Below are 113,999 nucleotides of genomic sequence, written 5' to 3' on the forward strand. Positions count from 1 at the left end.
TGGCTGTGGCGCCGGGTTGACCAGAACCCATCGCGACGCAGCAACCCGTCATGCCTGATGACCATAGCGAGTTGGTCCCACCCCTTCCCATCCCGAACAGGACCGTGAAACAACTCCACGCCGATGATAGTGCGGATTGCCCGTGTGAAAGTAGGTAATCGTCAGGCTCCTTATGCTGTAACGTCCAGAACCCCGGTCTCTCCGAAAGAGAACCGGGGTTCTGGCGTTTGCGGCGGGCGAAGAACGCGACACCCCATGCAGGAAACAGAAAAGCCGTCCAGGGGACGGCTTTAATGCGTTAACCAGCTTCGCCAATCGAAGTCTTATTGCGCCACCTTCTGCACAGCTGCAGCGACCGCGGCGTCCTTCGCCAAAGCGACATCCCCTGCGACATCCGTGAGTTGCTCCTGCGTCAGCTCCTCGAGCAGCGCCAGGTCGCGCTCGATGACTTGCGGAAGATGCGCGCGCAAGAACTCCACCCACGTCTTGGTTTTCGCGTCGACGAACTTACGCGACGGATAAAGCGCGTACACGTTCGTCCTCTGTAGCTTGTGCAGCGGCAGCACGCGCACGAGCGTACCATTACGCAGTCCTTCGATTGCCGCATAGACCGGCAGCATCCCAATCCCCATCCCCTCGCGTATCGCCACCGCGAGCGATTCCGCGATATTCACCTGCACGGGTCCGTCGACCTGCATCTCGACGCTACCCTCGGGTCCGTCGAGCGTCCACTCATGCGCTGGAAACGCCGGCGATTTGAGAATCAGACAATCGTGATGCGATAGATCGGCGGGTGTGCGCGGCGCACCATGCGTATGCACATACCCAGGCGACGCGCACAGAATGCTGTACGTCGAGCCAAGCTGATGCGAAACAAGATCGGAATTCGGCAGCGAAGACGCCGTAACGACCGAGACGTCGCTGCTGCCCTCGAAGAGATCCGGCATGCGTTGCGAGAGCGTCAGTTCGACAGTGACTTCGGGATGCAGTGCGCGATAGCGCGAAATCGCCGGCAGCACGTACTGCTGACCGATACTCGCGAAGCTGTGCATGCGCAGCGCGCCGGCCGGGCGTTCGTGCGCGCAGCTTGCCTCTTCTTCCGCGCTACCGACGTCCGCGAGAATCTGCGAGCAGCGCTTGAGATACCGCTCGCCGGCGGGCGTGAGCGCAAGCCGCCGCGTCGAGCGGTTGAGCAGACGGGTGCGCAAATGCGCTTCGAGTTCCGATACCGCGCGCGACATCGCGCCGGTGGTCGAATCCAGCGACTGGGCCGCGGCCGTGAAGCTGCCCGCTTCCACGACGCGGACGAACACCCGCATGTTTTGTAACGTATCCATCAGACCTTCTTGACCTTCTTGTTCGGTGCAGAAACGATATTGTCCGCCTGTCGAGGCGCGTCATTGTTGAGTGATCTGGAACGGAGGTTCCCCGCGCGTCCCATTAATGCGGCGCAATGACGCTCCTACAATCGGCCCCTGTCTTCGAAACAGCCCGAGCGTTTGTCATGAGCCGCCAGCCTGCGATACATCGAGCGTTCGACTCGCGTCGGCGCGCGGAAATCATATGGCGCGCCGCCAGACGGGCTCTGCGCGACTGGCAGGCCACCGATGGCGCGATCTGGATTCATCTGCTGAAAACGGTGGCGGCGGGCTTGCTTGCCCTCGGCATTTCCATGCTGCTGGATCTGCCGCAGCCGCGCATCGCGATGACGACGGTGTTCGTCCTGATGCAGCCACTCTCCGGCATGGTGTTCGCCAAGAGCTTTTATCGCATCGTCGGCACCGCGGTGGGAATGGTCGCGGCAGTGGTGCTGGGCGGCGTGTTCGTCCAGCAGCCCGAGCTCTACATACTCGGGATGACGGGGTGGGTGGCCGCCTGTACGGCCGCCGCCATGAGGAATCGCCATTTTCGCTGGTACGGTTTCGTGCTCGCTGGCTACACGGCGGCGCTGATCGGCATTCCGCTCGTGATGCAGCCCAACGGTCTCTTTCTCGCCGCACTTGGCCGCGGCGCCGAAGTGGCCGTGGGGATTCTCTGCTCGGGCATGGTCAGCGCGGTGGTCGTGCCCCGGCAGTCGGGCTCGCTGCTCGAGCGCACCTTGCGCTCCCGATATCTCAATTTTACTGCGTTCGCTGCGGCGGTGTTGGCTGGGCGGCTCGAAAGGGGCGCGTTCGAAGGGCGATTCGCGAGTCTCGTCGACGATGTCGTCGGCTTCGAGGCCACGCGCGCTTTCTCATTTTTCGAAGATCCGACGATGCGCTCGCGCAGCGGCCTGCTTTCGCGCCTGAATTCCGAATTCATGGATGCCTGCGCGCGGCTGCACGCACTGCGCCAGTTGCTCAAAAGGCTGCATTGGAGCGACGCGGCGATCACACCGCTCGCGCCATATTTTGGCGAGCTTGCCGCGCTGCTCGCGCAACGGCCGAGCCGCAACGAAAGCGATCGCGCCTATGCGCGGCGGCTCGCCGACGGGCTCGAAGCCTTCCAGCGCACGCTGCCGCGTCATGTGCGCGAGACGCGGCGGCCGCTTGAACATGCGCTACCCGATGCGCTGCCCGACTTCGACACATCGGCCGAACTCATCTATCGCTTCACGACTGAGATCGTGCGCTACAGCCGCACGTGGGCATCGCTCATGGAGGCGCGCCCTGCGCAGGAGCCGCGCGCCGCACGCTACGTGCCCCGCACGAGCTGGCACGTGGTGGCGTTCACCTTCGTGCGCACCGCCGTGGTGGTCGCGGCGCTGGGCTGGTTCTGGGTCGAGACCGACTGGTCGAGCGGCGGCCTCGCGATGATCGCGGCCGCGCTTACGTGCGCGCTTACCTCGTCGGCGCCGAACGCGTCGCGCATGGCCGTGCAGATGGCGGTCGGCGCGGGCTTTGCCGCCGTGACGGGCTATCTCTTCACCTGCTACGTCTATCCCAATGTCGATGGCTTTCCGCTGCTCTGCGCGACGTTGGTTCCAGTGCTCGCCGTCGGTGCTTTTCTCGCCACGCGCTCGCGCATCGCGGGCTACGGCGTCGGCTTCTCGGTGTTCTTCTGCCTGCTGGCTGGTCCGGACAACGTGATCGTCTACACGCCGGATCTGCTGATCAATAACGGCATCGCCGTCGTTGCCGCGATGCTGGTCGCCTCGCTCGCTTTTGCGGTGGTGTTTCCGCCGCACATGAACTGGCTCGTCGAGCGTATGTGCGTGTCGTTGCGCGGCCAGGTCGTGCTGGCTTGTCATCGGGAACTGGATGGCCTAGGGCAGCGCTTCCAGTCCGGCACGCACGATCTGATGCACCAGTTGAGGCTTTTGCTGAACGGGCGCCGCCAGGCGCACCGGCGCGCGCTGCGCTGGATGCTCGTGACGCTCGAAGTCGGGCATGCGGTGGTCGATCTGCGCAACGAGGCGCACGCAGCAGCGTGGCTCGACCTTCATGACGCGCGCTGGCCTGCGGCTCTGGCCCGCGTGCGGGACGCTATCGCACATCTTTTCGAGAGCCCGGACGGGAGCTCGCTCGACCACGCGCTCAGTGCCGTGCGCGCTGCGACCTGGATCGTCCAGGAAGCGCTCGCGACGGTGCACCACGAGCGAGAAAGGCGGCACGAGGTGCAGCGGCTGCTAAGTCATCTGCACTTCATCCGCAGCGCGCTACTCGACCGCGACGCGCCGCTCGGGCCCCTGGCACGTCGCGCACGCCGCACGCGTGCGCCGCGGAGATCGTCGAATACACAATGAAAAAGCAGGCCCGCGCGATCTTGCTGCAGTCTGGAAATATGCCTTCCGCCTCGCCTCCTTAATCAATTCGACCCTGGGTCATATAGTCACATCACTGCTTCGCAGTACCCGTTAGCACTGGAGAGTAAAATGAAGTCCGTGAAGATCGCTGTTGTTGCCTGTTCGCTGTTTGCCGCCGCCGCTGCTTATGCACAGAGCGAAGCCCCGGCAGCGAGTGTCCCTCAGCAAGTCGCGCAGTCCGCTGCCCCGCAGGTCGGGCAAGCGAACACCCACCGCGAAATCGTGAAGCCGGCAAAGAAAGACGAATGCGTCGGGCCGGTCAGCTTCTGCAATATCTATTTCGGTAGCTGAGATCGAGCGGACGCCCGCCATGTGCAGGCATACGCCAAAATCTAATGCCGCGACGCCTTCATATGGGCGCCGCGGCTTTGCGCATTGTGGCTGCACAAAACACCGCAATGGTGTTTTGTGAAACTCGCAGTGCATGGCCGCCGATGCAAGACCTGAAAATGGGCACCAGGCGATCAGAGAGTTTGTGGAGACTGTGATGTACGAAGACCGTATTCGTTGTGCCGCTTTGCGCGGGAAAATCACTTCGGCTGCCGAGGCGGCCCAACTCGTGCGCAATGGCATGCGCGTTGGCGCGAGCGGCTTTACGCGCGCGGGCGACACGAAGGCCGTGCCAATCGAACTGGCGCGCCGCGCGCGCGAAGAGAAGGAACCGCTGCGTATTACGCTGATGACGGGCGCTTCGCTCGGCCACGACGTCGATCGCATGCTGACCGAAGCGGGTGTGCTCGAGCGCCGTCTGCCGTTCCAGGTCGACTCGACACTGCGTAAGGCGATCAACCGTGGCGAAGTGATGTTCGTCGACCAGCATCTTTCGGAAACCGTAGAGATGCTGCGCGCGAACCTGCTCGGCAAGCTTGATCTCGCAATCATCGAAGCCGTCGCGATCACGGAAACCGGTGCGATCGTGCCCACGACTTCTGTCGGCAATTCGGCGAGCTTCGCGATTCTCGCGGAGAAGGTGATCGTCGAGATCAATCTCGCGCAGCCGCTCGCGCTCGAAGGCCTGCATGACGTGTGGATTCCCGGCCGACGCCCGCATCGCGATCCGCTGCCGATCGTACGCCCGCAGGACCGCGTGGGTACGGCCGCCATCGAGATCCCGCCTGAGAAGATCGCCGCCATCGTTATCACGAACGAGGCGGACAGCCCCTCGACCGTGCTGCCCGCCGATGAAGAAACCGCGCGCATTGCCGGCCACCTCATCGAATTCCTGCAGCATGAAGTGAAGCACGGCCGCATGAGCGCGCAATTGCCGCCGCTGCAGGCCGGCATCGGCACGATCGCGAACGCGGTGCTCTCGGGCTTCGTCGATTCACCGTTCGAAGCGCTTACGATGTACTCCGAAGTATTGCAGGACTCGACTTTCGATCTGATCGATTCTGGCAAGATGGTATTCGCCTCGGGCGCCTCGATGACGCTCTCGGCGCAGCGTCAGGCCCAGGTGCTCGCCGAACTCGATCGCTATCGCGACAAGCTCGTGCTGCGTCCGCAGGAAGTGAGCAACCATCCGGAAGTGATTCGGCGCCTCGGCTTGATCGCACTGAACACCGCGCTCGAATGCGACATCTACGGCAACGTGAATTCCACGCACGTGGGCGGCACGCACATGATGAACGGCATTGGCGGCTCCGGCGATTTCGCGCGCAATGCGTCATGCGCGATCTTTGCGACCAAGGCGATTGCAAAGGACGGCCGTATTTCCAGCATCGTGCCGATGGTGCCGCACGTCGATCACAACGAGCACGATGTGGACGTGATCGTGACCGAACAGGGCCTGGCCGATCTGCGCGGTCTCGCGCCGCGCGAACGCGCAAACGTCGTGATCGAGCGCTGCGCGCATCCGCTCTATCGCGACCTGCTGCGCGACTACTATCGCGACGCCCTCAAGATCGGCGGCCAGACTCCGCACGATCTCGCGCGCGCCTATGAAATGCATCTGCGCTTCAATCAAACGGGTTCGATGCTGCCCGAAGTGACGGGCGGACTCGTCGCGAACGCATAATCGCCGGAGCGATCAAGCAATACGCAAAACAAAACGGGAGCACCGGCAACGGTGCTCCCGTTTTTCATTGATAGCGTGGATTCGCTACGCTCGTCTGATCAACCGGATGATGAAGAGCAGGATGACCGCACCGACAATGGCGGTAATGATCGAGCTGATCATGCCGGCGCCGATATGAATGCCGAGCACTCCGGCAAGCCAACCGCCGATGAACGCGCCGACAATGCCGACGATGATATCGACGAACAATCCGAAGCCGCCGCCTTTGACGAGGACGCCAGCGAGCCAGCCTGCGATTGCGCCGATGATGAGCCAGGCAATGATGCCGTGTTGCATATGAGTAGACTCCCCTTGTTGGCGTGAAAGAATCACGGTGAGTGGAGCTTAGTCCAAGGGCGAATAGGCGTCCATGAAACGCGGCCAGAATTGACAGTTCTTGAACACCATCGCGGATAGTTTTAAAAAGCGCAATGAATTAGAAATGCATTCGTAAGGAATGCGAGCCGATGCAATGCGCGAGCCTCATTCGGGCGCGATTTCGGGTTCCGCGGCAGTCCAGCTCACGCTGGAGACGCCTTTTTCCATGCTCAGGCGGCTCGCCATGAGTTCGAGCTTCGACTGATACTTCGGATGCAAGCGCATCGTTGCCGTCACGCGCAGGCGCGGCGGATCGCCGGCCAGGTCCTCGCTGGTGAGGCTTTGAAATGAAAGCGGCGTGGAGTACAAAGAATTTGAAAGCAACGTGCGGATGTGGACTTCGTCCTCATCGCGGCAAACCACGGTCAGCACATAAGCGCGCACGAGATCCGCATTCGAAACGGGCGATGCGTTGATGATGCGGCTCACTTCGCGCAGCACGGTATTCGTGAGTAGCACCACGACGGTGCCGGCCACCGCCGGGCCGTAATGCCCCGCGCCGCACAGCACCCCCACGGCCGCCGAGCACCATAGCGTCGCCGCGGTATTGATGCCCTGAATCGAGCCCTTCTCGCGCATGATGACGCCGCCGCCCAGAAAGCCCACGCCAGAGACGACATATGCCGCAATTTGCGTCACGCCGGTCGAGCCATTGCCGGTCAGCACGCCGAGCGTAACGAACAAACACGCGCCGCTTGCCACGAGCGTGATGGTGCGCAGACCGGCCGTGCGTTGGCGAATCTGGCGTTCGAGGCCGATGGCGACGCCGCAGGCGAACGCCGCGAGAAGGCGCAGGGCGAATTCGAGAGTCATCGTTTTGTCATGAAAACGCAGGGCGGCCGCACGCCATGCGGCTCTCGCGCAAGGCGTGGCGGGTGTATCAGGACTCGCCGAGGTACATCGGGGGCTCGTGGATCATACGCGGGACGGGGCTTTGCGCCAAGCTGTCCGCGCTGTCATGTTCGAGTCAGGATCAGGCCACGGCTCATGGGCGAAACTAGTTTCATTCGTATCGAGATGGGAAGGCAGGCCGAATGAACGGGAGTTTCTGATGGATACGCTGCGCAATATGCGGGTCTTCATGCGAGTGGTGGAGTCGGGCAGCTTCACGCGCGCTGCCGCGAGCGAAACGATGACGACCGCGCAGGTCTCGCGCGCGGTCACCGATCTGGAGTCGCGGCTGCGCACGCGGCTCCTTAATCGGACCACGCGGCGCATGTCGCTGACCGAAGCGGGCGAGCGCTACTTTCAGAGCTGCAAGCGCATTCTCGCCGACATCGAGCAGGCCGAGGCCGAAGCCGCCGCTGCGCACGCGAACCCCGCTGGCAAGCTGCGCGTGTATGGCGGCACGAGTTTCGGGCAGCACTATGTCATGCCGCTCATCGCGCGTTATCAGCAGCATTTGCCGGAGGTCTCGGTCGATCTCACCATTGCGCAGCAAATGCCCGACATCATCGAGGAAGGCTTCGACGTGGCGGTCGTGGTGGCCGCCGAACTCGAGGACTCCGCGCTGATCTCCCAGCACCTGGGCAGCACTGCTGCCATTCTCTGTGCTTCGCCGCAGTATTTGCGCACGCGCGGCGAGCCGCGATCGTTCGACGACCTCGAGGCGCATACCTGCCTGCATCTGACCGATGCGAGCCTTCCGCCCGGCCAATGGGTTTCCGAGGGGCCTCTCGGCGAGACCTTCCGGCATACGGGCGTGACACCCTTCCAGGTGAACAACCCCGAAGCACTCGCGCTTGCCATACGCGAAGGTATGGGCATCGGCCCGCTGCCGGTGCCGGTGGCGCTACCCGGTCTTGCCGATGGCACCCTCGTGCGCGTGCTGCCCACGCACACGCTGCAGAAGCTCAACATCTACGCGCTGTACGCTTCGCGCCGCTATCTGGACGCGAAGATCCGCACCTTTGTCGAGTTTCTGCGCGAGAAGGTGCCGCTCGTTCTTGCCGAACAGGAGGCCGCGCTCGCCACCTGTGACGACCCGCCACTTCGCGAGCTGGAGGCGCACACGGGTCCGCGAGGTACGCGTGCGCGTAGCGGCCGTGGCCGCAGTCTCAACACGCGCGACCTGGAGCGCCTGCGTCTGGTGAATTGAAGCAGTGAACTGAAGCAGTTAAAGAACTGCTCGCGAAGCGCGAAGCGATTACCGCGCGTTTCGCGGGCCGCTTTTCAAGCGCTTCGCGACGCTGCAGCGGCGATCCATCTGCGTTCCCGCGCGCTTTCGCGCGGCTCACGCGTTCCCTGACAATTTCGCCATATTGGCGCCAGCGACCTGCCACCGTCATTGCCTATGATGCGGCACCCGCTGGATGAATGCGTCCTCGTCTCAACCCCTCGCCTGAGTTGTCCGAAACACTGACATGTGGATTGTCAATCTCGCGCTGAAGCGACCGTACACGTTCATCGTGATGGCCATCCTGATCGTGCTGGCCACGCCGTTCGTGCTCATGTCGATGGCCACCGACGTGCTGCCGAACATCAACATCCCTGTTATCAGCATCATCTGGTCGTACACCGGTTTTTCCTCGAAGGACATGGCCGACCGCATCACCTCGGTCAACGAGCGCAGTCTCACGACCACGGTGAGCAACATCGAGCACATCGAGTCGCAATCGCTGCCGGGCATCGCCATCATCAAGCTGTTCCTGCAGCCGGGTGCGAGCCTGCAAACGGCGATCGCGCAGGCTGTTGCATCGGAGCAGGCGCAGGTGAAGCAGATGCCGCCCGGCGCCACGCCGCCGCTCGTCATCAGCTATTCGGCCTCGAGCATTCCGGTGATCCAGCTGGGCCTCTCCAGCAAGTCGATGAGCGAGCAGGCGCTTGCCGACGTCGCGATGAACTTCCTGCGCCCGCAGCTCATTACGATTCCCGGCGCGCAGGTGCCTTACCCGTATGGCGGCAAGACGCGTGTGATCTCCGTGGATCTCGACACGCGCGCGCTCATTTCGAAGGGCCTCACACCCGCCGATATCGTCAACGCGGTCAACGCGCAGAACCTCATTTTGCCGACGGGTACGGCCAAGCTCGGGCAAACCGAATATCGTGTGGACACCAATGCATCGCCCGATACGATCGCGGGCCTGAACCGCATTCCCGTGCAGACGGTAAGCGGTGCGACCACTTATCTCGGCGACGTGGCACACGTGCGCGACGGCTTCACGCCGCAAACCAATGTCGTGCGCCAGGACGGCCAGCGCGGCGTGCTGATGTCGATCCTCAAGACCGGCGACGCCTCGACGCTGCAGGTGGTAGGCGCACTCAAAGACCTGTTGCCCAAGGCGCGCGACACGCTGCCCGCCGACCTCGTCGTCAAGCCGCTCTTCGACCAGTCCGTATTCGTTTCCGCGGCCGTGCAGGGCGTGGTGCGCGAAGCGCTCATCGCGGCCGCGCTGACGGCGGCGATGATCCTGCTCTTTCTCGGCAACTGGCGCAGCACGCTCATCATCGCAGTGTCGATTCCGTTGTCGATCCTCTCCTCGATCATCGCGCTCTACGCGCTTGGCGAGACTATCAACATCATGACGCTCGGCGGCCTCGCGCTCGCTGTCGGCATTCTGGTTGACGACGCAACGGTCACGATCGAGAATATCGAACGGCACTTGCATCTGGGCGCGAAACTGCACGACGGCATTCTCGAAGGCGCGGGCGAAATCGCAGTGCCCGCGCTCGTTTCGACGCTATGCATCTGTATCGTGTTCGTGCCGATGTTCTTCCTCACCGGCGTGGCGCGCTTTCTTTTCGTGCCGCTCGCGGAAGCCGTGGTGTTCGCGATGATCGCGTCGTACATACTCTCGCGCACGCTCGTACCGACGCTCGCCATGCTGCTCTTCGAGGGCCACGATCCCACGGCGCATGCGCAGCGCGCGCATGGCTCGCTGTTCTCGCGCATACACTGGCGCTTCAATCACGCATTCGAGCGCTTGCGCGCCAATTACATCGCGCTGTTGAGCCTGCTGCTCTCGCGCCGCAAGCTCTTCGGGGGCACCTTCCTCGCGTTTTGCCTGCTCTCCCTCGTCCTCGTGTTCTTCCTCGGCCGCGACTTCTTTCCTTCGGTCGATGCCGGCAACATTCGCTTGCACATGCGCGCGCCAACGGGCTTTCGTATCGAGGAAACCGCACGCCTTGCCGACCAGGTGGAGCAGGTGGTTCGCGAAGTGGTGCCGCCCGATCAACTCGAGACGATCGTCGATAACCTCGGGCTGCCCTATAGCGGCATCAACCTCTCGTACAGCAATGCGGGGACGATGGGCACGCTCGATGGTGAAATCCAGATCGCGCTGAAGCCCGATCACGATCCTTCGCGCATTTATATCGACAAGCTGCGTACGTTGTTGCCGCAACGGTTTCCGGGCATCGAGTTCTTCTTTCAGCCCGCGGACATCATCACGCAGATTCTCAACTTCGGTCAGCCCGCGGCGATCGACGTGCAGGTGGTGGGCGCGAATCTGAACCAGGACATGGCACTCGCGAGCACGTTGCTCAAGCAGGTGCGGCAACTGCCGGGCGCCGTGGATGCGCACATCGAGCAGCGTAACGACGAACCCGCGCTCACGCTTGCGATGGACCGCTCGCGCATGCAGCAGTTGAACCTGAGCCCGCAGAACGTTGCGCAGGACGTGTTGATCGCGCTCTCGGGCAGCACGCAGACTTCGCCTGCGTTCTGGGTGAGCCCGCAAAACGGCGTGGAATATCCGCTCACGGTGCAAACGCCGCAATATCGCGAAACTTCGATGAACGAACTGATGGGCACGCCCGTTTCCGCGCGCAGCACGAACCCCAATGCGCCGTTGCAACTGGTGAGTAATCTCGTACAACTCAGGCCACATAACGGGCCCGCCATCATCACGCACTACAACATCCGTCCCGTGATCGACCTGCTCGTGAGCGTGGAGGGCAGCGACCTGGGTTCGGTTGGCGTGAACATCAACGACATCATCCGGCATGTGCAGGCGCACGCGCCGCGCGGCACGACCATTACCATGCGCGGCCAGATCGGCACGATGCGTTCGTCATACGTGGGCCTGGGCGTTGGCATTGCGATGGCGGTGGTGCTCGTGTATCTGCTCATCGTCGTGAACTTCCAGTCGTGGGCCGATCCGCTCATCATCATCAGCGCGCTGCCCGCCGCGCTCGCAGGCATCGCGTGGATGCTGTTCATCACCGGCACGCACCTGAGCGTGCCCGCACTCACGGGCGCGATCATGACCGTGGGCGTGGCGACCGCGAACAGTATTCTCGTGGTCTCGTTTGCACGCCAGCGTCTCTCCGCGGGTGCAACGCCGCTCGCCGCCGCGCTCGAAGCGGGCGCCACCCGCATACGCCCCGTGCTCATGACGGCGTTCGCCATGATGATCGGCATGGTGCCGATGGCGCTGGGCCTCGGCGAGGGCGCGGAGCAGAACGCGCCGCTCGGACGCGCGGTGATCGGCGGGCTGCTGTTCGCTACGGTCTCCACGCTATTGTTCGTACCCCTGATGTTTGCGACCGTGCATACACGGCTCGCTCACCGCGCCGCCGCGAAACGCGAGCGCGAAGCGCAGCGCCGTGGTGCACGAGGCGACACCCGTTAAGTCAAAATTGGCCGAAGACATGAACGAACCTCACCACCATTCATCTCTCGACATCAGCGTCGGCGGCGAGCAGGCCCTGGACTTGCCGGCGCGCGGCCAGGCGGGCAAGCGCGCACGCTTTGCGGTGATCGTGGTTGCGCTGCTGCTCGCTGCGGGCGCCACGCGCACCATCGTCTCGAACCTCATGAACGCGCACCATCTCGCCGATGTCACGAAGCAGAACGCGAAGCAGTACGTGAGCGTCGTGCAACCCGTGGCGGCGGGCGCGGACGGCCGCATCGTACTGCCTGGCACGCTGCGCGGCTATGTCGAAGCGCCGATCTACTCGCGCGCGAACGGCTACGTGCGGCGCTGGTACGCCGATATCGGCGCGCACGTGCAGCAAGGCCAGTTGCTCGCGGAGATCGACACACCCGAGATCGACCAGGAACTCGCCCAGGCACAGGCGCAGCGTGATCAGGCCGCCTCGACGCTCGCGCTCGCGAAGACCTCGTTCGATCGCGCGCAGCAGTTGCGCCAGCGAGATGCGGTCTCGCAGCAGGAACTCGACGACCGCCAGGGCGCATTCAACACGGACCAGGCGAATCTCGCCGCCGCCGATGCGAACGTGCGCCGCCTCATGGAGATGAAGTCGTTCCAGCGCATCGTCGCGCCGATCACGGGCATCATCACGCAGCGCAACGTCGATATCGGCGACCTCGTGAATGCGGGCAATGGCGGCGCGGGGCATGCGCTCTTTTCGATTGCGCAGTCCGACCCGCTGCGCCTCTATCTCGACGTGCCGCAGACCTATGCGCACCAGGTTGCGGTTGGCCAGCACGTGAGCGTGACCGAGCAGGAGTTGCCGGGTGTGACGTTCGACGGCACCGTCACGCGCACGGCGCAGGCCATCAACGTGGCCACGCGCACGCTGGAGGCCGAAATCTCGCTGCCCAATCACGACGGCAAGCTGCTGCCGGGCGCCTATGTGCAGGCCGCGTTGCAGACCGATGCGAAGGGCTTGCTCACGGTGCCGGGCAACACGCTGCTGTTCCGCTCGGAAGGCCCGCGGCTTGCCGTTGTCGATGCGGATGGCAAGGTCAAGCTCAAGGCCGTGGAAATCGCGCAGGACCTCGGGCAGACACTCGAGATCAGCCGCGGGCTCGAAGCGACCGATCGCGTCGTGCTCAACCCGAGCGATTCGATCGCGGACGGGGACAGTGTCGTCGTGGTCGCGCCGAACAAAACCGAAGCGGCGCATGAAGCCGCCAAGCGGAGCGCGACGTGACGATGCGGCAAACCACGCTGCCACGGCCGCTCGCTTATTTCACGGCGCTCGGCGCTATCGGTCTTGCGGCTTGCACCGTGGGCCCTGACTACCACGCGCCGCAGACGCAAAGCCCGGCGGCGTGGCGCGTCGATTCCGCCGATGCATACTGGCACGCGGCGCAGCCTTCGCATGCGCCGCTCGATCCGCAGTGGTGGAAGGCCTTCGACAACGCCGAGCTCGACGGTCTGGAAACCGCGGCGCTCGCCGAGAATCAGACGCTGCGCGTGGCCGCCGCGCACTACGCGCAGGCGCGCGCCACGCTCGCTTCGGTGTCGTCACGGCAAAGCCCGCAGGTCGGGCTCGACACGGGCCTCGCGCGCGAGCGCATTTCCGCGAACCGTCCGCTTACGAACTACGCGACGCCCAACACGTCGACCGTGCAGAACCAGGTCACCGTTGGCGCGACCGTGAGCTACGAGCTGGATCTGTTCGGGCGCATCCGGCGCATGGTGGAGTCGGCGCAGGCATCGACGCAGCAGGCCGGCGACGATCTCGCCAACGCGCGCCTCGTGCTCACGGCCGAACTCGCCACCGATTACTTCGCCATGCGCGAACTCGACAATGAGATCGACGTTGTGAACCGCTCGGCGCAACTGCAGCAAAAGGCGCTCGATTTCGTGACCGCGCAGCACGATCTGGGTGCGGTTTCGGGCCTTGAACTGCTGCAGCAAAAAGCCCAGCTCGCCGCGACGCAAACCCAGGTGCATCTGCTCGAAAACCAGCGCCAGCAGGAGCAGAACGCCATTGCCGTGCTGGTCGGCCGGGCGGCGCCCGAGTTCACGATCGCGCAGAAGGTCACGCCGCTGCCGGTGCCGCCGCTTCCCACGGGCCTGCCGAGCGAGCTGCTGCAACGGCGGCCCGACGTGGCTTCGGCCGAGCGCGCGATGGCCGCGGCCAATGCGCAGATCGGCGTGGCGCGTTCGGCGTACTTCCCGGACATCACGCTTTCGCCCACGTTCGGCTGGGAATCGACGCGCTTTGGCGGCCTTTTTTCCGTGCCGAGCCTGATGTGGTCGGTGGGCGCGACGGCCAGCGAGGTGCTGTTCGACGGCGGCAAGCGCGCGGCGGGCGTGGATTTCGCGCAGGCCGGCTACGAGTCGGCGCAGGCGTCTTATCGTCAGACCGTGCTCACCGCGTTCCAGGAGGTGCAAAATGCGGTAACGGGCCTTTCGGTGCTGGAGCGCGCATCGACCGATGGTCAGTCGGCCGTGGACGACGCACGCAAGTCCTTCGATCTCGCCAATGACCGCTATCAGGGCGGCCTCGTGGCCTTCATCGACGTGCTCAACGCGGAGCAGCAGTTGCTCGCCAGCGAGCGCCAGGAGGTGCAGATTCACGGCCAGCAGATCGCCACCGTGGTGTTTCTCGCGAAGGCGCTGGGCGGCGGCTGGAGCGCCGACGATCGCGAGATGGCATGCAGCGCGGGTACGTGCCGCGAAGTGCCGAAGGGCGAAGGTAGAAGCTAAGCGGTATGCAACGGCTGACATCGGGGTATATAAGAAGGCTTGAGCGAGCCCGGCGCCAGGGTATACAAAAGCGCGCAACGGCGGTCACGAGCCGCACCGGCTGGAACCGCCAGGGCAGCGCGCGAAGAGGAGGGCGGGCATGAAAGTATTGGTTATCGAAGACGAGCGCAAGGTCGTGGACTACTTGCGCAGCGGACTCACGGAACAGGGCTGGGTCGTGGACGTCGCCATGGACGGCGAGGAAGGCGCGTGGATGGCCACGGAATATGACTTCGACGTGATCGTGCTCGACGTCATGCTGCCGAAGCTCGACGGCTTCGGCGTGCTGCGCGCCGTGCGCACGAAGAAAGACACGCCGGTCATCATGCTGACGGCGCGCGACCGCGTGGACGACCGCGTGCACGGCCTGCGCGACGGCGCCGACGACTATCTCACGAAGCCGTTCTCGTTTCTCGAACTCGTCGAGCGGCTGCGCGCGCTCACGCGGCGCGCACGCACACAGGAATCCACGCTGATATCGGTGGGCGATCTGCAGGTGGACCTCATCAGCCGCCGCGCGACGCGCGATGGTGTGCGTCTCGATCTCACGGCGAAGGAATTCCAGTTGCTTTCGGTGCTCGCGCGGCGGCGCGGCGAGATTCTCTCGAAGACGCTGATCACCGAACTCGTGTGGGACGTGAATTTCGAAAGCAATGCGAACGTGGTGGAAACGGCGATCAAGCGGCTGCGCGCCAAGCTCGACGGCCCGCATGCGGAGAAACTGCTGCACACCATACGCGGCATGGGCTACGTGCTCGAAGTGCGCGAGGAAGGAGGCCAGACGTCATGAAACGCTCGATCTCGCTGCGGCTTTCGGCGATGTTCGCAGCGGTGTCGCTCATCGTGTTCACGCTCACGGGCGCCGGCCTCTTCTTCCTGATGCAGCGCCAGCTCTTCAACGAGTTGCGCGAAACGCTGGATACGCGCGCGCGCATTGCGAGCCTGATTATCTCGCACGCACCGGACGTGCAGAAGTGGGCCTTCGTGCAGGAAAAGCTGCGCGACCTCTCGCCCGCTGATAGCCGCATGCATTACTACGTCGAAGGCCCCGATCCGCGCTTTCGATTCGGCACGCCCATCGTCGGCAAGATCACGGGTGACGTGGGCCCGAACCATGTGCTCGTGCGCCCGCCCGGCTGCAGCTACGACATCATCACGACGACCTTTATCGTGCCCGCGAGCGGCGACCGGCCCCAGGTGAAACTCGTGGTCGGCAGCGACTGTGTGCGCACCGAAGGCATGCTGCGGCGCTTTGGCATTGCGCTCGGCGTGCTGATCGCGCTCTCCACCATCGCGGTCGCGTTGCTCAGCCGCGCGGTCACGCGCTTCGGGCTTGCGCCGCTCACGCGCCTCTCGCGCGAGGCCTCGCAGCTGAGCCCGTTGAACCGGCGCCAGCGGCTGCATGCGGACGAACTGCCCGAGGAGCTGCACGAACTCACCACGTCGTTCAATGGTGCGCTGGAGCGTCTCGACAAGGCCTACGAGCGCCTCGAATCGTTCAACGCCGATGTGGCGCACGAATTGCGCACGCCGGTGAGCATCCTGATCGGCCAGACCCAGGTGGCGCTCACGCGCGACCGTTCCGTCGAGCAGTTGCAACAGACGCTGCAATCGAATCTTGAGGAATTCGAACGATTGCGCGTGATCGTGAACGACATGCTGTTCCTCTCGCGCAGCGATCGCGGCGAACGCGCGACCGACCTCACGGAAGTGTCGTTGCGCTCGGAGATCGAACGCATGCTCGATTTTCTGGAAATGCCGCTGGAAGAGGCGCAGCTACGCGTGGAAGTGCAGGGAGAGGCGCGCGCGTGGGTGAACACGTCGCTGATTGGCCGCGCCGTGAGCAATCTGTTCGTCAACGCGATCCAGCATTCGCAGCCCGGCACGACGCTGCGCGCCACGGTCGCCCCGCAGAACGGTCACGTCGAGATCGCCGTTTCGAATCCTGGCGAGCCGCTCGACCCGGTGACGCGTGAGCATATTTTCGACCGCTTCTACCGCATTCAGGAAGCGCGCTCGAACAGCCACGAAAATCACGGGCTCGGGCTTTCGATCGTCAAGGCCGTGGCGGAAATGCACGGCGGCACGGTGTTCGTGCGCAGTGCGGATGGCGTCAACACGTTCGGGTTTTCGGTGGCCGTGGACGGCGTCGACGCGCCCGAAGCGCCCGTTGCCGGTATCTCGCGCCAGGGTCGTGCCGGCTTGCCGCTGCACGTCTCGCCCTGATGCTGCCCTGAAGCGGCGCTTACACGGGCTCGTCTTCCACGGGCGTGCTTTCGTTTGCGATGTTGTGCTGGTCCTTGCGCAGCAAGTCCCAGCAACTGATGAAGAGCGCAGCGATGAGCGGCCCGATCACGAAGCCGTTGATGCCGATGAGCGAAATGCCGCCGAGCGTCGAGATCAGCACGACCCAGTCGGGCAGGCGCGTGTCCTTGCCCACGAGCACGGGGCGCAGCACGTTGTCTATGGTGCCGATCACGACGGAGCCGAAGATGATGAGCCCGACGCCCTTCGCCACCGCGCCGGTAGAGAGGAAGTAGATCGCAATGGGCCCCCACACGAGCGCCGCGCCCACGGCGGGCAACAGCGAGAGCAGCATCATCACGAAGCCCCACAGCAGCGCGCCCTGAATGCCGAGCACCCAGAGCGCGATGCCGCCCAGCCCGCCCTGCACGACCGCCACCGCCACGTTGCCCTTCACGGTTGCGCGGATCACCGTCGTGAACTTGCGCATGAGATGCAGCTTGTGCTGCTCGTCGAGCGGAATGGCGTCGCGTATGAGCCGCGAAATTTCGCGGCCGTCGCGCACAAGGAAAAAGAACAGATAGAGCATCACGCCGAAGCTCACGATGAACTGCAGCGTGTTCTGGCCGAAGGAGAGCGCACGCGTGGCGACGAACTGGCTGATCTGCGCGGCGCCTGCGGACAGGCGCTGCTGCAGCCCCGGCAGATCCATGAGGTCGTAGCGCGCGAGCAGGTTCTGAATCGACTCGGGCAAGGCATGGACGATCTGCGTGAAGTAGGCGCCGAAGTCGAGACTGCCACTGCGCACCTGCTGATACGCCGAGGCGACCTGCTGCACCAGCGTGGCCGTCACGAGCGTCAGCGGAAAGATCACGATGACGAGACAGATCGTGAGCGTGATGAGCGCGGCGAGATTGCGCCGCCGCCCGAGCCGCGCGACGAGCCGACGCTGCACAGGCTGGAAGATCAACGCGAGTATGGCGCCCCAGAGCACCGTGCTGAAGAACGGCGCGAGGATGAAGCACAGCGCGATGGACACCGTGAACAGCAGCAAATAGAACGATGTCTGGTGAAGGGGCTTGTTGCCTTCCATGGGCGATGAATTCCGGTTAAAGCGTTCTGGCGGACGAACGGCGGCATCGTCGGATGATACCGGCAAGGCCGCGCGGGCCGTGGGGGCAGCGCGCCCAGCGGTTCACTGCGCGCCCACGAGCCTGACCCGCGTGATTTCCGAAGGCGCGCCGAGGCGCTTGGGCGGCCCCCAGTAGCCCGTGCCGCGGCTCGTATAGACCCACAGGCCGCCGAGCTTTTCAAGGCCCGCCGTGAACGGCTGCTGCAGCCGCACGAGGAAATTCCACGGGAAGATCTGGCCGCCGTGCGTGTGGCCGGAGAGCTGCAGCGTGAAGCCTGCGTCGGCCGCGGCGTGGGCCGTGCGTGGCTGGTGCGCCAGCAGCACACGCGTGTTGACGTCGGCGGGCGCGTCGCGTAGCGACGCGGCCGGATCGCTGCGGTGCGCGGGATCGAACTGGCCGCCCGTGTAGTCGGTCACGCCGGCCAGCACGAGCCGCGCGCCGCCATGCTCGATCACCACGTGCTGGTTCATCAGCACCGTGAGGCCGATGCGGCGGAACTCGGCGATCCAGGCGTCCGCGCCCGAGTAGTACTCGTGGTTGCCGGTCACGACATACACGCCGTGATGCGCATGGAGCTTGCCGAGCGGCGCGGTGTGCTCGGCGAGATGCGCCACGCTGCCGTCCACCACGTCGCCCGTAATGGCGACCACGTCGGCGTCGAGCTGGTTCACGGCGCGCACGATCGCATCGACATAGCCGTGCTTGATCGTCGGCCCGACGTGGATGTCGCTCAACTGCACGATGGTGAAGCCGTCGAGCGCGGCGGGCAGGCCGCGAATCGGCACCTCGACGTTGCGCACGCGCGCGCGCCGCCGCGCATTGAAGAAGCCGAACCCGGAAGAGAGGAACGCGAGCACGATCACCGCGGCGGCGCTCACGGTGCGCCAGCCGGCGAGATCGATGGCGTGTGGCCACAGCGCTTCCACGGTCATGGCCGAGGCGAGCACGATGTCGCGCGCGATCGTCAGCATGAGCAGCGACGAGAAGAAGCCCATGGCGAGCATGCCGATCCAGGCGAGACGGTCGCCGAGCGGCTGGCGCTTGAAGCGCCGCGCGAGCATGCCGGGCGGGATGAAAAGCACCGAGAGTACGAGCCACAGCACGGCGAGCCACTTACCGACGGCGGGCACGGGCAGGTCGGGAATCAGGCGAAAGCCGACATAAGCATGCAACAGCACGCCGATGGCGATGAAGCGGACCAGAAACGAGAGTCGGGGCATGGCGGCGCGAACGGAAGGGAGCGGAACGACGTGGATTGGCGTGCCGGGTACGGCGCACTGCAGCTGCAGCAAAGCGAAACCATCGAAACCCGGTCGAAAACCCGGCGGACGGGGCAGCGCAGTAGCTGCGTTGCATTTTACCGGCGCAGCAGACTTCGTGCCGCCAGGCGGCGGCGGTGCGTGTCAGCGTATGCTGCGACGCGTCAGGAAGCGATGCATCAAGGGTTAACTGATAACGTATCAACATACATGCATGCGTGTATGCATAGGCCCTGGCGCTTTGTCTCGTACGCGTGTGGCGGTGCGGCATTTCCCTGGATTGCCAGTGCGATCCCACTCGTCGCACTATGTTCTCGTGGGGCCGGGCGCACTCAATTAAACGTCCATTGAATCGGCCCTGGCGATGGACTATGCTCGAAATGACGCCCGCGCGGTTTCGGGCGCTCTGGGGGAGACGGATCATGAAAGGTATCCGGCCAGTCACACATGGGCTGCACGAAGGGCTCCATGGCCGTCACGTCGGGCACGAGGGCAGCCATGTCATGCTGCCGATGGTTGGGCTCTCGATCATGGCCATTGCGCTGTATATCGCGGTCAAGCGCATCGATATTCTCGAAATTGGCCGAAGCGCGCTATTCGACGTCGTGATGGTGTTCGTCGCGCTCGGTATTGCAGGCATGTTCGGCGTGCTGGGCGCCTGGCTGCGATCCCGCACCACCGACGAACCCGCCGAAGGCTTCTGCTTCGTTGGCGCGCTCATTGGCGCGGTGGTGTTCTACGTCGCGCTGCTCACCTGATTCGTTTGCCATGGTAGTGGCTGTCGGGTTGCGGTTGAGTGTCTGTTGATTCGCTGTCCTGCAGGAAGGCGCGGGCGCGCAGCGACCGGGGCCGTGCCGTGCGAAACTGCATGTTCTCCCGCTCGATTGAAGCATTCTCGATGTTCGATCTTTTCGACGATACCCCGGCCCCCGACGTGGCGTGGTATCCATCATGGCTCGCGCCCGACGCGGCCGCCGAGGCGCTCGCGCGCATCGTTGCCGAAGCCGGCTGGCGCCAGGAACGCATCCGCACGCCCGGCGGCTGGGTGGACCAGCCACGCCTTACGGCCTGGCAGGGCGACGAAGGCGCGGTATACGTCTATTCAGGCATCCGAAATATTCCGCAACCGTGGACTCACCAGGTCACCGAGCTGCGCGACGCCATTTCCGCGCTTTGCGGCGTGCGCTTCAACAGCGTGCTGCTCAATCGTTACCGCATGGGTACGGACAGCATGGGCTGGCACGCGGACCACGAACCCGAACTCGGCCCCGAGCCGGTGATCGCTTCGCTGAGCCTCGGCGCGACGCGACGCTTCGACTTGCGCCACAACGCGACGGGCGTCGTGCGCTCCTTCCAGCTGACAAGCGGCAGTCTGCTCGTGATGCAGGGCAAGACACAGGCGCAGTGGCGGCATCGCGTGCCGAAAGAACCGGCTGTGAGTGGCGAGCGCGTGAATCTCACGTTTCGTGTGGTAACGCCAGGTTTGCGAAAATAGGGTGATAGATAGAGAAAGATGAGTGATAAATCGTCGATTTTAGATGCGCAGACGGCTACGCGTGCGTGCGTAGCTTCGCGTTAGAAATCGAAAAAGAATTTATGCGCATAAACGCCATAGTCGGCGTTGGCGTCGCGTTCAGGCGTCTTCGCCGAGCCGGCGCCGCACGATCGCGACGAGCCGCTCCAGCGGCAAACCGGAGCCCGCGAGCGCCGCCACCTCGGGATATTGCTCGCGGGCGATGTCCGTGAGCACCTGGCCGGGCGGCGCTTCGACCAGCACGCTTGCGCCCGACTCGATCATGACCGTGAGCGCGTCGTACCAGCGCACCGTGTAGCGCATGTTGGTGGCGAGATCGGCGCGGATGGCGTCGGCGTTGTAGAGCGGCCGGCCGCCGCGATTGTCCACATAGACGCCACGCGGCGCGCGAAAGGGTATGTCGCGCGCCCACTCGATGAGCGTGTCGGCGGCATCGGTCAATAGTTCGCAATGCGAAGGAACGGCCACTGCGAGCCGTTGCGCCTTGCGCGCGCCAGCGGCGAGCGCGCGGGCCGCGAAGGCTTCGAGCGCGACATCGGCGCCGGCCACGACGATCTGGCGCGGCGCGTTGACGTTCGCCACGTACACCTGTTCGCCGCCCTCACGCACGTACGCGAGCGCGAGCGTTTCCACCTGCGTCTCACTCAACCCGGCAACGGCCGTGAGGCCATAGCCCGAGGGCCACGCGTTCTCCATCAGCTCGGCGCGTTTGCGCACCATGTGCAGCGCGTCGCCAAACGCCAGGGCCTCACAGCTTACCGCAGCCGCATACGCGCCCACTGAAAGCCCGGCGCTGAACTGCGGCACGAGGCCTTCATGCGCGAGCGCGCGCGCCACGGCGACGCCCGCGACCGTGAGGCCGATCTGAACGGAGACTGTGGAGCGCAAGGCGTCCTCGCTATCGAGCGTGAGGACGTCGAAGTCGAGTGCAGCCGATGCCTCGTCGAGCGTTGCCCGTACTGCGTCGTGCTGCGGCAGTTTGTGGAGGAAGCCAGCGCTTTGCGCACCCTGTCCGGGAAAGAGCAGGGCGAGCGTCATGCCGCTTGCCAAGGGTCGACGACGAGTTGCGCGCCGCGGGAAGCGCGCGCCAGCACGCGCGGCTTATGCGCCGCGAGTTCGGCGAGTGCGACGCCGCCGGCGGGCGTTTCGAGTTGCGCGTCCACGCGTGTGCCGGCGCGGCTGGCGGCTTGCGCGAGTGCTTGCGCAAGCGAGTCGATAGCCGCGCGCGAGATGCGTTGCGGCAGGCGGATCAGGATGTCGAGATCGCTCGATGCCGTGAGGGCGGGAACGCACGTGGCGAGCTCGAAACCAGCGCTGCCCGTGGGGCCCCAAACATAATGGCGCAACGGCGAGGCGGTCGTGCGCAGGGTAGCTAGCGCGATGAACGCGGGCAAGGCGCGGCGTGCGCGCAATGGATCCACGCCGAGAAGATCCTCCGGGCTGGAAGATGATTCGATATCCTCATTACGCAGCCATGTGCCGAAACGCTCCGAACGTACGCTGCCGCGCACGCCTACCGCCACGAAGCCCGCCGCCGCGCGCGTGCGCCGCACGACAACCCAGGGCGTGCGAGCGAGCGCACCGCGCACCCAATCCGGCTCGTTGTCGCCAGGCGCGAGACGCGCGACGCGAAGCAGGTCGTGCGCGCGCCAGCGCGCGTCATCGAGGCGCGGCGCATCGAGAGCAAACGGCGGAGCGGCGCACACGCGCATCAGCTAGCGTCCCACTGTTGCGCGAGGCGCTTGCGCACCTCGATCGACGCCGCGCGCGTACGCTGCGCCGACTCGCCCTGCAGACGATGCGCGAGACCGCTCTTGTCGCCGCGTGCTTCCCGCACCTTCTGCGCGAGCACATCGCGCACGCGTGCGATCTGCGCGTCGCTGGGCGCGTCCGCGTCGACGCCCTCGATCAACGCGTCGAGCAGACCGAGCTTCGCGAACGAAGCCATCGAATACGACATCGGCACGATCTTTTCGCCGAGTGCGTCGAGGTCCTCCACGCTGCGCCGCGTGACGCGCGCCGCCGCTTCCTTACCCATGGCGTGGACCATCGTGCCGGGCGCGTCGAGCGCGACGATGCGATTGGCCTGATAACCATGGGCGAGGAACGCACCCGACATCGCAGGCCCGACGATCAGCGCCACCACGGGATGCCCGGCGAGGCGCGCGCTCGCATAGGCGTCCACGGCCGAGGCGCAGGCGAGGTGAATGCCGAGCATCTCCTCGCGATAGCCGTAGGCCTGGCTCTTCACATCCACGATCGCGATGATGGGGCGGCGCTTGCCGCTTGCGGCGTCTTCGGCAATCGCTTCACGCACGGCCTTCGCGAGATGCCAGCCCTGTTCGAGGCCCACCACGTTGTCGCGCGCGCGTGGAAAGCGGTTCGCAGGATCGGGGGCAACGGTGATGAAGCGCGCGGCCTCGCCGCTAAGCGGCGCATCGGCGTACTGCACGCATGCGCCCTGTGTTTCCCCGCCCGCGAGGGCGCGCAGCCAGCGTGTGCCGCGGCTCGTCGTCGTATCGTTCATGCGTTTTCTCCGCTCAGGTTCAGGGGCGAAGCGGTGAACACCGCACGCATCGTTTCAGGGGTGACGCTGGCGGGATCGATCTGCGCGAGCTTCGCGAGCGTGCCCTCCACATCCGCCGATCGCGGCGTGTGCGGCGCGCCTTGTGCAAACGCCGCGCGCACAGCGGCGCGCACATCGTCCACAGCGTCGTCGACGAGCGCATCGGCGAAACCTGTCTGCGCGCGCTGCTCGCCGCCGATCAATTGCCACACCTGGCGGCGGTCGCTCGAATCGAGCTCCTCGATGCCGGCTTCCTGCTCGATCACCTCCGGACCATTCATGCCGAGGCGGCCCTGCTTCGTCATCACGAGCGTCGAACACAAAGCGGCCGCGAGCGACATGCCGCCAAAACAGCCCACCATGCCCGCGATCACGCCGACAACGGGAACATGCGTGCGCAACGCAACGATGGCCGACTGGATCTCCGCAATCACCGCGAGGCCGAGATTGGCTTCCTGCAGGCGCACGCCGCCGGTCTCGAACAGGACGACCGGCCGCACGATCTTGCCGCGCTCGCAGTCGGCGAGTGCCAGTTCGAGTGCGGCGGCGATCTTGCTGCCCGACACCTCGCCGATGCTGCCGCCCTGGAATGCCGATTCGATCGCGGCCACCACAGCGGGCTGGCCATCGATGGTGCCGCGAGCGATCACCGCGCCGTCGTCGGCCTGGCAGACGATGCCCTGCAACGGCAGCCACGGCGATTCGATACGGTCGAACGGCCCGAGTAATTCGCGAAACGTGCCCGCGTCCAGCACAGCGGTCGCGCGTTCGCGTGCGCTCAATTCGATGAAGCTTTCGCGCAGCAACGCGCCGGGCGTCAGTTGTTGAGTGCTGCTCATGACTTCGCCTCCTGCGCGGCTTCCACGGCTTCCGCGAGGCGCAGCGCCACCACGCCGGGCGTGGCGCCGAAGTCATTGATTTCGATGAGCGCCGCGCCGTCATAGCGCGTGAAGAAGCGGTCGAGCACGCTCTTCCAGATGTGGCTGTAGCCGTCCACGCTCGTATGCACGACCACGCGCGCCTGCATGTCGCCCGCGGGCTGCAGCAGCACTTCGAGATCGCCCGAGCCTACGACGCCCACGTGAGCGCGCGTCGTCACGGCGCGTTGCGCCGGGTAGTCGAATGTCAGTTGTTCCATGAAGCCGTCCTCCCGCCGATGCGGTGCTGTACCAGTCTGTCGATGAAGAGCGTCGCGGCGAGCAGATCGGCCGCGCCACCCGGCGATGCGTTGAGTGCGAGCAGCGCGCGTTCGAGCGCATCGAACGCGGCGCGGCCGGCTTGCGTGGCGAGGCCGCCCGCATCGCGCACGCGCTGCGCGCCCGCTTGCGCGGCTTCGCGCCCGGCGAGCCCCGCGCGGTGCAACACGCAGGTGTCGTCGAGCGAGGCCATGATCGCGAGGAGGGCGTCCACGCGCGCGTGGGCTTCGTCGTGGCCTTGCACGCGCGCGGCGTGCAGCGCGGGCAGGCCCACGCGCACGACGTGCGGAAAGCCTTCTTGCGCTTCGCTGCGCGCGCCACCCACGTTGTAGCGCTGGCGCACGCGCTCTCCGTTGCTTTGCGCGGGTTGCGCGAGCAGGTCATCGTAGCGCGCGATCTGCGCAGCCGTTTCGCAGATATGCGCTGCATGCGCGCACGCGCTGTCGCTGCTTTGCGGCGTATGCACGATCGCCGCACCCGCCACGAGCAGCCCGACGATCCAGATCGCGCCGCGATGCGCATTGCTGCCTTGCGTCGCGCGCATCATCGCGGCTTCGCCGGCGCGGCCGATGCGCGCGAGATCGGTGCGCAGCGCCGTGCCGGGCGCCGCCCCGCGCGAAGCGCGCGCGAGCGCTTCGAACGTGGGTTCGAGCGCGTGCGCCGAGCGCAGCATCGTCGCGAGATCGAGATCGTTGTGCGCGCCACTACCGCGTGCGTCCACGAGCGCGGGCTTGGGCGTGAGGCGCGCCTCTTCGATCAGCGCGTCTCGGGCGAAGCGGGCGAGCTGCGCTTCTACGCCGTGCGCTTGCGAATCGCCTGCGTACGCAACGCGTCGCGCAAGGCCCGCCGAGCCTTCGGCAAGCACCGTAAAAGGAAGTGTGCGCATCGCCGCTTACCAGCTACGAAAACGAGCAGGCGGCGTGTAGAGTCCGCCCGACCACGTCACCAGATCGTCGATGCTGCGCGCCGCGAGCAGCGAGCGTTTGGCCTCGCCGCGCAAAATGCCGAGATCCTCGGGGAATTGCACGATGCCGCGGCGGCGCAGTTCGTCTGTTTGCTGCTGCTGCGCGCGCAGGCCGATGGGCGTCACGCCCGCCACGGCCGCGAGCGCGGCACGGCGCTCCTCGATGCCCTCTGCGCGATGCAGGTGCGCAATGCCCTCTTCGGTCACGACATGGCTCACATCGTCGCCGTAGATCATGACGGGCGCGACGGGCATGCCGCTCTTCTGGCCCACGGCGATGGCGTCGAGTTCGTCCACGAAAGTCGGCTCGCCGCCTTTCTTCCAGGTCTCCGCCAGTTGCACCACGAGCTTGTGGCCACGCGAAACGGGGCCGTTGTCCTTGAGCAGCTTGAGCCACGCTTCGCTCGCATGGCGCCGCCCGCGCGGATCGTGGCCCATGTTTGGCGCGCCGCCAAAGCCCGCGAGGCGCCCGCGTGTGACGGTGGACGAATTCGCGTCCGCGTCGATCTGCAGCGTCGAGCCGATGAAGAGATCCACGGCATATTGCCCCGCGAGTTGGCACAGCACGCGGTTCGAGCGCAGGCTGCCGTCGCTGCCGGTGAAGAACACATCGGGGCGCGCGGCGATGTAGTCTTCCATGCCCACTTCGCTGCCGAAGCAATGCACGCTTTCCACCCAGCCCGATTCGATGGCGGGAATCAGCGTGGGGTGCGGATTGAGCGTCCAGTTGCGGCAGATCTTGCCCTTGAGACCGAGCGACTCGCCATACGTGGGCAGCAGCAATTCGATCGCGGCGGTGTCGAAGCCAATGCCGTGATTGAGCGCAGCGATGCCATAGGGCGCGTAAATGCCCTTGATGACCATCATCGCGGTGAGCACCTGCAAGTCGCCAATGTGACGCGGATCGCGCGTAAAAAGCGGCTCGACCGCGAACGGCCGGTCGGCCTGCACGACCACGTCGACCCACGAGCCGGGAATGTCCACGCGCGGCAGTTCATCGACGATTTCGTTCACCTGAACGATCACGATGCCCTGGCTGAATGCGGCGGCCTCGGCGATGGTCGGGGTGTCTTCGGTGTTCGGGCCGGTGTAGAGATTGCCGTGGCGGTCGGCCTTTTCGGCGCACAGCAGCGCAACCTGGGGAATCAGGTCCACGAACATGCGCGCATACAGCTCGACATAGGTATGGATCGCGCCGACTTCGAGCTGGCCGTCTTCGAGCAACTGCGCGACGCGCAGGCTCTGCGGCCCCGCGAACGCGAAGTCCACCCGGTGCGCAATGCCGCGTTCGAACAGCGTGAGATGCTCGGGGCGGCTGATGCTCGAAATCAGCAGATGAACGTTGTTGACCTTGGCCGGATCGGTCTTTGCCAGCGAGCGGGAGAGGAAGTCGGCCTGCTTCTGGTTGTCCCCTTCGAGCGCGACGCGGTCGCCTGGGCGGATCAGCAGTTCGAGCGCATCGGTCATGCGCGAGGCGGGCAGGACGCCGTCGTCGAGCCAGCCTGAAATGGCGGCGAGGCGGCGGGCCTTTTCGTCGCGGCGCGTGGTCCACGAGCGCGGTGCGAGGTCAGGCGAGGTTGGCGTATCAGCTTGAGGCTTCATCGGCAGTTCGGCTCCGTGAGCGGGAAGAGGCGGCGCGCGGCTTTGCGGCGGCAGTTTGTACCGAAGGTGGCACTGGGGTTGCCACCGGGGTTGCAATCGAAGGCAGCGCGGCGCGCTCGGTCAGGAAACGGTAGAGGAGTTCGCCCGTGCCGAGCAGGTGCTCGGCCACGAGCTTTTGCGCGGTGGGCACGTCGCCGCGCTTCACGGCGGCGAGAATTTCGGTGTGCTCACTATCGGATTCCCCTTTGTACTCGGGAAAGCCGAATTTCAGGCGCAGATAACGTTCGCCGCGGCGATGGAGCGCGGTGAGCATCTCCATCAACTGTGGGCGCCCGGCGGGCGCGTAGAGGCTCATGTGAAACGCCTCGTTGCGCGCGACGTAGAGCGACGGATCGCGTTCGCGTTTCGCGGCGGCGGCCAGCGCGCTCACTTCGCGCAGCGTGGCGCTCGTGTGATGCGGAATGGCGTGACCGAGCGCGAGGCTTTCGAGCGCGGAGCGGATCTCGTAGATTTCGCGCGCTTCGTCGGCGGAAAGCGAGGCCACGCTCGCGCCCTTGTTCACCTCGATCTTCGCCCAGCCTTCGCTCGCGAGCTGGCGCAGCGCCTCGCGCACGGGGATGGCGCTGACCGAAAAATGCCGCGCGATCGCGTCCTGGCGCAGCGGCGCGTTGGGCGCGAGCTTGCCCTCGACGATCGCGCTGCGCAAGGCGTCGGCGATCATGCGCGAGGTGCTGGTGCGGGGCGCGGCTGCGCCTTCCAGGGGAAAACCATTCGTTGCGTCGCTCATGAGATCACATATTATATATAAAACGACCAAGGCGAAAGCCTCGAAAACCCGCAACACAGAAACACTGGATTCACTATAGACGGGTAAGAAGAACGGGGGCTTACAGGGAGTTCCTGAACAGGGCCGGCATTGCCGCGGCCTGCATTTCCGCGTTTCGCGGCGCGCGTGCGCATCCTGCTGCGCGTGCTGGCGGGGCATCAAAGGAGAGGGGAGCATCATGAATTCGATCACCGAGTCCGCGCGGCGAACTCGCACCAAGACACCGCTCAACCGGTCGCAGATCGCCGGTTTCTGGGGCGCCTGGGCAGGCTGGACGCTCGACGGGATGGACTCGTTCATCTACGCACTCGTGCTCACGCCCGCGCTCACGGAGTTGTTGCCGCGCTCGGGCTATGAGGCGAGTGCGGCGAACATCGGGCTTGCCGGCTCGATCCTCTTCGCGCTCTTCCTCGTGGGCTGGGGGCTGTCGTTCATCTGGGGGCCGCTCGCCGACCGCTTCGGCCGCACGCGCGTGCTGGCGGCCACCATTTTCATGTTTGCGATCTTCACGGGACTCTCGGCCACCGCGCAGAGCGTGTGGTCGCTCGCCATTTACCGCTTCCTCGCGGGCGTGGGCATAGGCGGGGAGTGGGCGCTCGCGGGCACTTATGTGGCCGAATCGTGGCCCGAGGATCGCCGCAAGATGGGCGCGGGCTATCTGCAGACTGGCTATTACGCGGGCTTCTTCATTGCGGCCGCGCTCAATTACACGGTCGGCGTGCACTTCGGCTGGCGAGCCATGTTCCTCACGGGCGCGGTGCCGGTGGTGGTGGCGATTCTCGTGCTCACGCGTGTGGAGGAGCCGGCGAAGTGGCAGAAGTCGGAGGCGAGCCATGTGCATCGCGGCCGTCCGCTGCGTGAAATCTTCGGCGATGTGTACCGTCTGCGCACCGTGGTGGCGTGTGCTTTGCTGACCATTGCGATCATCGGCTTGTGGGCAGGCGCGGTGTATGAACCGTCCGCCGTGATCCAGCTTGCTACGAAGGCGGGTGCGAACAAGGCCGAGGCGATCCGCACGGCTTCGATTGCCACGGGCATCCTGTCGATCGGAACGATCCTGGGTTGCCTCGCATTGCCGCCCATGGCCGAACGAATCGGCCGCAGATGGACGCTCGCCGTCTATTTCGCGGGCATGGCCGTGACGATCGCGGCGAGCTTCGGCTGGGCGTTTTACCTGGAGAACGGACTCGTGCCGTTCATCGCGCTGCTCTTCGTGCTGGGCTTCTTTGGCGGCAACTTCGCACTCTTCAGCCTTTGGCTACCCGAGCAGTTCGAAACGCGCGTGCGCGCTACGGCGTTCGCGTTCTGCACGTCGTTTGGCCGCTTCGTGGGCGCGGGGGTGAACTTCCTGCTTGGCGCGGCAGTGCTGCGTATGCACACGCTTGGCGTGCCGGTTGCGCTCACGGCGCTGGCCTTCGTTCTTGGACTCCTGATCATTCCGTTTGCGCCGGAAACGAAGGGCCAAACACTGCCTTCGTGATCCCCCTATGCGGCGCATTGACTAGCGCCGCACCTTCACGAGCCTCGGCGGCAACAGGCGCCAGCCGAGATTGACCCCGAGGCTCGCCGTCACGATCAGCGCCATGCCCGCAAGCTGCGGCACGCTCAGCGCGCGACCGTAGACGATCGCATCGACCGCGATCGCGGTGAGCGGATACACGAACAGCAGCACGGCGATCACGGGTGTGGTCAGCATCGGCAGCGCGCCGTAAATCAGCACATACGAAAGCCCCGTGTGCAGCACGCCCATGCCCACGAGCCAGCCCCATTGCGTGGCCGAAATATGCACGAGTTCGAGCGGCGCGAAAAACGGCGCGATGAGCGGCAGGCATACCGAGCCCACCACGCATTGCGTCAGCGTGAGCAGGTGCGGGCGAAAGTTGCGCAGGCTCTTGGCGATGAGCGTGACGCTCGCATAGAGCACCGAGCCGCCCAGCGACTCGCCAATGCCGATCATGTAGCTCGTGCGGTCGGCCACATGGGTTTCCGCGAGCACGCCGGAAGCGAGTACGAGCCCCGCGAATGCAATGCCGATCCAGCCCAGCCGGTCGGCGCCGAGCCGCTCGTGAAAGAGCGCCGCACCCATCAGCACGACCCAGAACGGCTGCACATGGAACACGACCGTCGAAACGGCAATGCTCGTGCGATGGATCGCGTCGAAGAAGGCCACCCACTGCGTGACCATCAGCACGCCCGAGATGAGCGCGAGCATGAGCGTACGGCGCGTGAACTGCCGCGGCGAGAGCCAGCCCTTGTACGCACAGTACGCGGCGAGCGCGAGCATGCCGAAAAAGCAGCGGAAGAACACGAGCGTGAGCGCGCCAAGGCGCGCCTCCTCGACGAACACGCCGATCGTGCCCATCAGGAGGCCGCCGCCCGCGAGCATCAGGACGCCTTGCTGGCGGTTGCCGTAATGTTCGGATTGCATGGCCGGAGCGGAGAAATCGAAAGTGGGTTGGAGACACAGTCAGTATTCGCCAGTTGCAGCGCGTGAGCAAACGAATTAAATTGAAGAATTCCATCAATGCAGCTTATGAATCGCCGCCCCGGCTGCCCCGAGTATGAACCCCGAATTCGATATCGATTTGTTGCGCACCTTCGCCGCCGTGGCGGACGCGGGCAGCTTCACGAAGGCCGCCGCGTCCGTGCATCGCTCGCAGGCGGCCGTGAGCATGCAGATCAAGCGGCTCGAGCAGATGCTCGGCACCACGCTGCTCACGCGCGACACGCGCAATCTCGCGCTCACGCGGCCTGGCAACACGCTGCTCGAATACGCGCGGCGCGCGCTCGATTTGCAGGAGGAGGCATGGGCGGCGCTGGTGCGGCCCGAGGTGACGGGGCGCGTGGTGCTCGGCGCGCCCGACGACTACATGGCGTCGCTACTTTCGCCGGTGTTGCGGCGATTTTCGACTCTTTATCCCCATGTGGAGATCGAGATCGTCTGTGCTCAGAGCGTCGCGCTCGGGCCTATGCTGGCGGACAACAAGATCGACATCGCGTTCGTCACGCGCGACCGCAAGATGCGCGGCGAGTTCGTGCGGGCCGAGGACATGGTGTGGGTGGGGTCCGCCACCGACCCCGCGCCGCTCGCCATGTCGCCGCTACCGGTGGGGCTCTACGAGCATGGCAGTGTGGCGCGCGCGCACACTGTGGCGGCGCTCGATGCCGCGCACATCCGCTACCGCGCCGCGTATAGCAGCGCGAGTTTGATGGGTCTGATGGCAACTGTGGAGGCGGGCATTGCGATTGTCGCGCTCACGCGTTGCAGCGTACCGTCGCGCTTCGCGATCCTCGGCGAGGCGCAGGGCCTGCCAAAGATCGAGCCGCTGGAAATCGTGGTGGCGCGCAGCGTCAAATCGAATCGCCCGACTTGCGACTACCTCGCGCAGCAGATGGTGCAGGACCTTTCGGTGCCGCGTCAGCGCGGGTAGACGCTCACTTCGCCGCCCACCGCGAGCCGCACGCGCTCGCCTTCGCGTGGCGTGCGATAGCCCGGCACGCGCGCACGAACCGTTGCGTGCGCATCGATCAGTTGCAGCGTGAGCGCGGCATCCTGACCCTGGAAGGTGATGGCGCGCACCACCGCTTCCAGCGCACCGTCGCGTTGGGCGGTTTCGGGCAGCACGTCGATCTGCTCGGGGCGCAGCATCACGTCCACGGCGCCTTCCTGGGCATGCTGGTCTTGCTGGATCGGCAGCGCGCCGAGCACGCAATGCGCTCGCCCGTTGGCGACCGTACCCGGCAGCAGCACCGCCTCGCCGATGAAGGCCGCGAGTTCGCGCGTGGCCGGGCGGCGATAGAGCATTTGCGGCGGCCCGCTTTGCAACAGTTTTCCGCGCCACAGCACGGCGACCTCGTGACCGAGCGAGAGCGCCTCGGCCTGGTCGTGCGTGACGAGCACGGCGGTCGCGCCGGAGGCGGCGAGCGCGCGCGCCACGGCTTCGCGCGTTTCGAGGCGCAGCGCGGCGTCGAGCGACGAGAACGGCTCGTCGAGCATCACAAGGCCGGGCGAGGGCGCGAGTGCGCGAGCGAGCGCCACGCGCTGCTGCTGGCCGCCCGAGAGTTGTTGCGGCGCGCGCGATGCATAGGATTCCGGAAGACCGACGAGTTCGAGCAATTCGGCCACGCGATGACGTGCGCGGCGCTGCGCGCGCGGCAGGCCGAATACGATGTTCTCGGCGACCGTGAGGTGCGGAAAGAGCGCGCCTTCCTGCGGCACATAGCCGATATGACGCTGCTCGGTGGGCAGATGCAGCCGGTCGCCGGCCACGCGGCGGCCCTCGATTTCGATCGTGCCGGCGTCGGCGCGCTCGAAGCCGCACAGCACGCGCAGCAGCGTGGTCTTGCCGCTGCCCGAAGGCCCGAGCAGCGCGACGAGCGAACCCGAACGCACGGAAAGATCGATGCCGTGCAGAACCGGGTGGCCGTCGAAGGCCTTCTGCAGGCCGGAAATGCGAAGTGTGCTCATGGTCGAGGCTCAGTTAGGCTCAGACGTCGTCGGACGGCGCGTTGGCCGTATCGACCGACATATTCACGGACGCATGGCCCGCGAGCGCGGAGCGGCCTGCAAACGCGAACAGCAGGCCGGAAGCCGCGAGCGAAAGCGCGGTGAGCAGTGCGGCATAGGGCGCGGCGGCCGCGAAGGCGAGCGTCGAGGTGTCGGTCCAGACCTGCGTGGCGAGCGTATGCGTGCCGATCGGCGCGAGCAGCAGCGTGGCGTTGAGTTCGGTGACCACCGAGATGAACACCATCGAAGCCGCCGCGCCAAGGCCGGGACCCGCGAGCGGCAGCACGACGCGGCGCAGCGTGGCAAACCAGCCGAGGCCAAGTGCGCGCGCCGTATCTTCGAGGCGCTGCTGCGCTTGCATGAGGGCCGCGCGCACGCTCACGAGCGCAAGGGGCAGACAGAGGATCGCGTACGCCGTAATCAGCAGCGTGGTGCCCTGATAGAGCGGTTCGAGTGCGCGCACGGCGAGCGAGACGATGGCAAGCGCGATGACGAGACTGGGCACGCCCTGCGCGATGAAGGCCGTGCGTTCGAGAAATGTGGCGGCGCGGCCGGGATAGCGCGCAAGCAGATACGCGAGCGGCAGCGCGAGCAGTACGGTGAAAAACGCGGCGGTGAGGCCGAGGCGCAGCGAGGCGAACGTGGTCGAGACCAGCAACTCCGGCGAGACTTCGGCGGGCGTGATCGCGGCCGCGCCGGGCTGCGTGAGCCAGTAGCCGATCATCGCGAGCGGTACGCCGAGCGTCGCCACATTGAGCGCGATGAAACCCGCCGCAACGGGCCAGCGCCAGCGGCCGAGCGCATGGCGCACGCTCGCGCGCCGAGCGCCGCGATCCACGCGCTCGTAGCGCGAGCGCCCGCGCACGCGAAACTCGAGCACGAGACACACGAGGCAGAGCAGGATCAGCACGCAGGCCAGCAGCGAAGCGCCGCCGCCATCGAAGCTCGTGCGGTATTCCGCGTAAATCTCGGTGGTAAACGTGCGAAAGCGCAGCAGCGTGAACGCGCCGAATTCGGAGAGCACGCCGAGCGCGACGAGCAGCATCGAGCCGAACAGCGCAGGTCGCAATTGCGGCAGCACGACCCGCACGAAAACGGCCCAGCGGTTGCAGCCGAGCGCGCGCGCCGACTCTTCGAGCGCGGGGTCGAGGCCGCGCAGCGCGGCGGCAACGGGCAGGTAGACGAGCGGGAAATAGGCCGTCGTGATGACGATGAACGCGCCGAGAAAGTCCTGCAAATCGAGGCTCAGCGAGACCCACGCGTAGCTCGTGACGAACGCGGGCATGGCGAGCGGCGCGGCGGCGAGGAGCGCCCACGCGCGCCGCCCCGGTACGTCGGTGCGCTCGACGAGCCACGCCACCGCGGTGCCGAGCACGGCGCAAGCGAGCGTGGCCGAAACGGTGATCGAGAGCGTGTTGACGAGCAGTTCGCCAACCAGCGGCCGGAAGATCAGTTCGGCCGCGTCGGCCAAACCAAAGGACAACGCGCGCCAGAACGTCAGCGCGAGCGGCAGCAGCACCAGCAGCGGGCCGAGCGCGGCGGCGGCGAAGAGCGCGCGCGGCGCACGCCGCCGAGCGCTTTGGGTTGGGGCCGTCGCGACATCGACTGGATGAGACTCGGGTACGGCCTGCGCCGTAGTCACTGCTTCGCTCACGATCTTGCTTCGAACTCCATATCGATTACAGCAGGCCAGCCTGGCGCAGCAGCTTGCCTGCCTGGCTGTCGTCGCCGAGCTGCTGGATGGTCAGCGCGGGCGGCTTCAGCTGGTCGAACGGCTTGTTGATGGGGTCGCTCGCCACGCCGGGCCGCAGCGGGTACTCGAAGCTGATATGGTTCTGCGCCATCAGCTTCTGCGCTCGCTCGCTCACGAGGTAGGCGAGGAACTTCTGCGCACCGTCCACATTGTGCGCGGACTTCATCACGGCGGCACCCGAAACATTGACGAGCGCGCCCACGTCGCCGTCGGCGAAGTGCGCGACGGCACTTTGCGTCTTCTTGTCGCCGATCTCGGCGTGCAGGCGGTCCCAGTAGTAGTTGTTGATGATGCCGGTGGCGACTGCGCCGCGATTCACGGCCGCGACCACGCCTTCGTCGTCGTCGAAGATCTGCGAGTTGGTCTTCAGGCCCTTGAGCCAGTCGAGCGTCGCGGCTTCGCCCTTCACGGCGAGCACGGCATCGACGAGCGGCAGGAAGTCGGCGTCGCTCGGCGCGATACCGACCTTGCCTTTCCATTCGGGCTTCGCCAGATCGAAAATCGATTTCGGCAATTGCGCGGGCTGGACCTTGGCCGTGTTGTACGCGAGCACGTTCTCGCGCGCGGTCACGCCCACCCATTGCCCTTGCGGCGAGTTAAAGCGTGCGGGCACGGCTGCGAGCGTCGTTTGCTGAACAGGGGAAAGCAGGCCCTTTTCTTCCAGCAGCATCAATTCCGGCGAATTCTCGGTGAAGTAGACGTCGGCGGGCGTCTTCTCGCCTTCGGCGACGAGCTGCGCCGCGAGCGCCGGACCTTCGCCGCTGCGGATCTTCACGTCGATGCCAGTCTGTTGCTCGAAGTCCTTCGCAAGCTGGTTCACGACCTGCTCGTGCTGCGCGTTGTAGAGCGTGATCGAGGCGGCGTGCGTGGCGAGCGGCAGCATGCCTGCAAGCGCGAGCGAAAGGGCGGCAGCGCGCAGCGGCGCGCGCATCATGGAAATTTTCATATTACTTCGTTGTCCGTTGTTATCGAATGATTTCAGGCGATTTCAAGCGATCTCAAGCGCTGAACAGCTCCGCGCCGATGAACGAGCCCGCTTTCGCACCGGGCGGGCACGCGAAAATCGCGCTGCCCACGTGCGTCGTGAACTGGTTCATCATGTCGAACTTCGCGAGGCGCTCGTTGATCGGAATGAAGCCCGTACGCGGGTCGCCCTGGTGGGCGACGAAGATGAGACCCGCGTCGTATTCGGTTTCCTGGCGCCACGGCGGCCAGCGCTCGATATAGAAGTCCGTGCTGTCGTTGTATGAGTACGAGCGGCGCAGAATCTGCGCGCCGTTGTTCGACGCCCGGTTCGAGAGCCGCACGTGCGAGTTCTCGGGAATCAGCGGATTGCCGTCCTTGTCCTGCGCGTCGAGATCGACGTTGTCGAACTCCTTCTTCTGGCCGATAGGCGCGCCGCTGTACTTGTGGCGGCCGAACACCTGCTCCTGGAAGCCCAGTTCCATCTGGTCCCAGTGCTCCAGCGTAATGCGGATGCGGCGCACCACCGTATAGGTGCCGCCCTGCATCCACGGCGCGTCGGCGGCGGTGGCCCAGACGAACTGGTTCATCGCCTTCGGGTCTGTGGTCGGCGGGTTGTTCGTGCCGTCCTTGAAGCCCATGAGGTTGCGCGGCGTCTGCGCGCGCGGGCCCGAGAGAAAGCCCGCCTGGCCCCAGCGCATCGTCAGGATTCCATAGCCTTGGCGCGCGAGCTGGCGCACGGCGTGAAAGGCGACTTGCGCGTCGTTGGCGCAGGCCTGCACGAAGAGATCGCCACCGGTCTTTTGCGCGATCAGCTGGTCGCCGTTGAAGCGCGGCAGATCGACCAGCGCGGCGGGGCGCTTGTGCGCGAGACCGTAGCGGTCCTTGTCCTGCGACGTGAAGAGGCCGGGGCCGAAGCCGAAGGTGACCGTGAGACCCGCCGGGCCGAGGCCCAGCACGTCGCCGGAATCGGGCGCGGGGTGGTCGTCTCCGGTGCCGTCCAGCGAGACCGCCGGCTGCGCCTGGCTCATGCGCGCCGCGGACTCGGTCCACTTGCGCAGCAGATTGATGACATCGTCGCGCGAGGTCGTCGTGAGGTCGAAAGCCGCGACATACGTGTGCGCCTGCTGCGGCGTCACGATGCCGCCCTGGTGCTCGCCGTAGAACGGCTCCACCGCGAGCATCGGATCGGCGGGCATGGCGTGGTGCTTCGCCTCGGCGGCCTGGGCGAGGCCGCTCGTGGCCGCACCGGCGCCCAGGCTCGCACCGAGCGCGGCCCCGGCTTTCAGGAAGCCGCGCCGCGCGGGGCGCGATGGGTTGTTGGGAGTATCGTCGGAGGACATGATTATTTAGCCAGCACGAGAGTGTTCACATCGTCTTCCACGTAGTAGAAGCCGTCGCCCGCCGGGGTCAGCGCGATGCCGAAGAGGTCGCCGTTGCCCGGAGGAGTTTGCGCCTTGTCGGTATCGATCCAGCGCGCGTAGAGCTGTTTTGCCGCGGCCGGGTCGATCTCGACGACCTGGCCGTTCAAGGCATTCGTCACGAGCAGGTGGCCCTGCGGCGTGGTGATCATGGCGAGCGGGCGGTGCAGCAGGCCGTCGGCCGTGAGCTGGCGGCCCACGCCCGCGCTCGTGTCACGCGTGAGCGGGTCTTCGATCACGTTGATGCGGTTGCCGATCGCATCGGACACATAGAGCAGCTTGTTGTCCGCCGAAAGCGCGAGACCGGTCGGGCCGACGAGGAATACGCCCTTGTCCGCCTGCGCGCCGAAGCCGCTCGCCACCACGGTTTCGCTCTTCACGACCGGCGCCTGGCCGCTCGGGATGTCGAGGTCGAGGCGCAGCACCGTAGCCTGCTTGAACACGGGCGGATTGCCGTCCGCGCCACCGACGCCGAAGCCCGCGTTGCTCACGAACAGCGTGGCGTGGTCGCCGTTGTCGACCACGGCCATGTTGCCCCACGGGTCATTGATGTTCGGACTGCTGATGACCTTGGCAATCTTGCCGCCGCTGTCGAGCACGATCATGCAGCCCGCGCCCTTGGTGCCGGTCGTGCCGTCGTTGCTCGGCGTGCTCCCCACGATGACCCAGCCCGACTTGAGCATCGTCATCGCGGTCGAAAGCCCAACACCGCCCGGGCATTCCTTGAGATCGCGCGGAATCGTCGCGAACAGCGTCATCTGCTTCGTGTCGGGGTGATAGTCGACGATGGTGCTGCCGGTGCCCTGCAGGTTAGCCGCGTTGTTGAAGTTGTCCACCAGCACGTCGCCTTCTTTCACCGTGCCGGAGGAAACCGGCGCGACGAAGATCGCGTACGGGTTCTGGTCGCCGTTGTCGGGCACGGTGTTGATGAGCGTGGTGTGGTGCTTGACGGTCTCGAGCAGGCCCTGCGGGTCGGCGTGGGCCGCGAGCGGCGCGCCGGCGAGCACCGCCGCGGCGGCCAGCGCGAGCGCGGAGCGGGTCGCGTGGACCGTGCATTGCAGGAGCGTGCGCGTAGCGTGTTTCATACTGAATCTCCGTGCCTCGCGCGGCCGCAGTGCGTGCGGTTGGGAAAACGCGAGGACTTGGGGTTGAACATGGGTCGATTGCGCTTTGTTGGGCTTAGAACGTGATGTTCGTCCGCACGCCCACCACGAACGTGTTGCGCAGCGGCGCGGTCGGGTCCTGCGGATTCTGGCCGGCGCCCGCGTTGAACGTGTACTGCGCGTCGGCCTGGAGAATCCACCACGGCGTGACCTGATACTGATAGGTCGCTTCGAGCGTCGTTTCCTGCGTGCGCACGCCGTAAGGACCGCCGGTGAACATCTGCTGGTCGAGGTCGAGGTTGTGCACGTTGTTGCCGACCTTGATGTACGTGGCGGCGAGACCCACGCTGTCGTTGTCGCGGCCCTTGAACGGCGCCTTCATCACAATGCCGAGGTTGGCCGCGAGGCTCACGAGATTGCGGTCGCCGGGCGCGCCCATCACGCGTGCGAATACGCCGATGCTGCGGGGCTCGTCCGGGTCGGGGCGCCAGATCATCTGGTCCGCGACCGCATAGAAGCTGTAGTTGCCCTGGTGCTGCGCCGGAATGCCGGTCGAGTTCGGATTGGCGAGCGAAAGGCCCGTGTTGTCGAAGCGCTGGTCGGCGAACGGGTTGTTGTTGTACCAGAAGCCCAGCTTGTAGGTGCCCGGCAGGCCGTGATTGTCCGCGCTGACAAGCTCGCCTTCGGACGGCTGGTTGATCGCGTATTGCAGCTCGCCGATCCACAACGTGCCGTTGTGCAGATTGAAATTCGTACCACTCAGGTTGCTCGGATCGTTGCCGAGCGGGTCGCCCGCGAACACACCCGCGAGCGCGGTGAGCGATGGCGTGATCTGTCCGCGCACGCGCACGCCGAGACCCGCGAGCGGATAGGCGGGGCCGCCCGAGGGCATGTCGTACGAAGGCAGTGCGGGCCAGCCGAACATCGTGTTGATGAACAGTGCCCCGTACTGGCTCACGATGAATTCCTGGTCGAGACTCTGCTGACCGATCTTCACATCGAGGCGCTTGTCGAAGAACGATTGCTGGTACCACAGCTCCCACAGGCGCGTGGTCGGCGTCGCTTCGATGCCGCTCGCCGTGTTCAGCGTGCCGAGGTTCGACGTGCTCAGGTTGGTGCCGTGAATCTGCAGGGCGCTCACGTTGAAGAGGCCGCCCGGAATGCCGAGCGCCTTGCTCGTGTCGACCTGGACCGTCGCCGTCGTAAGGCCGTCGTATGCGCCGCCCGTCTTGAGACCGCCGCGCAGATTCGCGAGATACTCGCTCGTCTCCGTGAGCTGGAACGTCACACCGTATTTGCCGAGCCACGGGCGCAGCCCGCCCATGTCGCCAAGCATGTTCTGGCGCGACCAGAAGCCGGTCCAGAAGTTCGACGGCTGCGCCTGAATGGTGAGATCGGCTTCCGGTGCTTCAGGGGCGGCGTCGGGGTTCGCGTTGCTCTGCGCGCGCGCTGCGCTGCATGCGAGTGTCGCGCTCGCGGCAAGCACGGCGATCGCGCGCAACGCCGGTGCACGCCGACGCGCCGGGCGGCCTGGCGCGGCGCTGCGCGAGCAGGCCAGCGCGGGCACGCGGACGGTTCGGGTCAATTTCATCGTATTCCTTACTTATTGAAATGATTGCTTGATTGATCGCGTGGACGTTTGTTATTCGCAAGCCGCTGAATACCCGACATCTCCAGACGGCGCCATCGTACTAACACGGAATGCGAGCGTCAACAAAAACGAGAATGATTCTCAACCGTTTTACGCATGTTTTACGTGATGTCATCACAATGCTTACGAATGCCTGTCTTTTGCGTGTTTTCGCATTACAGATAGTCAGTTTCGACAAATTAGTCAGGCGAATGAAGTCGCTTATCATCACGGGTGTGAGCGCACGCTCAACGCTCAAACTTCAAAGCAAACTGGCTCAATGACCGACATTTCCCCACGCTACGAACTCGATCTCGCCCCGTACTTCGCACGCATCGGCTACAGCGGTCCGCGAGCGGCGACCCTCGCCGTGCTGCGCGAACTGCATCGTCTTCATCCGCTTGTCATACCGTTCGAGAATCTCGATCCCCTCGCAGGTCGGCGCGTGTCGGTCAAGTTGCCGGACATCGTCGATAAACTCGTGGCGCAGCGTCGCGGCGGCTACTGCTTCGAGCACAACACCTTGTTCGCGCATGTGCTCATGCAACTGGGCTTTTCCGTGACACCGCTTTCCGCGCGCGTGTTGTTCGGCCAGCCGCCGGGCGCGCACACGGCGCGCACGCATATGCTGCTGCGCGTGGAGGCCGAGGGCGATTCGTGGATCGCGGACGTGGGTTTCGGCGGCGCGACGCTGTGCGCACCGCTCCTGCTTTCGAGCGAAGCGCAACAGCAAACGCCGCACGAACCGGCGCGGCTCGTGACGCTTTCGGCAAATGAGCGCAAGCTCGAACTCAACGACGGCGAGAAGTGGTTCGACGTTTATCGCTTCGAGTTGACGCCTGCGGAGTGGGTCGATTACGAAGTCGCGAACTGGTACACGTCGGCGTCGCCCGATTCGTTCTTCACGTTCAGCCTGATCGCATGCATGGCGCGCGAAGGCGGCCGGGCGATCCTGTTCAACGATCGATTTACCGAGCGCGACGCGCAAGGCCAGGTGAGCGAGGAGCGTACGATCGCGAATGGAGAGGAACTCGCGCTGTGTCTGCGCGAACGCTTCGGCATCGATCTCGCGCGCGGCGAAGCGGCGCAGCGTATCGACGCCGATACGCTCTATGCGCGCATGACTTCGCACGGCGCATAGCAGGAAGCGCGCGACACGACACTTTCGCCCGCGCGCAAGGAGAGCATCATGACTGAGCTGAAAATGACGAAAGCGCTGATGACGAAGCTGTTCGTGCAAGTCGTGGTGTGGTTCGGGTTGATGGGCGTGCTGCTGTTCGTTTCGGCGGGCACGCTGGCCTGGACGGCGGCGTGGCTCTGGCTCATCGAGTGGGCGTTATGCGGCGTGTGGATCGGCCTGTGGCTCGGGCGCGTGGATCCGGGCCTCCTTGTCGAGCGGCTCGCGCCTTTCGCGCAACGCACGCAGCAGCCGTGGGACCGCGTTTTCATGCTGTGCGTGTCGGTGGGATTTTGCGCGTGGCTGTGCCTGATGGGCATCGACGCCGTGCGCATGGGCTGGTCGCGGGTGCCACTGTGGCTTAGCGTGCTCGGCGCCATTTTCATCTTTGTCGATATCTACGCGACGCGCGCGGTCTTCGCGGCGAACCGCTTTGCGGCGCCCGTAGTGAAGATTCAGAGCGAACGCGGGCATACGGTCAGCGACACGGGCCCGTATGCTTACGTGCGTCACCCGATGTATGGCTTCGCGCTGCTCTTTCTCGCCGGCACGCCGCTCATGCTCGGTTCGTGGTGGGGGCTGGCGTGCGTGCCCATCATGGTCGTGGGGATCGGCTATCGCGCGGTGCGCGAGGAGCAAACGCTCGCGGAGAATTTGCCCGGCTATCGCGAGTATCTGGCGCGCGTGCGTTATCGCTTCGTGCCGGGCATATGGTAATACCAGGTAGTGTGAGACTAGCGCGTGGCGGGCGAAGTCAGCGCTTGCGCGTAACGGCGGTAAAGCCAGGCGAGGGCCGTGGTCGTGAGCAGCGCGAACACGATATTGCCGATGCTCTGACCAATGGCGAGCGCGGTGAGCCAACCCGGCTGCCGCACGATTTCAGGCGAGACGCCCGCGAGGCCCATGCCGATGAGGACGAAGAGGCCGCATACGGCAATGGGCAGCGCGGCGACGAAAGTCACGCCAAAGAGGCTCCAGAAGTGCCCGCGGCTATCGCGCCATGCGGCGCCGAACGCGATCGGGCTACCGATTGCAAGCGCCGGAAAGAGCAGCGAGAGCCGCACCGCCACGAACATCCAGATCACAAGGACCACCACAAAGAGGAACGCCGCGCCGCCCTGGTACTGAGGCCGCAGCACGACCCACAGCACGAGCGCGACCGCGCCGAGCGCGACCGCCAGAATAAGGCCGACCGCAAAAATACGCAGGAACGGCCTGGCTCTGGCCGGCATGAGCGGCGCGCTGCGCTCGCCTAGCAGCACGAAGCGCGAAATCTTGAGCGTGAACCAGAGGTAGAGGAGCGAATTCAGGAGCGAGGCGAGATTGCCGAGCGCAATGAGTCCGCCCGAGGGCGTCGCGCCTTCGGCCGGAACGGGCCGCCCGGCGAGCCCGAACCACCCGAGCGCCGCGTAGATCACAAACGTTCCCACGACGAGAACCGGCATTTGCACGGCGGCCTGCCAGGCGCTCGCCCACGCGCGCTTGACGCATTCCATGAAGGTCATCTGTTGCATGAAGGTTTCACACGGGTGACAGAGAGCCTACAGTCTAACGCGACGCCGTGAAATCGAGCGCGCTCGTGCATATCCGCTTGTGCGAATTACTTCACGGCGAACAGCGTGAGGTTCATGAAGACCTTGAACGCGAAGCCGAGCGACACGGCCGCGCCCACGCCCGCACACCAGAGGAGTACGAACCAGATCCAGCCGGGTAGCGCGCGGCGCGCAGTGTTAGTGGTAGTGATGGGTGTCGCCATGACGCACCTTCCCTCTGAAGACCCAGTAACCGAGCATCGTGTACGCGAGAATGATCGGCAGAATGAACGCTGCGCCCGCGAGCGTGAACATCTGGCTCTCGCGCGGCGCGGCGGCTTCCCAGAGCGTGAGGCCCTGCGGAATCGCGTAGGGCCACAGGCTCACGAGCAGGCCTGCGTAGCCGAGCAGCACGAGCCCGATGGCCGCGATGAAGGGCGTCTTATGATGGCGCGCATGCACGGCCCAGCGCATCCATGCGGCGCAGGCGAGCACGAGCAGCGGCACCGGCGCGAGACGCCAGAAGAGGCCCGAACGGAACCAGCGTTCGGCAATCGCCGGGTCCTGCAGCGGCGTCCACAGGCTCACGAGCGCGATGAAGCCGAGCAGCATGACCGTGAGCGGCCAGACGAGCTTGCGCAGGCGTCGCTGCAGATCGCCCTCGGTCTTCGCGACGAGCCAGCAGCAGCCGAGCAACGCGTAGGTCGCGACGAGCCCGAAGCCCGAGAGCAGGCTGAATGGCGTGAGCCAGCCGAAGGCGTCGCCGGCGAACTGGCCGCCGTCCATCGGAATGCCTTGCAGGAAGGCGCCGAGCGCGACCCCCTGGAAGAACGCGGCACCCGTCGAGCCGCCGATGAACGCGAGGTCCCACAGATGCTTCGTGCGATTGGCCTTAGCGCGAATCTCGAACGACACGCCGCGGAAGATCAGGCACGCGAGCATGAACACGAGCGGCAGATAGAGCGCGGAAAGCACAGTCGAGTACACGATGGGGAACACGGCGAAGAGCCCCGCGCCGCCGAGCACGAGCCAGGTCTCGTTGCCGTCCCACACGGGGGCGACCGTGTTCATCATGAGATCGCGTTCTTCCTCGTCGGGAAAGAGCGGAAACACGATGCCGATGCCGAGATCGAAGCCGTCCAGCACCACGTAGAGAAGAACGCCGAGCGCGATGATCGCGGCCCAGATGACGGTGACATCCATTTGCTTGCTAGCCTCGTAACGATGAATGCGGGGAGCCTCAGGCGTCGATCAGCTGATCGGCGGCGGACATGGGGCGGCGAGCGGTCTGACTCGTGGTGAGCGCAGGATGGGCCACGCGCGGTTCACGTGGCTCGTGGGGCGAATGTGGCTTGCTGTCGGGCAGCGCAGGACCTTTACGCAGAAGCTTGAGCAAGTAGTAAATGCCCGTGCCGAATACGAGGAAGTAGACGGCCACGAACGCCATCAGCGAAATGCCCACCTGTTGCGCCGTGAGCGGCGACACGGCTTGCGCCGTGCGCATCACGCCGTAGACCACCCAGGGCTGGCGGCCGGCTTCGGTCGTGACCCAGCCCGCGAGCAGCGTGATGAAGCCCGTCGGTCCCATGGCGAGCACGAAGCGCTGGAAACCGCGCGATTCGTAGAGCGTGCCGCGGCGGCGCAGCACCCAGCCCGTCACGCCGAGAAGAATCATCAGGAGGCCTAAGCAGACCATGACGCGGAAACTCCAGAACAGCAGCGGCGAATTGGGCCGCTCGTCGGCGGGGAAGGACTTGAGCCCCTTGATCTCGCCGTCCCAGCTATGCGTGAGGATCAGGCTGCCAAGGTGCGGAATGGAAACGGCGTAGCGCGTGGTTTCAGCGTGCATGTCGGGGATGCCGAACAGATTGAGCGCGGTGCCGCCTTGTTCGGTATCCCAAATGCCTTCGATCGCGGCGATCTTGGTGGGCTGATATTCGCGTGTGTTCAGGCCGTGCGCGTCGCCCACGAAGGCTTGCACCGGTGCGAGCACGAGCAAGAGGCCGAGCGCCATCGAAAACATCTTCTTGATGGCGGGGTCGCGCCGCCCCTTGAGCAAATGCCATGCGCCGCTCGCGGCCACGACGAGTGCGGCCACGATGAACGCGGCGATCGCCATGTGCGCGAGACGGTACGGGAACGACGGGTTGAAAATGATCTTGAACCAGTCGACCGGCACGACGTGGCCGTCGACGACCTTGAAGCCTTGCGGCGTCTGCATCCAGCTATTCGAGGCGAGGATCCAGAACGTGGAGATGAGCGTGCCGATGGCGACCATCAGCGTCGCGCCGAAGTGGGCGCGCGGGCTCACGCGGTTCCAGCCGAACAGCATGATGCCGAGGAAGCCCGCTTCGAGAAAGAACGCGGTCATGACTTCGTACATGAGCAGCGGCCCGGTGACGGGGCCCGCGAACGACGAAAAGCCCGACCAGTTGGTGCCGAACTCATAGCTCATGACGACGCCGGACACGACGCCCATGCCGAAGGCCACGGCGAAGACTTTCGACCAGAAGAGGCAGAGGTCCTTGTAGAACGGCTGACGCGTTTTGAGCCAGCAGGCTTCGAGCACGGCGATGAAGCTGGCCAGGCCGATGGAGAGCGCCGGGAAGACGATGTGAAACGAGACGGTGAAGGCGAACTGCAGCCGGGCCAGGTCGAAGGCGGAGAGTGACGTGTGCATGTGCGTGCCTGTTGCTTGCTTACCGGGGGAAACTGCGCACTGCACCGCAGTGGGGGCGCTGCGGTTGCGTGCGATGGACGTAAGCGTAGGGGAACGGCGGCGGTTTTGCTACACTGCGACGTGCGCCAGCGTGTCGCAGTCGTCAATCTCAATGAGACGAGAGGATGCGCTAACGCATTGATAAAAATCAATTTAGATTAAACGTTCGTTGTGCAGGCGGGATGTGCGAGGGGTATGGCGCTGCGTCAATACACCGCGCAGCCGCATGGGGTGCGGCAATGCGCCTCGGGGTGCGGTGTAGGGAATCGTGCGGGGGAGGATTGAGGCGCGTCTGGCGGCGCGAGCAGTGCGGGCGACGCCAGACGGAAAAGATAAGGAATGCGATGGAAATGAAGGCGTCAGCGCGGATCGCTCCACAGCTTGCCCGCCGTCGCCCAATTTTCCGGCTTCACGTCGTGAAAGATGATGTCGACGGATTGCGGCTCGACGCCGAGCACCTTGCAGGTGGTCTCGGTTAGTGCCGCGGCGAGCTGGCGTTTTTGTTCGACGCTGCGGCCTTCGAACATTTCGATGTGGAATGTCGGCATGCGGGTCTCCTTGAAAAGTCAGTGATGCGATGGAATCGGCGTGGTTAGTCGCGGTATGACGAATCGATGCGATCGAGCTTGCGCAGCAGCGCCGGCCATTCGAGCACGCCCTCGATCGCGCCACCGTCGCGCAACTGTTCGGCCGTGCGTTCGGCCGCCTCGGGCGGCGGCAAGACGAGCGGCACACCGCCTGCCTGTGCCTGCAACTGGATTTCGCAGGCCTTGATGAGCGTCGCCATCAGCACGTAGGCTTCGGCCACCGTGCGGCCAGTGGTGAGCGTGCCGTGATTGCGCAGCAGCATGGCCGGGTGCGCGCCGAGACTCGCGGTGAGGCGCATGCCTTCGGCAGGCGTGAAGGCGAGGCCTTCGTAGTCGTGCCACGCTAGCTGGCCGTAAAAGCGCAGGGCGTGCTGGGAGGCCGGCAAGAGTCCGTCTCGTTGGATCGACACGGCAATGCCCGCCGTATTGTGCAGATGCATCACGCACACCGCGTCGGGCCGCGCGAGATGCACGGCCGCGTGCAGCGCGAAACCGGTGGCGTTCACGGGGTGTTCGCTTGCGCCGACGATGCGGCCTTCGGTGTCGATCTTCACGAGGTTGGAGGCGCGCACTTCGTCGAAGGCGAGGCCGAACGGATTGATGAGGAAGCGGCCAGGTTCCCCGGGCACGGCGGCGGAAACGTGGGTGTAGATGAGGTCGTCCCAGCCGTTGAGTGCGATGAGGCGGTAAGCGGCGGCGAGATCGACGCGCAGTTGCTGCTCGGCGGCGGAGCGCGGCGCGGTCTCGGCGCAGGTGCGCGTCGGGCGATGGGCGAAAGACATGGCGATTCCTTCAGCGGACGGTGGACGCTTCAGACGGCGTGGATGACGCGGACAGCGCGCGCAGTCGTCGCGCCGACGCGTGCACGCACCAGCTTGCCAGCACGAACGGCGCGGTCAGCGCGGGCAGTCCGCAGCTCGCGGCGGCCAGATGCAGGGCCGCGGCGAGCATGGTCGCACAGAACGCGGCGCGCGTGCCGAGCGTGCAGACCGCGAGCGCGGCAAGCGCGCCGTTGAAGCCCGCGAGGCCCGCGCCGAAGGCATCCGGGCTCGCGCCGCACGCGAGTTCGAGCGCGCTCGCGAGCGCCGCGCCGCCGAGCGCATAGGCGGCCGCGCGCCGCGACGACCAGGCGAGGCCCGCGAGTACGCACAGTCCCGCCGCCGCGCCCGATGCGAACGTGGTTTGCGCGAGGCCGCTCAACACGCCAGCCGCGGCGTGTGCTGCGGCCGCGAGCGGCGATCCGTGCGGGGCAAGGGGTGCAACGGCGATCGCGGTGGCTACGGGTTCGCTACCCGGATGCAGCGGTATCCAGATCCAGGTCGCGATGAGGCAGGGTACGGAATACAGGCCGAGCCGCGCGCGAGCGAGCCAGCGGTTCAACGGCCCGGCGATCCACGCGCTCGCGCCGCCCGCGATGAGCGCGAGCGCGGCCGCCGTGCCCGCATCGCCGACGAAGGTGAACGCCGCGAGCGCGGCGAGCGCGCCGTTGTAGCCCGTGAGGCCGTCGCGGATCGCGGTTTCTGCGTCGCCCGCCACGAGCGCGCAGACGTTGGCCGCGGCGGCGCCGAGCAGCGCGGCAAGCGCTAGCCGCCAGTCGGTGAGCGAGAGCGCCGCGAGCAGGCAGGCGCCCGTTCCCGCGTGCGCCTGCAGCACGATCTGGCCGAGGCTGCGCAAAAGCGCGGGCAGTGCGGGACCCGCGGCAGTATCGGCGGTATCGGCAGTGGCGCCGGATGCGGCGGATAATCGGGCGGACATGACGAAGGCGTGGCGTGCGGATACGGGAGAGTGCGGCCCCGGTGCGAAGCGCACGGCCGGCCAGAGTGCGAGCATAGGCGATGCAGCCCGCCTCGCGCATGCGCGTAGGTTGATAGTCGCTATTTGCCGCCGCGTTACGATATGCGCACGGCGGTTACTGTGATCTTTGTGGAGGCGAACGATGCGGGAAGTGCGTTGGGCATCCGAAACGGGCGAGGGCATCGAGCATCTGGCGTTCGATGCGCATTGCGGCCCGAAATATGGGGAAAAAGGCGACACGATCCGCGTGGAAAGCGTGATCGTCGGCGAGCGCTACGGCAAATCCTATGGCCTGTGCTATGCCATCGAGTGCGATGCGCACTGGCGCGTGCGTTGGGCGGCGTTTCGCGTGATGGGCGGCCGCTCGCTCGTGCTCCACAGCGACGGCAAGGGTCACTGGACGGACGGGGAAGGGCGTGCACTGGAAGCGCTTGACGGCTGCATCGATATCGACATCGCCGCGACACCGTTCACGAACACACTGCCAATCCGGCGTCTAGGTCTCGCGCGCGGCGAGCGCCAGCCGATCCGCGTGGCGTACATCGCCGCGCCCGAGCTTGTGCCCAAGCCTGTCGAGCAGGCGTACGTGTGCATCGAACGCGACCGCGAGTACCGCTACGAGGGCATCTTCCGCGATTTCACGGCGAATCTGCGCGTGGACGAAGATGGGCTCGTGATCGACTATCCCACGTTGTTCCGGCGCCTGCCGACGCCGGAACGATAATACGGCCCTACGCGGCGCCGCCCGCGCTCTTGCCGAACAACAACTGTTCGATCAGCGTGTTGTCGATGGTCTCGTTGTTGAGCGTGCGCGCGAGCAGTTCGCCTGCGAGCAGTTGCGGCGAAAACACCATGTCGGGCTGCAAGAGGCGCAGGCGCTGCAAGTTGCGGCTGTCGTTCACGAGCGCCACGGTGCGCACCTTCGGCGCGATCTCCTTGATCGCGAGAATCACGAAGGCGTTCTCGGCGTCGTCGGTGCGCAGTGCGAGCGCGGCGAGCGCGGTTTCGGCGCCCGCGTTGTGCAGCGTGGCGGTATCGCTCGCATCGCCGACGATGAGGTCGGCCTCGCCCGGATAGTTGTGCGGCGTATTCGGCGCGACGATCACGGTCGCCGTGTAGCCGCGCTTGATGAGCCCGTCATAGACGCTATGCGCGAGCGGCGAGGCGCCGACGATCAAATAGTGGTTCTTGCGGGTCACGTTGGAAATGCCTCCATTGACGATGCGTTTCAAATGCCCGCCAATCACGGGCCCGATCACGGCGCTGATCGAAGTCGCGAACACGGTGATCCCGAGCACGATGATCGAAGCCGTGAAAAGCCGCGCGGTGTCCGTGTGCGGCACGATATCGCCGTAGCCGACCGTGGACATCGACACGATCGAGAAGTAGAACGCCGTCACGAGGTTGCGAATGGGCGGCGCAAAGTCGTCGCCGAGATACAGCGAGCCGAACACCGCGTAGACGACCAACGAGCCAATGCTCAGGAATGCGAACAAGGAGCCCGCGGCGACGCTCGCGCGGTCGAAGCGGCGCCAGTAGTAGATGAGCGCGCAGGCGAGTGCGAGCGAGAAGGCCGCAAGCGCGTGGCTGCGATAGTCGCCCCACAGGCAAATGCTGGCCGCGCCGGCGAGCAACACCAGTGAGAGCACCCACGCCACGCGCGCGCGCAGCGCGATGCCGAACGACATCATCGTGAGGCCGGTGGCGACCAGCGCCTGGGGAAGCGCGAGCACGCCGAATGCGTTGATGAGCGTGATCCAGTCGTCGAACCAGTTGCCGCGCGCGTGTTCGAGCGCTTTCTGCGCGACCGGGCGCACCAGCAGCAGACCGTCGAGCACCAGCAGCAAGGCCAGGTAACCGTGCGGCACGAGTCCTCGAGCGTAGCCGCGCAGGCGGCGCGCGTACGTGTTCATTGCTGCGCTTGTTGCGTCGGTGGTGCCGGTTGCTCCGGTTCTGCCGGTTGCGTCTGCACGATGTGCAATTCGCGAGTGCGCACGGGCAGCGAGCAGTGCGCGTCATTGAGCGCCTGACGCACCTTACGCGAAAGCTCCCAGCGCATGTCCCAGAACGTGTCGATGTTCGACCACACGCGCACGTTGAGCACGGCGATGCTGTCGTCGAAACGCGACACCATCACTTGTGGCGCGGGCGAGGCCAGCACGCGCGCGTCGGCTGCGGCGAGCGTGCGCAATACGTCGATCGCGAGGTTCACGTCGTCGCGCACCGACACCTCCACTTCGAGGTCGAGCCGGCGCGTGGGATTGCGGCTGTAGTTGCGGATCGAATTGCTCCACAGCGCGCTGTTCGGCACGTATTCGCAGATGCCGTCGGGCTTCGTGAGGCGCGTGGTGAAGAGGTTCACTTCCTCGACGGTACCCGCGACGGTTACGCCGACGCCGCCGTCGATATAGTCGCCCACCTTGAACGGCCGCAGCAGCAACAGCATGATGCCGGCCGCGATGTTCTGCAGCGTGCCTTGCAGCGCGAGACCGATGGCGAGACCCGCCGCGCCGAGCACCGCGACGATACTGGCGGTCTGGATGCCGATTTGCGAGAGCGCGCCGATCACGGCGACGAGGCGCACCCCCCACACGGCCGTGTCGCGCACGATGGGGCGCAGCGTGGGGTCGATGCCGCCGCCGCGCCGCTTGATCCAGTTGCCCACGCGCCGGGAGAGCCACCAGCCGAACCAGAGGATCGCGAAGGCTGCGCAAAAGCGCAGCGCGAGCGCGGAGAGCGCGTCCCACAGGAAGCCCCAGTTGGCCGGGTGCAGGTGTTCGAGGAGGGGTTGCATGGTGAATCAGTCCTTGTCTTCGGAGCCTTGGGTCTGGCGCCGTTGCGAAAGGACGTATTGTACGAGCGGCGTTTCGCTTGCGGCGTGCGCGCGGCGTGCCGGGGCGTTTTTGAGCCTGCCGCGTCAGCCTTTGGGTGGCGTATCGGCGCCCGGCCCGAGGGTGCGCTGCATGAGCGCCGTGTCGCGCCATTCGCCGTGCTTGAAGCCTACGCCGCGCAGCGTGCCGGTGAGTTCGAACCCAAGGCGCTCGTGCAGTTTAAGCGAGCCGCCGCGCGGATCGGCGACCACGGCGATCATCTGTCGCCACGGGCCTGCCTCGCAGCGTTCGATCAGCGCGTCAAGCAGCGTGTGGCCGAGTCCGCGGCCGCGAAACGCTTCGTCGATATAGATCGAGTCTTCGACCGTGAAGCGGTACGCCGGACGCGGCCGGTAGGGCGTGGCGTAGCAGTAGCCCGCCACGCGGCCGTCGATCTCGGCGACGAGCCAGGGCAGGCCGTGTTCCCGCACCGCGGCGTGGCGGCGCAGGAGTTCGTCGAGCGAAGGGGGTGTCTCCTCGAACGACGCCGTGCCGTGCAGCACGTGGTGCGCGTAGATCGCGGCGATGGCGGGAAAGTCGTCGGCGGTGGCGTCACGCACGTGCGCGTCGGAGTGTGGGTTCATCGGTTGGAACGAGGCGCGAAGGCAGAGGGGAAGGAGGTTTGCATCCCTCACTATGCCTCGCGCGCGGGCGCTTTTGAAGCGCGCCAAAAATGCGTGGCCTAGACGCGCTGCGTGCCCGTGCGATTCGCGACAGCGGAGGCAAGCGTCGAGCGCCCGAAGCGCCGCGCTCCGGCCACGCATGCGATGACCACGGCGGTGACGGCGATCATCGCCGGCGGCACGGTTTCGTGCAGCAGCAGTGCCGCGAGCACGAAGCCGAAGAACGGCTGCAGCAACTGCAATTGCCCGACGCCTGCAATGCCGCCGAGTGCGAGCCCGCGATACCAGAACACGAAGCCGATCAGCATGCTGAAGAGCGACACATAGGCGAACCCCCACCACGAGGCCGCGCCCACGGCGGCGAACGACGCGGGGCGCAGCCACCACGCGAGCGGCGCCATCACGGGCAGCGAGATTACAAGCGCCCAGCAGATCACCTGCCAGCCGCCCAGGCGTCGCGAGAGCCGCGCGCCTTCGGCATAGCCGAGCCCGCACACGATGATCGCGCCGAGCATGAGCGCGTCGCCGAGCGGCGAGGCATCGATGCCGTGGCGCAGCGCAAACGCCACCACGGCGGCGCTGCCCGCTGCGGAAAAGATCCAGAAGGCGGGCTGCGGACGCTCGCCCGCGCGCAGTACGCCGAACACGGCCGTGGCCAACGGCAGTAAGCCGACGAACACAATGGCGTGCGCCGAGCTCACGTGCTGCAGCGCGAGCGCGGTGAGGAGCGGAAAGCCCACCACCACGCCGAGCGCGACGATGATGAGCGGCCAGACTTCGGCGCGCGCGGGCCGCGCCGCGCGCAACGACAGAAGCAACAGCACGCCGAGCACGCCCGCGATGGTCGCGCGCGCGCCAGTGAGGAACACGGGGTCGAGGCCGAGCACGGCCAGGCGCGTGGCGGGCAGCGAGCCGCTGAAGATGAGGACGCCTGCGAAGCCGCAGAGCCAGCCGTCGGTGGTGGAATCGAGCTTTTTGCGCATGGGCAATGGCCAAGGGGAGAACATCCGTGATCGATCCAGCGATAATGCGCGCCGAGCCGCGCGAGGGTAAGCTACAGATCAGTACAATTTGTTCAAACTGTATTGAACACGGAGCAGTACAGATGAAAGACAGAGCGAGGACGCAAGGCTTGCCCATGACGCGCGTCGAGCAGGTGATGCAGGCGCTGCGCGAGCGCATTGCCGCGCGGGCGCTGGCCGCGGGCGCGCGCGTGCCGTCCATCCGCGTGATGAGCGAGCAGCTTGGCGTGTCGAATTCGACTGTGGTGGAGGCCTACGAGCGCCTCGTTGCCGAAGGTGTGCTGGTCGCGCGGCGCGGAGCGGGCTTCTTCGTGGCCGGTCACGCGCCGCCGCTCGCGCTCGCCGCGCTCGGGCCGCAGCTCGACCGCGAGATCGATCCGCTCTGGCTCACGCGCCAGTCGCTGCAGACCGAGCAGGACGCGCTGCGGCCCGGCTGCGGCTGGCTGCCCGCTTCGTGGCTGCCGGAGGACGCCGTGCGGCGCGCATTGCGCGCCATCGCACGCGATCCGCGCGCGCCGCTCACGGATTACGCCTCGCCGCTCGGCCTGCCCGCGCTACGCCAGCAGCTCGCCTGGCGGCTCAGCCAGCATGGCGTGGAGGCCGCGCCCGAGCAGATCGTGCTGACCGACGGCGGCACCCAGGCGCTCGACCTGGTGTGCCGCTTTCTGCTGGAACCGGGCGACACCGTACTCGTCGACGACCCGTGCTACTTCAATTTCCAGGCGCTGCTGCGCGCGCATCGCGTGCGCGTGGTCGGCGTGCCGTACACGCCAACGGGGCCGGATCTCGCCGCGTTCGAGCGCACGCTGGCCGAATCGCGCCCGCGCCTCTACGTGACGAACTCGGCGGTCCACAACCCCACGGGCGCGACGCTCGCGCCAGCCGTCGCGCATCGCCTGCTCAAGCTCGCGGAGGAACATGACCTCCTGATCGTCGAGGACGACATCTTCGCCGACTTCGAAATCGAACCCGCGCCGCGCCTCGCGGCCTTCGACGGGCTCGCGCGTGTCGTCACGATCGGCAGTTTCTCGAAGACGATGTCGGCGGCGGCGCGCTGCGGTTTCATCGCGGCGCGCGCGGACTGGATCGAACCGCTCGTGGATCTCAAGCTCGCGGTCTCGTTCGGCAACGGGGAGATGGTGGCGGAACTCGTGCACCGCCTGCTCGTGGACGGCACGTATCGGCGGCACCTGGACAGCTTGCGCGCGAAGCTCGCCGACGCGATGGGCGAAACGCTGCGCCGGCTTGCGGCGCTCGGCCTCGCCGCGTGGACCCGTCCGCAGGCGGGACTCTTTGTGTGGGCGCAATTGCCGGATGGCGTCGATGCCGCCCAGATCGCGCGCGAGGCGCTGGTGGAAGGCGTCGTGCTCGCGCCGGGCAACGTGTTCAGCGTGTCGCGCAGCGCGGGCGATTTTCTGCGTTTCAATGTTTCGCAGTGCAATCGTCCGAAGGTCTACGAAACATTGCAGCGTGCGATGGAGCGCGTGGCGCAGCCCGTCTGAGCAACGGAGTGCGCCACGCCGGCATCACGGCTCGTGGCGCAGATACCCTTCCTTGGCGGGATCGCGCATGCGCCACGACACGACCAGCGCGACCGCGCAGATTGCCGTGACGTACCAGTAGAACGTGGTCTCGCTGCCAACTGACTTGAACCACAGCGCGACATATTCGGCAGAGCCGCCGAAGATCGCGTTGGCCACCGCATACGAAAGGCCCACGCCCATGGCGCGCACTTCGGGCGGGAACATCTCGGCCTTGATGAGACCGCTGATCGACGTATAGAAACTCACAATCGCGAGCGCGACGATGATGAGCCCGAACGCGGCCACCGGGCTCGATACGTCCTTGAGCGCGTGCATGATCGGCACCGTGCCGAGCACCGAAAGCGAGCCGAAGAGGATCATCGACGTGCGGCGGCCGATCTTGTCGGAAAGCGCGCCGAACACCGGCTGCATCAGCATGTAGACGAAGAGCGCGCAGGTCATCACGTTGCTGGCGGTTTTCGCGTGCATGCCGGCCGTGTTCACGAGGTACTTCTGCATGTAGGTCGTGAACGTGTAGAAGATCAGCGAGCCGCCTGCCGTGAAGCCCACCACCGTGAAGAACGCGCCCTTGTGCTGCCACACGCCGCGAATCGTGCCTGCGTCACGCTTGTGGCGCGACTCGCTCGTCGAGGTTTCGTTGAGCGACTTGCGCAGATAAAGCGAGATCAGCGCCGCGGCGGCGCCGACCACGAACGGAATGCGCCAGCCCCAGGCCTTCAGTTCTTCCGTGGAGAGCGTCTGCTGCAGGATCACGAGCACGAGCAGCGCGCAGAGCTGGCCGCCGATCAACGTGACGTACTGGAACGACGCGAAGAAGCCGCGCCTGCCCTTAAGCGCGACCTCGCTCATGTAGGTCGCGCTCGTGCCGTACTCGCCGCCCACCGAAAGCCCCTGGAAGAGGCGCGCGAGCAGGAGCAGGAACGGGGCGAACGCGCCGATCTGCGCATAGGTGGGCAGCATGGCGATCACCAGCGAGCCGCCGCACATCATGAGCACCGAGATCATCATCGCGGTGCGGCGGCCGTGGCGGTCGGCGATGCGGCCGAACAGCCAGCCGCCGATCGGGCGCATGAGGAAGCCCGCGGCGAATACGCCGGCGGTGTTGAGCAACTGCGTGGTGGTGTTGCCGCTCGGGAAGAATGCGGGCGCGAAATACAGCGCGCAGAACGAGTAAATGTAGAAGTCGAACCACTCGACGAGATTGCCCGACGAGGCGCCGACGATGGCGAATACGCGTCGCCTCGTGTCTTGCGCGGATAGCGTGGCTTGGTCGGTCTGGACGTCCATGGGCGGGTCTTCTCCTGGGTTGTGTGTTTTATGGCGAGCGACCGTCATGCAGCCGTCGCGAGCGTTGGAACGCGCGCCGCCGGGTCCGGGCGCGCGGTGCCCGCGATTTTAGTTAACTGTAATTAAATGTGTGGAAAATGTAATGCGTGTGCGAACGGGCCCCATGAGACCGATGGATGCCGGTTCGGGAGGCAAAAAAAAGCCAGCGGGAATCCGCTGGCTGGAGGGGAAAAGCAGGCAGGCGTGCGCCGAACGCGCTCAATGCTGCTTGCGCAGCGGCACGTCGCGCAGCAGCAACGACAGCGCGAACGAGAACACCACCACGACCGCAGCCGAGAGATAAACCGCGTGCAGCGCGCCGGCGAACGCATCGAGATACTGCGCGTGCAGCGTGGGCGGCAGATGGTGGATCACATCGGGCGTGAGCGGCTGCGGCAGTTCCACGTCGGCAGTGAGCACTTTTTCGAGCCGCGCGTGCAGCCCATGCGAGAACATGGCGCCGAACGCGGCCACGCCCACTGAGCCGCCAATCGAGCGGAACAGCGTCGCACCCGACGTCGCCACGCCCATGTGGCGAAACTCCACGGCGTTCTGCACGGCGAGGATCAGCACCTGCATCACCATGCCGAGGCCACAGCCGAGCAGCCCCATGTAGAGATACATGCGGTGAATGGGCGTGTCGATCTGCAAGCGCGCGAGCAGCATCATCGCCACCGCCACGAGCGCCGTGCCCGCAATGGGGAAGATGCGGTACTTGCCGATCTTGCTGATGATGCGCCCCGTGATGATCGACATCACGAGCACGCCGCCCATCATCGGCAGCATCTGCATGCCGGCCTGCGAAGGCGTGGAGCCCTTCACGACCTGCAGATAAAGCGGCAGGAACGTGACCGAGCCGAATAGCGACACGCCCACGATGAAGCCGATCAGGCTCGCGAGCAGGAAGGTGCGCTCGCGAAACAGTTCGAGCGGCAGGATGGGCTCGGCCGCATGTTTTTCCTCGTGGATGAAGCCCGCCACGGCCACCAGACCGAGCAGCAACGTGAGCCAGAGCGTGGGCGAAGTCCACGGCAGGAGCGAGCCACCCTCGCTCGTGAAGAGAATCAGGCAGGTGAGGGCGGCGGCGAGCCATCCCGCGCCCATGTAGTCGATCACGTGCTTCACGTGCGCGGCGCGCGGCTTGAACACGGCGCCGATCACCACGAGCGCGATCGCGCCGAGTGGCAGGTTGATGTAGAAGATCCAGCGCCACGACAGATGCTCGACGAGAAAGCCGCCGAGCAGCGGCCCGATCACGGTGGCGATGCCGAACACGCCGCCGAACATGCCCTGATACTTGCCGCGCTGCGCGGGCGGGATGACGTCGCCGATGGCGGCCATCGTCACGACCATGAGGCCGCCGCCGCCAATGCCCTGAAGCGCGCGCAGCACGATGAGCTGTTCCATATTCTGCGCCACGCCGCACAGCGCCGAGCCGATCAGGAAGATCACAATGGCGGCCTGCAAAACGATCTTGCGGCCAAACAGGTCGCCGAACTTGCCGTAAAGCGGCACGACGATCGTCGAGGTGAGCAGGTAGGCGGTGACGACCCACGAGAGCCGGTCGAGCCCGCCCAGCTCGCCGACGATGGTGGGCAGCGCCGTCGAGACGATGGTCTGGTCGAGCGCAGCCAGCAACATGACGAGCAGGAGCGCCGGAAACAGCAGCCTGATGGGCGGATGGCCGCCTGCAGCGGCAGCAGCCGGGCCCGACGCCGTCGCCGCCGCTTTCACGCTGGCGCTAGCTCCCGCAGTGGCGGGCGCAGGGTGTTTCGTGCTGGGTTCCATCGTGTCCATCTGTCTTGAAATTAATTAATTCGGAGGTTAATATTAGGACAATTATTCCAGTTGGTCAAAATTCAATTCGTTACCCGATAAGACGACTATGAAAGCGCCAGAACCCTCCCTCGACAGCGCAGGCGGTGCGCCAGGCCGGCCCGCCGCACGCCGCCCCGGCCGCCCGAGTGGCGGTGCGGGCGGGGCGGAGCAGCGCGCACGCCTGATCGACGCTGCGCTCGTGTTGTTCGCGCGCCAGGGCATCCTCGACACGTCGCTTGCCGCCATTGCCCGCGAGGCCGGCGTCACGCCCGCGATGGTCCATTACTACTTCAAGACGCGCGACCATCTGATCGACGTGCTGATCGACGAGCGCTTCGTGCCGCTGCGCGAAGCGCTCGGCGGTATGTTCGCGGAGCATCCCGACGATCCCGTGATGGCGCTCACCGCGCTGGCGCAGCGCTTCGTGGCGGTGGGGCAGCGCAATCCCTGGTTTCCGCCGCTGTGGGTGCGCGACGTCATCAGCGAGGGCGGCGTGTTGCGCCAGCGCATGCTCGAGCGCCTGGGCCGCGAGAACCAGGAAAAGGCGTACATGGCGATTGCGCGCTGGCAGCGCGAGGGCCGGCTCAACGCGGCGCTGGAGCCTTCGCTGCTATTCCAGTCGCTGATGGGCCTCACGCTGCTGCCGCTCGCCACCAGTCAGATATGGCGCGGCGACGCGGCGCAACCTCACGTCGACGTCGAGACGATCGCGCGCCATGCGGTCGCGCTCATTACGCAAGGCGTGGGGCCGGCCCGCGTCGATCGGCGCGCGGCTACGGGCATTGATACGGATTAGTCGCCGCCGCGCGCCGTGGTACGCTCCGTGACCTTTGCGGCACGGCCCGTGCGCTGTGCCGCGCGAATGTTTCCCGGTCGAGGTCCGGTCTGCCTTCTTCTTCCGCTTCTTCCCGCGCTTGCGCCAATAAAGCGCCCGCCATCGTCTGGTTTCGCGACGATCTCCGGCTTGCCGATCAGCCGGCGCTCGCGCAGGCCGCAGCGAGCGGCCTTGCGCTGATCTGCGTCTGGATCCACGATGCGCACGCGTCGGGCGAGCGCCCGGATGGCGGCGCGGCGCGCTGGTGGCGTCATGAGTCGCTGCGCGCGCTCGATGCCGCGCTGACAGCCCGCGGCGGCCGCCTGCTTCTGTTGCAAGGCGACGAAGCGGCAACGCTGGACGCCCTCGTCACGGAAACCGGCGCGCAAGCCGTCTACTGGAATCGCCGCTACGGCGCGGCGCAACGCGAGGTCGATCGTGCCCTCAAAACCTCGCTGCGCGAGCGCGGTGTGGCTGTGGAGAGCTTCAACGGGCAACTCCTCAACGAGCCGTGGACGGTGCTCAATCAGTCCGGCGAGCCGTTCCAGGTTTTCAGCGCCTACTGGCGCGCTTGCCTGCGTATGGGGGACCCGCCGCCGCCAGAAGGCGAGCCCGAACGGATGATTTTTCAATCGTTGCCAGCACGTCTTACCCAACGCGCATCGAAACTCGACGCGCTCGGTCTCGCGCCACGCGCGCCCGACTGGTCGGTCGGCTTACGCGCGGCCTGGCCAGCGGGCGAGGAAGCGGCGCTTGCGCGCCTGCGCGCGTTCCTCGCCACTGACCTCGACGCCTACGCCGGCGAGCGCGACGAGCCCGGCGACGCCGCCACGAGCCGTCTCTCCCCGTATCTCGCCGTTGGCGCGATTTCGCCGCGCCAGGTCTGGGCGGCGCTCAGGGCGGCGCAGCATGCGCACGGCCACGGCTCGGCGCGGCGTGCCACGAGCGCGGAGAAGTTCGCGAGCGAACTGGGCTGGCGGGAGTTTTGCCACTACCAGCGCTATCACTACGCCGATCTGGCGACGCGCAACTTGCGTCCCGCTTTCGACGCCATGCCATGGCGCAAGGACACCGCTGGCTTGAGAGCATGGCAACGCGGGCTGACCGGCTATCCGCTCGTCGATGCCGGCATGCGCGAGCTTTGGCACACGGGGTGGATGCACAACCGCGTGCGCATGGTCGTGGCGTCGTTCCTGACCAAGCATCTGCTGATCGACTGGCGTGCGGGCGAGTCCTGGTTCTGGGACACGCTCGTGGACGCCGACCCGGCCAGCAACCCCGCCAACTGGCAGTGGGTGGCGGGCTCGGGCGTGGACGCCGCGCCGTATTTCCGCATTTTTAATCCGGTGCTCCAGGGCCAGAAGTTCGACCCGCGCGGCGCCTACGTGCGGCGCTGGGTGCCGGAACTGGCGGCCCTGCCCGACGCGCTCGTGCACCAGCCGTGGAAGGCGAACGCGCAGCAGCGCGAAGCGGCGGGCGTGCGCCTCGGCAAAAATTATCCAGAACCTGTCGTCGAGCACGAACTGGCGCGCCAGCGCGCACTCGAAGCCTATGCGCAAACCGGCAAAGCCAAGGGCTTCGCCGCTTCGCTACAGAACACAAAGCAGGGCCCAAAGCAGGACGCAAAACAGGGCGGCAAAGCGTGAACGCGGCCGTCATCGGGCTGTCTTGTGATGCAGCTATCGTGCGCGGCGCGGATGGGCGCACTTGCAGCACGCTGGAACCGGACGGCATTAAGATTGCTCTATCAGGACGGCCCGCGGTGCCGTGCGCCCCAGCATCACGCCGGGCTCGCAGCGTCGCGGCACTCGGCCTGACAGACGAAAAGGCATGTAAGCAAACACAATGAACGCAGTACACAAGCTCGACCGGACGACCATCGTCCTTGTCGAAGACGACCCGCACAGCCGGGCGTCACTGACTTCGCTGCTGGAGGCGGAGGGCGCGCATGTCGTGGCGGTCGAAGACGCTGAAACGGGCGTCGAAGCGGCTCTGAGCCTGCACCCCGACGCCGTGGTCTGCGATCTCGACCTGCCGGCCATGGACGGCTTCTACCTGATCCAGCGTCTGCGCGACTACGAAATTCGCGGCGATCACGCACCGACCGTCGCGGTCGCGCTCACGGGCCATACCGACGAAAGCTGGCGATTGCGCAGCATCGGCGAAGGCTTCCAGCACTTCATGACCAAGCCGGCCCGGCCGGACGAACTCGTGACGCTGCTGAGCGACGCAATCGACGCGCGCCAGTCGCTCTGAAGCGGCGCGCGCAGCGAGGCGGGAAACGTGCGGGTGCTGAGGCACCGAGACGCCGCGACATGCGGCGCGGCTGGCTTATTGCCCGCGCGCAACGGCGGGCAATGACGGTTAGCTGACGGGTGACGACTGCGCGGCGGCTTCGGGCGCGGCAGCGGCGCCCGGCTGTGCAGCCTTGGCGGCCTGATTCGCCTGACTCTTCTGGCATTGCGCGCAGAGGCCCTTGAGCTCGATGCCATCACCGGCGAGCCGGTAGCCCGCGGCCTCGATCTGCGCAACGAGCGCCTGGCGCAGCTTCGGTTCGTGCAATTCGGTGACGTTGCCGCACTGCTGGCACACCACGAGAATGCCGTGCTGGCACTGCGTGAGGTCGTGGCAAACGGCGAACGCGTTGATCGACTCGATGCGGTGAATCAGCCCGGCCGAAAGCAGGAAGTCGAGCGCCCGGTAGACCGTGGGCGGCGCCGAACCCGGATGGATCTGGCGCATTTCGTCGAGCAGCGAATACGCCTTGGTCGCGCGTCCCGAGGCGAGCAGCAACTCCAGCACCTTGCGGCGGATCGGCGTGAGCTTTTCGCCGCGTTCGCGGCAATAGGCTTCGGCCATCGCGAGCGCGGACTCGAGCGGAGCGCCCTGGGCGCCGTCGTGCGAGTGGGCGTGGCCGGGCGCGTGGTCGTGCGCCTCGCCGTGCGCGTCACTGTGCGAGGCGGAGGCGTCCGGGGACGGTTTTGCTGTCTTCATGCTTGCGATTATACGGGGCGCGCCGCCGGGCCGCCCGCGCCGCCATGGAACGGCGGCTCAGGTGAGCGGCAGATCGATGTACTTCCGGAAGCCCTGGCGCTGCGCAATGCGCTGATACCAGCGTTCGAGGTTCGGCAGGGGCTCGCGCTCCACGCCTTCGAGCCCGAACCAGCGCCGCGCGAACGCGCCGAGCACGATGTCCGCGAGCGAGAAGCGCTCGTTTTCCAGGAAGAAGCGGCCTTGCAGATGGTGGTCGAGCAGCCTCCAGAGCGGGGTCAACTGATCGAGATCGGCGGCGATCTTCGCGGTGTCGCGCTTTTCCGGCGGCGTGCGCACGAGCGCGAGAAACACCGGGCGCTCGGCCGGTGCGAGGGTGCCCATCGACCAGTCGAGCCAGCGCTCGATCGAGGCGCGCACTTTCGGGTCGGTCGGGTAGAGCAGGCTCGAGGGACCATGCTCCATCGCCAGATAGCGCAGGATCGCGTTCGACTCCCACAGCACGAAATTGCCGTCGGAGATCGTCGGGATCTTGCCGTTCGGATTCATGGCGAGATAGGAAGGCTCGTTGAGATGCCCGAACGGGCCGCCCGCGTCGATGCGCTGGAACGGCAGCACGAGTTCATCGCAACACCACAGGACTTTCTGGACATTCACCGAATTGGCGCGTCCCCAGATCGTGATCATCTGGCGCGTACTCCTTGCAAGGGGAAAAAGGGTCAAGCCTGGCGCAGGCCGCCACGATACACGATTCTTGCGCGGTTTTTTGCACAGCCCTGCATTTCGTAGAATAGGCGCTGCGCGCGGCAGGGAGTTCCGCCGCCGCGCCCGATTCGTGCGGCACCGCTCCCTCGATTTCCCGCGCGGCCGTCCCGCGTCGCCCGTAACGTACGCCCGAGACCCGCCCATGGCCCGCATTGTCCCCGACGACTGGCAGCATCTCGAAGCCACCGGCGCCGCCGCGCGCGAGCGCGAAACGCTCGCCGCGCTCGCACGCGGTTTGCCGGGTGGCTACACCGTCTATCACGGCGTGCACTGGACGCGCCTTTCCGAAGGCTTTTCGGTCTTCGGCGAGGCCGATTTCGTGATCGTGAGCCCGGCCGGGCGCGTCATGATCGTCGAGCAGAAAACGGGCTTTCTGCGCGAAACGCCGAACGGGCTCGTCAAGGCGTACATGCAAACCGAGCGCAACGTGGCGATCGCGCTGGCGCGCACCGTCGAAGGGCTGCACCGGCGCTTCACCGCAACGTTCGGCGCGGGCACCTACGTGCTCGAAGAACTGTTCTACTGCCCCGATCACGTGGTGCGTGAGCCGGCTATCGCGGGCGTGAATCCTACGCGCATCGTCGATGCCACGCGCAAGACGCAGCTCGCCGCCATCGTGCTCGAAGCCATGCCCGCCGACGAGCCACGCCTGCCGTGCGCCGCGAAGATCCACCACTTTCTCGCCGATGAACTGTCGCTCACGCCCGACACCAGCGCACTGGTCGGCGCGGCGGGCACGCTCGTCACGCGGCTCGCGGGCGGCCTTGCCACGTGGGCGCGCCGGCTCGAATTCGCGCCGTTCCGGCTGCGCGTGATCGGCACGGCGGGCTCGGGTAAGACGCAACTGGCCGTGCAGGTCATGAAGGACGCCGTGGCGCGCGGCGCGAGCACGCTCTACGTGTGTTTCAACCGGCCGCTCGCGGATCACATCGCGAAGCTCGCGCCGCCCGAAGCGAAGGTGGCCACCTATCACCAGCTGTGCGACTGGGTCGCGCGTGACGGCGGGCACGTGCCCGATTTCGAGAGCCTCGGCGCATTCGACGACCTCGTACGGCGCTTCGGCGAGATGCCGATTGCAGAGCGCTGGCAGTTCGACGTGCTGATCGTCGACGAAGGGCAGGATTTTCAGCAGCCGTGGGTCGGCGCGCTCGAGCGTCTATTGCGACCGGGCGCTGTGTGGTGGTGGCTCGAAGATCCGCTGCAGAACCTGTACGTGCGCGAGCCGCTCGTGCTGGCGGGCTGGACCGTGCTGCGCGAGAACACGAATTACCGCAGCCCGCGCGACATCCTCGCGTTCTTGCGCGACGTGGCCGGACCGACCGTGCCCGCCATCGCGCAGCTTGCGGCGGGCAGTCCGTTCGACGGCTCCGATGTGACGGTGGCGAGTTGGGAGGAGCATGAAAACGAACCCGGCGCCGAGCCGGGCGTCGTGCTGGCGACCAAACGCGCGATCACGCAGGCGCTCTCGCTCGGCTTTCGCAAGCAGGACATCGTCGTGCTTTCTTATCGCGGACGCGAGCATTCGCTTTTCACGACGCTCGATCAGCTCGGCCCGCACCGGCTGCGCAGCTTCACGGGCCAATACGACCTGTTCGGCAATCCGCAGTACCGCGAGGGCGATGTGCTGCTCGATTCGATCTACCGCTTCAAGGGACAGTCCGCGCCGTGCGTGATCCTGACCGAGGTGGATTTCGAGGCATTCGACGAGCGCGCCGCGCGCAAGCTCTTCGTCGGCGCGACGCGCGCGGCCATGAAGCTCATCGTGGTGGCGTCGCCGCGCGCCGCCCGGTTCATCGAGGGCCAGCGCGGCGGCGTGTGAGGGCTTTCTCGCTCAGCTCCAGGCCGAGGCGCCGATCAGCGTGCCCGTGCGCGCCTGGGCGTTCCACCAGATCACGCGCAAAAGCGGCGCGCTCTGGGCGATCAGGATGGCCTGCACCGGATCGCTCTCGATGAAGTGCGTGACGCCGCTGCGGATGGCCGCGGCGGCCTTGTGCGCAGCCACGGCGGCGGCCGTGTCGTCGTGCTCGTCCGGCGTGCGCATGATCAGTTCGAGGTGCCCGAAGCCGTGGCGCCCGAGCCACGCGAGCGTGCGCTCGCGGTCGATCTCCGGACGCCCCGTGATGATCGCGCGCGTGCGCTTCAAGTCGATGCCGGGCAGGCGCTCGAACGGCACCAGCTCATCGCGCTCGGCGAGCGCGGCGACGAGATCTTCGTCGTAGCGTGCGACCGGAATGTCGGGGAGCAGGACGCCGTCGAGGTCGATCGCGTAGACGGCGTACTCGTGGTCGTCGGCCATGCGTGTGCCATCGCCGTCGCCGTCGCGAATCCAGTCGGCGCGATAGCGGTCCGTGTACGCCTGGCGCTCCCATGGGAAGAGCGCGAAATAGCCGCTTGCATCGATCGAATAATCGGGGCGCAAACGGCTGAGGTCGTCATAGGCGCCGGTGAGCGTGCGCACGACGAGCCCGTGCTCGCTCAGAAATGCGATGCAGTCCACGAGCGTATGGCCGCGCCCTGCGATGTCCTCGCACAGCAGCACTTTCGAGCCCGGCTCGGGCAGCGGCAACGTCGAGTCCCAGCGCACTTCGCGGGTGGTGCGGTCATAGCGCAGGAAAGCGACACCCGCACCCGTTGCGTGCGAAACCATCAGCGCGAGCGGCGCGCCGCCGCGCAAAATGCCGACCACCAGGTCGAATTCCTCCGCGATCAGCGCCGGTTGCAGCGACTCGACCCAGTGATCGAGCTGTTCGTAGGTGAGCGGAACGACAGGTTTATCCATGGGTTGAAATGAGTGACGAAGCGCGTGCCAGGCAAATGCGCGGCAAATGGGCAACACGCGTTTCCGATAGCGGTGTACGAGAAAAAGACGGCTATTGTGAGTGCAATGTTTGACGATATTATGCCTATGCTCACCAGCGCCTGCTGGCATGGCGGGTGGAGGAAGCAGGAACGCGCGGGAAAAGGCAGAAGCAGGCAGAAACAGCAGCGGCAAAACGCGGCGTGGCGCCGCGCAAAGACACACGACAACGACGCGAATCATCGCGCGAAAGGGCTCGGGCAAGATGTGGCATTGGATGGGATGGCCAGGCTGGCGGCGCTGGGCCGCCGTGGCGGGGTTCGCGCTCGCGGGCGCGCTGCTGTCGTTCGTGCAGCTTGCACACGCTGCGCAGGCGGCGGTTCCTGCGGGTTCGCTCTCGCTCGACGTCGATGGCGAGGTGCGCGTGACCAACGACGTGGCGCATACGGCGTATCACTTTACTGAGGCGCAACTGCTCGCGCTGCCCGCGCATTCGATCACGACGGCCACGACCTGGACGCCGCGCTCGACCTTCACGGGCCCACTGCTCTCGGACGTGCTCAAGGCCGTGGGCGCCTACGGCAGCGAGATCGAGATCCACACGCTCGACGACTACACCTGCGTCGTGCCCGTTGCCGACGCCGCGCGCTATGGCGTGGTGGTGGCCTACGCGATGAACGGCCAGCGCCTGAAAGTGAGCAATTTCGGCCCGTTGTTCCTGATCTATCCACGCGACCAGCATCCGCTCGAGCTCGACGGCGCGGCCGGCGATGCGAAGTTCGCGTGGCAGATCAAGTCAATGACGATCAAGCGGTGACTAGCGGGTGATGCAACGACCTTTGCGACGCCTGCTGCAGGCGATCATCTGGATGGCGGCGCTTGCGCCGCCCGTGGTGGCGGTCGGCTATCTGCTTTATGCGAACCTGCTCAATCCGCAGGTCGTGCAGCGCATCACCGGCAATTACGACGGCCTGTACTGGGACGCCGCGCAGCTCCAGATCGCCTACGCGCGGTTCGAGAGCCAGTTGCTGATGTTCGCGGACGGCATCGACCGCGATCTCGACAAGGTGCGGCTGCGCTACGAGGTGTTGCAGTCGAAGCTCAACGTGATGAAGGGCTCGACGCTTTCGCTCGACTCCACGCCCGGTTTGAAGCGGCGTCAGGACGCCGATCTCGCCATTCTGGCCGCGACCATCTCCCCATTCGAGGCCGAAATCGCGACGCTCGCGGACAACCCTGAACGCGCGGTGCCGATGCTCATGGCGCTCGACCTGCACTGGACCCAGGTGACCGACCTGGCGCTGAACCGGCGTTTCGCCGACGTGACCGAGCGCGAGGCGATCCGGCACGACTTCATCGCGAAGCGCCGCGAACTGTTCGCGTCGGGGCTCGTGCTGCTCGTGCTTTCGGCGGCGGCGGGTGTGCTGCTCGTGATGAACGGCTACCGGCGCACGCGCCTGTTGCACCAGCAGCACGCGGCGCTCGAAGCCGAGCACCAGGCGAGCCGCGCCGCGCGCGAGGCGAGCATGGCGAAGGACGCTTTCCTCGGCATGATCAGCCACGAACTGCGCACGCCGCTGCACGCAATCGTCTCGTCGATCGAACTGCTTGGCTTCAATTCGCATTCGGAAGCCGACCGCAAGGTGATCCACCGCCTCGAAACCGCCGCACGCCAGCTCGAAGCGCAGATGAAGGATCTCACCGACTACGCGCGCCTCGGCGCGGGCAAGCTCGAATTGCGTCAGGAAGAGTTCGAGCCGCGCGAACTGCTGCAGTCGATCGTCGACGAAAACGAGCAGGCCGCGCACGCGCGCGGGCTCGAGTTCGAGCACGCGTGGGTGGGACCGCAGCGGCTCGTGGTGGCCGATCCGCATCGCATCCGCCAGATCGCCAGCAACCTCGTCACGAACGCCATCCGCTACACGGAGCGTGGCAAGGTGCGGCTCGAATTCTGGCTGCAGGCGCCCGCACGGGTCGCGCGGCCCTTGAGCGGCGATGAAGGCGGCTTGCGGCCGGCTGGCGGCGACACGCTCGTGATCGTTGTCGGCGACACGGGGCCGGGTGTGGCGGCGGATCAGATTCCACTCATCTTCAAGGAGTTCACGCAACTCGACACGTCGCGCTCGCGGCGCTACGAGGGCGCGGGTATGGGGCTCGCGATCGTGCGGGGCCTTGTCGAGCTGTTTGGCGGCACGATCGAGACGCAAAGCCGCGTGGGCAAGGGCACGACCTTCACCGTACGCATTCCCGTCACGCCGGTTGAGCCGCCGGCGCTCGCGGCCGTGGCCGAAGCGGCGCCGCCCGCGCGGTCGCTGCCGCAGGTGCTCGTCGTCGACGACAACCCGCTCGTGCGCGATTCGCTATGCGAGATGGTCGCGCACATGGGCTACCGCGCGCTCGCGGCCGGCGACGCCGATAGCGCGCTTGCGCTGCTCGAGCGCGAGGCGTGCGATGTGGTGCTGCTCGACCTGCACATGCCGGGCCGCGACGGGTACGACTTCGTGGCGGGGCTCGAAACCGCGCAGGACGTGCTCGCGCAGCCGCGAGTGATTGCGGTGAGCGCCGATGTGGCGGGGATCGCGGCGCTTGTGGACCATGTGGGCCATGGCGGCAAATCCCTTGGCGGAGAGGGCGCGTCGCCGTTCTTCGACTGGCTCACGAAGCCGGTGCATTACGAAGTGCTGCGCGTGGCGTTGCAGCGGGCGCTGAGCGTGCCGCGTGCTGCTGCTTGAATCGCGTGCCTCTTGGCGCTTTGGCCTTTCCTTGATTTCGCGTCGGTATGCATGCGTTGCCCCTGTGCGGGGCGGCACCTACTTTTCTTTGCAGCGGCAAAGAAAAGTAGGCAAAAGAAAGCCGCTCAAACCGCCAGCGCCTGCCACAGTTCACCTCTGGCCGTACATGCCCGTGGCTCCGGAGCGTCTGTCACCACTCGCCCACAACCGGAGTGACAAGGCGCTCATCCTTCCGGCGGCGCTACGCGCCCCGAAGGGTATAACCCAAAACCGTTCGGGCGCATGACCTCTCGCTAATGCCCGTTCGTACCATTTGGTTTCCCTTGCAGACCCAGCCGCTGCGCGCGTAGCGAGCCGCGGGATGAATGAGCCCTTTGTCACTAAGTTCGGTGGTGCGAGGCGACAGACGCTCCGGAGCCACTAACTGTGGTGGCGCGAGATGAACCGTGGCCGGCATTGGCGGTGTGAGCGGCTTTCTTTTGCCTACTTTTCTTTGCCGCTGCAAAGAAAAGTAGGTGCCGCCCCGCACAGGGGCAACGCATGCATACCGACGCGAAATCAAGGAAAGGCCAAAGCGCCAAGGAACAGCAACAAAAAAGCCCAACGCCGAGCAGGCACTCAACCCCGATTAAGCCGCTTCGAAAGATCGGCAACGAGAATCGCCATGCGCGCCGGTTTTTCGTAGCAAGCCACGTTGTAGTGCCGCACGACCTGGCTGATCTCCGACTCGCTGGCCTTGCCGGTCAGCAGTTCGCCGGTGAGCACGAAGATGGGCGCATCGGGGTTCTCGGAGGCGCGCACGCTGCGGATTGCCTCGGCGGCGGTCTGGCTGCCGAACAGCCAGTCGATCACCACGCCGTCGAACACGTTGTTTTCGAGCGCTTCGTTGAATGCCACGAGGCCGTAGAGCGCGAGCGCCGCGTAGCCGCTGTGCTCGAGGTAGTCGCGCAGGTTGTCGGCGGAGGACTGGTCGTCGTCCACGACAGCGATGAGCGGCTTGTCGGACTCGGCGCGGCGCGGGTAGATCTCGATCTTGTGGACTTCGCGCGCGTTCTGGTAGAGCGCGCCGTCCGGGCGCACGACGCGCCACTGGCCCTGCTTTTCGTAGGCAACGAAGTCGGGGCGGCTGCCCGCCTCGACCGGCGCGCCGATCCACGCGGTGCACGGCAGCTCGGCCGCGCTCACGCAAAGCATCGCGTCTTGAGCGCTCGCCCCGACCATGCCGGGGTCGAGCAACTGCGCGCCGAACAACTGCCCCGCGGGTTCGCCGAACGCTTCAGCCACTTTCTTGATCTGCGCGAGCGTCCACGGGCTGTTGCCGCGCAGCTTGCGGTGCCCCTGTGAAAAGCTCAGGTCAAGAATCCGGCACAGCTCGGTCGTTTGCTGACGCTTGCCGATACCGTGACGGCTCATCAGCTCGCGTACGCGCTCCGCGACCGAGGCCGAGTCGGTTGTGTATGCAACGTTCGACATACTGCTCAAAAGGGGGATTCGTAGATTCAGTTTCTGATGGATATGCCGTGGCGCCGTGAGGCCAGTATGACTGGACTTCGCGCGGGCTGCACACGGGAGCACGATATTCTAAACGCATCAAATGCCAAACGACGGCGCTATTTTAGCTAAATGTAAGTCGGCGCCGAATAACGAGAATGTAAGCGTATATTCGGCTCCGTTTTCACGGGGCTTACGTTATTCGCGTACATTGCGGAGGCAGCGCTTGCCTGAGAAGATGCACGATTTTGAAGGTCGGGCGCTCGCGCGCGGCCAATCAACCTTACTGCGGCGAGGGGTATCGTTTGAACGATGTGCGCAACGGCGGGACATGGCGGCATGAAGGCGTGCCGTATTACAGCCAGTGGGGCAGCGCCGACTGGGTGGCGCCCATCGTCGAGCGCGGCGCCGACCCATGCGGGGACCCGCACTGGCGCGCGAGCGGCTTTACGCAGGCCGACGCTTATCGCTTCTGGGCCAAGCGTCTGTGCGGCCTGACATGCCTCGAATCGGCACTCGACTATTGGGGCGTCGCGCATGCGCCGCGCGCGCAGTTGCTCGAAGAGGCGTTGCGGCACGGCGTCTATCGCGTGCGTGAAGATGGCGGCGTGGACGGGTTGATCTACCGCCCGTTCGCCGGGTGGGTTCAAGCCGCGTTCGGCGTGCACGTGGAAGTGATGACCGACGAGGGCATCGAGGCGAGCGCCGCGCGCATCGATGCCGATACGCTCGCCATCGTCTCCGTGAGTCCCGAGATCCGCTACCCCGAGCGGGTGAATCCTGGCCAGGGCGGCCACCTGATTCTGCTGCACGGACGCGGCGACGGCGGCGTGTGGTTCCACAATCCCTCGGGCATCGCGCCATATCAGGCGGATGCCTGGCTGCCCTACGAGACGGTCGCGCGTTTTCACGCGCGGCGGGGCATGGCGCTCACCCGGCCGCGCTGAAAGCGCGCTTGCCTCAGGCCGGGGCCGGCTGCAGGCCGCCCAATAACTGCCGCACGCGCGAGAGATCGCGATTGATCGCGCACGCGTCCTCGAACAGCTCAGCGAGCCAGTCGACGAACACGCGCACGCGCGGCGACACCTGGCGCGACTTCACGAACGCAACCGATACCGGTGTTGGCAGCGGCTTCCACTGCAGCAGCACCTCTCGCAGCGCACCGCTGTCCAGGTACCGCTGCGCCGCGAGCAGCGGCGGCTGGATGAGGCCATAGCCTTGCAGGCCGCAGGTGAGGTAGGCGAACTCGTCGGAGACGTGCACGAAGCCGTCCACCTTCACCTTGGTCGGGCTGCCATCCACCTCGAAGTCGAACTCGAACGGTCGGCCCGTGAGCGGCGAGAGGAAGTTGACGACCGGATGCTGCGCGAGATCGTCGAGCGTGTGCGGCGCGCCGTGCCGCTCGAGGTACGCCGGGCTCGCGCAAGTCACGTGTTCGAGCACGCCGAGGCGCCGCGCCGCGAGCCCCGAGTCGGGCAGCTCGCCCAACTGGATGCTGCAATCCACGCCTTCGCCGACGAGATCGACGTTGCGCAGGCTCACGCCAATCACGAGGTCGATCTGCGGGTAGCGCGCGTGGAAGTCGTCGAGCGCGGGCAGCACGATCGCGTTGGCAATCAGGCCCGGCATCTCCACGCGCAACCGGCCGCCGATCGCGCCAGGTGACTGGCGCACGCTCGCTTCGGCATCGTCGATGTCGGCGAGAATCTGCGCGGCGCGCTCGTAGTACGCAGCGCCTTCGGGCGTGAGCGAAAGACGCCGCGTGGTGCGCACGAGCAATTGCGTGCCGAGCAGCGATTCGAGGTTTTGCATCAGCGTGGTGGCGCTGGCGCGCGGCATATCGAGTGACTGCGCGGCTTTGGTGAAACTATTGGTGTCGACGATGCGCACGAAGGTGCGCATCGCCTGGATGCGGTCGATCACGGGCGAGCTCCTGACGATGGGCTTGAGGCTTGAACGAAATCCGCGCTGCTGCAGCAAACAGGTGAGCCGCGTAGCGATGAATGCGCTTCGCGGCGCCGGCGTCTCGCGGAAAGCGACGCTCAGCGGTTAAACAGCGGTGACGATCGGATGGCGGCGCATGCGGGCGCCGGCTCGACTACGGGAGGCCAAAAAGGAAGGCCTCGAAGGGGAAGGGCTGGCGGGCCATCCGGAACGGATGGCCCGGCGGGGCAGGGTGTTACGTCGGAATACGCGTTGCGGCTTGCTTGCCTGTTACTTACTTGCGCAGCGAATCGAGGTCGATCACGAAGCGGTACTTCACATCGCTCTTGAGCATGCGCTCATAGGCGTTGTTGATGTCCTGCATCTTGATCATTTCGATATCGGACGTAATGCCATGCTTGCCGCAGAAGTCCAGCATTTCCTGGGTTTCTGCAATGCCGCCGATCAGCGAGCCCGCGAGACGGCGGCGCTTCATGATCAGGTTGAACACTTGCGGCGACGGGTGATCGTGCTCGGGCGCGCCCACCAGCGTCATCGTGCCGTCACGGCGCAGCAGCTCGATGAACGGGTTGAGGTCGTGCTGCGCGGCCACGGTGTTCACGATCAGGTCGAAGCTGTTGATGTGCGCCTTCATCTGCTCCGGGTCTTTCGAGATCACGACTTCGTCCGCGCCAAGGCGCTTGCCGTCTTCGATCTTCGAGGGCGACGTGGTGAACAGCACCACATGCGCGCCCATGGCATGCGCGAGCTTCACGCCCATATGGCCGAGGCCGCCGAGACCCACGATGCCGACCTTCTTGCCGGGGCCCGCGCCCCACGTGCGCAGCGGCGAGTACGTCGTGATGCCCGCGCACAGGAGCGGGGCGACTGCGGCCAGTTCGAGGTTTTCGGGCACACGCAGCACAAAGGCTTCGTCCACCACGAGCTGCGTGGAGTAGCCGCCGAAGGTCACGTCGCCGCTCACGCGGTCGGTGCCGTTATAGGTGCCGACGAAGCCGTTCTCGCAATACTGTTCGAGGCCTTCGGCACAGCTCGGGCAGGTGCGGCACGAGTCGACGAGACAGCCGACGCCGACGAGTTCGCCCACCTTGTACTTCGTGACGCCTTTGCCGGTTTCGGCCACGCGCCCGACGATCTCATGCCCCGGCACGACCGGGTAGATCGTGTTGCGCCATTCGTCGCGCGCCTGGTGCAGGTCGGAGTGGCACACGCCGCAGAACAGCACGTCGATACGGACGTCGAGTTCGCGCAGGTCGCGGCGCTGGAATTCGAACGCGGCGAGCGGCGACGCGGCGTCGCGGGCGGCATATCCGTAAGTTGGGTACATGGGTTTCCTCTCCTCTGGTGCGTGGGTGTTGCGGCAGGGTTCCCATCGTAAGGATCGGGGCCCACCCAGGGAATACCTGAAGCTATCGAAGACTTGCCTGATTCTCCTGGCGCGCAGCACATCCGCGGGTTCGGTGATAGATTGGCAAGCCTGTTTCTCTGCCTGACTTCATCTTTTGGGGCACAACCGATATGGGCTACGTCAAAACCCTCGCGGCGGCGGCCATCGCGCCGGCGGCCGCCACGCAGGCGCGCACGGTCGACCTGCTCATGCAACTCACGCAGCGCGACGGCGTGCATGCCACGCCGGTCGAAGGCGTGCGGCTCTACCGCGGCAGCGAAAGCCATCCGCGTCAGCCGGTCATGTACGAACCGAGCATCTTCATCGTCTGCCAGGGGCGCAAACGTGGCTTTCTCGGCGACCAGGTCTTCATCTACGATGCGCAGCAATATCTGGTCCTCTCGGTGCCGATGCCGTTCGAATGCGAAACCGAGGCGAGCCCGGAGAAGCCGATTCTCGCCATCTCTATCCGCGTCGATCTCACGACCGTCGCCGAGCTGCTCATGGCGCTCGACGACCCGCGCCGCGCCGTGTCCGAACCCTCGGGCATTTACGCCACGCCGCTCGACGCCACGCTCTCGAACGCCGTGCTGCGCCTGCTCGAAGCGCTCGCGCAGCCACACGAGGCGCGCATTCTCGGGCCTTCGATCGTCCGCGAGATCTGCTACCGCGTGCTCATGGGCGAGCAGGGCGACGCGATTCGCGCGGCGCTCACGCATCAGCACCACTTCGGGCGTATTGCGAAGGCGCTGCGGCGCATTCACACGGACTACCGCGGCGACCTCGACGTCGAAACGCTGGCCTCCGAGGCGGGCATGAGCCTGGCCGTCTTCCATGCGCACTTCAAGGCCGTCACATCGACGTCGCCCATGCAGTACGTGAAGACCACGCGCTTGCATCATGCGCGCCTCTTGATCACGCACGACGGCCTGACCGTGAGCGCCGCGGCCACGCGCGTGGGGTATGAAAGCGCGTCGCAGTTCAGCCGCGAATTCAAGCGCCTGTTCGGCATGAGTCCCGCCGACCAGATGCGCCGCGCGCGCGACGCCGCAGCCGCCGCGGCCGCGCCGCGCGTGGAGGTCTTGCCGCCGCGCTACGTGACGGCCGTGTGACGACTGCGCGCGGGCGCTTCGGCATTCGATTCGCACATCGAAACAACGACGGAAGGATGACACGACGATGAAGCCATGCCTGCTGGTCCTGATTCCGCTTGCCGATGAAGACCTCGCCGGGTTCGGCGAAACATTCGATGTGATCTACGCGCCCGACGCCGATGCACGCGCCAAAGCGGTCGCGCAGCACGGCAAGGACGTGCGCGTGGTGCTCACGAACGGCACGACGGGCCTCACCGCCGACGAAATCGACCGCATGCCCGCGCTCGAACTGGCGGGCGCGCTTGGCGCGGGCTACGAAAACATCGCGCTGGACCACGCGCGCGAGCGTGGCATCGCGCTGTGCAACGGCGCTGGCGTCAATGCCGACTGCGTGGCCGACCACGCGCTCGCGCTGCTGCTCGCTGCCGTGCGCGCAGTGCCGCAGTTCGACGCCGCCTGTCGCGCCGGAGTCTGGCGCGACGCGCTGCCCATGCGCCCCACGGTCACGGGGCGGCGGCTCGGCATTGTCGGCTACGGGCACATCGGCGAAAAGGTCGCGCGGCGCGCGGCGGGCTTTAGCATGGAACTCGGCTATCACAACCGCAAGCCGCGCGAAGGCGCTCAGGCGCGTTACTTCGAGAGCGTGATGGCGCTCGCGCAATGGAGCGACTTTCTCGTGATCGCGACGCCGGGTGGCGCGCAAACGAAGCATCTGATCGACCGCGCCGTGATCGATGCGCTGGGACCGCAAGGTTTTCTCGTCAACGTTTCGCGCGGCAGCGTGGTCGATACGGCTGCGCTTGCCCTCGCGCTGAAGGCGGGCACGCTGGGCGGCGCGGGGCTCGACGTCTATGAGGGCGAGCCGCAGCCGCCCGTTGCGCTCATCGGACTGGACAACATCGTGCTCACGCCGCACATGGCTGGCACGTCGCCCGATGTGCGCGCCGCCACGGTGCGCCACTTCGCCGGGAACGCGGCGCGGCACTTCGCGGGCGAGGCGCTGCTCACGCCGCTTTGAAGGTCGTTTTACGCGCCTGCCTGCGCTGCCATATCTCTGCTACAGCGGTCTGGCACCGCACGCGGACGCCGACGGCGCATGACGTATCATGGCTTCTGTGCGAGCCAGAATCGCTGATCGAGCGGCCGCTAGTAACCACAACGGCCATGAATCTGGCGTGACACCCTGCCCGTTTTGCACATCTGGGCCGTGACGCCAGAGCGGTGATATCGAAGGCTCAAAAATGAAAACGCTGATCGGCGCGCTGCACGAGCACGCGGCCCACGTGGTGAACCGCTTCTACGAGGAGCTGGGCCGCCTGCCCAAATCCCGCCGCATCCTCGAAATGCTTTCGGGTGCGGAACTCGCGCACCTGAAGGCGCGCCAGGTCCAGAATCTCCTTGCCCTCGCCAACCTTGGCCTCACCGCGCGCGAACACGAGGAGATGGCGCTGCGCATTGGCCGCATTCACGCCATTGTCGGGCTCGACAAGGAAGAGCTCGTGCGCAGCCGCGGCATTCTGCAGGAGCTGATCTACGCGGACATTGGCCGCACCGTGAGCACGCAGCAGCTTTCGCTCTATGCGCGCCGCCTGACTTCCGACCTCGCGTGGCAACTCAAGGCGTATCAGGCTGTGCAGGATTCGCAGCAGGAGGCGCTGTTGCACATCACGCGTCTTGTGTGGGAAGCGGGCAGCTACACGAATTTCATCGATCAGGTGATTGCCGCGCTGGCGGCGCACGACGAGGTGAGCGCCTGCGCGATCGGCCGTCCCGACGAAGCGGGCCTGTTTCACTTCGAGGCCGGCGCGGGCGGCAAGACGGAAGGTGGCATGCTTCACGTGCTCGCCGGGCACGATCAGGAAATCAGCGTGCGCGCCGATCATCCGCAAGGGCAGGGCGCCATTGGGCGCGCGTGGCGCAGCGGCAAGCCCGAGCGCGTGGTCAACTACCAGACCGATCCGCTCGTTGTGGCGTGGCGCGATCTCGCGGCGCGCGAAGGCGTGCGCTCTTCGGTGGCGATTCCGCTGGCCGCGCCCGGGCAGCCGCCGCTTGCCGTGCTGTGTTTGTATAGCGCGTTTCCGGGCGGCTTCGTCGGGCCCGATCAGGTGGCTTTCGTCGATTTGCTGCAAACGTTGCTCGGTTGCGCGGCGACGCGCATAGCCGGCCACGACGGCCTGAGCGCCGCGGTGCCGGTGAGCGTGCGCCAGCAGTGGGCGGCGCTCGTGCGCACCGGCGCGCTGGAAATGCACTACCAGCCGCTGCTCAGCCTCGCAACGGGCAAGGCGACCAAGGTCGAGGCGCTGGCGCGCCTGCGCGACGGCGAGCGCCTGCTCGTCCCTGACGTGTTTCTCTCGGCGCTCTCTTCCGACGATCTGCTCGCACTCTTCGCGCGCGGCATCGATCAGGCGCTCGCCGACCGCGAACGCTGGTACGCCGAAGGCCGCGACCTGGATGTCTCGATCAACCTGCCGCCTGCGGCGCTCAACGACATCCGCTATTTCGAAGCCACCCGCACGGCGCTCGCCGCGCACCGGTGCCCGGCTGCACGCCTCACGCTCGAAGTTCTGGAAAACGAATCACTCTCGCTAAGCCAGGGGCAGCGCGCCATTCTCGCGAAGTTCCGTGAGCTAGGCGTGCTGCTCGCGCAGGACGATCTCGGCGCCGGGCATAGCGGCCTCACGCGCCTGCGTGAATTGCCGTTCGACTGGATCAAGCTCGACCGCGAAATGGTGCAGGTGAGCGGCGGCGACGCACTCAATACGCTGCGCGTGATCTACCAGTTGACGCGTCTCGGGCATTCGCTAGGCAGGCTCGTGCTCGCCGAAGGCATCGACACGCTCGACCTGCTGCATGCGCTCGCCATTCTCGGCGTTGATGGCGCGCAGGGCTATGTCATTGGCAAGCCGATGGAAGGCGCTCGCCTCATCGAATGGCTCGACACGACGCCGGCCTTCGCCGCGACCTCAGCGAGCGGCGCAGGAACGCAAAGCCTGCTTGCGCGGCTTGCTCGCTTCGTGATCTGGGAAGAGCGCATGCTCATGATCGCGGCCGTGCCCGAAGCGGCACAAGGTCTGCTGCGCGCGTTGACGCGCGAAGAGGGCGAGGGCGTCAGCGCACCGCTCGCTCAGGCGCTGGCGGGCTTCGGCGACATTCTGCCTGCGGGCGCGCAACGCGACGCGTTGCATCGGGAGGTGGTCGGCGCGCTGTTGACTGAAGGCCCGAACAGCGAAGCGTGGCGCGTTGCGCTGAACGGGCTGATTGAGGCCATTGCGGCGGCCGTGTAGCGCAGAGCGTTAGTCCTGCAACGCGAGCGCCACATCGCTCTGCGTGGCGGCAGACTGCTTGCGCTGCAGCACCGCGATGCACACGAGCGAAATGGCAGCGAGCGCGCTGTAGAACAGCGCCAGCGGCCACCACTGACCCGGATAGTCATGTGCGAGCAGCGTGCCGACGAGCGGCGTGAGACCGCCCGCGAGCGCCGCGCAAGATTGGTAGGATACCGAAATAGCTGAGTAGCGCACGCGCACAGGGAACGCATTCGTCATGAAACCCGCCATCACCGCGTACGAGCTGCACATGCACATGACCGCAATCGCAATGCCAGCCACGATCGCGACAGGCCGGCCGGTGGAAACGAGCACGAACATCGGGTAAGGCGAAATCATGGCCAGCGCCGCAGCCAGTACGAGGAAGCGCCCGGCGCCCACGCGCTGCGCAAACCAGCCGGAAAAGAGCTGCGTAAAAAGCTGGATGAACGCGACGACGAACAGGCAGTCGAGAATCAGGGCGCGGTCGAGCCCGAGCGTTTGAGTCGTGTAGTTCAGCATGAAGGTGTTGACGAACCACGCGCCCGCCACGCCGATCACGTTCGCGCCGAGGCACAGCAGCACCGTGCGCCACGAATCGCGCAGCACTTCGACGATCGGCATCGCGGCGGTGCGGCGCTGCGTCCTGATCGTCTCGAATTCCGGCGATTCGCCCACGCCCGATCGAATCAGCAGACCCACCACGAGCAGCACCGCGCTCGCGATGAATGGCAAACGCCAGCCCCAGGAAAAGAGCGCGTCGTGGTCGAGACGCGCGACGCTGCGAAACGCCAGCAGCGCCAGAATCAACCCGGCCGGGCTGCCGAGTTGCGCAAACGAGGCGAGAAACGTGCGCTTTTCCCTGGGCGCATGCTCGCCCGCCATGAGCACCGCGCCGCCCCATTCGCCGCCAATCGCAATGCCCTGCGCCACGCGCAGCAGCACGAGCAGCGCCGGGGCGAGCGCGCCGGCGCTCGCATAGGTCGGCAAAAAGCCGATGCCCACGGTGCCGACGCCCATGATCGACAGCGTGGCGACGAGCGCCTTCTTGCGGCCGATGCGGTCGCCCAGGTGCCCGAACACGAGCCCGCCGAAGGGGCGCGCGAAAAAGCCCACGGCGAAGGTGCCGAAAGAGGCGAGCGTGCTGTAAAACGGCTCGTGGGAGGGGAAGAACAGCTTGCCGAAGATGAGCGCCGAAGCGGTGGCGTAGATATAAAAGTCGTACCACTCGATGGTGGTGCCGACGAAGGCGGCGAGCGCGGCGCGGGCGGGCTGGCGCGCAGGTTTACCGTTGGGGCGGGTCATGCATGTCTCCTTGATCGGGATGAGCCGGCTCGGGCCGGTCTGTATTCCGTTGGGGTTGGATCGAACGCTAGGCGCTTACGGTCGTTTCGGGCTCCTTGACAATGCCGGCTTCGAAAAGCCGTTGCTGGGTCTCGGCGTCGATGCCGAGCGCGTCCATCACTGAGCGCGTATCGGCGCCGAGCGCGGGTGGGCGCGTGCGATAGGTGGGCGGCGTGCGCGAGAGCTTCACGGGCGCGCCCGTGCCGCGATAGCCTTCCATCTCGACGATCATGCGGCGGTGCTGCGTGTGCGGATGCGCGGCCACGGCGTCGACGGTCTGCACGGGACCGCACGGCACGCCGGCCCGGATCAGGGCACGCGCGAGCGGATCGCATTCGTGGGCTGCAAGCCGCGCTTCGAGCGCGGCCTTGAGTTCGGGCCGGTGCGCGCAGCGGCTGCGGTTGTCGGCGAAACGCGGGTCGACTGCGAGTTCGGGCACGCCCAGGTGCGCGCAGAGCTTCGCGAACTGGCGGTCGTTGCCCACCGCGAGGAAGATGGGCGCGCTGCCCGTGGCATAGCTGTCGTAGGGCGCGATGTTCGGGTGCGCATTGCCGCTGCGCTGCGGCGAGCGGCCATTGCCGAAATAGTTCGGCAGATGCGGATGCAGGAGCGACACGCCGCAATCGTAAAGCGCGATATCCACCGATTGTCCGAGGCCGCTCCTTTCACGCTCGGCAAGCGCGAGCAGAATGCCCGCGAGCGCGTTCAGGCCCGTGACCATGTCCACGATCGGCAGGCCGATACGCAGCGCGGGGCCGTCGTGCTCGCCGTTGACGCTCATGAGGCCCGCCATCGCCTGAATCACGGCGTCGTAGCCTGGCAGGCCGCCGAGCGGGCCGTCCGGGCCGAAGCCCGAAATCGCGCAATGAATCAAGCGAGGAAAGCGCGGGCGCAGATCGCGCTCGTAGTCCATGCCCCAGCGCGCGAGCGTGCCCGGCTTGAAGTTTTCGACCAGCACGTCCGCGCCTTCGAGCAGCTGCCAGAGAATCGCGCGGCCTTCTTCGCGCGAGAGATCGACGGCTATGCCCTGCTTGTTGCGGTTCACGCCCACGTAGTAAGACGCCGTATCGCCGACGAAGGGCGGACCCCAGCCGCGCGTTTCGTCGCCATCGGGCGGTTCGAGCTTGATGACTTCGGCGCCGTGGTCGGCGAGCGCCTGGGTGCAGTACGGACCGCCCAGCACGCGGCTCAGATCGATCACGCGCAGGCCATGCAGCGCGCCGTTCACCGTGATTGATTCGGCATCCTTTTTTGTGTTCATCGTGTGTCGTCTCAGTGTGCCGGGATCAGTTGCATGGCTTGATCGAGCGTCAGCGATCGTTCGTCCACGAGCGCGCGCAGCGTGGCGGCGCTTTCGTCGCGTTCGTCGAGCGCGAGCGGGTCGCGCGGCAGCAGCTTGTGGCGCACGAGCAAATGCGCGAGCGCGAGGCGTCGGTAATCAGGCGTGGCGAGTGAAATCTGCGCAGCTTCACAGGCCATGATGGCTGCCGTCGTGGCGTGATAGAGCGCACTCGCGGCCTGGCGCACCGATTCGTCGCGGCCGCATTCGGCTACGCTCACGAGCGCCACGCCCGCACGGTCGAACACGTCGCGCAGGAGCGCTGCACTTGATTCGGGCAGGCCACTTTCGGCAAGCTCCGCATGCACGTGCTGCGTCAGCGCTTCGAGCGCGCCTTCGCGCTTCGCCGCACGCGCCACATCGAGCGCGACGATATTGCTCGTGCCTTCCCAGATCGAGCCGAGATGCGCATCGCGCACGAGGCGCGGGTCGCTCCATTCTTCGATATAGCCCACGCCGCCGCGCACTTCCATGGCGTCGCCGGTGACGCGGCGCGCGTCGCGGCAGGCGCGGAACTTGATGAGCGGCGTGAGAATGCGCACGCATTTCGCCGCGAGTTCGTCGCCTTTGTCGGCGTGCGTGAGCAAGGTGGCGATGCGCATGAACATGGAGCGCGCCTGTTCGGCGGGCAGCATCATCTTGAGCAGTTGGCGCTGCATGAGCGGCATGTCGATGAGCTTGCGGCCGAACGCCTCGCGGTTGCGCGCCACATGCAACGCCTCGGTCACGGCGCGGCGCATGAGGCCCGCGGCGCGCACGCCGTTCGACAGTCGCGACATGTTGATCATGTCCGCCATCTGATGAAAGCCGCGGCCCACCTCGCCGATCAGGTACGCTTGCGCGCCTTCCAGCACGATCTCGCCGCTCGCCATCGAGCGGCTACCTAGCTTGTCCTTCAGGCGCACGATGCGATAGGCGTTGCGCGTGCCGTCGGGGAGCGTTTTCGGCAAGAGGAATAAGGCGAGGCCCTTGATGCCTGGCGGCGCATCGTCGGGGCGCGCGAGCACCATCGCGAGATCGGCGTCGGCGTTCGAGCAGAACCACTTGTCACCGTAAAGACGCCATACGTCCTCGCCATTTGCGCTTCGCTCATGCGTGGCGCGTGTGGCGATGCGCGCCACGTCCGAGCCCGCTGCCTGCTCGGTCATGAACATCGCGCCCTGGTAGAGTGTGTCGAAGTCCTGCGAGGCGAGCATCGGCAAATAGCGCGCAATGAGTTCGTTCGAACCGAAGCGGCGCAGCGTGCGCGTGAGCGAGTCGGTCATGCTCACGGGGCAGCACAGGCCGAACTCGGCCTGCACGAACAAATAGGTGAGCGCATATTTGATGAGCGGCGCGGGCGCGTTCTCGCGATGGCTCATGGCCGCGAGACCAAGCTCCGCGTAGGCAACGCGTTCGAGCGCGACATAGTCGGGATGCTTGTCGATGCGCTGGATCGCTTCGCCGCTGCGCGTGCGCTGTTCGAGCGTGGGCGGGTGCTTGTCGGCGACTAGCGCGAGCGCGTCGAGTTCGTCGGAGGCGCGCTGGCCGAGCGCGGCTAGCTGCGCTTCGATCGCGCCGAATGCGTTGCTGCCGAGATAGCTGCGCAAAAGGGGCGCGAAGCCGGGGTCGCTCGTGTAGAAGTTGATGCCGCGGCTATCGGGAATGTTGGCCGAGCCGCTGGCCGGGGTGGCCGCGTGGGCGGGGCGCGCCTGGGCGGCGAAGGCGGGGCGATCGCTCATCGTGTGCTGTCTCCGTGCTGTTTTGCTATGCGATTCGGCCTAGCTTAGGCGCGGCTTCGATAACGGTCCAATACAACCGATGTCCTGTACGATAAGCGCTATCTATCGATGAAACGCCGAAGGAGCCCGCGATGGAACTCAAGCAACTGCGCTATTTCGTGGCCGTCGCGGAAGAACTGCATTTCGGGCGCGCGGCGCGCCGGCTCTTCATCTCGCAGCCGGCGCTGAGCTTCGACATCCGCAAGTTCGAGGAGCAGCTAGGCGTGCAACTGCTCGAACGCACCAACAAGGCCGTGGCGCTGACCAACGCGGGCAACGTGCTGCTCGAGGAGGCGCGGCGGCTGCTGGAGCAGGCCGACGAAGTGCGGCGCATCGCGGCGCGCTCCGCGCACGGGCTGGCGGGGCGGCTGCGCATCGGCTTCGTCAATTCGATGCTTTATCGCGGGCTGCCGGAAGCGGTGCGGCGTTTCGAGGCCGATCATCCCGCCGTGGAAGTGGTGCTGCGCGAGATGAACACGGCCGAGCAGGTGCAGGCGCTGCAACGCCTGCAGATCGATTTGGGCTTCGCGCACTGGGGGCGCTTTCCGGCCGAGGTGCAAACGGAGGTGCTGTTTTCCGAGCCATTTCTTTGCTGCCTGCCGGAAGGGCATAGGCTTGCGCGCAGGCGGCGTATCGAACTTGGCACGCTCGCGCGCGAGCCGTTCATCCTGTTTCCGCGCTCGGTGTCGCCGCATTATCACGACCAGATTATCGCGACCTGCGTGGAGGCCGGTTTCAGCCCGCAGATTCGCCACGAAGCGCGGCTCTGGCAAACCGTCGTTACGATGGTGGAGTTCGGCATGGGCGTCGCGCTCGTACCCGCCGCGCTCGGGGCGACCGGCGGCGGGCGCGTGGTGTTCCGGCCGTTGGCTAGCAATCCTTATGAATCGCAGGTGTTAAGGCTCGTGCGCAGTGGGGAAGCGAATGCGCTGGCGCAGGGATTTGCGCACTATCTTGGGGGGCGCAAAGAAAACAGGGCGGCCGCCACGCCGCCCCGGGCTTGAACGCGAGACCTCAACCGCAAGTCCCGATCTCTCCGCACGCCGTGCAGAAGTCACACCCATCTTTGCGGATCACCGCATTCGCGCCGCACGAACCGCACTTGCGGCCGAGCATCGCATGGGCAAACGCGTGCTGCGTATCGGCGGGCAGCGCGTTGTCGCCAGCCAGCACCTGGTCGCCGGGCTGCTCCGCGCCGGCCCGCGCGTTGCCGGTGAATTGCGTGGCGAGCGCACCGTCGCGCCGCTGCGCGAGCAGCCGTGATGGAACTTGCCGGTCCTCGGCATCGAGAAAGCCGCGCCGGTGCAGGATTTGCTGGATCGCGTAGGCGATGGCCGCGACCTCGGAGTCGTGCCACAGCGGAATGCGCCGCCCGTCGAGGCGTTGCGTCTCGCCATAGCGCACCTGGCCGCGATCCCACGAGACCTTGCGCAAGTCCTGCAGGTTGCGCGCGACGAAGCCGCCACGCGCCGCGAGCGAGAGCGAACGCATGGTCGCGGTGATCCATTGCTGTTGCTCGTCGCGCTGGCCCACGGGGATAAAGAATTCGATAGGCCGCTCGATCGTCACCGCTTCGCCGCCCACCTGGCCGGTCACTTCGAGGAAGGACACCGCGACGTAGAGCGACACCTTGCCCGTCTGCGTGATGTACTCGATTTTCTCGATCACGGCGGGCAACTCGCCCTTGGGCCGATGATCGATCGCGACCCGCAGCGGGTCCAGCATCGCGTCGCCGAGCGCGTCGTCGGCGGTTGCCGCGGCTTCGGGCGGCAGCGTTTGCAGCACTGCGCCAAGCGTTTCGTTGGGCCGGTACGTGGCGAGTCCCTTGAGGCCGCGCCGCCATGCGTCGAGATAGAGGTTCTCGAAGTCTTCGAACGGATAGTCGGCGGGGACGTTGACGGTCTTGGAGATCGATGTATCGACATACGGCTGCACCGCCGCCATCATCGCCACGTGTTCCTGCGCGCTCATTTCCAGCGCGCTCACGAAATACGCGGGCAGGCTGTTCACGTCGCCGCCCAGTTCGCGATACACGCGCCACGCGTGGTCTTCGACGTTGAACGTTTCGCGGCTGCCGTCGGCCATGCGGCGCGTGCGCTGGTAGGTCCACGAGAACGCAGGCTCGATGCCGTTCGAGACATTGTCGGCGAATGCGAGGCTCACCGTGCCCGTGGGCGCGATGGAAAGCAGATGGCTGTTGCGGATGCCGTGGGTGCGGATCTCGGCCTTGAGGTCGTCGGGCAGGCGTGAGGCGAAGGTGCCTGCTTCGAGGTACGTATTCGCGTCGAAAAGCGGGAACGCGCCGCGCTCTTGCGCGAGTTCGACCGATGCGCGATAGGCGGCGTCGCGCATCGTGCGTCCCACGCGCGCGCCGAATGCGCACCCTTCGGGCGAGTTGTAGCGGATGCCGAGCATCACGAGCGTGTCGCCGAGTCCCGTAAAGCCCACGCCGATACGCCGCTTGGCCGCCGCTTCAGCCTGCTGCTCGGTCAGCGGCCAGAGCGTGGCGTCGAGCACGTCGTCCAGAAAGCGCACCTGGATGCGTGTGCGTTCGGCGAGCTGATCCCAGTCGAAATCTGCCTTGCCTCCACGCAGTTGCGCGAACGGTTCGGTCACGAAGCGCGTCAGGTCGAGCGGTCCGAGGTTGCAGCAACCATAGGCGGGCAGCGGCTGCTCGCCGCATGGGTTGGTCGCGCGGATGCTTTCGAGCGCGCGCAGATTGTTGTCCTCGTTCATGCGCGAAATGAACACCACGCCTGGCTCAGCCACGTCGTAGGTCGAGCGCATGATCGCGTCCCACAGCGCGCGGGCGCGCGTTTCGGCGTAGACCCACAGGCCGTCGTCGCGGCGCTGCAGGTCGCCCGAAGCGCGTAGCGCGGGCGAGGGCTCGGCGCGATGCACGAGCTGCCAGGGCGCGTCGTTTTCCACGGCGCGCATGAATTCGTCGGTCACCGCGACCGAGACATTGAAGTTGTTCCAGCGCCCCTTCGAGTGCTTGGCCTCGATGAATTCCGGCAGATCGGGGTGATCGCAGTCGAGCACGGCCATCTGCGCGCCGCGCCGCGAGCCCGCACTTTCCACGGTGCGGCACGAGGCGTCGAACACGTCGATATAGCTGCACGGGCCCGATGCGCTCGATCCCGTCGACTTCACGTGCGCGCCGCGCGGGCGGATCGACGAAAAGTTGTAGCCCACGCCTCCGCCGCGCCGCATGGTTTCGGCGGCCTGCAGCAGCGCGACGTAGATGCCGGGGCGGCCCTCGTCGTCCACGCCCTGGATGCTGTCGCCCACCGGCTGAACGAAGCAGTTGATCAACGTGGCTTCGATGCCGGCGCCCGCCGCGCTCATGATCCGCCCCGCGCCGAGCGCGCCGTTGCGCAGGTTGTCGACGAAACGCGCCTCGACCTCGGCGCGCAGCGCGGGCGGCTCGACCTGCGCGACGCCGCGCGCGACGCGGTGGTAGATGTCGTCGGCGGTTTGCTCGTCACCTTTGGCGTACTTTTCGAGCATCACGTCGAGCGAGAACCGCTGCGGGGGAAACGGGAGCGGGGGCGTGTTTTCTGCCATGGCCGGGCCTCGCGAAGCGCCGCGCGGGCGGCGTCGGTTGAAGGGCGTTGGAACGGGGTGTGCAGCGCAGCGGCTGTGCCGCGACCGTTCAACCTTACCCCAGCGGCGCCCGGCGTGCACGGCGACGCGAGCGCGCATGCGGCGGCGCCGGAGCATGCCGGTGTCGCGGCGGCGAGGGCGGGTCTGCGGTTACACTGCTCCCGGCTGCACGCGAGCACAGAATGTGGAGACGGGAAAGGAGACTGGATGACGAACGAAGCGGCGCTCGTGGTCTACCGCGACACGGTGCGCGCGGAGTGGGTCGATTACAACGGCCACCTGCGCGACGCGTTCTACATGCTGATCTACAGCTACGCGACCGACGCGCTGCTCGACGCCATCGGGCTCGATGCCGCCGTGCGAGAGGCGCGCGGGCGGTCGATGTACACGCTGGAAGCGCACCTGAACTATCTCCGCGAGATCAAGGAGGGCGCACAGGTGCGCGTCGACGTCCGGGTGATCGAGCACGACGCGAAACGCGTGCGCCTGTATCTGGAGATGTTCGCGGGCGATACTCACGCTGCGGGGGCCTTGCCCGTCTCGGCGAGCGAGCAATTGCTCCTGCATGTGGACCGCTCGGGCCCGCGCGCAGCGGCCTTCGACGCCGATGTGCTCGCGCGGGTGGCGGCGTTGTGTGCGGCATCGGCGGCCTTTGCGCCGCGCCATGCCGCGCGGGCTATTTCGCTCGCGCCTCGTTGAGGGCGTTCAGGCGACGTCGCTGCGCTTACTTCAGTTCCGCGCCGATGAGGTCGCCGAACACTTCGGCTGCGATCATGACGGAGGCATTGAGCGGGGCGGGGCGTTCGGCCGGTTTGAACACGGCGTCGCCCCGGCGGATTTTGCGGCGCGAGACGGCGCAGGTGCCCGAGGAATGCGCCGAGCGGCGGCGCCAGCGCTGTTCGCCATAATGGCAGCGCCCGGGTTCGACCCAGCGGATTACCAGCGCCGTATCCGTCTGCTCGAGTATCTCGATACGCTCACCGTTGGCTCCGTCAAGCGAGAGGCACGCTTTTTTCTTCATTGTCGGCTCCGTAAGTGTGGTGCCGCGAATGTAGTCCTGCGCGCGAACAAGTGCCATTCTGTCGCCGTTGAAACACCATTCCATTATCAGCAACAATTGCCCTGCGACACGTTGCGATTAACGAAGGAATGGGGGTTTGCGGCTGATTAGGGTCGACATCTCGAATTTGTGCAACGCACTGTTGTACGTAACGCGACATCGAGTGGCTCGAAAACGGGCGCCTGGAGGGCGTTCCAGGGTGGGGACGGAACGGCTGGGACGGATGTGAATCTGAGGAAAGACCGGCCGGTTTGATTGACTTGCTGCACTGCGTTGACTTGCTGCATTGCGTGTGCGCCGCCACGAAACCCGAGCACTTGTTTTTGAATTTTCACGAGGTTACATGATTCATCGTCCGCCTGCTCCGAACTCCGCAAACGAGCAGAAAATCCAGCGCGCCGCCTCCGCGGTGCTGTACGCCACGCTCGTGCTGCTGGCGCTGTGGATCGTGCGCGAGTTCCTGCCCGCCGTGGCCTGGGCGAGCGTCTTCGCCATCGTGCTGTGGCCCACCTATCAGGCGATCGAGCACCGCGCCTGGTTCAAGGGCCGCATGACATTGATCGCCACGCTGCTCACGGCCGCGATCGGCCTTCTCGTGCTCCTGCCGATCGCCATCACCGCCATTCAGGCCGGTGGCGAGGCTCACGAGCTGTACCTCTGGCTGCGCGACGCCCAGGAGAACGGCGTCCCGGTGCCCGACTTCGTGTCGCATCTGCCGGTGGGCAACCGCCAGGTGAGCGACTGGTGGCAGGCCAATCTCACCCAGCCGCTCAAGGCTTCTCCGGCCATGAAGAGCCTGCACGGCGACACGATTGCCTCGTTCGGCCGCCACTTCGGTGCGCGCGCCGCCCACGCCACGATGACGTTCGGCTTCATGCTCGTCACGCTGTTCGTGATGTTCCGGGCGGGCCCGCGTCTTTCAGCCACGATGATGCGCGGTGCGCGCCGCGCCTTCGGTCCCGATGGCGCGCAGCTCCTGCAGCGCATGGCTGCCGCCGTGCGCGCCACGGTCACGGGGCTCGTGGTCGTGGGCCTCGGCGAGGGCGTGCTGCTGGGCGCCGCTTATATCGCGACAGGCGTGCCCCATGCGGCGCTGCTCGCCACCGTGACCGCCATCGCGGCCATGCTGCCGTTTTGCGCGCCCATCGTGTTCTGCGGCGCGGCGCTGTGGCTCGTCATTCAGGGTTCGTTGATCGCCGCTGCCGCGCTCGCGGTCTGGGGATTCGTGGTGGTGTTCGTCGCTGAGCATTTCGTGCGGCCCGTGCTGATCGGCAATTCCACGCGCCTGCCGTTTCTGCTCGTGCTGTTCGGCATTCTGGGCGGGGCGACGACCTTCGGCCTGATCGGCATCTTCATCGGCCCGGCGCTCATGACCGTGCTGATGGTGCTTTGGGTGAATTGGGCGGAGTGATACTCGCCTCGCCACGAGGCGCCCCGCGCGCCTCGCTCAGCGGAAGCAGGCCAGCGTGTACTTGAGCGCGGCCGGCAGCAGTTCGCGCCACACCGGCCATACGTGGCCGCCGTCCACGATGCGCAGCGCCGCCGTATTGCCCGCCTCGCGCAGCCGCGTGTAGAGCAGCGACGACTCGGCCTGGATCACGAGGTCGTCGTCGCCGGCGGCGATGAAGAACGGCACGCGCCAGGGCCGCGCGAAATACGGCTTCCAGAGCGCCGGATAGTTGAGCGTGCGCCAGATCTGCGCGTCGAACTGATGATCGCCGAACACGCCCACGTGACGCGCCGCCGAGCTGGGCGGCGGGTCGCCTGCGTAGACCGCCGGCGAAAGCAGCAGCGTGCCGCAGAACATGTCGGGGTGCTCCAGCGTGTAGCGCAGCGCGCCGAACCCGCCCATCGACACACCGCCGATCGCGCGCCCATCGCGCGCGTCGTCCACCGCGAAGTGCGACTCGATCTCGGGCAGCAGGTCCTGGAAGAACGCCGTCTCCATCTTTTCCTTGCGATCGACGTACCACTCGGTGCCGCCCTGCGGCATCACGATCACCACGGGCGGGATCTCGTGGCGGGCGATCAGCGTGTCTGCGGTGGTCTGGAGCTGGCCTTGCGTGACCCAGTCCATGGGCTCGCCGTTGTTGCCATGCAGGAGATAGAGCACCGGGTAGCGGCGCTCATCGGCGCGATAGCCGTTCGGCAGGTACACCACATAGGGCCACTCGCGGTTGAGCGCCGCCGAGTGGAACGTGCGGACAGCGATCGTACTCGCCGCAGCCGGCGCCGCCAGCGTGACGAATGCCGCGCATGAGAGTGCGAGCGAGAGCAGCGCGGTGCGAAGGAGTCTGCGCATGGCAGGGACATCGAGGACGGTGGCGCGCCGGCGGCGCGGGGTCATCATGCTAACAGCCGCTCGTGCGCGCCGGAAGCCGTGATCGGCGAGCCGGGCGCGCAGTTCACTGGCTGCGAACGGCGTCGTGTCAGGCGGAAGCTTTGGCGCGCGAAGGCAGCAGACGCTTGAGCGGGTCGGACGCACGCGCGACGAGCAGCAGCGCGGTGATCGCGACGGCGTCGGCGCACAGGCCGAGCGGCACGTTCAGATAGCCATCGGTGTACCAGTAGAGCAGCGAATCGACCGTGAGTGAAATGACGGCGCCGGCCACGAACGAGAGCATCCCCTTGCGGCCGACCAGGCCCACCCAAGGCAGCGCATGCGCCACGCGCTTCGCCCAGCCGAGCCGGATGACATGCGCCGTGAGCCACGCGATGCCAAGGAAGTTGAGCGCGCGAAACCACGCGAGATTGCGCTTGAAGTCGCCGTCGAGCGCGACGTTGCCGAGCTGCAGGCGATAGATCGCGGCGCCCGCCACGACGGCAAGTGCGGCGAGCGTCACGAGCGCGCCGAAACGGTGTGTGCTGACCCGCTGGAACACCGGTTGCGCCTGCGCGATCACGCCGAGCACGAACATCAGCTGCCAGCCGAACGGGTTGAAGTCCCATTGCACGTCTTCGACGTGCGGCAACCACGGCGCCAGGTGCGCAGCGGCGCCCCAGAGCAAGAGGCTCACGGCGAGCAGCAGCCACGGCCGCGTGCGCGCGAGCGGCAGCGCGAGCGGTGCGGCGAGGGCGAAGCACGCATACATCGGCAGCACGCCGGCCAGATAGGGCTGGCGGCGCAGCAGCACGATGTCGCGCAATGCAGCGGCAGGCGCGAGCGTGAGATCGTCGAGATCGGTGGTGGCGAGGTTGGGCGCATCCACGTTGCACGCTACGAGAATCGCGGTGACGAGCAGCATCAACAGCGCCGTCACGACGAACGCGCGGTAGATCTCGAATGCACGCTTGATGAAGCGCTGCCGCGCCGCGGCTTCAGTGCGACGCGCGCAGAGCGTGGCCCACGCAGTGGCTGTGGCGAAGCCGCCGAGGAAGACGAACACCTCGGCGGCGTCGCACAGTGCGTAGGCGTGCAGCGTGACGCGCGAGACGATGCTGCCGCCGATGTGATCGACGACGATGATGAGCAGGACGAGGCCGCGGAAGAAATCGAGTTCGACTAGACGGTTGGATGACTTTGACATGTTGGGGCAGCAGGCCGGGCCGGCATGGGGCGCACGAGGCAGCCGACGATGCAGACGGGCCGGGCGGGCAGATGCTGGAAGTACCTACCCGGAAAAATCAGGAATTCAGGAATTCGGGCGAGGTTCGCGGGGCGTCAAGCGCCAGGAACCGTGAAGCAGCCACCAGGGTGGTTGCACGACAAGCGCAGGAAAAGACCTGAAGAATACGCAAGGGTTCCCGTGAAACCGGGGTTTACGCTAACTACGCGGATACTACCGTAATTTCAAATACCTTTCAGTTAGCGCCGCCAGTGCGCCGTTCAAGTTTCCGGGGCATGTGCCGATAAGGCAGGGGAAGGGGCACGACCGTGCTGATGCGGCAAACGCCGCGCCGAGGCGGGTTTGGGCGCTTCCTTCTGGCCCTTTGGTAATGGATCGCGGGGCGACAATTCGTGTATTTAACAGTTGTTTCAAAGTGTTCTCCCTGGGCTGATTCAGAGGAGTTGCGCTTTACAATGCCGGATCGATTTTGAGATGGCACGCTCGTTCGTTATTACAGCGATGGCGTGCGTTGAATATTTATCGCTCGGGATGCAGTCGATTTAGACACAGATCGAAGCGGATCGGCGCAGGCGAGCCGGAGCGCCAGGAGGGCGGGAGCGCGGCACACGCGGCAGACCGTCCCAGGCTCCACTCGCTGCATCGCACGGCGGCAGATGCCGCAGGAGAGAGCAATGTTCGAAGACGATCGTACCGGTCAGCGCACCAACGGTCTCATAGGGTTCTGGGCCGCGTTGGGACTGGCGGCCCTGTTGGGCGGCTGTGCCAACATGAACCCGCAGCAACCGCAACAACAGCCGCAACCCGACACGGCGGCAACGGCGACCCCGGCTTCGGATGCAACGGGCGCCGACGCCAGCGGCGCGCAACAGGCGGCGAGTGCGCCCGTGACGCGCGTCGTCACGAAAACGACGTACGTGCGCGTGCGCCGCGGCGACACGCTTGCGCGCATTGCGCAAAAGCACAGTGTTTCGGTCAAGGACCTGACCGCCTGGAACCACCTGAAGCCGAACGGTCATTTACGCGCGGGTCAGTCGATCAAGCTGGTTTCGAAGCTGACGATCACCGTTCAGGTGGCCGCGCCGCAGGCTGGCGGCGCAGCGGCGAATTCCACCGCGAACTCAGCCGCAAGCCGCCAGGTTGCCGCCGAAGTGGCGCGCCATGCGAACAGCGTCGCGCTCGTGTGGCCGGCGCATGGCCGCGTGGTCGAGCCGTTCGCGGCGGGCTCGACGCGCGGCATCGAGATTGCGGGCAAGGCCGGCGACCCGGTGATCGCCGCCGCCGACGGCAAGGTCATGTACGCGGGCACGGGCCTGAACGAGTACGGCAGCTTGATCATCGTCCAGCACAACAAGGACTTCCTCACGGCCTATTCGCACAACCGCCGTCTGCTCGTGAAGACCGGCGACACGGTGCACCAAGGCCAACAAATTGCCGAGATGGGTAGCGAGAACAACGACCGCGTGGCGGTGCTGTTCGAGGTGCGACGCGACGGGAAGCCCGTGGATCCGATGCCGTATTTGCCGTCGTCGCCGCAGGGCTGAATGCGGCGCCGGGCGTCGCGTTTCTACCGTCCGATCTGCGCGGCGAGACCGAGTTCGCCGGCAACCTTTCCAAGCCGCTTGTCGCGTGTCCAGATCGTGACGCCCGGTTGCAGGCGGGCCGACGCAAGCAGACTCGTATCGACGTAGCCGATGCCGCGATTGGACAGCTTCGCCTGCTCGATCAGATAGAACGTCTCCTCCGGCGTGGCGATGGGTACGGCTGGCAAGTCGCGCAGCGCGCCGAGGACGACATCACGCTCGCGCAGGCTGCCCAGCGAGATTTCTCCGACCACATAAGCGTGCGCGAGCACGCGCTCCTCTGCGAGCAGGCCCATCAAGAGGGGATCGGCGGCGTTGAAATGATCGATCCAGATCGAGGTGTCGACCAGAATCATTCGGCATCCGTCCGGCGGCGCGGCGCGGCCACGATGCCGGGCTGACTGCCGCCAAGGTTCGCAAGCCGTCTCGCAGCCTCGCGTTGGATGAGGGCTTTGAGGGCTTCGCGCACGAGCGCCGTCTTTTCTTCCAGACCGGTATAGGCTTGGGCTTTGGCGATCAAGTCGTCGTCGAGAGCGATGGTGGTGCGCATGGCAGTTGCCTCTCAATGTATAGGCACAGAATGTAGCATCAGATGATGCTGATTTTGATGTTTCCAAGGCCGGTCCTGTCGTTTAGTTAGAAAAACACTGCGCAAAAGCAAAACCGCCCTGACGCATCGCAGCGTCAGGGCGGTTTTTTAATCACCGCAAACAGCGCACTTCTTAAAACCGTTCCTTAAAACGCGTCTCCCGGCACCCGCACCGATCCTTCCATCAGCACGCGCGCGCTGCGGCTCATGATGGCCTTCGTGACCGTCCATTCGCCGTTCTCCTGGCGCGCTTCGGCGCCCACGCGCAGCGTGCCCGACGGATGCCCGAAGCGCACCGCGCTGCGTTCGCCGCCGCCCGCGGCGAGATTCACCAGCGTGCCCGGGATGGCCGCAGCCGTGCCGATCGCCACGGCTGCCGTGCCCATCATGGCGTGGTGCAGCTTGCCCATCGACATGGCGCGCACCAGCAGATCGACGTCGCCGGCTTCCACACGCTTGCCGCTCGACGCCGTGTAGCCCGTGGGCTTCGCCACGAAGGCGATTTTCGGCGTGTGCTGGCGCATGGCGATCTCGTCGAGGTTCTTGATGAGGCCCATGCGCAGCGCGCCGTGCGCGCGGATCGTCTCGAACTTCTCGAGCGCCACGGCGTCGCCGTTGATCGCATCCTGCAATTCCGTGCCCGTGTAGCCGATGGCCTCCGCGTTCACGAAAATCGTCGGAATGCCCGCGTTGATCATGGTCGCCTTGAGCGTGCCGACGCCCGGCACTTCGAGGTCGTCCACGAGGTTGCCGGTGGGGAACATCGAGCCGCCCGCGCCTTCTTCGTCGGCGGCCGGGTCGAGGAATTCGAGCTGCACTTCGGCGGCCGGGAAGGTCACGCCGTCCAGTTCGAAGTCGCCCGTTTCCTGCACGTGGCCGTTCGTCATCGGCACGTGCGCGATGATCGTCTTGCCGATGTTGGCCTGCCAGATACGCACGGTCGCAACGCCGTTATCGGGCACGCGGCTCGGGTCGACGAGGCCTCCGCTGATCGCGAACGGGCCCACGGCGGCAGAGAGATTGCCGCAGTTGCCGCTCCAGTCCACAAAGGCCTTGTCGATGGCGACCTGGCCGAACAGGTAGTCCACGTCGTGGTCGGGCTTGCTGCTCTTCGCCAGGATCACGGTCTTGCTGGTGCTGGAGGTGGCGCCGCCCATGCCGTCGATCTGCTTGCCGTACGGGTCGGGGCTGCCGATCACGCGCATGAGCAGCTTGTCGCGCGCAACGCCTGGCTGCTGCGCCGAAGCGGGCAGATCCTGAAGGCGGAAGAACACGCCTTTGCTGGTGCCGCCGCGGATATAGGTGGCGGGGATTTTGATCTGAGGTACGTGTGCCATGTGTTGTCCTGAAACGAAGGGCGGCGCGTGGGTGTCACCACTGCACCGCCCGTTTCCCGTTTACGCCGCTGCCTGCGACGACTCAAGGAAGTCCTGTGCGAAACGCTGCAGCACGCCGCCTGCATCGTAGATCGACACTTCTTCGGCCGTATCGAGTCGGCAGGTGACCGGCACTTCCACGCGCTCGCCGCTCTTGCGGTGAATCACGAGCGTGAGGTCGGCGCGTGGCATGCGTTCGCCGATCACGTCATAGGTTTCCGTGCCGTCGATGCCAAGCGTCGTGCGGTTCGTGCCCGCCTTGAACTCCAGCGGCAGCACGCCCATGCCGATCAGGTTCGTGCGGTGAATGCGCTCGAAGCCTTCCGCGACGATCACCTCCACGCCCGCGAGACGTACGCCCTTGGCCGCCCAGTCGCGCGACGAACCCTGACCGTAGTCGGCTCCCGCGATGATGATGAGCGGCTGCTTGCGCTCCATGTAGGTTTCAATGGCTTCCCACATGCGCGTGACCTTGCCTTCCGGCTCGATGCGCGCAAGCGATCCCTTCTTCACCGCGCCTTCCACCACGGCCATCTCGTTGATGAGTGTGGGGTTCGCGAAGGTCGCGCGCTGCGCCGTGAGGTGGTCGCCGCGGTGCGTCGCGTACGAGTTGAAGTCCTCTTCCGGCAGGCCCATTTTCGTGAGGTACTCGCCCGCTGCGCTGTTCGGCAGGATGGCGTTCGAAGGGGAGAGGTGATCCGTCGTGATGTTGTCGCCGAGCACGGCGAGCGGGCGCAAGCCCTGCAACGTGCGCTCACCAGCCAGCGCGCCTTCCCAGTACGGCGGGCGACGAATATACGTGCTTTGCGCGCGCCAGTCGTAGAGCGGGTCGGTCGTTTCACCGCTGGCCGCCGTAACCGCGAACATGGGCTCGTAGACCTTGCGGAATTGCTCGGGCTTCACGCTCTTCGCGACAATGGCGTCGATCTCTTCGTCGCTCGGCCAGAGGTCTTTGAGGTACACCGGCTTGCCGTCCTTGTCCGTGCCGAGCGAGTCGCGTTCGATGTCGAAGCGGATCGTGCCCGCAATCGCATACGCGACAACGAGCGGCGGCGAAGCGAGGAACGCCTGCTTCGCATACGGGTGAATGCGGCCGTCGAAGTTGCGGTTGCCCGACAGCACGGCGGTTGCATACAGGTCGCGGTCGATGATCTCCTGCTGGATCTTCGGGTCGAGCGCGCCCGACATGCCGTTGCACGTGGTGCAGGCAAACGCGACGATGCCAAAGCCGAGCTTTTCCAGATCCGGCAGCAGGTTGGCTTCTTCGAGGTAAAGCTCGACAGCCTTAGAACCCGGCGCGAGCGAACTCTTCACCCACGGCTTGCGCGCGAGGCCGCGCGCGTTCGCGTTGCGCGCGAGGAGGGCGGCTGCGATCACGTTGCGCGGATTGCTCGTGTTGGTGCAGCTCGTGATGGCGGCGATGATGACGGCGCCGTCGGGCATCTGGCCCGGCGTTTCTTCCCACTTGCCCGCAATGCCGCGCTCGGCGAGCGCGGACGTGGGCAGGCGCTTATGCGGGTTCGACGGGCCGGCCATGTTGCGCACCACGCTCGAAAGATCGAACGTGAGCGTGCGCTCGTATTGCGCGTGGTCGAGCGTGTCGGCCCACAGGCCTGCCGTCTTCGCATACGTTTCGACGAGCTTGACCTGCTCTTCTTCGCGGCCCGTGAGGCGCAGATAGTCGAGCGTCTGGTTGTCGATGAAGAACATCGCCGCCGTGGCGCCGTATTCGGGCGCCATGTTGGAGATCGTGGCGCGGTCGCCGAGCGTGAGGCTCGACGCGCCTTCTCCACGGAACTCCAGGTACGCGCCCACGACCTTTTCCTTGCGCAGGAACTCGGTGAGGGCGAGCACGATGTCAGTTGCGGTGATGCCGGGCTGGCGCTTGCCCGTGAGCTCCACGCCGACGATATCGGGCAGGCGCATCCACGATGCGCGGCCGAGCATGACGTTCTCGGCTTCGAGGCCGCCCACGCCGATGGCGATGACGCCCAGCGCGTCCACATGCGGCGTGTGGCTGTCCGTGCCCACGCAGGTGTCGGGGAACGCCACGCCTTCGCGCGCCTGGATCACGGGCGACATCTTCTCCAGATTGATCTGGTGCATGATGCCGTTGCCCGGCGGAATCACGTCGACGTTCTTGAACGCCTTCTTCGTCCAGTTGATGAAGTCGAAGCGGTCAACGTTGCGCCGGTCTTCGATCGCGCGGTTCTTGTTGAAGGCGTCCGGATCGAAGCCGCCGCATTCCACGGCGAGCGAGTGGTCGACGATCAGCTGCACCGGCACGACCGGATTCACCTTGGCAGGGTCGCCGCCCTGGTCGGCAATGGCGTCGCGCAGGCCCGCGAGATCGACGAGTGCGGTTTGCCCGAGGATGTCGTGGCAGACCACGCGCGCCGGGAACCACGGAAAGTCGAGGTCGCGCTTGCGCTCGATGAGTTGCTTGAGCGAAGCGGTGAGCGTGGCCGGGTCGCAGCGGCGCACGAGGTTTTCGGCGAGCACGCGCGAGGTGTACGGCAGCGTGTCGTAGGCGCCGGGCTGGATAGCCTCGACGGCTTCGCGCGCGTCGAAGTAATCGAGCCGGGTGCCGGGGAGGGACTTGCGGTAGGCGGTATTCACGGCTTGGGGACCAAAAATGTAGTGGGTTGGCGGCGGCTCTCGTGCGCCGTGAGCGAATGACCTCACTCTATACGCGCGCGCCGCCGTCTCCCAGTCGTCCGGACGTCATAGTCCGTCCGGGCGACTGGTGTGCCTCATTCAGCGCTCGTCAGCGCTTGCTGATCGGCGTGAACTTCAGATTCTCCGGACCCGTGTAATTCGCGCTCGGGCGGATGATCTTGTTGTCGATGCGCTGCTCGATGATGTGCGCGCTCCAGCCGGCCGTGCGCGCGATCACGAAGATCGGCGTGAACATGGCGGTCGGCACGCCCATCATGTGATACGACACCGCGCTGAACCAGTCGAGGTTCGGGAACATCTTCTTGACTTCCCACATCGTCGATTCGAGGCGCTCGGCAATGTCGAACAGTTTCATGTTCGACTGCTCCTTCGAGAGCTTCTTGGCGATTTCCTTGATGACCTTGTTGCGCGGGTCCGAAATCGTGTACACCGGGTGGCCGAAACCGATCACGACTTCCTTCTTCTCCACGCGCGCGCGGATATCGGCTTCTGCGTCGTCGGCGTTTTCGTAGCGCGACTGGATCTCGAACGCGACTTCATTCGCGCCGCCGTGCTTCGGACCGCGCAGCGCGCCGATCGCGCCCGTGATGGCCGAATAGATGTCCGAGCCCGTGCCGGCGATCACGCGGCCCGTGAACGTCGAGGCGTTGAACTCGTGCTCGGCGTAAAGGTTGAGCGACACGTGCATCGCGTCGACCCACGACTTCGACGGCGCGTGGCCATGCAGCAGGTGCAGGAAATGGCCGCCGATCGAGTCGTCGTCGGTTTCGACTTCGATGCGCTTGCCGTTGTGCGAGAAGTGATACCAGTACAGCAGCATCGAGCCGAGCGACGCCATCAGGCGGTCGGCGATATCGCGCGCGCCCGGCAGGTTGTGGTCGTCCTTCTCGGGCAGCACGGTGCCCAGAATCGAGACGCCGGTGCGCATCACGTCCATCGGGTGCGCCGAGGCGGGCACGGCTTCGAGCGCCGTCTTCACGGCGGCGGGCAGGCCGCGCATTGCCTTGAGTTTCGTCTTGTACGCGGCCAGTTCCGCTGTGTTCGGCAGCTTGCCGTGCACGAGCAGGTAAGCGACTTCTTCGAATTCGCACGCGGTGGCGAGATCGAGAATGTCATAGCCGCGGTAGTGAAGGTCGTTGCCGGTGCGGCCCACGGTGCACAGCGCCGTGTTGCCCGCCGCCACGCCCGAAAGCGCAACGGACTTCTTCGGCTTGAAACCGCCGGCGGCTTGCGTGGTGTTTTCTGCTTCGCTCATGGTGTCTTCCTCTCTCTAGGTATCGATGGACTGTATGGCCGGATTTACTTCTTCGCGGCAAAGAGCGCGTCGAGTTTGTCTTCGTACGCGTGATAACCGAGGTACTTGTAAAGGTCCTCGCGCGACTGCATCGTCGAGACGGCGGCCTTTTGCGTGCCGTCGCGCTTGACGGTCTCGTAGAAGTTCAGCGCGGCGGCGTTCATCGCACGATACGCGCCGCAGCAGTAGAGCGCGATATCCACGTTCGCGCTCTTGAGTTCTTCGGTGGTGAAGAACGGCGTCGAGCCGAATTCCGTGAGGTTGGCGAGAATCGGCACCTTCACGGCGGCGCGAAAGCGCCGGTAGTCGTCGAGCGTCTTCATCGCTTCGGGGAAGATCATGTCCGCGCCCGCTTCCACGTAGGCCACCGCGCGCTCGATCGCCGCGTCGATGCCTTCCACGGCGGCCGCGTCGGTGCGGGCCATGATGACGAACTGGTCGTCGGTGCGCGCGTCCACGGCGGCCTTCACGCGGTCCACCATCTCACCGGTCGCGACGACTTCCTTGTTCGGGCGATGGCCGCAGCGCTTCTGGCCCACCTGGTCTTCCAGGTGCACGGCCGCCACGCCCGCCTTGATGAACGACTTGATCGTGCGCGCGATGTTGAAGGCGCCGCCCCAGCCGGTGTCGATGTCGACCATCAGCGGAATGTCCACGGCGTCGGTAATGCGGCCGGCGTCGATCAGCACGTCGTCCATGGTGCTGATGCCGAGGTCCGGCACGCCGAGCGAGTTAGCGGCCACGCCGCCGCCCGAGAGATAGACGGCCTTGAAGCCGGTCGCCTGCGCGAGCTTGGCCGCATAAGCGGTGATGGCGCCGACGACCTGCAGCGGTTGTTCGGCGGCCACGGCTGCGCGAAATTTCGCACCGGCGCTTGCGGGGGATTTGTTGTTCATGCGTGATGTCTCCAATTGAATCGCCGACCCATACTGCAGATAGCGTGCCAGCTCTGCGCAACGAGGCTAACGTATTGATTTTTCGTCGGATTCGCCGAACCGCATTGCAGACCCTGATTTCCATGGTGAAATCGAGATTTCAAAAATGAAATCGGTGCGCGATAATGCGAAATCGGGCTGACGGCCGCCTTTCGGCCGCACCGGCCAGACGCCAGGACCGCATCGTTGGACATCATGAACCGCTTCCCTGCTCCCGCCTCCTCCACTATCCGCCCGCGCGTGTGGGCCATGGGCATCAGCCGCCTGCGCGACCTCTTTCGCGACATCGCCCGCGAATACGACGAACTCGCGGACCTGCGCGTGGTGCCGCGCGGCTTCGAGGAAGCGGTGGCCGAGATCGCCGCGGCGGGGCCCAACCAGCGGCCCGATGTGGTGGTGGCGGCGGGCTCGAACGGCACCTACCTGAAAGCGCGCATCGACCTGCCCGTGGTGCTCGTGCAACCCACCGGCTTCGACGTGATGCAGGCGCTTGCCCGCGCGCGACGCGAAGCCGATCTCGTCGCGCTCGTCACCTATGGCGAGACGCCCGTGGAGGTGCGCCGCTTCGCCAGCGCCTACGGCATCGACGTGGTGTTCGCCCAATACCGCACGGTCCAGGACGCCGAAGCCTGCGTACTCGACCTGCGCGACCGGGGCGTGGGCGCGGTCGTGGGGCCGGGCCTCGTCAACGATCTCGCGGCCCGGCACGGGCTCGTACCGTTTTTTGTCTACTCGCGGCCTTCGGTGCGCGCGGCCTTCGACAACGCGCTGGATCTCGTGCAAGCCACCTGGCGCGAAACGCAGCGTCGCCAGCGCCTCGACAGCGTGCTGCAACATCTGCGTGACGGCGTGGTCGCGCTCGACGCGCGCGGCCGCGTGGAGGCGATCAACCAGCGCCTCGCTGCCGTGCTCGACATCGATCCGGCGGCGGCGGCAGGGCAGTCGCTCGCGGCGCTCGCGCCCGACATCGCCTTCTCGCTGCCCGAAGCCGATGGCGAATCGCTCGAGACCGTGCGCGGCGTGAGCTATGTCGTGCATCGCGGGCCGCTCGTCGATAACGGCGTGACGACGGGTGCCGTGCTCACGTTCCAGGAGTCGCGCGCGGTGGAGCGGCTCGACCGCACGTTGCGCTCGCGGCAGCGCACGCAGCAGTTCGTCGCGCGCTATCGGCTGGACGACCTGAGCGGCGCAACGCCCGGCATCGAGCGCGTGCGCCAGCTCGCGCGGCGCTATGCGAAGTCGGACGCCACCGTGCTGATACGCGGCGAGAGCGGCACCGGCAAGGAGATGATCGCGCAGGGCATTCATCGCGAGAGTCCGCGGCGCGATTTTCCGTTCGTCGCCATGAATTGCGGCGCGTTTCCCGAGGCGCTGCTGGAGAGCGAGCTGTTCGGCTACGAGGAGGGCGCGTTCACGGGCGCGCGGCGCGGCGGCAAGGTGGGGCTCATCGAGGCGGCGCACCGCGGCACGCTCTTTCTCGATGAAATCGGCGAGATGCCGTTGCCGTTGCAAAGCCGCCTGTTGCGCGTGCTGCAGGAGCGCGAGGTGGTGCGCCTCGGCGCCACGGAGCCCACGCGTGTGGACGTGCGCGTGGTCGCCGCCACGCACCGCGCGCTCACCGAGCAGATCGAAGCGGGCGAGTTTCGCGCGGATCTCTTCTATCGCCTGAACATTCTCAATCTCGCCATTCCGCCGCTGCGCGAGCGCGACGCCGATATCGCGCTGCTGGCGAGCGAACTGCTGTTGCAGGCCTCGCGCCGCGAGGCGCGCGTGGCCGTGCGCATCCGCACGTCCGAAGACGCGGCGCGCACGCTCGCGCTGGTGAGCGGCGCGCTCGCGCGGCACTCATGGCCCGGCAACGTGCGCGAGCTGCAGAACGTGGTGGAGCGGATGGTGGTGGAGCTGGCCGATTCGGAAGAGGACGTGGTGACGCCGGACGTGCTGCGCTCGATCGCGCCGGAGGTGTTCGAGTCGCGCCGCGCGGCGAGTGGCGCCGCAGCGACGGCGGCAGAGGGCGCGCTCACGTTGCGCGAGCGCAGCCTCAACACCGAAGCCGACGAGATCCGCGCCGCGCTCGACGCCTGCAACGGCGATCGCGACCGCGCGTGCACGATGCTCGGCATCAGCAAGACGACGCTCTGGCGGCGCCTCTCCGCCGCGAAGGGCAAGCGCGCGAAGGTGGCAACTGAAGCAGAAGGTGAGGCGGTCGCCGCAACGGCGCCTCGCAGGGTTCCGCGCGGTTGAATCGCGCTCAGTTCTTCAGCGCGTTAAGCAGCGGCGCCACGGTCCCGTGCAAATGCAGAATCTCGGGACTCGCCTGCAACAACGCTTGATAGCGCTCGTAGAACTCCGCCGATTCCTCGCCGGAAAATAGCGCGGCCACACCTTGCGCCGCGCCGATGCGATCGTCGGGGCCCGCGTCCTTTGCGTCGAGCGTTTCGTCGACGTTGGCGATCACCGTAGAGAACGGCATGAGCCAGCGAAAGCCCGAGCCGTTGATGAGCACCTGCAGGAAGGCCGCCGGCGTGACCGGCCCGAACTCGCGTTCGTACTCCTTGCGCTCGTGGTCGAGAATCGCCTTGTGCAGCGTGAGCAGCGGCTTGCGCACGGTCGAGAGAAATTGAATCGCGCTTTGTTCGTTCATTTTGCGGCTCCTTTGGTGGCGCTCGGCCGGTCGTGACGACTCGTCGAACGACGCGCGCCGGATCATGAGGTCGCGCGAACCGTTCGCGCAGATATGCGGACGATGGTAGCGCAACGGCCGGCTGCATGTGACCTGGCGGTGGCCGGGCGGCGCGGCGCTACACTCTGCCGGTCCGCGAAATCGCGCTGACCGTGTCGACCAACCTGAGAACGCTTCGATGACGATGACGATCCTGCCGCTGCGCCGCGACGACCTGCCGCTCGACACCGCCGAGCTGGCGCGCTTCATGGTCGGCAAATATCTCGTGCGCGACCTGGCGCGCGGGCGCATGGCCGGGCGCCTCGTCGAAGTCGAGGCATATCCCGTGGGCGACTCCACGAGCTATGCCTACATCGGACGGCGGCCCTACAACGCCGCGATGTTCCTCGAACGCGGTCATGCACACGTGCGGCTAACCTACGGCAGCGCATGGATGTTCAACATGTCGAGCGAAGCGGTGGACGTGGGCGCGGGCATCCTGTTTCGCGCGCTGGAGCCGCTCGAAGGCATCGGGGCGATGGAGGCGCTGCGCCCGGGCGTCTCGCTGCGCGATCTGGCGCGCGGGCCGGGGCGGCTCTCGCAGGCGTTCGGCATTGCGGCGGCCTTCGACGGCATCGACCTGTGCCGTGGGCACGGACTTTGGATCGGACGCGTGGACGAACCCGAGCGGCCCGTGGGTGTGACGACGCGAATCGGGCTCTCGCGGGAGATGGACCGGCCGCTGCGCTTCTATGAACTGGGCAGCCGGTTCGTGAGCGGACCGCGCAAGCTGCTGGATGGCAGTGCCACCCCGTTGTGACTTGCGCAAGCGCCGCGGCGCAAGGCGCTCGCGGAACAACCCATGCGTGCGGCATTGTTGCTTTGGTTGAAAGTGTATTTTCTCAAATTAAGGGTTTCCCCTGGTCTCTCGTCTCAATACACTGAAGTCACTGGTTTGGCGGTGCAACCAGACACCGCCGCCGGCATAAAACAAGTGATGGAGGTAATGACCATGAAATCCCGTACCCTGATTCAAGCTGCATTCGTCGCCGCCCTCGTAGCTGCTCCGGCGCTTTCGTTTGCCCAGGAGCAAGGTAACGCTCCAGTCACGCGCGCCGAAGTGAAGTCCGAATTGATCCAGCTCGAGAAGGCCGGCTACAACCCGGCTACCGCCAACGACGCGACATACCCGGCCGACATCCAGGCCGCCGAAGCCCGGGTGAGCCAGCAGGAAGGCGTGGCGCAAGCGCCGGCCGCCGAAACGAGCGGCTATGGCCCGTCGACCTCGGGTTCGGCGCAGTCGGGCCAGCCGGCCACGATGCGCCCGTCGCAGTCGGTGTACTTCGGCAACTAAACGGGCAACTCAGTGGGTTGCTGAGCGGATAACGGGGCAGCGTGCGCCCTCACGGGGCGCGAAAGCCCAGCCAGAGCGCACGCCGCAAACGGCTGCCGCTCAGACACCGGCGCAAGCGACATCGATCGGCCACAGGTTGGCCGCTCCCGCGCAAGCCGGTGCCCGGGCGCTTCAAGCAGCCTCAGACGCCCGCGCAAGATGATCCGGCAGCGTCCCCACCCAGCAAGGCTCCCAACCGATACCGGCGAAGGCGGACATCGCTCCGCCTTCGCCGCACGCCGACCCGCAAACCATTCGCGCGATTTTTCATGCGTGGAACCTCCGCCGCCGAAAGGTGGCTTCGCCCAACCCCGTCGGGATTGGGCGTTTTTTCACATCTTGCGGTTTGAAGACAGAGCGCCGCGTCAGGCGCCAGGCCCGCCGGTGATGTAGTGCTCGAGCTGCTCGATCGTGAACTTCTGCTCGGCGATGATTTCCTTCACCAGGTCGCCGATCGATACCATTCCCACGAGCTTGCCGCCGTCCATGACGGGCAGGTGGCGCATGCGCCGCTCGGTCATGAGCGCCATGCAGTCGTAGGTGGTCTGCTCCGGCTCGACGAAGCGCACGTGCGTGCTCATGATGTCGCGCACGGCGGTCGTTTTCGACGATCGGTCCATCAGCACGATCTTGCGCGCGTAGTCACGCTCCGTGACGATGCCGGCGATCGTTGGACCGTCGGTCACGAGCAGTGCGCCGATCTGCTTATCGGCCATCAGGCGGATTGCGTTGTAGACGGAATCGGAGGCTTCGATCGTGTACACGACCTGTTCCGGCTTCGATTTGAGTACCTGTGCAACGCTTGTCATAGGGCGACCCCTCTTCGTCCTTCTGGTTGTCCAGTCATTGCGCGGCGCGGCAGGCCGGGTGGAGTGCCCGTCAAGCCATTGGAAAGCCATTCCAGTATAGGCGGCTCGCGTGCCGCGCGTCGTCGGGGTATGCGCGGGGTCGCACCATTTATGCCGATGGCATGCGGCTCGGTCGAGCCGCTATTCGGGCGCTACCGGAGTCGCTACCCATGCGCGGCGCGGCGGGGTGGAGCAAATGGCGGTAAACTCCGGTTCCGAACTTCAACCCGGCACGTGCCGGTTTTTGCCAGTTTCCTGCTCCAGATCATGCCTACGCTTCCTGAGTCGTCCTGCGCGGACGGCGACAACGCCAACGAATGCGTCGTGCTTGACGCGACCGCCACGCTGCCGACCCGCTACGGCACGTTCGAGTCCTATGTCTACCGGGTGAAGGACGGCGGCGCCGAGCATCTCGCACTCGTCATGGGCGATGTGGGCAGCGGCGAGCCCACGCTGACGCGGCTCCACTCCGAATGCCTGACCGGCGACGTGTTCGGTTCCTACCGCTGCGACTGCGGCGAGCAGCTCGACCTCGCGCTGCGCTATATCGCGGCCGAAGGCCGTGGCGTGCTGCTCTACCTGCGTGGCCACGAAGGCCGGGGCATCGGTCTGTCGAACAAGATCCGCGCGTACCAGTTGCAGCAGCAAGGCCGCGACACCGTCGAGGCGAATCTCGATCTCGGCCTGCCCGACGACGCGCGCGAATACGATTCGGCGGCGGCGATCCTGCGTTTGCTGAAAGTATCGTCGGTACGGCTCATGAGCAACAATCCGAAGAAATTCGATACGCTCCAGCAGCATGGCCTCCCCGTGATCGAACGTGTGGCGCTCGCGATCCCGATGCGCGAGGAAAACGAGCGGTATATCCGCACCAAGCAGGTCAAGTTCGGGCATTACTTCGAAGAAAACGAATAACCCGCGGCGCGCCGCGGGCACGCGAATTGCGCAGCGAAAAACCAAAATAGCTGGAACAGGGAGAAACGATGTCCAAGCGCCTTAACACGCGCCTGCGCGCGCTCGCCGGCGCGTGCCTCGTAACCGGTCTCGTGCTCGTGTCGTCAGACGCCAGCGCGCAAACCGCGGCCTATACGAGCCAACCCGTGGATCTGTACGCGGGGCCTTCCGGCGACTACCCAGTCGTTTCCGAACTCGGACCGGGTCAGCCCGTCACCGTGATGGGCTGCGTGAGCGACTATTCGTGGTGTGACGTCACGGTGCCCGGTCTGCGCGGCTGGGTCTACGGTGGTTATCTCAGTTATCCGTATCAGGGCGGTTACGTGCCGCTCACCAGCTATGGCGCGGCGATCGGCCTGCCGATCGTGGCGTTCTCGCTTGGCGCCTACTGGGGCAGCTTCTATCGCGATCGGCCGTGGTATGGCGAACAGCAGCGATGGGAGCACGTGCCGCCGCCCGAGCGCGGCCGTCCGCCGGCAGCGCCGGCGTGGCATGGTGCACCGGGCCGTCCGCCCGGCATGCCGCCTGGCGGTGGCGAACGTCCACCGGGGCCCAATGCGCCGATGCACGGCGGGCCGCCGCCCGGAGCGGGCCGCCCGCCCGTCAATGCGGAACCGCCACGCCCGCCTGCCAGCGTGGAGCAGCCCGCAATGCGTCCGCACGAGGCGGGGCGTCCGCCCGAGCAGCAGCAGTTCGGCGGCCGCCCGCCGGCGGGGGCGCCCGCGCAGGGCTACGCTCGTCCGCCGGCGCCCCAGCCGCAAGGCGGCATGCGTGCGCCCGGGCCCGCACCGCAACAGGGGCGGCCGCCTGCGCCGCCTCAAGGTGGTCAAGGTGGTCAAGGCGGCCATGCTCCCAGTCAGGGTGGCGAACGGGGCAACGACCGGCAACCCGAGCACTAACCCATAGCGATTTTCTTCGCTGCAGCGGCGGGATCTCCATGACGGGATCTCGCCGCTGCTGTTTTCTGATAGTGACTTAGGAATGCCAGGCAATCGACGTCCATGAATGCTGAATGCCGCGTTGCCCAGAAGCGCTGGGGCAACTGCCTAAGGATGCCAACCGCCTTTCTTACGCCCACTTATCGTCGTCCTGACAGATTTAACAATCCCTGACAGTAAATTCGTAGCGCCCAGGTGAGAATACGTCGTCGCGGCAAGTACAAGCACAGCCGCACGACGCCAGCACCACGCGCGCTTCGCGCATGCGCCGCTGGCAACGGATTTCTGCTACGGGGGCTGGCTCGGTCGGGACTTGGCGACGCAGTCAGCAAGAGGAAGTCAGAGCGAACCCGAGTTCGCCGGATAACGCTGGGAAAACCAGTGCTTTGAGGTGGACGTGGCGATGGCGGCACGTGCCTCGTCGTGCAGGGAGGCGGCTGCGGCCCGCTGATAGCGTCGGGCGGTGACGCTGGCAGCGGGGCTCGCGCCGCGCACGACGATGACTGCGCTGGCGGTCCGACTCCGGGGGCGGATTCCGGAGACCACGCAGTGCGCAGCACGCGGTCGTCGCCACATTTTTTTCCACACTTCTGAACGCATTCTTTTGCCGCTTCGCGCATTGCGAGCGGCTCGACGTTGTTGCGTCCGCGAAAAAACGCCTGGCCGCTTCACGCTTCACTTCTGCTGCTCTGCCTGCTTGTCTTCACGGGGGCTCCATGTTTTTCCGATCCGGACGTATGCGTTTTCCACCGGGCTCGCGCGTTGAGGGCCCCGACGGTGGCCGCGAGTTCGACCGCGTCGAACTCGACCTTGCGCGCGACCGCCACGCGCGCGCCGCGATGGAGGCTTACGCGGATTCCTGCGCGGCCGAACTCCCGTGGCTCAGCGAAGCGCTGCGTCTTTCGCGTTTCGTCGCGGCTGAGCGCCTGACACAGTGTTCGTCCACAGTGCTGCGCGTGTTTGTCACGGCGCAGTCACGCGCGGCCGTGCAGCCCGACTATGCGCACGCGGCATGGGAGCACGTGCGCTCCCATCTGACCGCGCTGCTCGCGGGATCGCCGTCAACCGCAAGCGGGGCGGGCAATCCCGGCTCGAACGACAGTAAATTCGACTACCATGAGTGATTAACATGAGAGCGATCTGTTCACCGAAGGCGAGTGTGGCCTTGCGCTCCCATTTTTTTCGAGACGCGGCGAAAGTAGTGGGCTTTGGCGCACGGCGTGTTGCCCGTGCCGCCAGCTCCAGGGTGGTTGGTCTGCGACCCGGCGCCGGTGCACGCGGCGGGCGTCGCCAGACGACGGTCACGGCTGCAGTGCGATGCAGGCAGTCCATCCTGAGACGATGAATAACAAACCTGGTTGCGGGGTGCTATGAGAATTGCAGTACTGGATGACGATGCAGCGCAGACAGAATTCGTCTGCCAGGCCTTGAGCGCTGCGGGCCACGCCTGCCACGCGTTTGCCAAGGGTAGCGAGCTCGTCAGGCAGCTTCGGCGGCAGACGTTCGATCTGCTCGTGCTCGACTGGAACGTGCCCGACATGGCGGGCGACGAAGTGCTGCACTGGGTGCGGCAGAGCCTCTCCACGCGCCTGCCGGTGCTCTTCATGACGAGCCGCAGCCGCGAGGTCGACATCGCGCAGATGCTCAACGCTGGCGCCGACGACTACGTCGTCAAGCCCGTCTCGGCGCCGGTGCTGATCGCCCGAGTCAATTCGCTGTTGCGCCGCGCCTATCAGCTGCACGCGCCCGCGCTCAAGGAAACCTTCGGCGAGTACGAGTTCGACCTCAAGTCGCGCCAGGCCTCGGTGAGCGGGCGCAACGTCGCGCTCACGCAGAAGGAATTCGATCTCGCGCTGCTGCTGTTTCAGCATCTGAGCCGCCCGCTTTCGCGCGCGCATATTCTCGACGTGATCTGGAAGCAGTCCGACGACATTCCCTCGCGCACGATGGACACGCACGTTTCCATGCTGCGCTCGAAGCTCGGCTTGCGTCCCGAAAACGGCTATCGCCTCACGCCGATCTACGGCTACGGTTACCGGCTCGAGCGCATCGAGGGGGACGACGCGTGAGGGGCGCGCGTGCGGTGCGCGCTTCCGCGGCTCCGTTCTTTGCCTTCGCGCTCGCGCTCATTTCCCTTCCCCGTGACGCCGAGGCGCGTGAGAGCGCCCCGCGCGCGCCAACGCAGTCGCCCGAAATGACCACGTACATCACGCGGCCGGGCGACTCGCTCTACGACATCGCCACGCGTTACCTGCGCAATCCCGCCGACTGGAAGAAACTCGCGAGCCTCAATCATGTGAGCGCGCCGCGCCGCCTGCAGCCCGGCACGACACTGCGCGTGCCGGTCGCGCTGCTGCGCCAGGACGGCCTCAGCGCGAAGGTGATCGCCGCGAACGGTCCCGTGCAGCATGCGTTCCGCGCTGGCCCGCTCCTGCCGCTCACGGTCGGCTCGAGCCTCGTTGAAGGCGATCGGGTGCAGACCGGCCGCAACGGCTTCACCACGCTCGAGCTGGCCGACGGTTCACATATCGCGCTGCCGCCCGATACCTCGCTCGACCTGGCCACGCTGCGTCGGACCGCGCTCACCGGCGCGACCGACCGCATCGTCGATCTCCATAGCGGTGAGGTGAGCAGCGAGGTCACGCATGCCACGAAGAAGGACGATCGCTTTCAGATCCGATCGCCTTCCGTGGTGGCCGGCGTGCGCGGCACGCAGTTTCGCGTGAGCTACGACGGCGACAAGGGCGCGACGGCGGTCGAAGTGCTGGACGGCGCGGTGGGCGTGGACGCCGACTCGCCGGGCCGCAACCGCCACGGCGCTTACGCACAAGCGCCGGCGCGTGGCACGCCGCTCGCCGCTTCGGAGCAGCTCGTCGCCGCGCACTACGGCAGCCTCACGCTGGCGGGCCAGCCAGCGGGCGCGCCCGTCACGCTGCTCGATGCGCCGGAACTGCTGCACCCGTCCAAAGTGCAGGACGACGACGAAGTGGCCTTCGACATCGCGCCCGTTGCGGGTGCGAGCGCCTACCGCGTGCAGATCGGCCGCGATGCGGGCCTGCTCGATATGATCCGCGACACGCGCAGCGCCGACCCGCACGTGTCGTTCGCCGACCTCGCAGACGGCACCTGGTTCGTGCGCATCTCCGCCTTCGACGCGCGTGGTCTCGAAGGCATGCCGGCGTCGTATGCGTTCGAGCGCCGGCGCGTGGCGCTCGGCGCGAGCGCCGGCCCCATAGAAGGCTCGCGCGACTTCGCGTTCCGCTGGTTCATCGACCGCAACGCGCAGAACACGCGCTTTCGCTTCGTGCTCGGCACGACGTCCGATCTGCGTGTGCCGCTCATCGACCGGACCGACATCACGGCGGGCGAGGCCGTCGTGCGTGACCTGCCGAAGGGCGTGTACTACTGGACGGTGATCGCCGAGCAGTTCGACAACGGCCATTACTACCAGAAGGCGAGCCCGGTCCAGTCGTTCAGGCTCGACTGGTGACGCAGGCGCGCATGAGCGTAAGGCCGCCCGCGCGCCTTGGCCGCTCCGTTGGGCGCCGCTTCCTGTTCGAATGGGCCGGCGTGGGTTGCGCGGGCGTCGTCGTGGTCGTGCTGTGCGTGATCTGGCGGCTCACGAGCGGCGCCGACCATCTGGTCTATGACCGCTTGCTCTCTGCGCGCTCGCTGCCGGTGTCGCCCGACATCGTGCTCGTGGAGATCGACAATGCGAGCGTCGCCGCGCTCGGGCGCTGGCCGTGGCCGCGCGAGGTGCATGCGCGGCTCGTCGATCAGCTCGCGAAGGCGGGCGCGGCGGCCATCGTCTACGACGTGCTGTTCACCGAATCGTCGCCCGACGACGCGCACTTTGCGCAGGCGCTGCGCGCGCGTCCGGCGTTCCTCCCCATTCTCCTCACACCCGCCGACGACACCGGTCACCGCGACGCCGTGCGCCCGGTCGCGCGGCTCGCGCAGGCGGCCGCCGGCATGGGCCATATCAACCTCGAAGTCGATAGCGACGGCATCGTGCGCAGCGTCGCGCTTTTCGAAGGCGACGCGCAGCAGCGCTGGCCGCAACTGATGGTGCCGGTCTGGCGCGCGGTGCGCAGCGGCGCCGTGAAGCTCGCGCATGGCACACCCGCCGCCGCGCAGCGCGATGACGTGCTGCACGCGGCGGCGCCTGGCACCGAGTCGCGTTTCCTGATTCCGTTCAGCGCGAATTCGCAAACCTACAGCAAGGTCTCGTTCGCCGACCTGCTCGAAGGCCGCGTGCCGCTCGAGCAGTTGCGCGGGCGCGTGGCGATCGTCGGCGTGACGGCCTCGGGGCTCTACGACCGCTTCGCCACACCGCTCTCCGGCACGCTCGGCCCGCTACCCGGCGTGTACGTCCACGCCATCGTGCTCGACACGCTGCTCAACGGCACGGCCATCCAGCCCGCGCCGCCCTTCATGGTCGTGCTCGCCTCGCTCGCGCCGCTCGTGCTGCTGCTAGCGGGTTTTCTCGTGCTCTCGCCGCTGCGCACGCTGCTGCTGCTCGCGTTCCTGATCGTCGTGTCGCTCGGCGCGAGCGCGGGCATGCTGCACGGCGCGCGCCTGTGGCTGCCGCCTGTGCCCGCGATCGTCGCGCTGCTCGTCGTCTATCCGGCGTGGAGCTGGCGCCGCCTCGAAATGACGATGGCCTACCTGCGCAAGGAGCTGCGCCAGCTTGCCGACGAACCCTACCTGCTGCCCGAAGCGCCCACGCAGCGCCGCGAGTTTGCCGGCGACGCGCTCGCCCAGCAAATGGCGCTCATGGCGCAGGCCGCGCAGCGACTGCAGGACATGCGCCGCTTCGTGTGGGACAGCCTCGATGCCGTGCCGGAACCGATTCTCGTCGCCGATCTGCGCGGCGTCGTGCTGATCGCGAATCACGCTTCGCGTGCGTATCTCGCCCGCCTGAACGTGAGCGCCGCGGAAGGGCGCCTGATGCAGGACGTGTTCGTCGACCTCTCGCTCGTCAAGCCGATCGACCCAGCGCCCGACGCGATGGCGTTCGCGCACGCGCACTGGCCCGCGCCGCTCGACCCGGCGCGCGGCGAATTCGCGGAGCTGATGGAGCGCGGTGTGGAAGTGCGCGCGCGCGACGGCAGCGACTACCTGCTGCGCTACGCGCGCTGCACGAACGCGCAGGGGCAGGCGGTGGGCTGGATCGCGGGTCTTGTCGACGTGACGGAGCTGCACGACGCCGAACGCCAGCGCGAGGACGCGCTGCGCCTGCTGTCGCACGACATGCGCTCGCCGCAGGCCTCGATTGTCGCGCTCGTCGAGACGGAGCGCGAACGCGGCACGCTCGCCTCGGAGCCCGTGCGCGGCGTGATGGAGCGCATCGAGCGCTACGCGCGCCGCTCGCTCAAACTCGCCGACGACTTCGTGCAGCTCGCGCGCGCCGAGTCCCAGGTCTATGCGCTTGAGCCCACGAGCCTCGCGGAGCTGGTGATCGACGCGAGCGACGAAGTGTGGCCGCAGGCGCGCGCGAAACGCATCCAGATCGATACGGCGTTCGAAGGCGAGCAGATGGGCTGGATCAACGCCGACCGCTCGCTCATGACGCGTGCGCTGGTGAACGTGCTGAACAACGCCGTGAAGTACAGTCCTGCGGATACGCGTATCGTCTGCTCGATCGGGCTGGACGACCACATTCCGCCGCGAGTGGTCTGCTCGATTCGCGATCAGGGCTACGGCATTGCGCACGAAGACCAGGCGAGGCTCTTCCAGCCGTTCCAGCGCTTTCACGCGGAGCAGCGGCCCGAGGTGAGCGGCGCGGGGCTCGGCATGGCGTTCGTGAAGACAGTCGTGACGCGCCATGGCGGCGATGTCCAGCTGGAAAGCGAACCGGGCGAGGGCACCGTTCTGACGATGTCGCTGCCCGCGTTCGACGCGCCGGTTTGAGCCGCACGGGGAGTGCCACACGGGGAGTGCCGCACGGGAAGTGCCGCACGGGCAGTGCCACACTGGAAGTGCCGGACGAGAAGCGCATGAATAACCCGATGGAGTGTTTCGTGAAGACCGTGCTGTCGATCTGTCTCCTGCCGATGCTCGTTACTCTCGCCGGATGCGCGGGCGTGACGACCGACGTCGCCGCTACGGGCGCGTTGCCCGCCGCGGCCAGCCAACCCGCGACCTACCGTTTCGCGCCCACACCCGCCCAGGCCGACGCGGGCGAGATGCTTCCGTACCAGGCGTTGCTAAGCGCTGGCCTCGCGCAGCGCGGCTTCAACGCGGGGACGACCGAGGCGGCGCGCTATCTCATCTCGGTGGCCTGGGCCACGCGTCCCGCTGATGTGAAGGTCGTCGACGGCGACTGCGGCGCCGGCTGCGCGCCTGCCGGGGGGCCGTCGTTGCCGTGGTTCGGGCGGCCCTACGTGCATACGTTGACGCTGCGTTTCTTCGCATTGCCCGATGGCGGCGAGCTCTACAAGGTCAGCGCCGTCAAGCGCGACCGCAACGCCGACGCACGCGAAGCCGTGCCGTACCTCGTGGCGGGCGCGCTGGCGCGGCTGCCGTACGCCGGCGCGCCGCAATGGCGCGTCAAGCTGAAGAGTCCGCCCAACGCTGGCACGACGGATCACGCGCCGGGCATGCCGGAAGTGCTCACCGTTTCGCCAGTCGACACGCAGTAGTTCGGGGCAACTTTCCCCAGGCCGCGCTCGCCTCGAAGGCGCTATGCTGACTCCCGAATCTGGCGCAACGGTCGCGCGCAGACATCACGGGAGTCGCTCATGTTCGATCACATTGGATTGCGCGTGCAGGATCTCGCACGCAGCCTGCGTTTTTACGAGGCGCTGCTCGCGCCGTTAGGCGTCGTGGTGTGCATGCACGACGAAACCTATGCCGGACTCGGCCAGCCAGGCGAGCCCAGGCTCTGGCTGCACGCCGTCTCTGCCGACGCCTCGCTTGCGCCACGCGGCGTGCATGTGGCGTTCGCGGCGGCGACCCGCGCGGCGGTCGTCGGGTTCTACGAAGCGGGCCTGCGCGCTGGCGCGAAAGACAATGGCGGCCCCGGCGTGCGTGCCGACTACAGCCCCGACTATTACGCAGCATTCCTGATCGATCCCGACGGCAATAATGTCGAGGCCGTATGCTACGCGCGCGAAGCGTGAGCGGGCGTCAGGCGCCGGGCGTGGCGTGGGGCGCCGCGTTGGGCACGGCGGCCGCCTCATCCTGCGGCCAGCGATTTTCGAACACGCATTCGCCAAGCGGCTTGCGTTCGGCCCACTTCTCCATTTCGAGCATCGGCTGCGGATAGAACGCGTCGACCTGACCCACGCACAATATCGCCACCGGCTTGGCGCCGGGCGGCATGGCGAGCAGGGCGCGCACCTCGTCGACATCGAAGATCGACACCCAGCCCATCCCGAGCCCTTCGGCGCGCGCCGCGAGCCACATGTTCTGGATCGCGCAGGCCACGGAGGCGAGGTCCATCTCGGGCAGCGTGCGCCGGCCGAAGACGTGGGCTTCGCGGCGATCCATCAGCGCGACCACGAGCACCTCGGCGCAGTCGCGCATGCCTTCCACCTTGAGCTTCATGAACTCGTCGCGGCGCTTGCCCAGCGCATCGGCGGTCGCGACGCGTTCGCGCTCGACCGCCGCATGCAGTTGCTCGCGCAACGTGCTGTCCGTGATGCGCACGATGCGCCAAGGCTGCATGAAGCCCACGCTCGGCGCGTGATGCGCGGCGTCGAGCAGGCGTGCCAATGTCGCCGGATCAACGGGGCCCGGCGCGAAGTGGCGCATGTCGCGGCGCTCGTAAATCGCACGGTAGACCGCCGCGCGTTCGGCTTCGTCAAAGGGCTGTGCCATGGAAGAGTGCGGCCGCGAAAGCCGGGTTGGAGGGCCAGTAAGCGTGCATATAAGTGGCCGCGATCGACCCATGCCGATACAGCGCCTCGCCGGGCGCGCCAGTTTGTGCGTGGCGTGCCGTGAGCGCGGGCGCAAGCGGCGTGGCGATGCGCGAATAGTGAAATGTGTGGCCGCGCAGCGCGCCATGCGCACCGTCCAGCTGCTGCATGCCGAGCGCCGCGAAGCGCTTTTGCATGACCGCCTCGCCGGGCAGCAGGCCGAGCATCGGCGTGCGTGTGCCTTCTACGTCGGTTAGTGCATCGAGCAGATAAAGCATACCGCCACACTCGGCGACGAGCGGCTTTCCCGCGGATACATGCGCGCGCAACGAATTCGCACTCTGCGTATTGTGCGCGAGCGCCGATGCATGAAGCTCGGGATAGCCGCCGGGCAAAAAAATCGCGTCGGCGTCGGCGGGCGTGGGCTCGTTCGCGAGCGGCGAGAAGTAGCTTACGCTTGCGCCGAGCGTTTCGAGCAACGCAATGTTCGCCGGATAGAGAAACGAGAACGCGGCGTCGCGTGCAATGGCGATATGGCGGCCTTCGAGCAGGCGAGGAATTGCTTCGTTATGCGAAGGATTGGCGAATTCCACCGGGGGCGGCAATTCAGCGAGCGCGGTTTGCGTGAGCGCGTCGGCGGCGCGTTCGATGCGCGCGTCGAGGTCGTCGATCTCCTCGGCCTGATGCAGGCCGAGATGGCGATCGGGCAGCGCCATCGTCGCTTCGCTCGCGACGTGCCCCAGCCAGCGCACGTCGGCGGGCAACGCCTCCTGCAGCATCTGCGCGTGGCGCGGCGAGCCCACGCGATTCGCCAGCACGCCATGAAACGGCACCTCGGGCCGAAAACGCGCGAGACCGAACGAAATTGCGCCGAAGGTCTGCGCCATCGACTTCGCGCTCACGACAGCGGCCACCGGCACGCCAAACGTGGTGGCGAGATCGGCGCTGCTCGGCGTACCGTCGAACAGGCCCATTACGCCTTCGATGAGGATCAGGTCGGCTTCGCGCGCGGCCTGCGCGAGGAGGGCGCGGCACGCTTGTTCGCCTACCATCCACAGGTCGAGCGAGTACACGGGCGCGCCGCTCGCGCGCGCGAGGATCGTGGGGTCGAGAAAATCCGGCCCGGTCTTGAAGACCCGCACGCGCCGTCCCGCACGGCGGTGCAGGCGCGCGAGGCCGGCCGTGAGCGTGGTTTTGCCCTGGCCCGAAGCGGGCGCGCTGATGAAAAGCGCGGGGCAGGCAAGCGTTGCGCTCATGCGCTTAAAACTCCACGCCCTTTTGAGCCTTCACGCCTTGCTCGCGATACGGATGCTTCACGAGGCGCATTTCCGTGACGAGGTCGGCGGTTTCGATCAGCGCGTCGGGCGCATGGCGGCCTGTGACGACCACGTGCACGTGTGGCGCGCGCGACGCGATCACGCCGAGCACTTCGTCGAGCGGCAGGTACTCGTATTTGAGCACCGTGTTGAGTTCGTCGAGGATCACCATCGCGTAGTCGCCGCTTTCGATCATGCGCTTCGCTTCGTCCCAGCCCTTGCGCGCGGTGGCGATGTCGCCGTCGCGATTCTGCGTGTTCCAGGTGTAGCCGTCGCCCATGGTCACGAAATCGCAGTGCGCGACGCTGCCGAGAAAGTCGCGTTCGGCCGTGTGCAGCGCGCCCTTGATGAACTGCACGACGCCGAGCTTCATGCCGTGACCGAGCATGCGCACGGCCATGCCGAACGCGGCGGTGCTCTTGCCCTTGCCGTTGCCGGTGTTGACGATCAGGAGGCCCTTTTCGTGCGTCGCGGCGGCCTGCTTTTTCTCGTGGCCCTCGCGGCGGCGTTGCGTCATGCGTTGATGCGATTCGGGATCGGTTTTCATCATCGTGAGTGGGGTTGTTGCAGGTTTTTCGCGTCTGCGTTTGGCGGGTTTGGCAGCGTGCGTGCGATCGCGACCGTGACGCCGTCGAGCGCCAGCTTGCCGCGCACGAGCGGGCCGCCGCCCGCCGCGAGACGCGCGCAGGGCTCGCACACGCCGTCCACGCCGAATTGCGCTTGCGCGGCCGCGCAAGGCGGCGCGATTGTGGGCGTCGCGGCGAGTTGCTCCCGCGTGTACGTATAGAGCGGCAGCGCATGTGCCGCGCAAAACGCGAGCAACGCGGGTTCACCGGCTTTGGCGTCGAGCGTTGCGACGGACGTTACGCTTCCAGGCGGCCACGCGCCGAGCGCGGCGCGCACGGCGGCATCGACCTGCGCAAGCGTCACGCCGCGCCGGCAGCCAATGCCGAGCGCGAGCGCCGGCGCGCGCTGTGCGGGTTCCAGCGTGGCTTCGAATGAGGCTGCGCGCGAGGCGCGATTTTCGACAGGATTCACGGCGAGAGCGTCGATCGAAGGCGTGACGGCGAAGGCGAAACAAGCGAAACAGTCATGTTCCGGCCGCTGCCGGATGCGCGCTACGATAGCACACGCTTTTGCGGCTTCCCACGCCTTCCTTGACGCACACGCCCCTCGCGCCTACACTCGCTCGCACTCTGGTGCTCGCGCGCGCGATTCATGATGCGCGCGCAGTTAAACGGGAATCAGGGAGCCATCCCG

General features: G+C 66.2%; 100 protein-coding genes, 1 rRNA gene and 1 riboswitch (1 of these 102 running past the window's edge). Of the genes, 43 read left to right on the top strand and 58 right to left on the bottom strand.

What is annotated here, in order from left to right:
• Nucleotides 1-53: 53 nt before the first annotated feature.
• Nucleotides 54-167 (top strand): 5S ribosomal RNA (rrf, locus tag JMY28_RS25445).
• 156 nt (nt 168-323) lie between these two features.
• On the opposite strand, the gene JMY28_RS25450 is transcribed toward rrf, so the two are convergent.
• Nucleotides 324-1,337: a LysR family transcriptional regulator gene (locus tag JMY28_RS25450; protein ID WP_201698662.1), complete on the bottom strand. Its 1,014-nt coding sequence runs from the start codon at nt 1,335-1,337 to the stop codon at nt 324-326.
• Nucleotides 1,338-1,504: 167 nt separating this feature from the next.
• Here JMY28_RS25450 and JMY28_RS25455 point away from each other — a divergent pair, with 167 nt between their 5' ends.
• The 3 genes from JMY28_RS25455 to JMY28_RS25465 all read left to right on the top strand — a co-directional run bounded on the left by JMY28_RS25455 (nt 1,505) and on the right by JMY28_RS25465 (nt 5,798).
• Nucleotides 1,505-3,724: an FUSC family protein gene (locus JMY28_RS25455; protein WP_201698663.1), complete on the top strand. Its 2,220-nt coding sequence runs from the start codon at nt 1,505-1,507 to the stop codon at nt 3,722-3,724.
• A 129-nt stretch (nt 3,725-3,853) separates the two neighbouring features.
• Complete coding sequence (locus JMY28_RS25460) at nt 3,854-4,075, top strand: hypothetical protein (protein WP_201698664.1); 222 nt, start codon at nt 3,854-3,856, stop codon at nt 4,073-4,075.
• 196 nt (nt 4,076-4,271) lie between these two features.
• Nucleotides 4,272-5,798: an acetyl-CoA hydrolase/transferase family protein gene (locus JMY28_RS25465; RefSeq protein ID WP_201698665.1), complete on the top strand. Its 1,527-nt coding sequence runs from the start codon at nt 4,272-4,274 to the stop codon at nt 5,796-5,798.
• 84 nt (nt 5,799-5,882) lie between these two features.
• Here JMY28_RS25465 and JMY28_RS25470 read toward each other — a convergent pair whose 3' ends face one another.
• Together JMY28_RS25470 and JMY28_RS25475 are read right to left on the bottom strand one after the other, a co-directional pair.
• Complete coding sequence (locus JMY28_RS25470) at nt 5,883-6,134, bottom strand: GlsB/YeaQ/YmgE family stress response membrane protein (RefSeq protein ID WP_201698666.1); 252 nt, start codon at nt 6,132-6,134, stop codon at nt 5,883-5,885.
• 186 nt (nt 6,135-6,320) lie between these two features.
• Nucleotides 6,321-7,028, bottom strand: a complete 708-nt coding sequence (locus JMY28_RS25475; RefSeq protein ID WP_201698667.1) for an MgtC/SapB family protein — start codon at nt 7,026-7,028, stop codon at nt 6,321-6,323.
• 238 nt (nt 7,029-7,266) lie between these two features.
• Between JMY28_RS25475 and JMY28_RS25480 the strand changes: the two genes are divergently transcribed.
• From JMY28_RS25480 to JMY28_RS25505, 6 genes are all read left to right on the top strand, one after another.
• A complete protein-coding gene (locus tag JMY28_RS25480) occupies nt 7,267-8,313 on the top strand; it encodes a LysR family transcriptional regulator (RefSeq protein WP_201698668.1) in 1,047 nt (348 codons plus the stop codon).
• Between the two features lie 265 nt (nt 8,314-8,578).
• Nucleotides 8,579-11,788 carry an efflux RND transporter permease subunit gene (locus tag JMY28_RS25485; RefSeq protein ID WP_201698669.1) on the top strand — a complete coding sequence of 1,070 codons (3,210 nt, stop codon included), beginning with the start codon at nt 8,579-8,581 and terminating at the stop codon, nt 11,786-11,788.
• Nucleotides 11,789-11,807: 19 nt separating this feature from the next.
• A complete protein-coding gene (locus tag JMY28_RS25490; RefSeq protein ID WP_201698670.1) occupies nt 11,808-13,055 on the top strand; it encodes an efflux RND transporter periplasmic adaptor subunit in 1,248 nt (415 codons plus the stop codon).
• Nucleotides 13,056-13,057: 2 nt separating this feature from the next.
• Entirely contained in the window at nt 13,058-14,563 is a 1,506-nt protein-coding gene (locus JMY28_RS25495; protein WP_201698818.1) for an efflux transporter outer membrane subunit, read from the top strand.
• Nucleotides 14,564-14,702: 139 nt separating this feature from the next.
• Complete coding sequence (locus tag JMY28_RS25500; RefSeq protein ID WP_201698671.1) at nt 14,703-15,392, top strand: heavy metal response regulator transcription factor; 690 nt, start codon at nt 14,703-14,705, stop codon at nt 15,390-15,392.
• A complete protein-coding gene (locus JMY28_RS25505) occupies nt 15,389-16,828 on the top strand; it encodes a heavy metal sensor histidine kinase (protein WP_201698672.1) in 1,440 nt (479 codons plus the stop codon). Before JMY28_RS25500 ends, JMY28_RS25505 begins: the two co-directional genes overlap by 4 nt.
• Before the next feature lie 19 nt (nt 16,829-16,847).
• Here the strand turns inward: JMY28_RS25505 and JMY28_RS25510 are convergent, their stop codons facing one another.
• Nucleotides 16,848-17,939, bottom strand: a complete 1,092-nt coding sequence (locus JMY28_RS25510) for an AI-2E family transporter (protein WP_201698673.1) — start codon at nt 17,937-17,939, stop codon at nt 16,848-16,850.
• Between the two features lie 102 nt (nt 17,940-18,041).
• A complete protein-coding gene (locus tag JMY28_RS25515) occupies nt 18,042-19,199 on the bottom strand; it encodes a metallophosphoesterase (protein ID WP_201698674.1) in 1,158 nt (385 codons plus the stop codon).
• A 461-nt stretch (nt 19,200-19,660) separates the two neighbouring features.
• Between JMY28_RS25515 and JMY28_RS25520 the strand changes: the two genes are divergently transcribed.
• Complete coding sequence (locus tag JMY28_RS25520; protein WP_201698675.1) at nt 19,661-19,996, top strand: hypothetical protein; 336 nt, start codon at nt 19,661-19,663, stop codon at nt 19,994-19,996.
• A 140-nt stretch (nt 19,997-20,136) separates the two neighbouring features.
• Nucleotides 20,137-20,733, top strand: a complete 597-nt coding sequence (locus JMY28_RS25525; protein WP_201698676.1) for an alpha-ketoglutarate-dependent dioxygenase AlkB family protein — start codon at nt 20,137-20,139, stop codon at nt 20,731-20,733.
• A gap of 138 nt (nt 20,734-20,871) precedes the next feature.
• On the opposite strand, the gene mdcH is transcribed toward JMY28_RS25525, so the two are convergent.
• From mdcH to JMY28_RS25565, 8 genes are read right to left on the bottom strand one after another with little or no spacing between them, the layout of a single operon-like run.
• Nucleotides 20,872-21,810 carry a malonate decarboxylase subunit epsilon gene (mdcH, locus tag JMY28_RS25530; protein ID WP_201698677.1) on the bottom strand — a complete coding sequence of 313 codons (939 nt, stop codon included), beginning with the start codon at nt 21,808-21,810 and terminating at the stop codon, nt 20,872-20,874.
• Nucleotides 21,807-22,484 carry a malonate decarboxylase holo-ACP synthase gene (locus tag JMY28_RS25535; RefSeq protein WP_201698678.1) on the bottom strand — a complete coding sequence of 226 codons (678 nt, stop codon included), beginning with the start codon at nt 22,482-22,484 and terminating at the stop codon, nt 21,807-21,809. Before JMY28_RS25535 ends, mdcH begins: the two co-directional genes overlap by 4 nt.
• Nucleotides 22,484-23,299 (bottom strand): biotin-independent malonate decarboxylase subunit gamma, encoded by an 816-nt coding sequence (mdcE, locus tag JMY28_RS25540; protein ID WP_201698679.1) that lies wholly within the window; start codon nt 23,297-23,299, stop codon nt 22,484-22,486. The genes JMY28_RS25535 and mdcE overlap by 1 nt, the downstream gene beginning before the upstream one ends.
• A complete protein-coding gene (locus JMY28_RS25545) occupies nt 23,296-24,177 on the bottom strand; it encodes a biotin-independent malonate decarboxylase subunit beta (RefSeq protein ID WP_201698680.1) in 882 nt (293 codons plus the stop codon). The genes mdcE and JMY28_RS25545 overlap by 4 nt, the downstream gene beginning before the upstream one ends.
• On the bottom strand, nt 24,174-24,476 hold the full coding sequence (locus tag JMY28_RS25550) for a malonate decarboxylase subunit delta (RefSeq protein WP_201698681.1): 303 nt from the start codon (nt 24,474-24,476) through the stop codon (nt 24,174-24,176). Before JMY28_RS25550 ends, JMY28_RS25545 begins: the two co-directional genes overlap by 4 nt.
• Complete coding sequence (locus tag JMY28_RS25555) at nt 24,464-25,420, bottom strand: triphosphoribosyl-dephospho-CoA synthase (RefSeq protein WP_201698682.1); 957 nt, start codon at nt 25,418-25,420, stop codon at nt 24,464-24,466. Before JMY28_RS25555 ends, JMY28_RS25550 begins: the two co-directional genes overlap by 13 nt.
• Nucleotides 25,421-25,426: 6 nt before the next feature.
• Complete coding sequence (gene mdcA, locus JMY28_RS25560) at nt 25,427-27,100, bottom strand: malonate decarboxylase subunit alpha (protein WP_201698683.1); 1,674 nt, start codon at nt 27,098-27,100, stop codon at nt 25,427-25,429.
• Nucleotides 27,084-27,887, bottom strand: coding sequence for a GntR family transcriptional regulator (locus JMY28_RS25565; protein ID WP_201698684.1), 804 nt, complete (start codon nt 27,885-27,887; stop codon nt 27,084-27,086). The genes mdcA and JMY28_RS25565 overlap by 17 nt, the downstream gene beginning before the upstream one ends.
• A 217-nt stretch (nt 27,888-28,104) precedes the next feature.
• Between JMY28_RS25565 and JMY28_RS25570 the strand changes: the two genes are divergently transcribed.
• A complete protein-coding gene (locus tag JMY28_RS25570; protein ID WP_201698685.1) occupies nt 28,105-29,406 on the top strand; it encodes an MFS transporter in 1,302 nt (433 codons plus the stop codon).
• A 21-nt stretch (nt 29,407-29,427) separates the two neighbouring features.
• Here JMY28_RS25570 and JMY28_RS25575 read toward each other — a convergent pair whose 3' ends face one another.
• Complete coding sequence (locus tag JMY28_RS25575; RefSeq protein WP_201698686.1) at nt 29,428-30,354, bottom strand: DMT family transporter; 927 nt, start codon at nt 30,352-30,354, stop codon at nt 29,428-29,430.
• A gap of 133 nt (nt 30,355-30,487) precedes the next feature.
• Between JMY28_RS25575 and JMY28_RS25580 the strand changes: the two genes are divergently transcribed.
• Nucleotides 30,488-31,357, top strand: a complete 870-nt coding sequence (locus JMY28_RS25580; RefSeq protein WP_201698687.1) for a LysR family transcriptional regulator — start codon at nt 30,488-30,490, stop codon at nt 31,355-31,357.
• Here the strand turns inward: JMY28_RS25580 and JMY28_RS25585 are convergent.
• The 6 genes from JMY28_RS25585 to JMY28_RS25610 form a co-directional block, all read right to left on the bottom strand.
• On the bottom strand, nt 31,345-32,394 hold the full coding sequence (locus tag JMY28_RS25585) for an ABC transporter ATP-binding protein (protein WP_201698688.1): 1,050 nt from the start codon (nt 32,392-32,394) through the stop codon (nt 31,345-31,347). The genes JMY28_RS25580 and JMY28_RS25585 overlap by 13 nt on opposite strands.
• Nucleotides 32,395-32,413: 19 nt before the next feature.
• On the bottom strand, nt 32,414-34,087 hold the full coding sequence (locus tag JMY28_RS25590) for an ABC transporter permease (protein WP_236597040.1): 1,674 nt from the start codon (nt 34,085-34,087) through the stop codon (nt 32,414-32,416).
• Between the two features lie 25 nt (nt 34,088-34,112).
• On the bottom strand, nt 34,113-35,132 hold the full coding sequence (locus tag JMY28_RS25595) for an iron ABC transporter substrate-binding protein (protein ID WP_201698689.1): 1,020 nt from the start codon (nt 35,130-35,132) through the stop codon (nt 34,113-34,115).
• Nucleotides 35,133-35,184: 52 nt separating this feature from the next.
• Entirely contained in the window at nt 35,185-36,492 is a 1,308-nt protein-coding gene (gene efeB, locus JMY28_RS25600) for an iron uptake transporter deferrochelatase/peroxidase subunit (RefSeq protein WP_201698690.1), read from the bottom strand.
• Between the two features lie 2 nt (nt 36,493-36,494).
• Entirely contained in the window at nt 36,495-37,655 is a 1,161-nt protein-coding gene (locus tag JMY28_RS25605; protein ID WP_201698691.1) for an NHL repeat-containing protein, read from the bottom strand.
• A 94-nt stretch (nt 37,656-37,749) separates the two neighbouring features.
• A complete protein-coding gene (locus JMY28_RS25610; RefSeq protein ID WP_201698692.1) occupies nt 37,750-39,264 on the bottom strand; it encodes a carbohydrate porin in 1,515 nt (504 codons plus the stop codon).
• A gap of 319 nt (nt 39,265-39,583) precedes the next feature.
• Here JMY28_RS25610 and JMY28_RS25615 point away from each other — a divergent pair, with 319 nt between their 5' ends.
• Both JMY28_RS25615 and JMY28_RS25620 read left to right on the top strand, forming a co-directional pair.
• Nucleotides 39,584-40,444, top strand: coding sequence for an arylamine N-acetyltransferase family protein (locus tag JMY28_RS25615; protein WP_201698693.1), 861 nt, complete (start codon nt 39,584-39,586; stop codon nt 40,442-40,444).
• Nucleotides 40,445-40,519: 75 nt separating this feature from the next.
• Nucleotides 40,520-41,197 (top strand): methyltransferase family protein, encoded by a 678-nt coding sequence (locus JMY28_RS25620; RefSeq protein WP_201698820.1) that lies wholly within the window; start codon nt 40,520-40,522, stop codon nt 41,195-41,197.
• A 17-nt stretch (nt 41,198-41,214) separates the two neighbouring features.
• Here JMY28_RS25620 and JMY28_RS25625 read toward each other — a convergent pair whose 3' ends face one another.
• The 7 genes from JMY28_RS25625 to JMY28_RS25655 form a co-directional block, all read right to left on the bottom strand.
• Nucleotides 41,215-41,994 carry a hypothetical protein gene (locus tag JMY28_RS25625; protein WP_201698694.1) on the bottom strand — a complete coding sequence of 260 codons (780 nt, stop codon included), beginning with the start codon at nt 41,992-41,994 and terminating at the stop codon, nt 41,215-41,217.
• 86 nt (nt 41,995-42,080) lie between these two features.
• Complete coding sequence (locus JMY28_RS25630; RefSeq protein ID WP_201698695.1) at nt 42,081-42,236, bottom strand: hypothetical protein; 156 nt, start codon at nt 42,234-42,236, stop codon at nt 42,081-42,083.
• A complete protein-coding gene (gene cydB, locus JMY28_RS25635) occupies nt 42,211-43,215 on the bottom strand; it encodes a cytochrome d ubiquinol oxidase subunit II (RefSeq protein ID WP_201698696.1) in 1,005 nt (334 codons plus the stop codon). Before cydB ends, JMY28_RS25630 begins: the two co-directional genes overlap by 26 nt.
• Before the next feature lie 37 nt (nt 43,216-43,252).
• Nucleotides 43,253-44,692, bottom strand: a complete 1,440-nt coding sequence (locus JMY28_RS25640) for a cytochrome ubiquinol oxidase subunit I (RefSeq protein WP_201698697.1) — start codon at nt 44,690-44,692, stop codon at nt 43,253-43,255.
• A 398-nt stretch (nt 44,693-45,090) separates the two neighbouring features.
• Nucleotides 45,091-45,279, bottom strand: coding sequence for a 4-oxalocrotonate tautomerase (locus JMY28_RS25645; RefSeq protein ID WP_028205614.1), 189 nt, complete (start codon nt 45,277-45,279; stop codon nt 45,091-45,093).
• Nucleotides 45,280-45,323: 44 nt separating this feature from the next.
• Nucleotides 45,324-46,100: a class II aldolase/adducin family protein gene (locus tag JMY28_RS25650; protein ID WP_201698698.1), complete on the bottom strand. Its 777-nt coding sequence runs from the start codon at nt 46,098-46,100 to the stop codon at nt 45,324-45,326.
• A gap of 10 nt (nt 46,101-46,110) precedes the next feature.
• Nucleotides 46,111-47,073, bottom strand: coding sequence for an urea transporter (locus JMY28_RS25655; RefSeq protein ID WP_201698699.1), 963 nt, complete (start codon nt 47,071-47,073; stop codon nt 46,111-46,113).
• 181 nt (nt 47,074-47,254) lie between these two features.
• Here JMY28_RS25655 and JMY28_RS25660 point away from each other — a divergent pair, with 181 nt between their 5' ends.
• Nucleotides 47,255-47,836 carry a putative glycolipid-binding domain-containing protein gene (locus tag JMY28_RS25660; protein WP_201698700.1) on the top strand — a complete coding sequence of 194 codons (582 nt, stop codon included), beginning with the start codon at nt 47,255-47,257 and terminating at the stop codon, nt 47,834-47,836.
• Nucleotides 47,837-47,843: 7 nt separating this feature from the next.
• Here JMY28_RS25660 and kch read toward each other — a convergent pair whose 3' ends face one another.
• The 4 genes from kch to JMY28_RS25680 form a co-directional block, all read right to left on the bottom strand.
• Nucleotides 47,844-49,025, bottom strand: a complete 1,182-nt coding sequence (gene kch / locus JMY28_RS25665; RefSeq protein WP_201698701.1) for a voltage-gated potassium channel protein — start codon at nt 49,023-49,025, stop codon at nt 47,844-47,846.
• Nucleotides 49,022-49,906: a mechanosensitive ion channel family protein gene (locus JMY28_RS25670; RefSeq protein WP_201698702.1), complete on the bottom strand. Its 885-nt coding sequence runs from the start codon at nt 49,904-49,906 to the stop codon at nt 49,022-49,024. Before JMY28_RS25670 ends, kch begins: the two co-directional genes overlap by 4 nt.
• Before the next feature lie 123 nt (nt 49,907-50,029).
• Nucleotides 50,030-50,566: a GNAT family N-acetyltransferase gene (locus JMY28_RS25675; protein ID WP_201698703.1), complete on the bottom strand. Its 537-nt coding sequence runs from the start codon at nt 50,564-50,566 to the stop codon at nt 50,030-50,032.
• Nucleotides 50,567-50,664: 98 nt separating this feature from the next.
• Entirely contained in the window at nt 50,665-51,612 is a 948-nt protein-coding gene (locus JMY28_RS25680; RefSeq protein ID WP_236597041.1) for a DMT family transporter, read from the bottom strand.
• A gap of 98 nt (nt 51,613-51,710) precedes the next feature.
• On the opposite strand from JMY28_RS25680, the gene JMY28_RS25685 reads away from it, so the two are divergent.
• Nucleotides 51,711-53,129 (top strand): aminotransferase-like domain-containing protein, encoded by a 1,419-nt coding sequence (locus JMY28_RS25685; protein WP_201698704.1) that lies wholly within the window; start codon nt 51,711-51,713, stop codon nt 53,127-53,129.
• 24 nt (nt 53,130-53,153) lie between these two features.
• Here the strand turns inward: JMY28_RS25685 and JMY28_RS25690 are convergent, their stop codons facing one another.
• On the bottom strand, nt 53,154-54,458 hold the full coding sequence (locus tag JMY28_RS25690; protein WP_201698705.1) for an MFS family transporter: 1,305 nt from the start codon (nt 54,456-54,458) through the stop codon (nt 53,154-53,156).
• 258 nt (nt 54,459-54,716) lie between these two features.
• Complete coding sequence (locus tag JMY28_RS25695) at nt 54,717-56,285, bottom strand: MDR family MFS transporter (RefSeq protein ID WP_407945538.1); 1,569 nt, start codon at nt 56,283-56,285, stop codon at nt 54,717-54,719.
• Nucleotides 56,286-56,382: 97 nt separating this feature from the next.
• On the opposite strand from JMY28_RS25695, the gene JMY28_RS25700 reads away from it, so the two are divergent.
• The 3 genes from JMY28_RS25700 to JMY28_RS25710 all read left to right on the top strand — a co-directional run bounded on the left by JMY28_RS25700 (nt 56,383) and on the right by JMY28_RS25710 (nt 59,385).
• Nucleotides 56,383-57,111, top strand: a complete 729-nt coding sequence (locus JMY28_RS25700; protein WP_201698707.1) for a TetR/AcrR family transcriptional regulator — start codon at nt 56,383-56,385, stop codon at nt 57,109-57,111.
• 89 nt (nt 57,112-57,200) lie between these two features.
• Complete coding sequence (locus tag JMY28_RS25705) at nt 57,201-58,775, top strand: cryptochrome/photolyase family protein (protein WP_201698822.1); 1,575 nt, start codon at nt 57,201-57,203, stop codon at nt 58,773-58,775.
• A gap of 199 nt (nt 58,776-58,974) precedes the next feature.
• Nucleotides 58,975-59,385 carry a response regulator gene (locus JMY28_RS25710; protein ID WP_069268743.1) on the top strand — a complete coding sequence of 137 codons (411 nt, stop codon included), beginning with the start codon at nt 58,975-58,977 and terminating at the stop codon, nt 59,383-59,385.
• 108 nt (nt 59,386-59,493) lie between these two features.
• Here JMY28_RS25710 and JMY28_RS25715 read toward each other — a convergent pair whose 3' ends face one another.
• On the bottom strand, nt 59,494-60,123 hold the full coding sequence (locus JMY28_RS25715; RefSeq protein WP_201698708.1) for a Fur family transcriptional regulator: 630 nt from the start codon (nt 60,121-60,123) through the stop codon (nt 59,494-59,496).
• Nucleotides 60,124-60,180: 57 nt separating this feature from the next.
• Nucleotides 60,181-60,807, bottom strand: coding sequence for a glutathione S-transferase family protein (locus tag JMY28_RS25720; RefSeq protein WP_201698709.1), 627 nt, complete (start codon nt 60,805-60,807; stop codon nt 60,181-60,183).
• A gap of 220 nt (nt 60,808-61,027) precedes the next feature.
• On the opposite strand from JMY28_RS25720, the gene JMY28_RS25725 reads away from it, so the two are divergent.
• Nucleotides 61,028-62,704: an ATP-binding domain-containing protein gene (locus tag JMY28_RS25725; protein WP_201698710.1), complete on the top strand. Its 1,677-nt coding sequence runs from the start codon at nt 61,028-61,030 to the stop codon at nt 62,702-62,704.
• 12 nt (nt 62,705-62,716) lie between these two features.
• On the opposite strand, the gene JMY28_RS25730 is transcribed toward JMY28_RS25725, so the two are convergent.
• On the bottom strand, nt 62,717-63,664 hold the full coding sequence (locus JMY28_RS25730) for a phosphoribosyltransferase (RefSeq protein ID WP_201698711.1): 948 nt from the start codon (nt 63,662-63,664) through the stop codon (nt 62,717-62,719).
• Nucleotides 63,665-63,959: 295 nt separating this feature from the next.
• Here JMY28_RS25730 and JMY28_RS25735 point away from each other — a divergent pair, with 295 nt between their 5' ends.
• A complete protein-coding gene (locus tag JMY28_RS25735) occupies nt 63,960-64,499 on the top strand; it encodes a molybdopterin-dependent oxidoreductase (protein WP_201698712.1) in 540 nt (179 codons plus the stop codon).
• A gap of 10 nt (nt 64,500-64,509) precedes the next feature.
• Nucleotides 64,510-66,414, top strand: coding sequence for an ATP-binding response regulator (locus JMY28_RS25740; protein WP_201698713.1), 1,905 nt, complete (start codon nt 64,510-64,512; stop codon nt 66,412-66,414).
• Nucleotides 66,415-67,032: 618 nt separating this feature from the next.
• Here JMY28_RS25740 and JMY28_RS25745 read toward each other — a convergent pair.
• On the bottom strand, nt 67,033-67,887 hold the full coding sequence (locus JMY28_RS25745; protein ID WP_201698714.1) for a helix-turn-helix domain-containing protein: 855 nt from the start codon (nt 67,885-67,887) through the stop codon (nt 67,033-67,035).
• A gap of 323 nt (nt 67,888-68,210) precedes the next feature.
• Here JMY28_RS25745 and JMY28_RS25750 point away from each other — a divergent pair, with 323 nt between their 5' ends.
• Nucleotides 68,211-68,852, top strand: a complete 642-nt coding sequence (locus JMY28_RS25750; protein ID WP_236597042.1) for a C39 family peptidase — start codon at nt 68,211-68,213, stop codon at nt 68,850-68,852.
• 13 nt (nt 68,853-68,865) lie between these two features.
• On the opposite strand, the gene JMY28_RS25755 is transcribed toward JMY28_RS25750, so the two are convergent.
• On the bottom strand, nt 68,866-69,828 hold the full coding sequence (locus JMY28_RS25755) for a LysR family transcriptional regulator (RefSeq protein WP_201698715.1): 963 nt from the start codon (nt 69,826-69,828) through the stop codon (nt 68,866-68,868).
• A 295-nt stretch (nt 69,829-70,123) separates the two neighbouring features.
• Nucleotides 70,124-71,176 carry an NAD(P)-dependent alcohol dehydrogenase gene (locus tag JMY28_RS25760; RefSeq protein WP_201698716.1) on the bottom strand — a complete coding sequence of 351 codons (1,053 nt, stop codon included), beginning with the start codon at nt 71,174-71,176 and terminating at the stop codon, nt 70,124-70,126.
• A gap of 191 nt (nt 71,177-71,367) precedes the next feature.
• Here JMY28_RS25760 and JMY28_RS25765 point away from each other — a divergent pair, with 191 nt between their 5' ends.
• From JMY28_RS25765 to JMY28_RS25775, 3 genes are all read left to right on the top strand, one after another.
• Entirely contained in the window at nt 71,368-72,348 is a 981-nt protein-coding gene (locus JMY28_RS25765) for an AraC family transcriptional regulator (protein WP_201698717.1), read from the top strand.
• Nucleotides 72,349-72,415: 67 nt separating this feature from the next.
• Nucleotides 72,416-73,348: a 2-hydroxyacid dehydrogenase gene (locus JMY28_RS25770; protein WP_201698718.1), complete on the top strand. Its 933-nt coding sequence runs from the start codon at nt 72,416-72,418 to the stop codon at nt 73,346-73,348.
• A gap of 223 nt (nt 73,349-73,571) precedes the next feature.
• Nucleotides 73,572-75,614, top strand: a complete 2,043-nt coding sequence (locus JMY28_RS25775) for an EAL domain-containing protein (RefSeq protein WP_201698719.1) — start codon at nt 73,572-73,574, stop codon at nt 75,612-75,614.
• Nucleotides 75,615-75,623: 9 nt separating this feature from the next.
• Here the strand turns inward: JMY28_RS25775 and JMY28_RS25780 are convergent, their stop codons facing one another.
• The 3 genes from JMY28_RS25780 to JMY28_RS25790 form a co-directional block, all read right to left on the bottom strand.
• Entirely contained in the window at nt 75,624-76,940 is a 1,317-nt protein-coding gene (locus tag JMY28_RS25780) for an MFS transporter (protein ID WP_201698720.1), read from the bottom strand.
• A 67-nt stretch (nt 76,941-77,007) separates the two neighbouring features.
• Nucleotides 77,008-78,240, bottom strand: coding sequence for a CaiB/BaiF CoA transferase family protein (locus JMY28_RS25785; protein ID WP_201698721.1), 1,233 nt, complete (start codon nt 78,238-78,240; stop codon nt 77,008-77,010).
• 11 nt (nt 78,241-78,251) lie between these two features.
• A complete protein-coding gene (locus tag JMY28_RS25790) occupies nt 78,252-80,039 on the bottom strand; it encodes an acyl-CoA dehydrogenase family protein (protein ID WP_201698722.1) in 1,788 nt (595 codons plus the stop codon).
• 131 nt (nt 80,040-80,170) lie between these two features.
• Here JMY28_RS25790 and JMY28_RS25795 point away from each other — a divergent pair, with 131 nt between their 5' ends.
• On the top strand, nt 80,171-81,082 hold the full coding sequence (locus tag JMY28_RS25795) for a LysR family transcriptional regulator (RefSeq protein ID WP_201698723.1): 912 nt from the start codon (nt 80,171-80,173) through the stop codon (nt 81,080-81,082).
• A gap of 10 nt (nt 81,083-81,092) precedes the next feature.
• Here the strand turns inward: JMY28_RS25795 and JMY28_RS25800 are convergent, their stop codons facing one another.
• A complete protein-coding gene (locus JMY28_RS25800) occupies nt 81,093-83,645 on the bottom strand; it encodes an adenosylcobalamin-dependent ribonucleoside-diphosphate reductase (RefSeq protein WP_201698724.1) in 2,553 nt (850 codons plus the stop codon).
• Between the two features lie 246 nt (nt 83,646-83,891).
• Between JMY28_RS25800 and JMY28_RS25805 the strand changes: the two genes are divergently transcribed.
• Nucleotides 83,892-84,383, top strand: a complete 492-nt coding sequence (locus JMY28_RS25805; RefSeq protein WP_201698725.1) for a thioesterase family protein — start codon at nt 83,892-83,894, stop codon at nt 84,381-84,383.
• A 25-nt stretch (nt 84,384-84,408) separates the two neighbouring features.
• Here JMY28_RS25805 and JMY28_RS25810 read toward each other — a convergent pair whose 3' ends face one another.
• The gene (locus tag JMY28_RS25810) at nt 84,409-84,705 is read right to left on the bottom strand and encodes a DUF3331 domain-containing protein (protein WP_201698824.1); all 297 of its coding nucleotides are present in this window, start codon (nt 84,703-84,705) and stop codon (nt 84,409-84,411) included.
• 382 nt (nt 84,706-85,087) lie between these two features.
• On the opposite strand from JMY28_RS25810, the gene JMY28_RS25815 reads away from it, so the two are divergent.
• Entirely contained in the window at nt 85,088-86,155 is a 1,068-nt protein-coding gene (locus JMY28_RS25815; RefSeq protein ID WP_201698726.1) for an AI-2E family transporter, read from the top strand.
• 36 nt (nt 86,156-86,191) lie between these two features.
• Here the strand turns inward: JMY28_RS25815 and JMY28_RS25820 are convergent, their stop codons facing one another.
• Together JMY28_RS25820 and JMY28_RS25825 are read right to left on the bottom strand one after the other, a co-directional pair.
• Nucleotides 86,192-87,046: an alpha/beta hydrolase gene (locus JMY28_RS25820; protein WP_201698727.1), complete on the bottom strand. Its 855-nt coding sequence runs from the start codon at nt 87,044-87,046 to the stop codon at nt 86,192-86,194.
• A gap of 127 nt (nt 87,047-87,173) precedes the next feature.
• Complete coding sequence (locus JMY28_RS25825; RefSeq protein WP_201698728.1) at nt 87,174-88,271, bottom strand: OpgC domain-containing protein; 1,098 nt, start codon at nt 88,269-88,271, stop codon at nt 87,174-87,176.
• Between the two features lie 713 nt (nt 88,272-88,984).
• Here JMY28_RS25825 and JMY28_RS25830 point away from each other — a divergent pair.
• Entirely contained in the window at nt 88,985-89,854 is an 870-nt protein-coding gene (locus JMY28_RS25830; RefSeq protein WP_201698729.1) for a peptidoglycan DD-metalloendopeptidase family protein, read from the top strand.
• Nucleotides 89,855-89,877: 23 nt separating this feature from the next.
• On the opposite strand, the gene JMY28_RS25835 is transcribed toward JMY28_RS25830, so the two are convergent.
• The 6 genes from JMY28_RS25835 to prpB all read right to left on the bottom strand — a co-directional run bounded on the left by JMY28_RS25835 (nt 89,878) and on the right by prpB (nt 96,727).
• Entirely contained in the window at nt 89,878-90,249 is a 372-nt protein-coding gene (locus tag JMY28_RS25835; RefSeq protein WP_201698730.1) for a type II toxin-antitoxin system VapC family toxin, read from the bottom strand.
• A complete protein-coding gene (locus JMY28_RS25840; RefSeq protein ID WP_110385134.1) occupies nt 90,246-90,443 on the bottom strand; it encodes a type II toxin-antitoxin system VapB family antitoxin in 198 nt (65 codons plus the stop codon). Before JMY28_RS25840 ends, JMY28_RS25835 begins: the two co-directional genes overlap by 4 nt.
• Nucleotides 90,444-90,628: 185 nt before the next feature.
• Entirely contained in the window at nt 90,629-91,819 is a 1,191-nt protein-coding gene (gene prpF, locus JMY28_RS25845) for a 2-methylaconitate cis-trans isomerase PrpF (RefSeq protein ID WP_201698731.1), read from the bottom strand.
• A 60-nt stretch (nt 91,820-91,879) separates the two neighbouring features.
• Complete coding sequence (acnD, locus tag JMY28_RS25850; RefSeq protein ID WP_201698732.1) at nt 91,880-94,477, bottom strand: Fe/S-dependent 2-methylisocitrate dehydratase AcnD; 2,598 nt, start codon at nt 94,475-94,477, stop codon at nt 91,880-91,882.
• Between the two features lie 148 nt (nt 94,478-94,625).
• The gene (gene prpC, locus JMY28_RS25855) at nt 94,626-95,792 is read right to left on the bottom strand and encodes a bifunctional 2-methylcitrate synthase/citrate synthase (protein WP_201698733.1); all 1,167 of its coding nucleotides are present in this window, start codon (nt 95,790-95,792) and stop codon (nt 94,626-94,628) included.
• 44 nt (nt 95,793-95,836) lie between these two features.
• Nucleotides 95,837-96,727: a methylisocitrate lyase gene (gene prpB, locus JMY28_RS25860; protein WP_201698734.1), complete on the bottom strand. Its 891-nt coding sequence runs from the start codon at nt 96,725-96,727 to the stop codon at nt 95,837-95,839.
• Nucleotides 96,728-96,961: 234 nt separating this feature from the next.
• Here prpB and prpR point away from each other — a divergent pair, with 234 nt between their 5' ends.
• A complete protein-coding gene (gene prpR / locus JMY28_RS25865; protein WP_201698735.1) occupies nt 96,962-99,010 on the top strand; it encodes a propionate catabolism operon regulatory protein PrpR in 2,049 nt (682 codons plus the stop codon).
• A 7-nt stretch (nt 99,011-99,017) separates the two neighbouring features.
• On the opposite strand, the gene JMY28_RS25870 is transcribed toward prpR, so the two are convergent.
• Entirely contained in the window at nt 99,018-99,410 is a 393-nt protein-coding gene (locus JMY28_RS25870) for a thioredoxin domain-containing protein (protein WP_201698736.1), read from the bottom strand.
• A 217-nt stretch (nt 99,411-99,627) separates the two neighbouring features.
• Between JMY28_RS25870 and JMY28_RS25875 the strand changes: the two genes are divergently transcribed.
• Together JMY28_RS25875 and JMY28_RS25880 are read left to right on the top strand one after the other, a co-directional pair.
• Nucleotides 99,628-100,248, top strand: coding sequence for a DNA-3-methyladenine glycosylase (locus JMY28_RS25875; protein WP_201698737.1), 621 nt, complete (start codon nt 99,628-99,630; stop codon nt 100,246-100,248).
• 192 nt (nt 100,249-100,440) lie between these two features.
• Nucleotides 100,441-100,782, top strand: a complete 342-nt coding sequence (locus tag JMY28_RS25880; RefSeq protein ID WP_201698738.1) for a DUF4148 domain-containing protein — start codon at nt 100,441-100,443, stop codon at nt 100,780-100,782.
• Nucleotides 100,783-101,186: 404 nt separating this feature from the next.
• Here the strand turns inward: JMY28_RS25880 and JMY28_RS25885 are convergent, their stop codons facing one another.
• Nucleotides 101,187-101,630 (bottom strand): CBS domain-containing protein, encoded by a 444-nt coding sequence (locus JMY28_RS25885; protein ID WP_028205575.1) that lies wholly within the window; start codon nt 101,628-101,630, stop codon nt 101,187-101,189.
• Between the two features lie 306 nt (nt 101,631-101,936).
• Here JMY28_RS25885 and ribA point away from each other — a divergent pair, with 306 nt between their 5' ends.
• From ribA to JMY28_RS25925, 8 genes are all read left to right on the top strand, one after another.
• The gene (gene ribA / locus JMY28_RS25890) at nt 101,937-102,584 is read left to right on the top strand and encodes a GTP cyclohydrolase II (protein ID WP_201698739.1); all 648 of its coding nucleotides are present in this window, start codon (nt 101,937-101,939) and stop codon (nt 102,582-102,584) included.
• A 68-nt stretch (nt 102,585-102,652) separates the two neighbouring features.
• Nucleotides 102,653-103,522, top strand: a complete 870-nt coding sequence (locus JMY28_RS25895; RefSeq protein WP_201698740.1) for an SH3 domain-containing protein — start codon at nt 102,653-102,655, stop codon at nt 103,520-103,522.
• Nucleotides 103,523-104,298: 776 nt separating this feature from the next.
• A complete protein-coding gene (locus tag JMY28_RS25900; protein WP_201698741.1) occupies nt 104,299-104,685 on the top strand; it encodes a hypothetical protein in 387 nt (128 codons plus the stop codon).
• A 246-nt stretch (nt 104,686-104,931) separates the two neighbouring features.
• A complete protein-coding gene (locus JMY28_RS25905; protein WP_201698742.1) occupies nt 104,932-105,630 on the top strand; it encodes a response regulator transcription factor in 699 nt (232 codons plus the stop codon).
• A gap of 125 nt (nt 105,631-105,755) precedes the next feature.
• Nucleotides 105,756-107,051 (top strand): FecR domain-containing protein, encoded by a 1,296-nt coding sequence (locus tag JMY28_RS25910; protein ID WP_201698743.1) that lies wholly within the window; start codon nt 105,756-105,758, stop codon nt 107,049-107,051.
• 11 nt (nt 107,052-107,062) lie between these two features.
• The gene (locus tag JMY28_RS25915; RefSeq protein ID WP_201698744.1) at nt 107,063-109,474 is read left to right on the top strand and encodes a CHASE2 domain-containing protein; all 2,412 of its coding nucleotides are present in this window, start codon (nt 107,063-107,065) and stop codon (nt 109,472-109,474) included.
• Between the two features lie 86 nt (nt 109,475-109,560).
• Nucleotides 109,561-110,205 carry a DUF4136 domain-containing protein gene (locus JMY28_RS25920; RefSeq protein ID WP_201698745.1) on the top strand — a complete coding sequence of 215 codons (645 nt, stop codon included), beginning with the start codon at nt 109,561-109,563 and terminating at the stop codon, nt 110,203-110,205.
• Between the two features lie 99 nt (nt 110,206-110,304).
• Complete coding sequence (locus tag JMY28_RS25925) at nt 110,305-110,685, top strand: VOC family protein (protein WP_201698746.1); 381 nt, start codon at nt 110,305-110,307, stop codon at nt 110,683-110,685.
• Nucleotides 110,686-110,692: 7 nt separating this feature from the next.
• Here JMY28_RS25925 and bluB read toward each other — a convergent pair whose 3' ends face one another.
• Genes bluB through JMY28_RS25945 form a run of 4 tightly spaced genes read right to left on the bottom strand, consistent with a single transcriptional unit; the run spans nt 110,693 to nt 113,726 of the window.
• On the bottom strand, nt 110,693-111,385 hold the full coding sequence (gene bluB, locus JMY28_RS25930; protein ID WP_201698747.1) for a 5,6-dimethylbenzimidazole synthase: 693 nt from the start codon (nt 111,383-111,385) through the stop codon (nt 110,693-110,695).
• Nucleotides 111,369-112,679: a cobyrinate a,c-diamide synthase gene (locus JMY28_RS25935; protein ID WP_201698748.1), complete on the bottom strand. Its 1,311-nt coding sequence runs from the start codon at nt 112,677-112,679 to the stop codon at nt 111,369-111,371. The genes bluB and JMY28_RS25935 overlap by 17 nt, the downstream gene beginning before the upstream one ends.
• A 4-nt stretch (nt 112,680-112,683) precedes the next feature.
• Nucleotides 112,684-113,286, bottom strand: coding sequence for a cob(I)yrinic acid a,c-diamide adenosyltransferase (gene cobO / locus JMY28_RS25940; protein ID WP_201698825.1), 603 nt, complete (start codon nt 113,284-113,286; stop codon nt 112,684-112,686).
• Nucleotides 113,286-113,726 carry a cobalamin biosynthesis protein gene (locus tag JMY28_RS25945; RefSeq protein WP_201698826.1) on the bottom strand — a complete coding sequence of 147 codons (441 nt, stop codon included), beginning with the start codon at nt 113,724-113,726 and terminating at the stop codon, nt 113,286-113,288. The genes cobO and JMY28_RS25945 overlap by 1 nt, the downstream gene beginning before the upstream one ends.
• A gap of 193 nt (nt 113,727-113,919) precedes the next feature.
• Nucleotides 113,920-113,999, top strand: a riboswitch (cobalamin riboswitch) (it continues 190 nt past the right edge of the window).

It is taken from the genome of Paraburkholderia hiiakae (genome assembly GCF_904848665.1).
Lineage (GTDB): Bacteria > Pseudomonadota > Gammaproteobacteria > Burkholderiales > Burkholderiaceae > Paraburkholderia > Paraburkholderia hiiakae.

Bases quoted from the DNA above. Each gene is read 5' to 3' on its own strand.
- JMY28_RS25450 (WP_201698662.1), bottom strand. From the start codon at position 1,337: ATGGATACGTTACAAAACATGCGGGTGTTCGTCCGCGTCGTGGAAGCG.
- JMY28_RS25455 (WP_201698663.1), top strand. From the start codon at position 1,505: ATGAGCCGCCAGCCTGCGATACATCGAGCGTTCGACTCGCGTCGGCGC.
- JMY28_RS25460 (WP_201698664.1), top strand. From the start codon at position 3,854: ATGAAGTCCGTGAAGATCGCTGTTGTTGCCTGTTCGCTGTTTGCCGCC.
- JMY28_RS25465 (WP_201698665.1), top strand. From the start codon at position 4,272: ATGTACGAAGACCGTATTCGTTGTGCCGCTTTGCGCGGGAAAATCACT.
- JMY28_RS25470 (WP_201698666.1), bottom strand. From the start codon at position 6,134: ATGCAACACGGCATCATTGCCTGGCTCATCATCGGCGCAATCGCAGGC.
- JMY28_RS25475 (WP_201698667.1), bottom strand. From the start codon at position 7,028: ATGACTCTCGAATTCGCCCTGCGCCTTCTCGCGGCGTTCGCCTGCGGC.
- JMY28_RS25480 (WP_201698668.1), top strand. From the start codon at position 7,267: ATGGATACGCTGCGCAATATGCGGGTCTTCATGCGAGTGGTGGAGTCG.
- JMY28_RS25485 (WP_201698669.1), top strand. From the start codon at position 8,579: ATGTGGATTGTCAATCTCGCGCTGAAGCGACCGTACACGTTCATCGTG.
- JMY28_RS25490 (WP_201698670.1), top strand. From the start codon at position 11,808: ATGAACGAACCTCACCACCATTCATCTCTCGACATCAGCGTCGGCGGC.
- JMY28_RS25495 (WP_201698818.1), top strand. From the start codon at position 13,058: ATGCGGCAAACCACGCTGCCACGGCCGCTCGCTTATTTCACGGCGCTC.
- JMY28_RS25500 (WP_201698671.1), top strand. From the start codon at position 14,703: ATGAAAGTATTGGTTATCGAAGACGAGCGCAAGGTCGTGGACTACTTG.
- JMY28_RS25505 (WP_201698672.1), top strand. From the start codon at position 15,389: ATGAAACGCTCGATCTCGCTGCGGCTTTCGGCGATGTTCGCAGCGGTG.
- JMY28_RS25510 (WP_201698673.1), bottom strand. From the start codon at position 17,939: ATGGAAGGCAACAAGCCCCTTCACCAGACATCGTTCTATTTGCTGCTG.
- JMY28_RS25515 (WP_201698674.1), bottom strand. From the start codon at position 19,199: ATGCCCCGACTCTCGTTTCTGGTCCGCTTCATCGCCATCGGCGTGCTG.
- JMY28_RS25520 (WP_201698675.1), top strand. From the start codon at position 19,661: ATGAAAGGTATCCGGCCAGTCACACATGGGCTGCACGAAGGGCTCCAT.
- JMY28_RS25525 (WP_201698676.1), top strand. From the start codon at position 20,137: ATGTTCGATCTTTTCGACGATACCCCGGCCCCCGACGTGGCGTGGTAT.
- mdcH (WP_201698677.1), bottom strand. From the start codon at position 21,810: ATGACGCTCGCCCTGCTCTTTCCCGGACAGGGTGCGCAAAGCGCTGGC.
- JMY28_RS25535 (WP_201698678.1), bottom strand. From the start codon at position 22,484: ATGCGCGTGTGCGCCGCTCCGCCGTTTGCTCTCGATGCGCCGCGCCTC.
- mdcE (WP_201698679.1), bottom strand. From the start codon at position 23,299: ATGAACGATACGACGACGAGCCGCGGCACACGCTGGCTGCGCGCCCTC.
- JMY28_RS25545 (WP_201698680.1), bottom strand. From the start codon at position 24,177: ATGAGCAGCACTCAACAACTGACGCCCGGCGCGTTGCTGCGCGAAAGC.
- JMY28_RS25550 (WP_201698681.1), bottom strand. From the start codon at position 24,476: ATGGAACAACTGACATTCGACTACCCGGCGCAACGCGCCGTGACGACG.
- JMY28_RS25555 (WP_201698682.1), bottom strand. From the start codon at position 25,420: ATGCGCACACTTCCTTTTACGGTGCTTGCCGAAGGCTCGGCGGGCCTT.
- mdcA (WP_201698683.1), bottom strand. From the start codon at position 27,100: ATGAAGCCTCAAGCTGATACGCCAACCTCGCCTGACCTCGCACCGCGC.
- JMY28_RS25565 (WP_201698684.1), bottom strand. From the start codon at position 27,887: ATGAGCGACGCAACGAATGGTTTTCCCCTGGAAGGCGCAGCCGCGCCC.
- JMY28_RS25570 (WP_201698685.1), top strand. From the start codon at position 28,105: ATGAATTCGATCACCGAGTCCGCGCGGCGAACTCGCACCAAGACACCG.
- JMY28_RS25575 (WP_201698686.1), bottom strand. From the start codon at position 30,354: ATGCAATCCGAACATTACGGCAACCGCCAGCAAGGCGTCCTGATGCTC.
- JMY28_RS25580 (WP_201698687.1), top strand. From the start codon at position 30,488: ATGAACCCCGAATTCGATATCGATTTGTTGCGCACCTTCGCCGCCGTG.
- JMY28_RS25585 (WP_201698688.1), bottom strand. From the start codon at position 32,394: ATGAGCACACTTCGCATTTCCGGCCTGCAGAAGGCCTTCGACGGCCAC.
- JMY28_RS25595 (WP_201698689.1), bottom strand. From the start codon at position 35,132: ATGAAAATTTCCATGATGCGCGCGCCGCTGCGCGCTGCCGCCCTTTCG.
- efeB (WP_201698690.1), bottom strand. From the start codon at position 36,492: ATGTCCTCCGACGATACTCCCAACAACCCATCGCGCCCCGCGCGGCGC.
- JMY28_RS25605 (WP_201698691.1), bottom strand. From the start codon at position 37,655: ATGAAACACGCTACGCGCACGCTCCTGCAATGCACGGTCCACGCGACC.
- JMY28_RS25610 (WP_201698692.1), bottom strand. From the start codon at position 39,264: ATGAAATTGACCCGAACCGTCCGCGTGCCCGCGCTGGCCTGCTCGCGC.
- JMY28_RS25615 (WP_201698693.1), top strand. From the start codon at position 39,584: ATGACCGACATTTCCCCACGCTACGAACTCGATCTCGCCCCGTACTTC.
- JMY28_RS25625 (WP_201698694.1), bottom strand. From the start codon at position 41,994: ATGCAACAGATGACCTTCATGGAATGCGTCAAGCGCGCGTGGGCGAGC.
- JMY28_RS25630 (WP_201698695.1), bottom strand. From the start codon at position 42,236: ATGGCGACACCCATCACTACCACTAACACTGCGCGCCGCGCGCTACCC.
- cydB (WP_201698696.1), bottom strand. From the start codon at position 43,215: ATGGATGTCACCGTCATCTGGGCCGCGATCATCGCGCTCGGCGTTCTT.
- JMY28_RS25640 (WP_201698697.1), bottom strand. From the start codon at position 44,692: ATGCACACGTCACTCTCCGCCTTCGACCTGGCCCGGCTGCAGTTCGCC.
- JMY28_RS25645 (WP_028205614.1), bottom strand. From the start codon at position 45,279: ATGCCGACATTCCACATCGAAATGTTCGAAGGCCGCAGCGTCGAACAA.
- JMY28_RS25650 (WP_201698698.1), bottom strand. From the start codon at position 46,100: ATGTCTTTCGCCCATCGCCCGACGCGCACCTGCGCCGAGACCGCGCCG.
- JMY28_RS25655 (WP_201698699.1), bottom strand. From the start codon at position 47,073: ATGTCCGCCCGATTATCCGCCGCATCCGGCGCCACTGCCGATACCGCC.
- JMY28_RS25660 (WP_201698700.1), top strand. From the start codon at position 47,255: ATGCGGGAAGTGCGTTGGGCATCCGAAACGGGCGAGGGCATCGAGCAT.
- kch (WP_201698701.1), bottom strand. From the start codon at position 49,025: ATGAACACGTACGCGCGCCGCCTGCGCGGCTACGCTCGAGGACTCGTG.
- JMY28_RS25670 (WP_201698702.1), bottom strand. From the start codon at position 49,906: ATGCAACCCCTCCTCGAACACCTGCACCCGGCCAACTGGGGCTTCCTG.
- JMY28_RS25675 (WP_201698703.1), bottom strand. From the start codon at position 50,566: ATGAACCCACACTCCGACGCGCACGTGCGTGACGCCACCGCCGACGAC.
- JMY28_RS25680 (WP_236597041.1), bottom strand. From the start codon at position 51,612: ATGTTCTCCCCTTGGCCATTGCCCATGCGCAAAAAGCTCGATTCCACC.
- JMY28_RS25685 (WP_201698704.1), top strand. From the start codon at position 51,711: ATGAAAGACAGAGCGAGGACGCAAGGCTTGCCCATGACGCGCGTCGAG.
- JMY28_RS25690 (WP_201698705.1), bottom strand. From the start codon at position 54,458: ATGGACGTCCAGACCGACCAAGCCACGCTATCCGCGCAAGACACGAGG.
- JMY28_RS25695 (WP_407945538.1), bottom strand. From the start codon at position 56,285: ATGGAACCCAGCACGAAACACCCTGCGCCCGCCACTGCGGGAGCTAGC.
- JMY28_RS25700 (WP_201698707.1), top strand. From the start codon at position 56,383: ATGAAAGCGCCAGAACCCTCCCTCGACAGCGCAGGCGGTGCGCCAGGC.
- JMY28_RS25710 (WP_069268743.1), top strand. From the start codon at position 58,975: ATGAACGCAGTACACAAGCTCGACCGGACGACCATCGTCCTTGTCGAA.
- JMY28_RS25715 (WP_201698708.1), bottom strand. From the start codon at position 60,123: ATGAAGACAGCAAAACCGTCCCCGGACGCCTCCGCCTCGCACAGTGAC.
- JMY28_RS25720 (WP_201698709.1), bottom strand. From the start codon at position 60,807: ATGATCACGATCTGGGGACGCGCCAATTCGGTGAATGTCCAGAAAGTC.
- JMY28_RS25725 (WP_201698710.1), top strand. From the start codon at position 61,028: ATGGCCCGCATTGTCCCCGACGACTGGCAGCATCTCGAAGCCACCGGC.
- JMY28_RS25730 (WP_201698711.1), bottom strand. From the start codon at position 63,664: ATGGATAAACCTGTCGTTCCGCTCACCTACGAACAGCTCGATCACTGG.
- JMY28_RS25735 (WP_201698712.1), top strand. From the start codon at position 63,960: ATGGGATGGCCAGGCTGGCGGCGCTGGGCCGCCGTGGCGGGGTTCGCG.
- JMY28_RS25740 (WP_201698713.1), top strand. From the start codon at position 64,510: ATGCAACGACCTTTGCGACGCCTGCTGCAGGCGATCATCTGGATGGCG.
- JMY28_RS25745 (WP_201698714.1), bottom strand. From the start codon at position 67,887: ATGTCGAACGTTGCATACACAACCGACTCGGCCTCGGTCGCGGAGCGC.
- JMY28_RS25760 (WP_201698716.1), bottom strand. From the start codon at position 71,176: ATGTACCCAACTTACGGATATGCCGCCCGCGACGCCGCGTCGCCGCTC.
- JMY28_RS25765 (WP_201698717.1), top strand. From the start codon at position 71,368: ATGGGCTACGTCAAAACCCTCGCGGCGGCGGCCATCGCGCCGGCGGCC.
- JMY28_RS25770 (WP_201698718.1), top strand. From the start codon at position 72,416: ATGAAGCCATGCCTGCTGGTCCTGATTCCGCTTGCCGATGAAGACCTC.
- JMY28_RS25775 (WP_201698719.1), top strand. From the start codon at position 73,572: ATGAAAACGCTGATCGGCGCGCTGCACGAGCACGCGGCCCACGTGGTG.
- JMY28_RS25780 (WP_201698720.1), bottom strand. From the start codon at position 76,940: ATGACCCGCCCCAACGGTAAACCTGCGCGCCAGCCCGCCCGCGCCGCG.
- JMY28_RS25785 (WP_201698721.1), bottom strand. From the start codon at position 78,240: ATGAACACAAAAAAGGATGCCGAATCAATCACGGTGAACGGCGCGCTG.
- JMY28_RS25790 (WP_201698722.1), bottom strand. From the start codon at position 80,039: ATGAGCGATCGCCCCGCCTTCGCCGCCCAGGCGCGCCCCGCCCACGCG.
- JMY28_RS25795 (WP_201698723.1), top strand. From the start codon at position 80,171: ATGGAACTCAAGCAACTGCGCTATTTCGTGGCCGTCGCGGAAGAACTG.
- JMY28_RS25800 (WP_201698724.1), bottom strand. From the start codon at position 83,645: ATGGCAGAAAACACGCCCCCGCTCCCGTTTCCCCCGCAGCGGTTCTCG.
- JMY28_RS25805 (WP_201698725.1), top strand. From the start codon at position 83,892: ATGACGAACGAAGCGGCGCTCGTGGTCTACCGCGACACGGTGCGCGCG.
- JMY28_RS25810 (WP_201698824.1), bottom strand. From the start codon at position 84,705: ATGAAGAAAAAAGCGTGCCTCTCGCTTGACGGAGCCAACGGTGAGCGT.
- JMY28_RS25815 (WP_201698726.1), top strand. From the start codon at position 85,088: ATGATTCATCGTCCGCCTGCTCCGAACTCCGCAAACGAGCAGAAAATC.
- JMY28_RS25820 (WP_201698727.1), bottom strand. From the start codon at position 87,046: ATGCGCAGACTCCTTCGCACCGCGCTGCTCTCGCTCGCACTCTCATGC.
- JMY28_RS25825 (WP_201698728.1), bottom strand. From the start codon at position 88,271: ATGTCAAAGTCATCCAACCGTCTAGTCGAACTCGATTTCTTCCGCGGC.
- JMY28_RS25830 (WP_201698729.1), top strand. From the start codon at position 88,985: ATGTTCGAAGACGATCGTACCGGTCAGCGCACCAACGGTCTCATAGGG.
- JMY28_RS25835 (WP_201698730.1), bottom strand. From the start codon at position 90,249: ATGATTCTGGTCGACACCTCGATCTGGATCGATCATTTCAACGCCGCC.
- JMY28_RS25840 (WP_110385134.1), bottom strand. From the start codon at position 90,443: ATGCGCACCACCATCGCTCTCGACGACGACTTGATCGCCAAAGCCCAA.
- prpF (WP_201698731.1), bottom strand. From the start codon at position 91,819: ATGGCACACGTACCTCAGATCAAAATCCCCGCCACCTATATCCGCGGC.
- prpC (WP_201698733.1), bottom strand. From the start codon at position 95,792: ATGAGCGAAGCAGAAAACACCACGCAAGCCGCCGGCGGTTTCAAGCCG.
- prpB (WP_201698734.1), bottom strand. From the start codon at position 96,727: ATGAACAACAAATCCCCCGCAAGCGCCGGTGCGAAATTTCGCGCAGCC.
- prpR (WP_201698735.1), top strand. From the start codon at position 96,962: ATGAACCGCTTCCCTGCTCCCGCCTCCTCCACTATCCGCCCGCGCGTG.
- JMY28_RS25870 (WP_201698736.1), bottom strand. From the start codon at position 99,410: ATGAACGAACAAAGCGCGATTCAATTTCTCTCGACCGTGCGCAAGCCG.
- JMY28_RS25875 (WP_201698737.1), top strand. From the start codon at position 99,628: ATGACGATGACGATCCTGCCGCTGCGCCGCGACGACCTGCCGCTCGAC.
- JMY28_RS25880 (WP_201698738.1), top strand. From the start codon at position 100,441: ATGAAATCCCGTACCCTGATTCAAGCTGCATTCGTCGCCGCCCTCGTA.
- JMY28_RS25885 (WP_028205575.1), bottom strand. From the start codon at position 101,630: ATGACAAGCGTTGCACAGGTACTCAAATCGAAGCCGGAACAGGTCGTG.
- ribA (WP_201698739.1), top strand. From the start codon at position 101,937: ATGCCTACGCTTCCTGAGTCGTCCTGCGCGGACGGCGACAACGCCAAC.
- JMY28_RS25895 (WP_201698740.1), top strand. From the start codon at position 102,653: ATGTCCAAGCGCCTTAACACGCGCCTGCGCGCGCTCGCCGGCGCGTGC.
- JMY28_RS25900 (WP_201698741.1), top strand. From the start codon at position 104,299: ATGCGTTTTCCACCGGGCTCGCGCGTTGAGGGCCCCGACGGTGGCCGC.
- JMY28_RS25905 (WP_201698742.1), top strand. From the start codon at position 104,932: ATGAGAATTGCAGTACTGGATGACGATGCAGCGCAGACAGAATTCGTC.
- JMY28_RS25910 (WP_201698743.1), top strand. From the start codon at position 105,756: ATGACCACGTACATCACGCGGCCGGGCGACTCGCTCTACGACATCGCC.
- JMY28_RS25915 (WP_201698744.1), top strand. From the start codon at position 107,063: ATGAGCGTAAGGCCGCCCGCGCGCCTTGGCCGCTCCGTTGGGCGCCGC.
- JMY28_RS25920 (WP_201698745.1), top strand. From the start codon at position 109,561: ATGAATAACCCGATGGAGTGTTTCGTGAAGACCGTGCTGTCGATCTGT.
- JMY28_RS25925 (WP_201698746.1), top strand. From the start codon at position 110,305: ATGTTCGATCACATTGGATTGCGCGTGCAGGATCTCGCACGCAGCCTG.
- bluB (WP_201698747.1), bottom strand. From the start codon at position 111,385: ATGGCACAGCCCTTTGACGAAGCCGAACGCGCGGCGGTCTACCGTGCG.
- JMY28_RS25935 (WP_201698748.1), bottom strand. From the start codon at position 112,679: ATGAGCGCAACGCTTGCCTGCCCCGCGCTTTTCATCAGCGCGCCCGCT.
- cobO (WP_201698825.1), bottom strand. From the start codon at position 113,286: ATGAAAACCGATCCCGAATCGCATCAACGCATGACGCAACGCCGCCGC.